The sequence below is a fragment of the Desulfobacula phenolica genome (genome assembly GCF_900105645.1).
Taxonomy (GTDB): domain Bacteria; phylum Desulfobacterota; class Desulfobacteria; order Desulfobacterales; family Desulfobacteraceae; genus Desulfobacula; species Desulfobacula toluolica.
In genome coordinates this window covers 1-115343 of record NZ_FNLL01000011.1, presented here as the reverse complement: position 1 = coordinate 115343, position 115343 = coordinate 1, and the positions used below count along the sequence as shown (strand labels likewise).

General features: G+C 42.0%; 93 protein-coding genes, 3 tRNA genes and 1 other RNA gene (1 of these 97 running past the window's edge). 47 read left to right on the top strand and 50 right to left on the bottom strand.

The features are described 5' to 3' along the window. The 6 genes from BLT94_RS17175 to BLT94_RS17150 all read left to right on the top strand — a co-directional run. Nucleotides 1-1723, top strand: partial view of a response regulator gene (locus BLT94_RS17175; protein WP_092236812.1) — the 3' portion only. 1193 nt of this gene lie to the left of the window's left edge; only the last 1723 of its 2916 coding nucleotides appear in the window; its start codon lies off the left edge, out of view; its stop codon occupies nucleotides 1721-1723. Then, on the top strand, nucleotides 1720-3852 hold the full coding sequence (locus BLT94_RS17170) for an EAL domain-containing protein (protein WP_092236809.1): 2133 nt from the start codon (nucleotides 1720-1722) through the stop codon (nucleotides 3850-3852). Before BLT94_RS17175 ends, BLT94_RS17170 begins: the two co-directional genes overlap by 4 nt. 256 nt (nucleotides 3853-4108) lie before the next feature. After that, a complete protein-coding gene (locus BLT94_RS17165) occupies nucleotides 4109-4645 on the top strand; it encodes a cytochrome c3 family protein (RefSeq protein WP_139169057.1) in 537 nt (178 codons plus the stop codon). Then, nucleotides 4642-5442, top strand: a complete 801-nt coding sequence (locus BLT94_RS17160) for a 4Fe-4S dicluster domain-containing protein (protein WP_092236803.1) — start codon at nucleotides 4642-4644, stop codon at nucleotides 5440-5442. Before BLT94_RS17165 ends, BLT94_RS17160 begins: the two co-directional genes overlap by 4 nt. Next, a complete protein-coding gene (gene nrfD / locus BLT94_RS17155) occupies nucleotides 5442-6632 on the top strand; it encodes an NrfD/PsrC family molybdoenzyme membrane anchor subunit (protein ID WP_245743162.1) in 1191 nt (396 codons plus the stop codon). Before BLT94_RS17160 ends, nrfD begins: the two co-directional genes overlap by 1 nt. 144 nt (nucleotides 6633-6776) lie before the next feature. Then, complete coding sequence (locus BLT94_RS17150; RefSeq protein WP_245743161.1) at nucleotides 6777-8366, top strand: multiheme c-type cytochrome; 1590 nt, start codon at nucleotides 6777-6779, stop codon at nucleotides 8364-8366. 143 nt (nucleotides 8367-8509) lie between these two features. Here BLT94_RS17150 and BLT94_RS17145 read toward each other — a convergent pair whose 3' ends face one another. Then, nucleotides 8510-10381: an SLC13 family permease gene (locus tag BLT94_RS17145; RefSeq protein ID WP_092236798.1), complete on the bottom strand. Its 1872-nt coding sequence runs from the start codon at nucleotides 10379-10381 to the stop codon at nucleotides 8510-8512. Nucleotides 10382-10950: 569 nt separating this feature from the next. Between BLT94_RS17145 and BLT94_RS17140 the strand changes: the two genes are divergently transcribed. The 4 genes from BLT94_RS17140 (at nucleotide 10951) to BLT94_RS17125 (ending at nucleotide 15354) form a co-directional block, all read left to right on the top strand. Beyond that, nucleotides 10951-12819: a thiamine pyrophosphate-dependent enzyme gene (locus BLT94_RS17140; protein WP_092236796.1), complete on the top strand. Its 1869-nt coding sequence runs from the start codon at nucleotides 10951-10953 to the stop codon at nucleotides 12817-12819. Further along, nucleotides 12816-13391, top strand: coding sequence for a 2-oxoacid:acceptor oxidoreductase family protein (locus tag BLT94_RS17135; RefSeq protein WP_092236794.1), 576 nt, complete (start codon nucleotides 12816-12818; stop codon nucleotides 13389-13391). The genes BLT94_RS17140 and BLT94_RS17135 overlap by 4 nt, the downstream gene beginning before the upstream one ends. Before the next feature lie 57 nt (nucleotides 13392-13448). Continuing rightward, nucleotides 13449-14264 (top strand): ZIP family metal transporter, encoded by an 816-nt coding sequence (locus BLT94_RS17130; protein ID WP_014955816.1) that lies wholly within the window; start codon nucleotides 13449-13451, stop codon nucleotides 14262-14264. A 181-nt stretch (nucleotides 14265-14445) separates the two neighbouring features. Then, nucleotides 14446-15354, top strand: coding sequence for a DUF3786 domain-containing protein (locus BLT94_RS17125; protein WP_014955817.1), 909 nt, complete (start codon nucleotides 14446-14448; stop codon nucleotides 15352-15354). A 28-nt stretch (nucleotides 15355-15382) separates the two neighbouring features. On the opposite strand, the gene pyrE is transcribed toward BLT94_RS17125, so the two are convergent. The 3 genes from pyrE to BLT94_RS17110 all read right to left on the bottom strand — a co-directional run bounded on the left by pyrE (nucleotide 15383) and on the right by BLT94_RS17110 (nucleotide 17885). Next, the gene (gene pyrE, locus BLT94_RS17120; RefSeq protein WP_092236791.1) at nucleotides 15383-16051 is read right to left on the bottom strand and encodes an orotate phosphoribosyltransferase; all 669 of its coding nucleotides are present in this window, start codon (nucleotides 16049-16051) and stop codon (nucleotides 15383-15385) included. A 113-nt stretch (nucleotides 16052-16164) separates the two neighbouring features. Continuing rightward, entirely contained in the window at nucleotides 16165-16983 is an 819-nt protein-coding gene (locus BLT94_RS17115) for a dihydroorotate dehydrogenase electron transfer subunit (RefSeq protein WP_245743160.1), read from the bottom strand. Further along, nucleotides 16980-17885, bottom strand: coding sequence for a dihydroorotate dehydrogenase (locus BLT94_RS17110; RefSeq protein WP_092236784.1), 906 nt, complete (start codon nucleotides 17883-17885; stop codon nucleotides 16980-16982). Before BLT94_RS17110 ends, BLT94_RS17115 begins: the two co-directional genes overlap by 4 nt. Nucleotides 17886-18198: 313 nt before the next feature. Between BLT94_RS17110 and BLT94_RS17105 the strand changes: the two genes are divergently transcribed. Then, the gene (locus BLT94_RS17105; RefSeq protein WP_092236781.1) at nucleotides 18199-19053 is read left to right on the top strand and encodes a biotin--[acetyl-CoA-carboxylase] ligase; all 855 of its coding nucleotides are present in this window, start codon (nucleotides 18199-18201) and stop codon (nucleotides 19051-19053) included. A gap of 20 nt (nucleotides 19054-19073) precedes the next feature. Further along, entirely contained in the window at nucleotides 19074-22757 is a 3684-nt protein-coding gene (locus tag BLT94_RS17100) for a pyruvate carboxylase (RefSeq protein ID WP_092236777.1), read from the top strand. A 103-nt stretch (nucleotides 22758-22860) separates the two neighbouring features. Here BLT94_RS17100 and BLT94_RS17095 read toward each other — a convergent pair whose 3' ends face one another. Next, nucleotides 22861-24330, bottom strand: a complete 1470-nt coding sequence (locus tag BLT94_RS17095; protein WP_092236774.1) for a hypothetical protein — start codon at nucleotides 24328-24330, stop codon at nucleotides 22861-22863. A 379-nt stretch (nucleotides 24331-24709) separates the two neighbouring features. Here BLT94_RS17095 and BLT94_RS17090 point away from each other — a divergent pair, with 379 nt between their 5' ends. Continuing rightward, nucleotides 24710-24931, top strand: a complete 222-nt coding sequence (locus BLT94_RS17090) for a hypothetical protein (protein ID WP_092236771.1) — start codon at nucleotides 24710-24712, stop codon at nucleotides 24929-24931. A 386-nt stretch (nucleotides 24932-25317) separates the two neighbouring features. Here BLT94_RS17090 and BLT94_RS17080 read toward each other — a convergent pair. From BLT94_RS17080 to BLT94_RS17050, 7 genes are all read right to left on the bottom strand, one after another. Next, a tRNA-Glu gene (locus BLT94_RS17080) sits at nucleotides 25318-25395 on the bottom strand. A 20-nt stretch (nucleotides 25396-25415) separates the two neighbouring features. After that, nucleotides 25416-25493, bottom strand: a tRNA-Asp gene (locus tag BLT94_RS17075). 19 nt (nucleotides 25494-25512) lie between these two features. Further along, nucleotides 25513-25588 (bottom strand) — tRNA-Phe (locus BLT94_RS17070). Between the two features lie 230 nt (nucleotides 25589-25818). Then, on the bottom strand, nucleotides 25819-26571 hold the full coding sequence (locus BLT94_RS17065; RefSeq protein WP_092236768.1) for an esterase/lipase family protein: 753 nt from the start codon (nucleotides 26569-26571) through the stop codon (nucleotides 25819-25821). Nucleotides 26572-26714: 143 nt separating this feature from the next. Then, a complete protein-coding gene (locus BLT94_RS17060) occupies nucleotides 26715-28844 on the bottom strand; it encodes an ATP-binding protein (protein ID WP_092236764.1) in 2130 nt (709 codons plus the stop codon). A 47-nt stretch (nucleotides 28845-28891) separates the two neighbouring features. After that, entirely contained in the window at nucleotides 28892-29983 is a 1092-nt protein-coding gene (locus tag BLT94_RS17055) for a response regulator (protein ID WP_092236763.1), read from the bottom strand. Between the two features lie 15 nt (nucleotides 29984-29998). After that, nucleotides 29999-32905 (bottom strand): ATP-binding protein, encoded by a 2907-nt coding sequence (locus tag BLT94_RS17050; protein WP_092236762.1) that lies wholly within the window; start codon nucleotides 32903-32905, stop codon nucleotides 29999-30001. A 278-nt stretch (nucleotides 32906-33183) separates the two neighbouring features. On the opposite strand from BLT94_RS17050, the gene BLT94_RS17045 reads away from it, so the two are divergent. Further along, the gene (locus BLT94_RS17045; RefSeq protein ID WP_139169056.1) at nucleotides 33184-34866 is read left to right on the top strand and encodes a DUF6399 domain-containing protein; all 1683 of its coding nucleotides are present in this window, start codon (nucleotides 33184-33186) and stop codon (nucleotides 34864-34866) included. Here BLT94_RS17045 and BLT94_RS17040 read toward each other — a convergent pair. Beyond that, entirely contained in the window at nucleotides 34863-36917 is a 2055-nt protein-coding gene (locus tag BLT94_RS17040) for a DctP family TRAP transporter solute-binding subunit (protein WP_092236759.1), read from the bottom strand. The genes BLT94_RS17045 and BLT94_RS17040 overlap by 4 nt on opposite strands. 307 nt (nucleotides 36918-37224) lie before the next feature. Here BLT94_RS17040 and BLT94_RS17035 point away from each other — a divergent pair, with 307 nt between their 5' ends. The 3 genes from BLT94_RS17035 (at nucleotide 37225) to BLT94_RS17025 (ending at nucleotide 41779) form a co-directional block, all read left to right on the top strand. Next, the gene (locus BLT94_RS17035) at nucleotides 37225-38469 is read left to right on the top strand and encodes an LL-diaminopimelate aminotransferase (RefSeq protein WP_092236751.1); all 1245 of its coding nucleotides are present in this window, start codon (nucleotides 37225-37227) and stop codon (nucleotides 38467-38469) included. After that, complete coding sequence (locus BLT94_RS17030; protein ID WP_092236749.1) at nucleotides 38466-39692, top strand: molybdopterin molybdotransferase MoeA; 1227 nt, start codon at nucleotides 38466-38468, stop codon at nucleotides 39690-39692. The genes BLT94_RS17035 and BLT94_RS17030 overlap by 4 nt, the downstream gene beginning before the upstream one ends. 149 nt (nucleotides 39693-39841) lie before the next feature. Continuing rightward, entirely contained in the window at nucleotides 39842-41779 is a 1938-nt protein-coding gene (locus tag BLT94_RS17025) for a molybdopterin biosynthesis protein (RefSeq protein WP_092236747.1), read from the top strand. A gap of 222 nt (nucleotides 41780-42001) precedes the next feature. On the opposite strand, the gene BLT94_RS17020 is transcribed toward BLT94_RS17025, so the two are convergent. Both BLT94_RS17020 and BLT94_RS17015 read right to left on the bottom strand, forming a co-directional pair. Further along, entirely contained in the window at nucleotides 42002-43186 is a 1185-nt protein-coding gene (locus BLT94_RS17020; protein WP_092236746.1) for an OmpA family protein, read from the bottom strand. 158 nt (nucleotides 43187-43344) lie between these two features. Then, nucleotides 43345-45090, bottom strand: a complete 1746-nt coding sequence (locus BLT94_RS17015; RefSeq protein ID WP_175530395.1) for a hybrid sensor histidine kinase/response regulator — start codon at nucleotides 45088-45090, stop codon at nucleotides 43345-43347. A 241-nt stretch (nucleotides 45091-45331) separates the two neighbouring features. Between BLT94_RS17015 and BLT94_RS17010 the strand changes: the two genes are divergently transcribed. The 4 genes from BLT94_RS17010 to BLT94_RS16995 all read left to right on the top strand — a co-directional run bounded on the left by BLT94_RS17010 (nucleotide 45332) and on the right by BLT94_RS16995 (nucleotide 50687). Next, nucleotides 45332-46159, top strand: a complete 828-nt coding sequence (locus tag BLT94_RS17010; RefSeq protein ID WP_092236742.1) for an undecaprenyl-diphosphate phosphatase — start codon at nucleotides 45332-45334, stop codon at nucleotides 46157-46159. 10 nt (nucleotides 46160-46169) lie between these two features. Beyond that, nucleotides 46170-47525 carry a phosphomannomutase/phosphoglucomutase gene (locus BLT94_RS17005; protein ID WP_092236739.1) on the top strand — a complete coding sequence of 452 codons (1356 nt, stop codon included), beginning with the start codon at nucleotides 46170-46172 and terminating at the stop codon, nucleotides 47523-47525. A 106-nt stretch (nucleotides 47526-47631) separates the two neighbouring features. After that, nucleotides 47632-49494, top strand: coding sequence for an ATP-dependent helicase (locus BLT94_RS17000; protein ID WP_092236736.1), 1863 nt, complete (start codon nucleotides 47632-47634; stop codon nucleotides 49492-49494). Beyond that, complete coding sequence (locus BLT94_RS16995) at nucleotides 49482-50687, top strand: MFS transporter (RefSeq protein WP_092236733.1); 1206 nt, start codon at nucleotides 49482-49484, stop codon at nucleotides 50685-50687. The genes BLT94_RS17000 and BLT94_RS16995 overlap by 13 nt, the downstream gene beginning before the upstream one ends. Nucleotides 50688-50696: 9 nt before the next feature. On the opposite strand, the gene BLT94_RS16990 is transcribed toward BLT94_RS16995, so the two are convergent. The 14 genes from BLT94_RS16990 to BLT94_RS22065 form a co-directional block, all read right to left on the bottom strand. After that, nucleotides 50697-51722 (bottom strand): ion channel, encoded by a 1026-nt coding sequence (locus tag BLT94_RS16990; RefSeq protein ID WP_175530394.1) that lies wholly within the window; start codon nucleotides 51720-51722, stop codon nucleotides 50697-50699. Nucleotides 51723-52019: 297 nt separating this feature from the next. After that, a complete protein-coding gene (locus tag BLT94_RS16985) occupies nucleotides 52020-53531 on the bottom strand; it encodes an ABC transporter substrate-binding protein (protein ID WP_175530393.1) in 1512 nt (503 codons plus the stop codon). A gap of 244 nt (nucleotides 53532-53775) precedes the next feature. After that, the gene (locus BLT94_RS16980; protein ID WP_092236724.1) at nucleotides 53776-55458 is read right to left on the bottom strand and encodes a polyamine aminopropyltransferase; all 1683 of its coding nucleotides are present in this window, start codon (nucleotides 55456-55458) and stop codon (nucleotides 53776-53778) included. A 114-nt stretch (nucleotides 55459-55572) separates the two neighbouring features. Then, complete coding sequence (locus BLT94_RS16975; RefSeq protein ID WP_092236723.1) at nucleotides 55573-56463, bottom strand: DUF350 domain-containing protein; 891 nt, start codon at nucleotides 56461-56463, stop codon at nucleotides 55573-55575. Nucleotides 56464-56485: 22 nt separating this feature from the next. Continuing rightward, nucleotides 56486-58126, bottom strand: coding sequence for a hypothetical protein (locus BLT94_RS16970; protein ID WP_092236722.1), 1641 nt, complete (start codon nucleotides 58124-58126; stop codon nucleotides 56486-56488). Nucleotides 58127-58128: 2 nt separating this feature from the next. Then, on the bottom strand, nucleotides 58129-58761 hold the full coding sequence (locus tag BLT94_RS16965) for a DUF4178 domain-containing protein (RefSeq protein ID WP_092236715.1): 633 nt from the start codon (nucleotides 58759-58761) through the stop codon (nucleotides 58129-58131). A gap of 32 nt (nucleotides 58762-58793) precedes the next feature. Further along, entirely contained in the window at nucleotides 58794-60023 is a 1230-nt protein-coding gene (locus BLT94_RS16960) for a toxic anion resistance protein (RefSeq protein WP_014955843.1), read from the bottom strand. Nucleotides 60024-60219: 196 nt separating this feature from the next. Further along, nucleotides 60220-60741: a hypothetical protein gene (locus tag BLT94_RS16955; protein WP_092236711.1), complete on the bottom strand. Its 522-nt coding sequence runs from the start codon at nucleotides 60739-60741 to the stop codon at nucleotides 60220-60222. A gap of 215 nt (nucleotides 60742-60956) precedes the next feature. Next, nucleotides 60957-62384 carry a radical SAM protein gene (locus BLT94_RS16950; RefSeq protein ID WP_092236710.1) on the bottom strand — a complete coding sequence of 476 codons (1428 nt, stop codon included), beginning with the start codon at nucleotides 62382-62384 and terminating at the stop codon, nucleotides 60957-60959. Nucleotides 62385-62814: 430 nt separating this feature from the next. Further along, complete coding sequence (locus BLT94_RS16945; RefSeq protein WP_092236708.1) at nucleotides 62815-64107, bottom strand: diaminopimelate decarboxylase family protein; 1293 nt, start codon at nucleotides 64105-64107, stop codon at nucleotides 62815-62817. Beyond that, nucleotides 64100-65383 carry an ATP-grasp domain-containing protein gene (locus BLT94_RS16940; RefSeq protein WP_245743159.1) on the bottom strand — a complete coding sequence of 428 codons (1284 nt, stop codon included), beginning with the start codon at nucleotides 65381-65383 and terminating at the stop codon, nucleotides 64100-64102. Before BLT94_RS16940 ends, BLT94_RS16945 begins: the two co-directional genes overlap by 8 nt. Continuing rightward, nucleotides 65358-66320 carry a GNAT family N-acetyltransferase gene (locus tag BLT94_RS16935; protein ID WP_092236704.1) on the bottom strand — a complete coding sequence of 321 codons (963 nt, stop codon included), beginning with the start codon at nucleotides 66318-66320 and terminating at the stop codon, nucleotides 65358-65360. The genes BLT94_RS16940 and BLT94_RS16935 overlap by 26 nt, the downstream gene beginning before the upstream one ends. A 9-nt stretch (nucleotides 66321-66329) precedes the next feature. Then, nucleotides 66330-66719 (bottom strand): S-adenosylmethionine decarboxylase, encoded by a 390-nt coding sequence (speD, locus tag BLT94_RS16930; RefSeq protein WP_014955849.1) that lies wholly within the window; start codon nucleotides 66717-66719, stop codon nucleotides 66330-66332. A 38-nt stretch (nucleotides 66720-66757) separates the two neighbouring features. Beyond that, the gene (locus BLT94_RS22065; RefSeq protein WP_175530392.1) at nucleotides 66758-66916 is read right to left on the bottom strand and encodes a hypothetical protein; all 159 of its coding nucleotides are present in this window, start codon (nucleotides 66914-66916) and stop codon (nucleotides 66758-66760) included. A gap of 358 nt (nucleotides 66917-67274) precedes the next feature. On the opposite strand from BLT94_RS22065, the gene BLT94_RS16925 reads away from it, so the two are divergent. From BLT94_RS16925 to BLT94_RS16880, 8 genes are all read left to right on the top strand, one after another. Next, complete coding sequence (locus BLT94_RS16925) at nucleotides 67275-68699, top strand: sigma-54 interaction domain-containing protein (protein WP_014955850.1); 1425 nt, start codon at nucleotides 67275-67277, stop codon at nucleotides 68697-68699. Between the two features lie 291 nt (nucleotides 68700-68990). Then, entirely contained in the window at nucleotides 68991-69461 is a 471-nt protein-coding gene (locus tag BLT94_RS16915; protein WP_092236700.1) for an outer membrane lipoprotein, read from the top strand. 72 nt (nucleotides 69462-69533) lie between these two features. After that, the gene (gene typA / locus BLT94_RS16910; RefSeq protein WP_092236698.1) at nucleotides 69534-71381 is read left to right on the top strand and encodes a translational GTPase TypA; all 1848 of its coding nucleotides are present in this window, start codon (nucleotides 69534-69536) and stop codon (nucleotides 71379-71381) included. Nucleotides 71382-71411: 30 nt separating this feature from the next. Next, the gene (locus tag BLT94_RS16905) at nucleotides 71412-72323 is read left to right on the top strand and encodes a proline dehydrogenase family protein (protein ID WP_092236696.1); all 912 of its coding nucleotides are present in this window, start codon (nucleotides 71412-71414) and stop codon (nucleotides 72321-72323) included. 129 nt (nucleotides 72324-72452) lie between these two features. After that, nucleotides 72453-73019 carry a GAF domain-containing protein gene (locus tag BLT94_RS16900; protein WP_014955854.1) on the top strand — a complete coding sequence of 189 codons (567 nt, stop codon included), beginning with the start codon at nucleotides 72453-72455 and terminating at the stop codon, nucleotides 73017-73019. 3 nt (nucleotides 73020-73022) lie between these two features. Further along, on the top strand, nucleotides 73023-73928 hold the full coding sequence (locus tag BLT94_RS16895; RefSeq protein WP_092236689.1) for a BUD32 family EKC/KEOPS complex subunit: 906 nt from the start codon (nucleotides 73023-73025) through the stop codon (nucleotides 73926-73928). Nucleotides 73929-73940: 12 nt separating this feature from the next. After that, entirely contained in the window at nucleotides 73941-74387 is a 447-nt protein-coding gene (locus BLT94_RS16890) for an adenine nucleotide alpha hydrolase family protein (protein WP_092236687.1), read from the top strand. Nucleotides 74388-74674: 287 nt separating this feature from the next. After that, nucleotides 74675-75094 (top strand): hypothetical protein, encoded by a 420-nt coding sequence (locus BLT94_RS16880; protein ID WP_092236683.1) that lies wholly within the window; start codon nucleotides 74675-74677, stop codon nucleotides 75092-75094. Between the two features lie 208 nt (nucleotides 75095-75302). Here BLT94_RS16880 and BLT94_RS16875 read toward each other — a convergent pair whose 3' ends face one another. The 3 genes from BLT94_RS16875 to BLT94_RS16865 all read right to left on the bottom strand — a co-directional run bounded on the left by BLT94_RS16875 (nucleotide 75303) and on the right by BLT94_RS16865 (nucleotide 80442). Beyond that, nucleotides 75303-77270 carry a PAS domain-containing hybrid sensor histidine kinase/response regulator gene (locus BLT94_RS16875; RefSeq protein WP_092236681.1) on the bottom strand — a complete coding sequence of 656 codons (1968 nt, stop codon included), beginning with the start codon at nucleotides 77268-77270 and terminating at the stop codon, nucleotides 75303-75305. A 258-nt stretch (nucleotides 77271-77528) separates the two neighbouring features. Continuing rightward, nucleotides 77529-78620 (bottom strand): response regulator, encoded by a 1092-nt coding sequence (locus tag BLT94_RS16870; RefSeq protein WP_092236678.1) that lies wholly within the window; start codon nucleotides 78618-78620, stop codon nucleotides 77529-77531. A gap of 160 nt (nucleotides 78621-78780) precedes the next feature. Continuing rightward, complete coding sequence (locus BLT94_RS16865) at nucleotides 78781-80442, bottom strand: response regulator (RefSeq protein WP_092236675.1); 1662 nt, start codon at nucleotides 80440-80442, stop codon at nucleotides 78781-78783. A 360-nt stretch (nucleotides 80443-80802) separates the two neighbouring features. On the opposite strand from BLT94_RS16865, the gene BLT94_RS16860 reads away from it, so the two are divergent. After that, the gene (locus BLT94_RS16860) at nucleotides 80803-81858 is read left to right on the top strand and encodes an endonuclease/exonuclease/phosphatase family protein (protein WP_092236670.1); all 1056 of its coding nucleotides are present in this window, start codon (nucleotides 80803-80805) and stop codon (nucleotides 81856-81858) included. Here BLT94_RS16860 and BLT94_RS16855 read toward each other — a convergent pair. Continuing rightward, on the bottom strand, nucleotides 81855-83564 hold the full coding sequence (locus BLT94_RS16855; RefSeq protein WP_092236668.1) for a YgiQ family radical SAM protein: 1710 nt from the start codon (nucleotides 83562-83564) through the stop codon (nucleotides 81855-81857). The genes BLT94_RS16860 and BLT94_RS16855 overlap by 4 nt on opposite strands. 314 nt (nucleotides 83565-83878) lie before the next feature. On the opposite strand from BLT94_RS16855, the gene BLT94_RS16850 reads away from it, so the two are divergent. The 9 genes from BLT94_RS16850 (at nucleotide 83879) to BLT94_RS16810 (ending at nucleotide 91500) form a co-directional block, all read left to right on the top strand. After that, the gene (locus tag BLT94_RS16850) at nucleotides 83879-85252 is read left to right on the top strand and encodes a TrpB-like pyridoxal phosphate-dependent enzyme (protein WP_014955863.1); all 1374 of its coding nucleotides are present in this window, start codon (nucleotides 83879-83881) and stop codon (nucleotides 85250-85252) included. 316 nt (nucleotides 85253-85568) lie between these two features. Then, nucleotides 85569-86663 (top strand): YedE family putative selenium transporter, encoded by a 1095-nt coding sequence (yedE, locus tag BLT94_RS16845; RefSeq protein WP_092236666.1) that lies wholly within the window; start codon nucleotides 85569-85571, stop codon nucleotides 86661-86663. Nucleotides 86664-86665: 2 nt separating this feature from the next. Then, nucleotides 86666-86884 (top strand): sulfurtransferase TusA family protein, encoded by a 219-nt coding sequence (locus BLT94_RS16840; RefSeq protein WP_092236665.1) that lies wholly within the window; start codon nucleotides 86666-86668, stop codon nucleotides 86882-86884. A gap of 35 nt (nucleotides 86885-86919) precedes the next feature. Further along, entirely contained in the window at nucleotides 86920-87471 is a 552-nt protein-coding gene (locus BLT94_RS16835) for a DUF3343 domain-containing protein (protein ID WP_092236663.1), read from the top strand. Next, on the top strand, nucleotides 87456-88313 hold the full coding sequence (locus tag BLT94_RS16830; protein ID WP_175530391.1) for an NAD(P)H-hydrate dehydratase: 858 nt from the start codon (nucleotides 87456-87458) through the stop codon (nucleotides 88311-88313). Before BLT94_RS16835 ends, BLT94_RS16830 begins: the two co-directional genes overlap by 16 nt. A gap of 1 nt (nucleotide 88314) precedes the next feature. Beyond that, nucleotides 88315-88554 (top strand): hypothetical protein, encoded by a 240-nt coding sequence (locus BLT94_RS16825; RefSeq protein ID WP_092236660.1) that lies wholly within the window; start codon nucleotides 88315-88317, stop codon nucleotides 88552-88554. 176 nt (nucleotides 88555-88730) lie between these two features. Beyond that, nucleotides 88731-90089, top strand: a complete 1359-nt coding sequence (gene radA, locus BLT94_RS16820) for a DNA repair protein RadA (RefSeq protein ID WP_014955869.1) — start codon at nucleotides 88731-88733, stop codon at nucleotides 90087-90089. Further along, on the top strand, nucleotides 90089-90742 hold the full coding sequence (locus BLT94_RS16815; RefSeq protein WP_092236658.1) for an RlmE family RNA methyltransferase: 654 nt from the start codon (nucleotides 90089-90091) through the stop codon (nucleotides 90740-90742). The genes radA and BLT94_RS16815 overlap by 1 nt, the downstream gene beginning before the upstream one ends. A 14-nt stretch (nucleotides 90743-90756) precedes the next feature. Next, a complete protein-coding gene (locus tag BLT94_RS16810; RefSeq protein WP_092236657.1) occupies nucleotides 90757-91500 on the top strand; it encodes a YebC/PmpR family DNA-binding transcriptional regulator in 744 nt (247 codons plus the stop codon). Nucleotides 91501-91598: 98 nt separating this feature from the next. Here the strand turns inward: BLT94_RS16810 and nadA are convergent, their stop codons facing one another. From nadA to ffs, 6 genes are all read right to left on the bottom strand, one after another. Then, a complete protein-coding gene (nadA, locus tag BLT94_RS16805) occupies nucleotides 91599-92489 on the bottom strand; it encodes a quinolinate synthase NadA (RefSeq protein ID WP_092236656.1) in 891 nt (296 codons plus the stop codon). Between the two features lie 21 nt (nucleotides 92490-92510). Beyond that, nucleotides 92511-93197, bottom strand: a complete 687-nt coding sequence (gene lolA / locus BLT94_RS16800) for an outer membrane lipoprotein chaperone LolA (protein ID WP_175530390.1) — start codon at nucleotides 93195-93197, stop codon at nucleotides 92511-92513. A gap of 19 nt (nucleotides 93198-93216) precedes the next feature. Next, nucleotides 93217-94806: a class I adenylate-forming enzyme family protein gene (locus BLT94_RS16795; RefSeq protein ID WP_092236929.1), complete on the bottom strand. Its 1590-nt coding sequence runs from the start codon at nucleotides 94804-94806 to the stop codon at nucleotides 93217-93219. 97 nt (nucleotides 94807-94903) lie between these two features. Continuing rightward, entirely contained in the window at nucleotides 94904-96814 is a 1911-nt protein-coding gene (gene dnaK / locus BLT94_RS16790) for a molecular chaperone DnaK (protein WP_092236651.1), read from the bottom strand. Between the two features lie 21 nt (nucleotides 96815-96835). Then, nucleotides 96836-97441, bottom strand: coding sequence for a nucleotide exchange factor GrpE (gene grpE / locus BLT94_RS16785; protein WP_092236649.1), 606 nt, complete (start codon nucleotides 97439-97441; stop codon nucleotides 96836-96838). Nucleotides 97442-97609: 168 nt separating this feature from the next. Further along, nucleotides 97610-97706, bottom strand: an RNA gene (ffs, locus tag BLT94_RS16780) — signal recognition particle sRNA small type. Between the two features lie 343 nt (nucleotides 97707-98049). Between ffs and BLT94_RS16775 the strand changes: the two genes are divergently transcribed. Then, nucleotides 98050-98415, top strand: a complete 366-nt coding sequence (locus BLT94_RS16775; RefSeq protein WP_092236641.1) for a hypothetical protein — start codon at nucleotides 98050-98052, stop codon at nucleotides 98413-98415. Between the two features lie 21 nt (nucleotides 98416-98436). Beyond that, nucleotides 98437-99324 carry a cation diffusion facilitator family transporter gene (locus tag BLT94_RS16770; RefSeq protein WP_092236927.1) on the top strand — a complete coding sequence of 296 codons (888 nt, stop codon included), beginning with the start codon at nucleotides 98437-98439 and terminating at the stop codon, nucleotides 99322-99324. A gap of 159 nt (nucleotides 99325-99483) precedes the next feature. Here the strand turns inward: BLT94_RS16770 and BLT94_RS16765 are convergent, their stop codons facing one another. Further along, nucleotides 99484-100134 carry a class I SAM-dependent methyltransferase gene (locus BLT94_RS16765; RefSeq protein ID WP_092236638.1) on the bottom strand — a complete coding sequence of 217 codons (651 nt, stop codon included), beginning with the start codon at nucleotides 100132-100134 and terminating at the stop codon, nucleotides 99484-99486. Between the two features lie 516 nt (nucleotides 100135-100650). Here BLT94_RS16765 and BLT94_RS16755 point away from each other — a divergent pair. After that, nucleotides 100651-100854, top strand: coding sequence for a cold-shock protein (locus tag BLT94_RS16755; RefSeq protein WP_014955883.1), 204 nt, complete (start codon nucleotides 100651-100653; stop codon nucleotides 100852-100854). Nucleotides 100855-100994: 140 nt separating this feature from the next. On the opposite strand, the gene ilvY is transcribed toward BLT94_RS16755, so the two are convergent. After that, nucleotides 100995-101870: an HTH-type transcriptional activator IlvY gene (ilvY, locus tag BLT94_RS16750; protein ID WP_092236631.1), complete on the bottom strand. Its 876-nt coding sequence runs from the start codon at nucleotides 101868-101870 to the stop codon at nucleotides 100995-100997. Nucleotides 101871-102076: 206 nt separating this feature from the next. Between ilvY and ilvC the strand changes: the two genes are divergently transcribed. Then, entirely contained in the window at nucleotides 102077-103549 is a 1473-nt protein-coding gene (gene ilvC / locus BLT94_RS16745) for a ketol-acid reductoisomerase (RefSeq protein WP_092236629.1), read from the top strand. Nucleotides 103550-103757: 208 nt separating this feature from the next. On the opposite strand, the gene BLT94_RS16740 is transcribed toward ilvC, so the two are convergent. Together BLT94_RS16740 and BLT94_RS16735 are read right to left on the bottom strand one after the other, a co-directional pair. Beyond that, nucleotides 103758-104390 (bottom strand): DUF3786 domain-containing protein, encoded by a 633-nt coding sequence (locus tag BLT94_RS16740; RefSeq protein WP_092236627.1) that lies wholly within the window; start codon nucleotides 104388-104390, stop codon nucleotides 103758-103760. A 280-nt stretch (nucleotides 104391-104670) separates the two neighbouring features. Beyond that, on the bottom strand, nucleotides 104671-105447 hold the full coding sequence (locus tag BLT94_RS16735; RefSeq protein ID WP_014955887.1) for a tRNA pseudouridine synthase A: 777 nt from the start codon (nucleotides 105445-105447) through the stop codon (nucleotides 104671-104673). Between the two features lie 348 nt (nucleotides 105448-105795). On the opposite strand from BLT94_RS16735, the gene BLT94_RS16730 reads away from it, so the two are divergent. Continuing rightward, nucleotides 105796-106152 carry a hypothetical protein gene (locus BLT94_RS16730; protein ID WP_092236625.1) on the top strand — a complete coding sequence of 119 codons (357 nt, stop codon included), beginning with the start codon at nucleotides 105796-105798 and terminating at the stop codon, nucleotides 106150-106152. Nucleotides 106153-106235: 83 nt separating this feature from the next. Here BLT94_RS16730 and BLT94_RS16725 read toward each other — a convergent pair whose 3' ends face one another. Further along, complete coding sequence (locus BLT94_RS16725; protein WP_014955889.1) at nucleotides 106236-106892, bottom strand: nitrite/sulfite reductase domain-containing protein; 657 nt, start codon at nucleotides 106890-106892, stop codon at nucleotides 106236-106238. A gap of 674 nt (nucleotides 106893-107566) precedes the next feature. On the opposite strand from BLT94_RS16725, the gene BLT94_RS16720 reads away from it, so the two are divergent. The 3 genes from BLT94_RS16720 to BLT94_RS16710 are packed head-to-tail and all read left to right on the top strand — an operon-like array spanning nucleotide 107567 to nucleotide 109117. Next, nucleotides 107567-108445, top strand: coding sequence for an amidohydrolase family protein (locus BLT94_RS16720; RefSeq protein ID WP_092236623.1), 879 nt, complete (start codon nucleotides 107567-107569; stop codon nucleotides 108443-108445). Between the two features lies 1 nt (nucleotide 108446). Further along, nucleotides 108447-108785, top strand: coding sequence for a hypothetical protein (locus BLT94_RS16715; protein ID WP_092236621.1), 339 nt, complete (start codon nucleotides 108447-108449; stop codon nucleotides 108783-108785). Further along, complete coding sequence (locus tag BLT94_RS16710; RefSeq protein ID WP_092236619.1) at nucleotides 108782-109117, top strand: hypothetical protein; 336 nt, start codon at nucleotides 108782-108784, stop codon at nucleotides 109115-109117. The genes BLT94_RS16715 and BLT94_RS16710 overlap by 4 nt, the downstream gene beginning before the upstream one ends. A gap of 11 nt (nucleotides 109118-109128) precedes the next feature. Here the strand turns inward: BLT94_RS16710 and BLT94_RS16705 are convergent, their stop codons facing one another. The 6 genes from BLT94_RS16705 to BLT94_RS16680 all read right to left on the bottom strand — a co-directional run. Next, a complete protein-coding gene (locus tag BLT94_RS16705; RefSeq protein ID WP_014955893.1) occupies nucleotides 109129-109473 on the bottom strand; it encodes a cupin domain-containing protein in 345 nt (114 codons plus the stop codon). A 130-nt stretch (nucleotides 109474-109603) separates the two neighbouring features. Beyond that, entirely contained in the window at nucleotides 109604-111784 is a 2181-nt protein-coding gene (locus tag BLT94_RS16700; protein WP_092236617.1) for a (Fe-S)-binding protein, read from the bottom strand. Between the two features lie 102 nt (nucleotides 111785-111886). Then, the gene (locus tag BLT94_RS16695; RefSeq protein ID WP_092236613.1) at nucleotides 111887-112846 is read right to left on the bottom strand and encodes an electron transfer flavoprotein subunit alpha/FixB family protein; all 960 of its coding nucleotides are present in this window, start codon (nucleotides 112844-112846) and stop codon (nucleotides 111887-111889) included. Nucleotides 112847-112915: 69 nt separating this feature from the next. Continuing rightward, nucleotides 112916-113698 (bottom strand): electron transfer flavoprotein subunit beta/FixA family protein, encoded by a 783-nt coding sequence (locus BLT94_RS16690; protein WP_092236610.1) that lies wholly within the window; start codon nucleotides 113696-113698, stop codon nucleotides 112916-112918. Between the two features lie 66 nt (nucleotides 113699-113764). After that, nucleotides 113765-114580 (bottom strand): formate dehydrogenase accessory sulfurtransferase FdhD, encoded by an 816-nt coding sequence (fdhD, locus tag BLT94_RS16685; RefSeq protein ID WP_014955897.1) that lies wholly within the window; start codon nucleotides 114578-114580, stop codon nucleotides 113765-113767. Between the two features lie 152 nt (nucleotides 114581-114732). After that, on the bottom strand, nucleotides 114733-115343 hold a 611-nt coding region (locus tag BLT94_RS16680), incomplete at its 5' end, for a 2Fe-2S iron-sulfur cluster-binding protein (RefSeq protein ID WP_245743158.1).

Below are 115343 nucleotides of genomic sequence, written 5' to 3'. Positions count from 1 at the left end.
ATTGGAACTGATTGTGGCTATTAAACGGGGAACCCGCATATGTCTGAAGGGAGATCCCACAAGGCTCAGGCAGGTTCTGACAAATCTGATCGGGAATGCAATTAAGTTTACGGAAAAAGGGGAAATTGTTATCAAGGTCTCCACAACCAGGAAGGATAACAACAGGGTTAATCTGAATATCTCCATCAAGGATACAGGCGTGGGGATCAATCCCCAGGATCGCGTAAGGCTTTTTAAAGCGTTTTCCCAGCTTGACGGTTCCACAACACGGAAATACGGCGGAACAGGGCTTGGACTGACAATTTCCAGGGAGCTTGTATCTTTAATGGGCGGGGTGTTAAAGTGTGACAGCAGTCCGGGCAGAGGAAGTGAATTCTTTTTTACATTGCCCATGAGAAAAAACCGTGAAAACCCTCAAAAAACAGGCTTGATAAATAACGATACATTAAAAGGACTGAAAGTCCTTATTATAGATGACAACCCCACCAATCTGGAAATACTTGAAGGACAGATTGCCTGTTTTTGTATGAAATCCGATTCCAGCCTCAGGGGAGCCGAAGGCTTGAAAAAGCTGCAAATTGCACAACAGGAAAATGTTCCATTTGATTTAGTCCTTCTGGACATGAATATGCCGGATATGGACGGTTTTGAGGTGATCAGGAGAATAAAGGCGGCCCCGGATTTGAAAAAGCCCTCAATCATTATGCTCACGTCTGTATGGATAAGCGGCGAGGACCAAAAGGCAATGCATTCAGGCGTTGATGCGTATTTGACAAAACCGGTCAGACAATCGGATTTACAAAATTCGCTGTTAAAAGTCTTGAGTCAAACATTAAAGGGCGAACGGTTTCAGGCGGTCACCCGGCAACCTTCTGAAAAGGAAATAAAACCGTTCGATCTCCATATCCTTGTGGCAGAAGACAATTTGACAAACCAGGAAGTTACCATGGGAATGTTAAGAAAATTCGGCTGCCGGGTTAGTCTTGCCGTCAACGGCAGTCAAGCGGTTGAAATATTTTTGAAAGAATTGCCGGATCTTGTTTTAATGGATTGTCAAATGCCTGAAATGGATGGTTATCAGGCTGCCGGAGAAATACGGAAGCATGAAAAAGCATTAAACATAAGAACACCCATCGTGGCATTGACAGCTCATGCACTGGAAGGGGACAGAGAAAAATGCCTGGCTGCCGGCATGGACGATTATTTAAGCAAACCCTTTAAGTCGGAAATGTTGCAGTTTATTATTAACCGCTGGTCTGTTTCAGGAAAAGACCGGGAATTACAACAGGAAATCAACCCAAAAAAACATGGCTCAAATATTCTCCATGAATGCCCGGAAAATAATAATTCTACTGATAATCCTCAATCTTCAACCGTGATTGATCCCAATGCAATTCAAATAATCAAGGATCTTCAGATGGAAGGAGAACCAAGCATTTTACCCCGCGTGATTAACACATATATAGAAAGTACGGAATCCAAAATATCTGACCTGAAATGCAAAATATCAAAAGTCACTGTCAAGGATCTACAAATTTTAGCACACAATCTTAAATCATCAAGTGCTAATATGGGAGCAATGCGGTTGTCTGAAATAAGTAAAGAACTTGAAATGAGTTGCCGGAACAATGCCATAGAGAATGCCCAGCCTTGTATTGATGAGATTGAGTCTGAATTTATTAAAGTCAAATCCGCTTTAGAGATGGAGATCAGGCGATTATGATTAATACAGACGAAAAAAGAAAAAAACCGTTGGCATTGGTCGTGGATGATGAGCCTTCTTTAAGGCTCCTTATCATGGCAGCATTGAAAAAATTCGGATTTGATGCCATTGAAGCCAAAAACGGCAGGCAGGGAGTCGAACTGTTTAAATCTGAAAAACCGGATATTATTCTGATGGATGTGATGATGCCGGATATGGATGGGTTTGATGCGTGTAAAATGATCCGGCAATCCCCTGACGGAAACTATGCCCAAATCCTTATGGTAACCGGCCTTGAAGATACTGAATCAACGAAAAAGGCTTTTGATGTCGGTGCCAACGGCTTTGTAACCAAACCGTTAAATCTGGTCATGCTGGGCCAGCGGGTCAAATACATGCTGCGTGCAGGTCATGCATTCAGGGAAATAGATATCAGCAGAAGCCGTCTTGCAAAAACCCAGGAACTTGCCAAAATCGGAACCTGGCAGTTTGATCTGGTGACCAATGAATTTCATTGTTCTCTGGAAGCTTGTCAATTGCTGGGATTGAATAATAACAACAAAAAAGTTACATTTAATGATTTTTTAAGTCCGATTATTAATGAGGACAAAGACCTTGTAGAAGAAACACTTGAGAAAGCATTCAAGACAAAAAATCCATCCAATCAGAATTATCGAATTCATTCCGTGAACGGGTCATACAAGCATATATTGAATAAATCAGAGGTGATTTTTGATGAACAGACCCAATCTATTTTGATGCTTGGCATTGTTCAGGATGTAACCCAGTTGAAAAAAGCAGAAGAGGAAATACGGCTTCTCGCTTTTTATGACAGCTTGACCGGCCTTGCAAATCGTATGCTTTTCATGGACCGCCTGGACCATACCATAATGTATTCCATTCGGGAAAAAAAACATTTTGCATTGCTGTTTCTTGATCTGGATAATTTTAAACGTGTTAATGATACCTTAGGCCATCATATCGGTGACATGCTGCTTAAAAAAGTGGCTGAAACCATAAAAAATTCGATAAGGAACAGTGATTCTGCAACAAGAATCGACAAACAGGCCAGACAAAATGATTTGTTGATCGCCCGGCTTGGAGGCGATGAATTTACCATTTTGATAGCTGATCTTAAAGATCCGGAATATGCAGCACTGATTGCCAACAGGCTGCTCAAGGCAATTCCGGCTGTTCACATTTTTGAAGGCAATGAAGTATCCATAACCACAAGCATCGGGATCAGTGTCTTTCCCGAGGATGGCAACAGGGCTGATATTCTTTTAAAAAATGCCGACACCGCAATGTATCACGCAAAGAATCAAGGACGAAACACCTATCAATATTTTATGAATTCCATGAACAAGGCTGCGATTGAGCGGTTTGCCATAGACAGGGACATCAAAAAAGCGCTTAAAAACAAAGAGTTCTTTTTGTACTATCAACCTCAACTGGATCTATCGAACCGAAAAATAGTTGGTGCGGAAGCGTTGATTAGATGGAAACACCCTCTTAAAGGAATAATTTCGCCGGATAAATTCATACCCATTGCAGAAGAATCCGAAGTTATTATTCAAATCAACAAATGGGTTCTTTTTACGGCATGCTATCAGGTTGAAAAATGGATCAAACAGGGGTTTAGACCCATCAGGATTGCAGTAAACCTGTCAGGTTACAAGCTGGCCAAGCAAAAAATAATTGAGACCATTAACAATGTCCTTCAAAACATATCTTTTGGTGCCCAAAATATTGAGATAGAAATCACTGAAAATATTCTCATGCAGGATAATGAAGAAACAATATCCACGCTGAAAAAAATCAAGGACATGAATCTGAAAATCGCATTGGATGACTTTGGTACAGGGTATTCATCATTAAATTATTTGATGTCTTTTCCTGTGGATACCATAAAAATTGACCGGTCGTTTGTCATGAACTGCACCTCAAAAAACAAGAATCTTGTGATTATCAAGGCAATCATTGCAATGGGACACAGTCTGGGTAAAAAAATTGTTGCAGAAGGAATTGAAACCGAAGAACAATATCATTTGATGAAAAAAATAGGCTGCGACGAAGCACAAGGATACTATTTCAAGAGGCCTGTTTCCAAAGATGAATTCACAAAACTTCTTGCCATAGGTTCTCTTTAAACCTCTTTTTTAAATAAGTATTCGTTAAAATATCGAACTGGTCAAAGGGGCGGTATGATAAAGGCGTCGTAAAAATAAAACTTGCCTGTAATCATTTTGTAATGGTATCGTTCTAATTACTGAATAAAAAGTTCTTAACTGCGGTGTTCAATCTCAAGGTATTCAATTAAAACCGTTGTACCACTGAAGTTTCAAAGCATATGGCGTTTACAAAAAATCAAAGCGCTGTGGGAATAACTAATGACAGGAGGCCGTTGTGAAGTTAAGCTATCGAATGCGTCTTTTGCTTATAGTGATCAGCATTGGTGTGCTGGCCGGGGGCGGATTTTTTTTCAAAAAAATATTGATTCCGGATTCTTTTGGTATTTACGGCCATTACAGGGCAAATGCCATTGCAGAAGCCGCCCTTGTTCCGGTTAGGCACGGGACCAATGCATCCTGTTTCAAGTGTCACCCTTATGAAGCAAAAATTCATAAAAAAGGTCAGCATCAAACCATTTCATGTGAATTTTGTCACGGCACTTATGCGGATCATATCAAAAACGGCAAAAAGATCGGAAATCTTCCCGTTAAAAAAGAAAAGCAAATCACCACCCTGTGCCTCAGATGCCACAACACCGAAATCAAGGCAAGGCCTGAACACGTTATTAAAACCGTTGCCATGCCCAATCATTTAAAGGACCAACAAGTTAAACTCACTCACAATTGCAATCAATGTCATCATGTTCATGCACCTTTGAAATATATTATCCGGGCAAAACAGATAACCGGATTGCTGGAGGCAGGAGGATGAAAATATTAGATCCATCACCGGAAATGAACCGGCGGTCGTTTGTCAAAAAAGTTTTGAATGCAACCATTGCAGGTTCTTTATATCTGGTCTGGCCCATGGGAGGCGGCAGCCTTGAAATTCCCGAACAGATCCCGGGAATCAAGGGCAAAGACTATGACATTCGCAACCAGGAGTTTGCCTTTATCGTGGATATTACTCGCTGTATCGGCTGCGGGGCCTGCTGCATGGCTGATAAACGCGAATATAATGTGCCGGACGGGAACTACCGCACCTGGGTTGAGCGTTATGTAAAAGGATTCAGTGACCAAATTTATGTGGATTCTCCCAATGGCGGCCTGGATGGATACCAGACCCCCCGGACAGATATTGATGAAAAAACAAGGGACACCTTTTTTGTGCCCAAGCTGTGCAATATGTGCAGGCAAGCGCCATGTGTTCAGGTGTGCCCGGTGGGCGCAACATTTGTATCTCCGGACGGTTTTGTTCTGATGGATGAAAAGCAGTGTGTGGGATGTGGCTATTGCATCCAGGCCTGTCCCTATTCGGTTCGATTTTTAAACCCTGTTACAAAGGTCGCGGAAAAATGCACCTGGTGCTACCATCGGGTCAGAAAAGGACTGTTACCGGCCTGTGTCGAGGTCTGTCCAACAGGAGCCCGAAAATTCGGTTCCATGAAAGACGAAACATCCGAAGTCTATAAAATTTTAAAGGGTCCGGGTGTTCTGACGGTATTGAGAAAAGATATGGGAACCTGGCCCGCCCTTTATTACAAGGGCGCACGAAGGGAGGTGGTCTGATGGATGCCGCCTACGGCCCGGCAGCAATGCTGGTTTCCAATTATGTGTTCCCCAATGATCTTCATGTCCACTGGAGCATGATGATCGTCCTTTATCCGTATATGACAGGACTTGTGGACGGGGCGTTTATCATTGCGGCTCTTTACTATCTTTTTGATGTCAAAAGCCTCAAACCCGTGGCAAGATTCTCTCTTTTGTTTGCCCTGGCATTCCTGTGTTGTGCCACTTTGCCGCTTTTGCTTCATCTTGGGCGGCCCGAGCGAAATCTCAACATGCTGTTAACACCCAGCCCCAGCTCTGCCATGGCCGGATTCGGGTATATCTATGCCGTGTCCATGGGAGTTCTGGTCTTTATTGTTCTTTTTGTGTATCGAAAAGACCTGGTCACATCACGAAAAAATTCCAAAGGATTGCGAAAACTTTTGTATCGGGTTTTGACCTTTGACAGCATTGACCTGTCAACAGAAGCGCTTGTGCTGGATCAAAAAATCATCAGGTTCCTGGTCGGCATCGGTATCCCCGTTGCGATCGTCCTTCACGGTTATGTTGGATTTATCTTTGGCGGTGTCAAAGCCAATCCCACCTGGTCAACTCCGCTTATGCCGGTTATGTTTCTTTTTTCCGCCTGTGTGTCGGGAATATCTGCTGTTATCCCGGCATATATGGTCATCCGCAAAGCAAAAGGACGATCCATTGATCATGACTGCGTCAAAACCTGCATTAAAATCCTTACCCTGTTTTTTATCCTGGCATTTGCCTTTGAGATGCTGGAGGTTTTTTCCCATTCATACTTGAAATCCGGGTATCACCATATGGTTGAAGGGCTGCTGAACGGCCCGCTGGCAACCTCCTTCTGGTTATGGCAGGTCAAGATCTGTTCAGTGATCCCGTTGCTTCTCCTGGGAGTAATGGCCATATTCACGATAAAGCCCAAAACTTATAATTTTATGGCAGCTGTTGTTTCAATCATCCTCTTGCTTCAGGTGCTGATCATGCGATGGAATGTGGTGATCGGGGGCCAGCTCATGAGCAAGAGTGCCAGAGGTTATACACAATTTCATCCCGAGTGGTTTGACAAGGAGGGGATACTGGCGGTGATGATCGTCATGGCCATCCCGTTTGTTATTTTGTTTGTGTTAAGCCGGATCTTCCCATTCTGGACGCAGGACAATAAAACAATCGTAAAATAACCCTTAACATAAAACTTTAACTTAAACCTTTAACTTAAAATATGACATTTTTAAAAAAGGAGGTGATGCATGAAAGTTGTAAGGCAGTGCAGCAAAGCATCAATGATTTTGTATTTCAACTTAATATTATGGGAGAAAATTTTTATGATGGTTTTAAGATCATACCTGATTTTTGTTATGATATCTGTTTTTACAGCAGGGACTGCCCAGGCGTTGACCGAGGCATCCTTTGACGTAAAAAATCCAAAAAATCAGGAAATGAACAAAAAATGCATTACCTGTCATTTAAAAGAGAACAAGTCCCTGGTCCTTCAATGGGAAAATTCAGCTCATGCCGCAGCCAAAGAAGGCCAGGTGGGGTGTTTTACCTGTCATGCTGCAGACAAGGGATATGAACTGGGCTACGAACATGAAGGCGCTTTTATTAAAGCTGTTCTGTCACCCAGAGACTGTGCAAAGTGCCATGAACCCGAAGCCAGGGAAATGGCCCAGTCACACCATGCAACAGCCGGTGAAATCATGGCATCCCTTGATAATATGCTGGCCGAAGTGGTGGGCGGCATGCCCTCAAACAAGGGCAACATGGCCAGCGGCTGCTGGCAATGCCATGGTTCCGTGGTTTCCCTCAAGCGCGATAAGGATGGAAAGCCCATGCGTTCCAAGACCGACGCTCCTCAAATGGATTACAACACCTGGCCCAACTCCGGTATAGGGCGAATCAATCCAGACGGCACTAAAGGAGCCTGCAATGCCTGTCATTCCAAGCACTCTTTTTCCGCTTCCAGGGCAAGACAGCCGGAAAACTGCGGCAAATGCCATTTAGGGCCGGATCATCCCCAAAAAGAGATCTATGAAGAATCCAAACACGGGATTGCCTATTTCACGGCTGAAAAAACAAATTCTCCGGACGGCATGAATATCATGAAAGACGGCTCCTGGGTATTGGGCGATGATTACCATACCGCTCCTACCTGTTCCACCTGCCACATGGGTTCTTTTATCAAACTCAATGGTGCGGTTGCCAAAAACAGTCATAATGTGGGCGACAGGATTTCCTGGAATCTGAGGGCTGTTGTTTCTTCAAAACTCAACAGGGTGACCTTTACCGATAAAACCGTAACCGATATTACAGGTGACCTGCCTCCCCGTGCCGGCCAGACCGCCACCTCAAAAAGTTATGTCAGGGAAGGAGACAAGCTCAAAAAAATTATTTCCGAAAAAACCATCCAGAGTGTTGTGTCCTGGAAGCAGAGACGAACCAACATGCAGGAAGTGTGCAAATCATGTCACGGTGTCAACCAGGCCCAAAATTTTTACCGGCAGCTGGATGACGTGGTAATGCTATACAATGAAAAATTTGCCAAACCCGGCGTAGAACTGGTCAATATGCTGAAAAAAGACGAAATCTGGAAAAATACGGGATTCCAGAACAAACTAGGGTTTACATGGTTTGAAATATGGCACCATGAAGGCAGGAGAGCCAGGATGGCGGCCGCTATGTTTGCACCGGATTATACCCACTGGCACGGCATGTATGAAATTGCCAGAAATTTTTACCATGATTTTCTGCCGGAAGTTCAGGAAATGGCAGATCATGCCGGCAAGGGAGAAACGTATCGTACCCATATCAAGGAACTTCTGGCCAAACCGGAACATTTATGGATCAAAACCGGTGGCAGCGCAGAAACCATGAAGTTGATCGAAGAAGAAAACAAATTAAGGTATAACCAGTAACGATAATGGGCAGACCCGGCCGTTTCATACTACAATCCGGTCATACGGGTTTGCCCACAACAAAATATGAAAGTCGCTGTTTAAATTTTTCAAGACTTTCATATAAAATGGCCATGACAGATTGAACTGTCACAACTAAAAAATCATCCTGTGATCCCATAAAAAAAATACAAAATAAACATGACAACCCCAAGGAATAAAACAGTCATGCCGGCACCAGCCCTGACATAATCAATTACCTTGTAGCCGCCGGGCCTCATTATCAAAGCGTTGACCTGATGGGTTGGCAAAACAAAAGTATTGGATGCGGCTACGGCAACCATCAAGGCTGCCATTCTCGGATCAGCATTGCATTGGACTGCCATGTTCATGGCCAAAGGAATCATGAGTACAGTGGCCCCAACATTGGAAATGACCAAGGTAAAAAAGGAGGTTAAACAGCCGATAAGCAGGAATAAGACCAGAGGGGTGAGCGCTCCCTGCATCAAGTTGGCAATGGATGCGGATAAATAATGGGCAGCACCGGTTCGTTCAAAGGCAAGGCCCAGGGGAATCAGGCCTGCCAGCAGAAAAACCGTCATCCAGTCAACACCTTGATAGGCCTCATCAAGAGTCAACACCCGGGTGAGAATCATACCGACTGCCCCGGTAAGAAGGGCAATGGACAATTGAACGTTAAGACCCAGTGCCAGAACAAGGGCCAGAACAAGGCATCCAACCGCAAGCCCTGCTTTTTCAGGATGCATCAGTTCTCCCTGAATATGTTCTGTAAAGGCCAGATCTTTTTTGTGTTGCAGCAGATGAAATTTTTCCAGTTCACCAAACAGGAGAAAAGCATCTCCTGGCTGGATTTTTGTTTCCGAGATATCTTCAAGAAAAACCTGGTTTCTTCTGTAAAGAGCCAGAGGATTAACCTGGTATCTTTTTCGAAAATAGATCTGGTGCAGTGTCTTACCCACCAGTTCCGACCGTGGTGTGACAATGGCTTCGGTAATTTCCGTGTTGTCGGGAGATAATATTTCGCTCATGTGATCAAGTTCATCGCACAATTCCCACTCCAGAGTCTCGGCAAGACGATGGATATGTTCCCGGTTGCTGATGACACCGACAATATCACCGGGTTCAATAATATCCGATCTTGAAGGAACATTTACTTTATACCAGCCTTCTCCCCGGCCCTGTTTACAGATACAGATAACGGTTGAATGAAATTTAGGCCGGATTTCCAATTCATCCAGCCGCCTTGTCACAAAACCGGCAGGCACATTCAATTCATAGGCATTGTGAATTTCCAGGCCATAAGTACATTCAAGATCTTGATCAAGCAGGCAATGATCTTCCGCTTGAAGGGTGACAGCGGGTAAAACAATTTTACGAAAAAGAACAAAATAGACCATCGCACTTGTGACAAGCGCAATTCCGATGGGGGTGACACTGAAAAGTCCGAATGCCTCAAAAGGTTTATTCCCTATAATATTAAGATTGTTTGACCACCAGGATGCCATCAGATCATTTAAAAGAATCAAAGGGCTTGATCCCACCAGGGTAATGCATCCGCCGATCACCGCACAAAACCCCATGGGAATGAGAATCCTTGAAACCGGTACATTCAACTGCCTGCAGATCCTGTTGGTTGCCGGAAGAAACAGGGCTGCTGCACCGATATTCTGCATGAAGCTTGAAATAAATGCCACAGTGCCGGAGATCAAGGTCATAATACGAACTTCGCTTTTTCCGGCCAGACGGATGATATGCCGGGCAAAAATATTCATGACCCCGGTTTTATCAAGGCCATCCCCGATAATGATGACGGCAATGATCGAAACAACAGCATTGGAACTCAACCCGCTGATGGCCATGGATGGCTCGATCACACCGGACAAGGGAAGCAGGATCATCATTAAAAGCCCCACCATATCAACCCGAACCACTTCAAACACAAACAGCAGTGTCACAAAAATCAAAAATCCGAATACAATCATCATATCAGATGTTATTTCAGGAATAAGAACCATTTTTTTCTCTCAATAATTATTTCACTCAACTTTCTGACTTAAGCTTTAATGAACGGTGACCCCATCTGATGACCCCATCTAAATTTTGCCAAACTCAGAAAGTTGAATATTTCACCTCTTTATTCATACTCATAAGTTTAAAAATCTTTTCTACATTTATTTTTAAGCTGTCATCTTATAATCGGCAGCTGATTTTTTAGCTATGGATTTTGTTTTCCTTATTTCAACATACCTCATTATTTGCTATTGACAGCTTCATAAAAAAAAGCCTTTGACTTCACCATTCTTTTAGAACCCTTCCAACATAACGTCAAGTTGTTTGACCTGTTTTTCTCTTGTTCTGAATAACTGCCACGGGCAGACCTGGTCTTTCGCTCAGATTTGCCCACAACAAAACATGAAAGTCGCTGTTTGTATTTTTGAAGACTTTCATATAAACGGCCATGGCAAATTGACCTGCCAAAACAATAAATGCTAAGTTTTTAAGATATCATCTTATTATTTCGTGTTTAAAAAAAAATATGATATTGTAACAAATCAACACCAATCTTTTACCCAAGGAAGTGCATATGAAAAAAACAGGTGAAATCCTTATGGGCAAAGATCCCTTTGAGGAAATTTTAATGGGAAACGAGGCAGTTGTCAGGGCAATGATAGAAACTGGAACAACAGTGGTTTCATCTTATCCCGGTTCACCCACCCCTGAAATCGCAACTGCCATTTCAAGCATACCCGAAGCTGTAAGGCCTTTTTACTTTGAATTTTCAGTCAATGAAAAAGTGGCAACAGAAGTGGCATTTGGGGCGGCTTTGAATGGAAATCTTTCCTGTGTGTTTTTTAAAAGTGTCGGACTGAACGTGGCCCTTGATACCTTTGTCCAGCTTTCATTGATGAATATCATTGGCGGGATGGTGGTTGTACTAGGAGATGATCCTGGTGCGAATTCATCCCAGAACGAACAGGACAACCGAAATATTTATAAAATGTCCAGGATAACGGTTTTTGAACCGGCCTCCCCCAAGGAAGCCTATGCCTATTATAAACATGCCGCAGCACTTGCAAAAAAAGAGCAAACCGCAGTCGTGCTTAGACTGACCACGCATGTCTGCCATGCCAGGCAGAAGATAGCATTTGACAAATATGACGGGCAAACCCCTTACAAAACCGATTTCAACAAACAAAACGGCCCCTATATCCCTCTGACCACTCTGGCCCTGGATATGAAACGCCAATCCATTAAAAAAATGCGTCAAGCAAAGCATTATATTAAAGATGCAGGTTTAAACAAAGAATTAACCTCAAAAAACAACCGGGGCAAGGGGATCATCACCTCGGGCCTGACCTTTCTTTCGGTTCTTGATGTATTTGAAGACGCCCAATACAGACCGGACATCCTGAAGCTGGGCGCTGTCAATCCACTTGAAGAGGACATCATCCTATCCTTTTTAAAAGCCCATGATGAGGTTCTGATCATAGAAGAACTGGACGACTTTCTTGAAATTCAGATCAAATCACTGGCCTATGATTCAGGCTTGAAAACAAATCTGACAGGAAAAAAAGAGGATGAGGACTATGTGGGAGAGTACACCCCGGACAAGGTTATGGAAAAACTGGCGGCTGTATGGCCTGACATGATGTTAAATGCACCAAAATCCGTTGTTTGCGAAATAAAAACTCCAGCAATACAAGTTCCGCAACGACCCGCCCAGATGTGTCCGGGCTGTGGCCACAGAAGCGCCTTTTTTGCCATCAAAAAAGCTCTGGAGACCGAGGATGTAACCGTGGCGGATATAGGCTGTCATACGCTTGGATTTATGCCGCCGTATAATGTGGGAGAAGTTTTGATGTGCATGGGCGCGTCCTGCGGCATGGCATCAGGGTTGTCCTTGTTCAATGATAAAAAAAGAGTGGTGGCGTTTTTAGGGGATTCAACCTTTTTCCATGCAGGCCTGCCAGGATTGATCAACACTGTATTCAACCATCACAATATTACATTGATCATCATGGAAAACGGCACCACGGCCATGACCGGACATCAGGATCATGCCGGCAGTGAAATCCCCATTAAAAATTTACTTGAGGGACTTGGCATTGAAAGCATCCTTTCCTGTGATACTTACAACCAGTCCAAATTAACGGACCTTGTAAAACAATCCCTGAAAATAAAAGGCATCAGCGTTGTGATTGCCGAGCATCCCTGCATGCTCAAGTTTACAAGGCTTCAGCAAAAAAAGCCCGGATATGTCAAAAAACATATTACTATTGACCAGGAAACGTGCAACAAGACCCATGATTGCCTGGAGAAATTCGGCTGCCCGACATTTATCCGAAACCCTGATCAAAGTGTGGATATTAATCTTGACCTTTGTATTGGAGACGGATCTTGCAGACCGTCATGCCCGGTACAGGCAATTGATTTTGATAAAGGAGAAAAATGAAATCATATAATATTTATATCACCGGTGTTGGGGGGCAGGGCATTGGATTGTTAAGCCAGGCCCTTTTGAGGGGAATAGATAATGCAGGTATTAATGCCATTGCCGTGGATACCCATGGACTTGCCCAGAGAGGAGGAGTTGTTGTTTCCAGTATCCGATGCGGTGAAAAAATCCATTCGCCGCTGATCATGAATCATTGTGCAGATCTTGTTTTGGGTATGGAACTCCATGAAGCCCTGCGGGGACTTGGAATAGCCTTAAAAAAGGGAGGAACCCTTGTGTACATGGATGTGTCCTGGCAGCCGCTTCCCGTACGCTTAGGCCAGGCCCCTGCAATCACGGCAAAAGATATTCAAACAGCCTGTAAGGATTCAGGTGTAACAGCGATCAAAGTGGACACCCGATCCATAACCGATTCCAGGATGCAGAACATGGCTCTTCTGGGAACGGTTGCAAAACACGGGCTCATTCCAGGTGTATCAAAAAAAGATTATAACATGGCATTAAAAGATCTGCTTACAGAAGAAATGCTAAAAAACAACCGAAAAATTTTTGACGGGTATTGCGCATAAACATATTATTTATAGACCCCCTGTATCAGGACAGCTAATATTGTCAGGAGAATAAAGATGATTGATTTCTTTCACCAGTTCAACCCTGTTACCCAGGCATTAATCGCAACACTTTTTACCTGGGCTTTAACTGCCGCAGGTGCAGCACTTGTTTTTTTCACGAAAAATATAAATCAAAAACTCTTTGATTCAACTCTTGGCTTTGCTGCAGGTGTAATGATTGCAGCAAGCTTCTGGTCTCTTCTCTCACCCGGTATAGAGATGGCGGAACAATTGGGGCATACACCATGGCTGACCGCGGTCATTGGATTTATGAGCGGTGGAATTTTTATGAGACTGACAGATAAATTTTTACCCCACCTTCATCCCGGTTTAAGTATTGATAAAAGTGAGGGAATAAAGACGTCATGGCAGAGAAGCACCCTTTTGGTTCTTGCAATAACGCTTCATAACATACCCGAGGGACTGGCAGTTGGCGTCGCCTTTGGTGCTGTTGCTGCCAATCTTCCTTCCGCAACGATGGGGGGGGCAATTGCTTTGGCAATCGGCATTGGTATTCAGAATTTTCCTGAAGGAACAGCCGTATCAATGCCGTTGCGAAGAGAAGGAATGAGCAAGAAAAAAAGTTTTTTCATGGGGCAGGCTTCCGGTATGGTAGAACCCATCGCCGGTGTTCTGGGAGCCTTGTTTGTCATAAACATGCAGCAGATTCTGCCCTATGCCCTTTGTTTTGCTGCAGGCGCAATGATTTTTGTGGTGGTGGAAGAACTGATTCCTGAATCTCAAAGAAATTATAAAAACATTGATACGGTAACAATGGCGACAATGATTGGTTTTTCAGTGATGATGATTCTTGATGTGTCTTTGGGATAAATTACCATCTATAAAATGTTTTGAGTTGCTTCATCAACATAAAATAGTAAAATAGGCTAATCATAAAATATGTTAAAATCTTAGCCCAAATTGTTTTAAGTGATGTAAAATTGATATTTATTCTCAAACATGTCACAATAAAGAACATCAAGATAAAAATCAAACAATCGGGAGACAAATTATGCCTACAGGTGCCTGCGGAATAAATTGCGACGTATGCCGACTGAATCTGCTTGGGCTTTGTACCAGCTGCGGGTCCGGGAAAAGCGATGAAGCCCGGCTGAAACTGGAAACCCAAAAAAGATTATTCAACGATACCTGTCCTATTTTAAGCTGCGTTGTAATGAACAATAAGGATTACTGCTTACGGGACTGCAACCAGTTTCCCTGCGAAAATTATCTGCAAAATCCCTATCCCTTTTCCGGGGCATACCTGCAGATGCAAAAAAGAAGACGAGAACACCCTCTGCTATCAACAGACCCTTTGGGAAATCAGGTGCAAATACCTGAAGAATATTGGGATGAGGTTCTAAAAAGGGATCTTAACCTTGTCTGCTCCTATTCTCTGGCACAAACCGATTGCCAAGGGAATCTTGTTTTTCAGTTTTTGAATGAAAAAATAGTTCTGGACCTAAAAAACAAAGAGATTAAAAAAAGGACGGAACAAGAAGATATACCCATTGACTGTGAATTGCTCGGGCTGATTTCGCTCACATACTTTAAAACAGTTGACAGACTTTATCCTCTTGGAAAAACCATGATTTCATCCAAGGATATGAAACAGGGCCTCTATTTTACGGGGAAAAACAGGTTAAAAAAAGAGCCTGTCCTGAGAAAATTCAAAGATGATCATGAAGAGTTTATCCAAAGCGCTGCAAAATTAGGCGGCAAACCCATGGATATGGCTGATGCCGCCTGTGTGCTTTACCCCTTTCCCAGGGTTCCTGTATATTATCTGTTATGGAATTCCAGTGATCAGTATGAATCCTGCATTTCAATACTGTTTGACAGATCCATTGAAGCTGTTTTTCCCCCGCCGATCATCTGGGGGCTTGTCAACCTTGTGAATTCATATCTATTAACGTGTTAAAGCTTTTGCGACTTAAGCTTCATCCTGTTTAAGCCGCACCGTATTTTTCAAGATAAGCATCAATTTTTGCAAGCATGCCGTCATCAAGAACAACTCGGCCATTTATTTTTTTATTGTGCAGGTATGCTTTTATATCTGCAATGGTGACAATGGAATATATGGGAATACCGAGGATTTCTTCAACTTCCTTTAATGCGTTTTTATCGGTTTTACCTTTTTCCTGGCGGTTGACACTGATAACAATACCGCTGACTTTTGGCGCATTACAGGATTTAAGGATTTCAAGAGATTCCCTGATGGCCTTACCCGATGTGATCACATCATCCACTAAAATCAGCCGGGTGTCTGCCGTCAGGGGCATGCCCACCACAAGGCTTTTGTCCGCATAGGTTTTGGCTTCTTTTCGATTAAACACATACCCTTTGTCCATGCCCATGTCACAAAGTGCCTGGGCTGCTGAAATGCACAAAGGAATCCCTTTGTAAGCCGGCCCGTAAACGCCGTCAAAACTGTCTGAGAAATGTTCAATTACGGCTTTGGCATAAAAAGCACCCAGTTTTTTAATTTTCATTCCTGTGTCAAACATGCCGGTATTGATAAAATAGGGGGCCAGCCTGCCGCTCTTTAATTCAAATTCGCCGAATTTCAAGGCATCGCAGTCGACTAAAAATTCAATAAATTCTTCTTTGTATGTCATTCAAATATCCTTTTAACATCATCTTTTATAAAAAAGTCCTGGCAAATCCAATCGTGACTTTAATTATTTGTTGTGGGCAAACCCGGATGAAAGAGCAAGCCTGCCCATGGCAGTTATTTGCATCGCCAGGAAAAATATTGGGAAAGCTCAACATCCTTACCGGATTTTAACAGGGCTTTGGTGTTAAAGTCATTCATTTCACGCAATTCGCCGGAACCAAATACCGGTCCGTCTTTGCACACCAGCTGTTTTCCGCAGACACAGGCACCGCATACCCCGAATCCGCATCTCATGTACCTTTCCAAAGAGACCTGGCAGGGGATGTGGTGAGTTTCGCATAGATTAAAAACATGGTACATCATGATTTCAGGCCCGCAGGTATAGACCATGTCAAATTGCCTGCCGGATGCTATTGCTTTTTCAAGAAGATCCGTAACAAGGCCTTTTTGACCAAAACTGCCGTCATCCGTGCAAAATTGCCGCCGGGTATCAAACCTGTCCGGGTAAAGGATATACTCTTTTGATTTTGCGCCATGGATAACGGTTGTATTTTTATCCAGTATTTCCACCAGCGGAGCCAACGGTGCCATACCGCAGCCACCTGCCACAACGGCCACGGTGTGATCGGTTTGAATATCAAACCCGTTTCCAAAAGGCCCCCTGATGCCGACCAGGTCTCCTTTGTTCAAAGAAACGGCTTTTTGGGAAAAAATCCCCTTGGCCTCAATGGTAATGGCAAACCTGTCTTTTGAATGAAAACAAATGGTATAGGGTTTTTCATCAACACCCGGAATCCAGACCATGACAAACTGGCCGGGTTTAAATGGCATGGCATAATTAAAAAAAAGTGTGGCAAAGGCCGTGCCTTCAATGCGTTTTTCATCTACCCTTAGCATGATATGTTTCTGATCGGTAATCGTGTTCATCATCATTTTTCCTTATGGGCCGCCCCTTTTATGTCCTCTATGCTTAAGTTCCGGTTTGAAAGCCAGGCGTTCATTTCATCCGTGACCTTTTGAAACACGTCAATTCCCCTGTACCGGACAGCGCTTCCGATTCCCACAAGGCTTGCTCCTGCCATAATGATCTCAATTGCATCTTCTCCTGTGGTGATGCCTCCAAGCCCGATGATGGGAATATTCACAGCCTTGTAGATATCAAATACACACCTGACGGCAATTGGTTTTATCATGGGGCCGGACAGCCCGCCCTTCTTAAAGGCCAGCACCGGCATTGCCGACTCAATATCAATCACCATCCCGGGACCCACGGTGTTGATGGCGCAGATCGCATCAGCCCCTGCATCCTCACAGGCTTTGGCAATGTCCCCGATATCCGGGGCCTGGGGGGTCAATTTTACAATGAGAGGAACATTAATCACCTCTTTGACGGCAGACACCACGTCCTGAGAAGACTGCCGGTTGATGCCGAATATCATGCCGTGCTTTTCAGAGTTGGGACAAGAGATATTAATTTCGATAAAATCCGGTTTTTTGGCGGATACAAATTCCGCCACCACCTGGTATTCTTTGACAGACCCGCCATAAACGCTTGCAATCAATGGAAAATCGCGTTCATCAAGATCCTGCCATTCATTTTCCATATTCAAATATCCAGGAGACGGCAGTCCCACAGCATTTATCATACCCTGGCCCAGATCAATCACCGTTGGATTTTTATGCCCGTCCCTGGGCGCAGGACCGATGGATTTCATGGTCACAAGACCGCAGCCGTTTTCATGGACTCTTTCAAGGATCTCCTTGCTGTTCCCAAGAACCCCTGAAGCCAGAACCATATGATTTTTTAATGTTTTTCCAAGAAACTGGATTGTCATTTATACACATCCGTTTTTTAAAATTAATTTTTGTTGAGCCTTATTAGCATACTATGACAATTTGAAACAATGAAGATTTAAAAAATTTCATGCCAATGAATGGGTATAAGAATATAATTTAAATTCATAAGATATGATTTCCTTCTTGACAAACAAGGTATCGTGCTTTTATGAATAAAGCGTATAGAAAATACTTTAGCCGCTAATATACCGGCATGACAAAGAATAATAAAACAACCATATAAATCAATACTTTTTTTAAACGGCCTGTTGATTTACCAAAGGAATTGAAGAAATAAGATGAAAGAACTCAATGCACGGTATGAATGACGGCATAAGCAACAAAGAGATGACGCGCTGGCAGGAATACCTTGGCGGTAAGTGGGATCTTTTTTCAAATGAAGGCAACCTGGGAACTTCAGAATCTTTATGGGTATCCAGGAAAGAAAATATGATCCGATACCTTGCTTGTGACTGCACTTCCACCATGGACGTGTCCGCAAGCCTGTTAAAACAAAATCGCTTTCCCCAATGGTCCTGGATTCTTTCAGAGGCACAGAACCAGGGGCGGGGTCAGCTTGGGCGATCCTGGATTTCCATGCCCGGAAATCTTTTTGCCACCATCAGGCTTCCCCAAAATGCCGGAACCCTGGGAAATCTTCTGCCACTGGCCCTGGGAGTTGTACTGGTGGAGGTGATGGCAGAACTGGGATTGCCGGCAGAGATCAAGTGGCCCAACGACATCCTGGTGGGCCGGACCAAAGTGGGGGGAATTCTCGTGGAAGAACGTTACGGGAAAAGCCTTGCCGGTATTGGTATCAATGTCCATAAAGGGCCTGAAGCTGATTTTTTTTCACAATCATTTAAAATTATCCCTGGATCTTTTCAAACTTTTGGTGTAAAAATATCGGTTCCCCATTTATGGATGCGCATAGAGTTGTTTCTGAAACATCGCCTTGCTGCATTCATCTCTCACCCCGGTCATGTGGTGGAGCGCCTGGGAAAATGTTTGGCATTCAAAAATGAACCAATCATTGTGACACATGCGGGACCATGGAACGGACCTGCAACACTGGTGGATATTTCAGCCACGGGAGGACTCATTATCAGAACGGCCAGGGGGGATCAGATGATTGACAGGGGACAGATATCCCCCCGGGTGTTTTAGGACAAAAAGGAAACAGTATCATGAAAACATTTGAAGAAATTGTACAAGAAATAAATGGAAAAAAAATACTGGTTGCCAACCGCGGTATTACCGCCAGGCGAATTATGCGTTCAATACGGGAAGTCCTTGGGGCTGTTCCGGTTCTGACGGTAACCGATGTGGACAAAACCGCTCCTTTTACCTCAGGTGCCCAGGAACTCATCTTACTGGGAAAAAATCCGTCTGCTTACCTGGACATCGACCGTATCCTGGAAATAGCCAAGTCTCGCGGCATTGCCGCTGTTCATCCGGGATGGGGGTTTGCTTCGGAAGATTCCAGCTTTCCTAAAAAGTGCAAGGAAGCCGGTATCCTTTTTATCGGTCCTCCCACAGAACCCATGGAGCTTCTGGGAAACAAAGTCCGGGTAAGAGAATTGGCCACAAAAATCGGGGTGCCTGTAGTGCCCGGCTCCACCGGGGCTGTGGAGCTGGATGAAGCAAAAAAAATCGCCAGAGAAATAGGGCTGCCGGTAATGCTCAAAGCCGAAGGCGGCGGTGGCGGCAGGGGAATTTATGAAGTATATGACATGGAACAGCTGGAATCCGCCTTTTCCAAAGCATCCGTGCTGGCCCAGGCCTCTTTTGGCAACCCCAGGATCTATGTGGAAAAATTATTGACCTCGGTTCGGCACATTGAGATCCAGGTTATTGCCGATCAGCACGGCAACGTATTCGCCTTTGATGAGCGCGATTGCACAGTCCAGAGAAATCACCAGAAACTGGTGGAAATAACCCCATCACCCTGGCCCCTGATGACCGACGAACTGAGAAAAACCCTGAAAGGTTATGCTCGGGATCTGGTACGGGAAGTTGGCTACTACTCCCTGGCAACGGTTGAGTTTCTGGTGGATGCCGACGGCACCCCCTTCCTCATCGAGGTCAATACCCGTCTCCAGGTGGAACACGGCATTACCGAGTGCCGTTACGGCATAGATCTGGTGGAAGAGCAGATTGCAGTGGCATTCGGTTCCCGCCTCCGGTTCAGCGAAGATATGACCCGGCCGGTTTCCAATGCCATCCAGGTGCGCATCAACTGCGAAGATCCCCAAAACGGATTCGCCCCCAATGCCGGTCACATTGCCCGTTACATCTCTCCTGGAGGCCCGGGAGTCCGTATGGATTCGTGTGTTTCCGGCGGGTATGCATTCCCTTCCAACTATGATTCTGCTGCAGCTCTTCTCATTGCTCATGGTGAAAACTGGGAAAAGACCCTGGCAGTAATGGAACGGGCCCTGAAAGAATATATCATCGGCGGGCTCAAGACCACCATACCCTTTCACCAGAAAATCATCGCCCATCCGGTATTCCAGTCCGGGATCTACGATACAAGGTTCGTGGAAAAAACGCCTGAACTTATGCTCTACCGGGATTCAGAACCAGAAAGCCTCAGACTCAGCCGACTGGTAGCACAAATTTCAGCCCGGGGTTACAACCCTCATGTGCAGCTGGGAGAATACCGGGGCCGTGAAGACAAGCGCATGGACGTGTTTGATCCGGTCATGCCGGAACTGCCCACTGCTGCTGCCCCGTCAATCTATCCCAGGTGGGACCGCACAGCTCTCATGGACGCGGTAAGGGACACCCCCCATGTACATATTGCAGACACAACGCCCCGTGACATCACCCAGTCCAACAGCGGCAACAGGTTCCGCCTGGCCGAGGATATTCTGACCGGACCCTACCTGGACCGCTGCGGCTTTTTTTCCATTGAAAACGGAGGCGGAGCCCATTTCCATGTGGCCATGATGGCCAATATGACCTATCCGTTCAATGAGGCACGGCTCTGGAATACGTTTGCACCAACCACCCCCAAACAGATCCTGGTGCGGTCAACCAACCTTTTGGGCTACAAGCCCCAGCCCAAAAAGCTGATGCATCTCACAGGAGAGATGATCTGCCAACACTATGATATTGTCCGGTGTTTCGACTTTTTAAACCATGTGGAAAACATGCGACCCTTTGCCGAAGTTGTGCTGGCATCCCAGGCCAACACATTCCAGCCGGCTATATCGCTCTCCTGGGCCAAGGGGTTTGATGTAAATCATTACCTTGGTGTGGCAGAACAGATGATCCATCTGGTTGCCGATGTGGCAGGGGTGTCACAAAAAGCCGCCACCCGGATGTTTATCCTGGGACTCAAGGACATGGCCGGGGTATGCCCGCCAAGGTTTATCAAACAGCTGGTGGCCGAACTGAGAAGTCGTTATCCCGAGCTGATTCTGCACTACCACCGCCACTGCACTGACGGATTGTTTGTCCCGGCTGTGGGAGCTGCAGCCAAAGCCGGGGCTCATATTGTGGACACCGGCATCGGGGCTGCTGTCAGATGGTACGGCCAGGGGGAAGTTCTTTCCACCGCCGCCTACATGGAAGAGGAACTGGGGCTGAGTACCCGCATTGATAAAGATAGTATCCGAACCTGTAATTTTGTTTTCAAACAGATCATGCCCTATTATGACCGTTATACAGCTCCCTATTTCCAGGGCATAGACCACGACGTTGTACAACACGGCATGCCGGGCGGAGCCACTTCCTCATCTCAGGAAGGAGCCATGAAACAGGGCTATATTCACCTTTTACCCCAGATGCTGCAGTTTTTAACCGGCACCCGTCAGATTGTCCGGTATCATGACGTAACTCCCGGTTCCCAGATCACATGGAATACCGCATTTCTGGCCGTCACCTCTGCCTGGAAACGTGGAGGGGAAGAAGAGGTGAAACACCTGCTGTGGATACTGGATACAGTGGTCAACACCCAGGAAGACCAATTGCCGGAAAATTTAAAAACCGACCGGCTCGTTCTCTACAAAGACAGCAACGATGCTTTCAGGGATCTGCTTTTGGGCAAATTCGGCAAACTGCCTCTGGGTTTTCCGCCGGACTGGGTCTATGCTTCCGCCTTTGGCGAATCCTATAAAGAGGCCATTGAAAACCGCACCCAGGCCTCACCCTTGGAGTCTCTTGAACCTGTGGACATTGCTGCGGAACAAAAAAGTCTGGAAGATAATATCAACCGGATTCCCACGGACGAAGAGGTTGTAATGTATCTCAACCACCCTGGAGACGCCCTCAAGACAATCACCTTTCGCCAGGAATTCGGCAACCCCAACTGGCTTCCCCTGGATGTCTGGTTTGAAGGACTGGTGCCGGACCGGGAACTTTTTTTCAAGGATACTGACGGAAAACCCCACTCCATGAAAATACTGGGCATCGGAGAAACCGACAGCCAGGGAATAAGTGAGGTGCGTTATACTCTGAACGGAGAACTTTTGAGCTATACGGTCAAGGTGGCCGAAGCTACTGGAACCGGAGCCGGTGTTATGGAGATGGCAGACAAAAAAGATCCCTGTCAGGTAGCCTCGCCCAGCTCAGGTGATCTCTGGATCATGTATGTAAAACCAGGTGATATTGTCAAAAAAGGCGAAGAGCTGTTCAACATCACCATCATGAAACAGGAAAAATCAGTGCTTTCTCCCATGGACGGCATGGTGGAGCGGGTTCTCAAAATTGCTGATTACAAGTATGATAAAAAGATGGTTCCGGTCATAGAAGGTGAACTGCTGGTGGTACTGGGTGCCATCCCCAGGCGATGCAGCGCCTGTGAGGCTCCACTTAAGGATGAAAACTTCAAGTTCTGTCCTGCATGCGGCAAGGCCTGCGCCTGAGATTGATCTATGGTAACATATTCCGGGCAGAATTTTTATTTGTCTGCCCGGAATAACCATGGAGCTTCACCTTGTTGTTCCGGCACCGGCCAGAGCAAACAGCTCAAATTCCAATAATGCGTTTCATGGGAATTCCATGCCCGGCATCTCCCCTGACAAGCGCAAAGGATTTTACACCGGGAGCTTTATTGATATATCCTGGTGACAGACATGTGTTTTTCATCTGAAGTTCCATGAATATTTCCTCTAAGCCGCCATATCCCATGCTGGTGCTGATCTCATCCGCAAGCGAGAACACATCTTCAAGCTGATCAATTTTTTCCAGATGATCCACATGAAAGAAAATTTCAGGATATGTCCCGTAAATATCCCTGATCCATGGTGTGTTTGAAAATTTTTCAGCATAAATATTCTCAATATTCATATCATCAGCCAGTTTTTCAATAAACTCAATTGTTTTAAAAAATATTTCATCTTTATGTTTGATCAGATGACTCTTGGCCGACGATGCCTGATGATCACGAAAAGCAAAGGTTGTTTCAACGGCATCAATGGCCAGGAATGTATAGTCTGATTTTAATGAAGACCCGGTTTGATAAATTCCATAGCTATTGGGTCCTGTGACATAAAGAGGCAGAAGATGAACTTTCATTACAAATTCACCTTCAAAAAAAACTTTTACGATCTGATAATTTTTGTCTAATATCCATGAAAATACTGTCCAGAAAATATTTTCAATGTTTCTGTCAGACTGGAAATTACGTTTGTCAGCCGTACAGTCACCGGTTATCTTGCCAAGTTCAAGATACGAATAATCCCGCGTTGCATACTCAAATTCAATCCCTTTGCCCGTAATTCCCGCAACACAATGAATTGCTGAAAGCGGATGGCTGGCATTAAATTTCAAAAGATAATGGCTGATTTCATCTGCAAAACAGTTGATTGCCTCACCTTTTGGCAACGACAGAGTATCATCACTGAATTGTTTGATTTGAGTACTCATTGAATAGCAATTAAGCGTATCAAGAACTTTTTTTGCTGCCTGAAGCTGCTTTCCGCTTCCGTTCCTGATTTTTTTTGTCAATATTTCAGATGTTTTTTCAAGCAGGAGATGAGGACGAATTGAGTTGAGTACATCTTTTCTGATAAGCCCGCTGCCGGATAAAACCCTCTTGATATCAAGGCCGGAAAAATAATTGAGACACTCTTGGTCTTCGTTTAAGATTGTTTTTACAATCGCAGGATCATTAATGTTAAAAAAAGGGATAATATCAACTTTAAATTCAGATTTCAGGTCTCTGTGCCACTCCTGAAAAAATTGATACACTTTTTTTTTCAAATTTTTCTTTTTATCGGAAAGCAGATCCCGTATGAGACGTCCTGTTTTAAGGTTCAGGGATTTGTTGTCGCTTCTGTTTTTATTGCCGTCTTTTTTGGCGGAAACAAACCCATACTTACTGGGTAATTGTCCAAATTTTTTTTTTGCATCTGTAAGAGATATATTAAGCGGGCCTTCATTGCCGCTGAAGCCTGTTATGACGGGGTTGTATTCGGGTTTTTGATTCTCGGACATTTGTTTTCCTATCGGCATATCAATTTCAAGGCCAGGTCATTGGCTATTGAACCATTAAACTCATACATCTATTTGTAAACCTTGTAATATAAATTTACTTGATTTGATCAAAATTATAACATCATTAAGTATCTTTGTAGTGTTTTTTTTGAATTCAAAATACTTTTCATGTTCAATTAATTTACATTTTGGAAAAATACCCGACACATTTTTGAAGATATTTTTTTCTTGATTTAAACTCGCATAATAAAATGATTTTATACTTCAATGACTTATGTTTTTTGTTGTATTTAAAATAAAAATGGCATCATAATTGCTTTTAGCCGATCTCAGGATATTTGGATAACTGTACAAAAATATTATTCAGAAGGACTATGAAATGAATTTTGAGAAATGGCATAAACAAAACAACCCTGGTTATTCCAAACGCGGCCCTCTTTGGCCTGTCGGTGAAGAAGCTTTTTCAGCTGGGTTTAAAGCAGGGCTTGAGGCAAGGCAAGCGGCCTCCGAATTAATAAATTTAAATTCTTGTCATACAAATGACCAAAATTTTAATAAATCTATTGGCCATAAAAATTGTGAAAGATGTGAAAAAAATTAAACCGAGTATCAAACCACACACCAAACAGGAGGATTTAATCGAATTTTTCTGTCAACGCCTGTTTAACATAGCATCAATAGGGTGCAATGCAAAAAAAAGGTATCTCAAATCCGCAAAAAAACAAGTCTTATTACTGAGTGGCTGCAACACTGGGGTGAGGGTCAGGTTTTGATTTTCAATTCTGTGTAAATAGGGCCACTTAGTCCCACCAAAGCAAAATTTGCAATTTTGGTACTGAAAATAGCATTCTGGATGACGATGTGACTGCTGCATGACCTGTAGAAATTCATGGAACAGATCCCTGGAAGCCAACTTAAACTTTGCTGGACTATACTCAAAAAAAACAAAAACGGTTTCAGCAACATGAGAACTCTTTATTGTCCAAATGGCGTCCCCAAGGGGATTCGAACCCCTGTCGCCGGCGTGAAAGGCCGGTGTCCTGGACCGGGCTAGACGATGGGGACAACTACTTGTTTCCAGATAATGGCGGGAGTGACGAGACTCGAACTCGCGACCTCTTGCGTGACAGGCAAGCGTTCTAACCAAACTGAACTACACCCCCGCATCCTGAAACCTTTGAATGGTGCCCAGGGACAGAATTGAACTGCCGACACGGGGATTTTCAGTCCCCTGCTCTACCGACTGAGCTACCTGGGCTCACAAAAAGTGAAGCATGATTTAAAATATTTTTCTATTTCTGTCAATACTTATCCTGAAAAATACTCATAATTTATATGAAAGAACTTTTAACCTGCTGAAATTAAATATTTTTCATTATTTGTTGTGGCAGAGTGATTTGCCATGGCCGTTATTTTGAACAATTGGGCCATTAGGGGAAAAGCATGCTTTTGCTTGTCAGGCTCACACCAGCCAATAACCTGGTTTAATTACATGCCCTTTTTTTGGAATACACCATAATTTAAAAAAAAGATCGTCTGCTCTATGGCTGTATTATTTTTCATAATGAACGGATGTGATGAAGGTAAAACCATAAAGTCCTTCATGCCTTTAAGTTTGGCGTTTTCAATGGAGACCTTACCATCATCCTTTCCTTTGATCATTAAAGAAAAAATCAGATTAATAGATCTGCTGCCGGTGATGATACCCACTTCAAAGTTTGCCGGTTTCAACTTTAAGGGAAGGCTTTCACTGTTTGTACCCAATTGCCGACCTGCCGGGCCATTGACAAGTTTGAAAAGCCATGTTTTGCCGAGCCTGTCAACAACTTGACTGCCTTTATTTGGCGGGCTAAGCATTACCACTCTGTCAATATGAGGAATCAAAGCATGCTCTGCCAGATATCGAACAACAATGCCACCCATTGAATGGGTTACAAAACAAATCGGCATGCCAAGACTTCCAAGACAATCTATGATTTTCGGTAAAATATGTTCCTGTGCCAGGATTTCAACAGAGTGCTTTGTTGAAGGATAATCGATATTGCATGTAATGAATCCTTTATTTTGAAGCGCATTTTCCAGCTTGTTCATGGATGTACTTGATCTTGCCAGGCCATGTAGAAGCACAACTTTTCTGTTTTCTGCCATGGCAGGTTGAATAAAACCCGACCCGGCACACACCATACATCCTATGATCAGGTATTTTGTCTTTATCTTCCAACTCAATGAGATTAAAGTCATATTTGCTTTACAGCTCCTGTTTTGCCTTTTTTTATTTAAATATTTTTTATTGTTTTCATGCCCCCAATACTTGATATGAACTTTCCTTGTTGGAATAAGTATTTTTTCTGGAATTCCATCAAGAATGAAGCAGATCTGAGTGATTATTCATTGTTTGGTTGTTTGTCTGAAAAAATTAACATTTGTCTGATATCTGCTAATTTTTCCCTTGCCTGGCGGTATTTAAACAGATTTATATCTTTCTCAAGCCCTTCTGTTTCATGGCTCAGGCCTGCCGCCTTGAACATGGGTTTTAATTCGGTAAATTCAGACAATGCCTGGAAATCATTGTTTTGCAATAATTTGTCCAGTTTTGCAAGATTAGCTGCTATATCACCATCCATGAGCGATATCCTGATATTTTTTAAAATTGCATTTTCTTCGTCATCGTTAGCCTGGATAATCTGCCCGCTTCTTATTCGGGTCGGCTCATTTGACGGTACAGCCATAATGTTATATCCTGAAAAATTGATTGAAGATATTGCTTTTGTCTTATCTCCCACCGGCATGTCAAGGGTAAAGAAAAAAGAAGATCCTTTGCCGGGAATACTTTCCACCATGAGACACCCCCCCATGAGTCGGACCAGTTGCTGGCAAAGACTGAGTCCTAAGCCGATACCACTGTATTTCCTGGTCATAGTGATATCAGTCTGGGTAAAGGAGTTAAAAATTTTGTCCAGAATATTTTTTTCAATGCCGATACCACTGTCAGTGACCGTAAATTTAACCCTGGCACTGCACAAATTCTGGTCAAGCCGTTCAAGGCTTAAACGAATACCTCCCTTTTCAGTAAATTTAACAGCATTTGAAACCAGATTTGTCAGAATTTGATTTAATCTGTTGGGGTCACACTGAAGAGCTTCCGGCAACCGGCTGTCAAGATCAAAGTCCAGATATATGCCCTTATCGCTGACTTTGCTGCTGAATATGTCTGAAATATTCGATATAAGGTCGGCAAGACAAAAATCAACCGTCTCTATATGCAGTTTTCCAGCCTCAATTTTGGAAAAATCAAGTATTTCATTAATTATACCAAGCAGTAACGAGGTGGAACTTTTAATTCTAGTCAGGTAATCCGTCTGTACGGGACTCAACTCTGTCTGCAAGGCCAGTTCTGTTAAACCGGTAATAGTATTCATGGGCGTGCGGATTTCGTGGCTCATGTTAGCAATAAAAACAGATTTCATTGCGCTTGCATACTCAGCCTCCATTTTAGCTTTGATCAGTAATTTTTCCGTTCTCTTTAATTCTGTAATATCTTGAAAAAGTTTCAGCATAGCGCTTTTACCCATATAGGAAATTTTCACATGGGTTATAATAAAAGTTTTACCATTGAAACAATCAGATGAGTGAACAGTAGAAATTCCATTTTCAGTAAGACCGTTAAAAATAGGGCATCCAGGGCAGGGTTGCCTGTTATCCCTGTAAATCAAAAAGCATTTTTGACCATAGGTATTTTTACCCATAAAATCTATGAGAAATTTACTTTGATAGAGAATGATGCCTTGCATGGTTGCAATATCCATATATACAGGAATATTATCCAGGATATTTCTTAATAATCTTTCATTTTCCACCACATTGTTTATCATAGGCCGGAATCCGAAAATCACGATAAGCGTTAACAAAATAACAGTGGAAATGAAAATATACACTGCGATTTTTTTCAGAATGGCTGTATAATAATCGCTTTCTAATTCATACTGGAAAACAACCTGATTCAAGGAATCAAGAAGCTCTTCTATAACCTTTTCCGAAAACATCCTGAAATTTTGTTCTGAATTTTTTAAAACAGGGTACTGTAACAACTCTTTGAGGGTATTGATATGTTTTTTTACCCGTTCATCTACTTTCAGCGGCTCCTGAAAATACATCCGTGACAGCGTATCACTAAGCTCAATGACCTTGCCGTTTTTAAGTCTTCCTGAGATCAGAATCTCATGGGAATCCTCCATCAAGTTGATTGCAGATAGTAACTGTTCTTTTTTTTTTTCAATTATTTCTTTTTCATGGCTTGTCAATATTTCATGTGCAATAAGAGTGGTCTGTTGTGACAACATCCGTTGGCGACCGCTGATATTGATAAGAGAGGCAAAATCCTCCTGCTGATCAAGAACAAAACACACCATAATCAGTGACAACAAAGATAGAAAGGCAATAAGGCCTATTGCCGTCATATATCTCAGGCTCAGCTTTTTTTTACGCTTTTTTTTAATAAAATCACTTTTATTCATGAATTTGCCTTCTCTTATCTTTCTTTTTGCATTCCATAATCTGCATTTTAAAAATATCCGTCTTCCTCGGAAAATTTATCAGCAATGCTTTTAAATTGTGCTTGTATTTCAAAAAAAACATCAACTATTACCGGGTCAAAATGATGACCTTTTTCTTCTAAAATTATTTTTACAGCTTTTTCATGGGAAAAAGCAGATTTATATACCCTCTTACTGATCAAGGCATCATAAACATCTGCAATAGCCATGAGTCTTCCACTCAGGGGAATATTGTTGCCGCTGATTCCTTCGGGATAACCCTTGCCGTTCCATTTTTCATGGTGAGTATAAGCAATTTCTTTGGCCAGATTTAAAAACGAGGTCGTATATTTGCCGGCAAATGCCGATTCTGCTTTAATGATGGTATCACGTCCATAGACGGTATGGTTCTTCATTTCATCAAATTCCACATCCGTCAATTTCCCGGGTTTGAGCAGGATATTATCGGCAATGCCTACTTTACCAATGTCATGTAAAGGTGCTGATTTAAAAAGCAGGTCTACTCTTGCCGGATTAAGATGATCACGATATTCTTCCCGCGCCATGAGTTTTTCAGCCAAAGCTTTAATATAAAATTGAGTCCGCATGATATGTGCGCCTGTCTCATTATCCCGGATTTCAGCCAGGACAGCCATACTGTGAATTATAACATCTTGAGTATGAAGGACTTCCTGGGTGCGCTCTTCCACCTTTCGGGCAAGTTCCCTGTTTTGATCATAAAGTGCCAGGTGTGTCCGTACTCTTGCTCTGACTATCTCAGGATGGATGGGTTTGGTGATGTAATCCACACTTCCTAATTTAAACCCAAGGGCTTCATCCTCCACTTCTCCTAGCGCAGAAACAAAGATGATTGGTATTTCATTGGTAATAACGCTTTTTTTCAATTGCCGGCACACTTCATATCCGTCCATAACCGGCATCATGATGTCAAGCAGTATAAGATCAGGGTATGGCTGATTTCTGGCAATTTTGATGGCATCCGGGCCATTTGTGGCCACGCAAATTTCATAGTTTTCACTCAGGGCTTTGCCAAGAACAGTAATATTTGCAGGAGTATCATCTACAATCATGATTTTTTGTTTTTTCAAGTGATTATTCATTATTTGATTTCTTATTTAAAAAGTTGATATTGGTTTTATATTGGCTAATTTTTCTCTGGCATGGATGTATTGAAATGAATCTATATCTTTTTCAAGGTCTGCCAGTTCAAGAGTCAAGTCTGCCTTTTGTAGCAGGGGTTTTAACTCGGCAAATTCGGACACTGCCTGAAAATCATTGTTTTTGAGCAATTGGTCCAGGTCTGCAAGCCGGTCTATGATGTCTTTGATGTCTACCGGCCCATTTGCTTTGTTGATCTTTTCCGGTGGCAACTTTTTTATTGAGTTCATAACTTTTTTAAGTTGAATGCTAAACTCGTCAAGCAGGCCGTCAATATGAGCAGTATCATCAAAAGCTATAGCTTTATCCAAACGGATGGCTGCCTTTTGCAGATCAATTCCCCCAAGGGTTCCGGCCAATCCTTTGATTGTATGGCTTACAAGCCGGGCATCCTCATTGTTTTTTTCGGCAAGGGCATTCCGGATTTTTTGATCTGCATCTTCATGATCCCGTAGAAATTTTTTTATCAGTTGTTTGTATAGAGGAATATTGCCATCCATGTTTTTCAGACCCTGTGCCAGGTTCAGTCCTGGAATGGAAGTCAAAAATTCACCGGACTGACCTTTTTTAACCTGGGAAGAAACTATGGGCATGACCGTCGGACCGGGAGGAATCAGGCGAAGCAATGTATGATAAAGCTGTCCCGTATCAATGGGTTTGTTTATATGATCATCCATTCCCACTTGAAAGCTTTTTTCCCTGTCCCTGGTCATGGCATTGGCAGTCATGGCAATGATTGGGGTATGCGTTATCCCAAGTGCGCGAATGGCAGCGGTTGCCTTATATCCGTCCATGACCGGCATTTGAATGTCCATTAAAACTGCGTCATATTCAATATCTTGAACCGCTTTAACAGCATCACGGCCGTTTGTGGCCAGATCGACTATTAAACCGATTTTTTTCAGTTTTTCCATGGCAACCTGCTGGTTGATCAGGTTGTCTTCCACCAAAAGTATCCGCCTTCCCCGTATTCCGGCCAGATCATTTGACGCAACAGCCATCTTGTGATATCCAGCAGAACCAATGGAAGATATAACCTTTGTCCCATCTCCCACCGGCATATCAAGGGTGAAGAAAAAAGAAGATCCTTTGCCGGGAGTACTTTCCACCATGAGACGCCCCCCCATGAGCCGGACCAGTTGCCGGCAGATACTGAGTCCGAGGCCTGTTCCGCCGTATTGCCTTGTCATGGTTGCATCTGCCTGGGTAAAGGCGTTAAAAATTTTATCCAGAACATCTTTCTCCATGCCGATACCGCTGTCCGAAACGGTAAATTTGACCCTGGCCATAAACTGATCATGATCAAGCCGCTCTATCTTTATCTGAATTCCTCCCATTGCAGTAAATTTAACGGCATTGGACACCAGATTGGTCAAAATCTGGTTGAGCCTTGTGGGGTCACCTTTAAGGGCTCCCGGCAACCGGGTGTCCAGATCAAAATCCAGATTTATGCCTTTGTCTTGAACCATGCTGCTGAATACAGCCGAGATATTGGCAATAAGATCATCGGGATAAAAATCCACTGTTTCAATATGCATTTTTCCAGCCTCCATCTTGGAAAAATCAAGGATATCGTTAATTATGCCAAGCAGCAGCAAGGTGGAACTCTGAATTTTTGTCAGATAATCTGTTTGCTGAGGGTTTAATTCGGTTTGCAGGGCCAACTCGGTTAAACCTGTAATGGCATTCATGGGTGTCCTGATTTCATGGCTCATATTGGCTAAAAATTCACTTTTGGCAAGAGTTGCTGCCTCTGCTTCCTGAACAGCCTGCTTTCGCTCCAGAATTTCTGCTTTTAATTTTGCATTGCTTTCCTTTAAATCAGCAGTTCTTTGTCTGACTCTTTTTTCAAGTTTCTGTTGATGTTGCAAAAGTTCATCTGTTTTTTCATCAAAAGCTACGGCAAGTATTTCCAGTTCATCTCCCGTACCTACGGGGCTGCATCTTCCGCCAAGATCATTACTGGAAGATTTTACCTTGCTGCAAAGTGCAAGAATCGGGTTTGAGATGGAAGAGCCGATTCTAAAAGCAATTATCAAAGCTATCAGTATTACAATCAAAACCACAACAACCAGTTTGGCTGTGATTCTAAATATTTTTTTCATATAGATATGTTTTGGAAAACCCATTTCAAGAACAACATTAAGATCATTCAGTACATTTGTTTTTATTGTCAGTTCAGATTTGATGCTTAGATATATGTCTTTTTTATGAAAATTAAGAGTAAAAACGGGTTTGGAATCAATGGAAAGATTGATCATCCGTTGTTTTAAGTGGGAAAAAATTTTCTTTGCTGTCATTGCAAAGTCATACTCCACAAGCATTCCTCCCTGAACAGTGTTATAATAACTGATGGGAGCCATGATAATCAGCTTATCTTCGTAAAAATAAACCATTACCGTGTTGTTTGCAAGAACTCTGCGCAAGTGTTTATCATACATGAATTTAACATAGTTGTAGTTGGAAAGACTAGAGTTCTTTTCTTTTGTGGTCATGATAATTTTACCGGAAAAATCAACAATACTGGCACTGATAACATCTTTTCTGTCAGCAAAGTCACCAAGCAATTGATTCAGGTGCCGTGATTTGCCTTCCGGGTCAATCAGGCCGTTGATGACAAAGCGGTTATGGCAAAATAACATTGTTCTGTCTTTTAATAAGGCAAGATGATCGTTAAAATCGCGCAGTGATTCATTGGCATTTTCACGAAGGGCATCAAAAATCAAATGTTTGCTTTCCACATGATTCATATAAATGCCAATACCTGCACTTGTCAGCATGGCTATGGCCACGACAGTACTGAACTGAATACCGATCCTGGTCTTAAGACTCTTTTTAAAAGGAAAAAAAGTGGAAAACTTCATTGTGGTTGAATCCTTATTTCAATACTATTTTTATCCTGCCGTTTTTATCATATTCAGCCAGCTGGTAATCATTAATGTTCAGTGCTTCATGGTTCCCCGGAGAAAAGGGCGGATGATATGTTTTTAGGGCTTGATCATAACATCGGCCACGAGGTATCCACTTAGAAAATTTAAAAATGACATATTTAGAAAAAAAATGTAGATAAAATCAGCCCGGTCTGTGAATAAATCTTGTGACCAAACAAAAATTATTCACAGAAAGGATCAAAAGACCGGGCATGACATCTACATACGCTGAATCTTTTCAAAATGCAAATACCAAAATTCAATGGCCCAGAGATGACATCTCTATAAAAATCATAGATTTTAAAAACCGTAAGAAAACACTCAGCCAGCGTGAGTTTGCCAAACAAGCCGGTGTTCCTCGTACGACTTTCCAAAACTGGTACAATCGGATGGATAAAATCGATGCAGATCCGGCTCTGGTTTCTTTTTTCGAGAGCCCGGCAGGTGTGAATTTTTTACACATTTTGATTCAGGCCCTCCATTTTGAGTTCACCAAGGTGGGATGTTCAAGCATCCGCAATATCTGCAATTTCCTGAAGTTAACCCGGCTATCATGTTTTGTGGCGGCATCCTACGGCACCCATCAAAAAATTTCAGATCAGATGGACACCATGATAGGCCGGTTCGGTGATATGGAAGAGGCGCGTCTTTCACTGTTGATGCCCGAGAAACGGATTACCCTGTGTGAAGACGAGACATTTCATCCTCAGGTCTGCCTTGTGGCAATCAATCCGGACTCCAACTATATTATCCTTGAAAAATATGCCAACGACCGCTCCGGCGCAACCTGGAACCAGACCGTGATCGGTGCTCTTGCCAATCTTCCCGTCAAGGTCATCCAAAGCACCAGTGATGAAGCCAAGGGATTGATCCATCATGTAACCAAAGGCTTGAACGGGCATCATTCACCGGATCTGTTTCATGTGATGTATGAAATCAGCAGGGGAACGGGAGCGCCGCTCTTCGCCAAAATACGAAAAGCTGAAAAAGACCATGCAAACTGTGAAAAGGCCGTCCATAATGCACTGAAAAGCAAAAAAGAGTATGAGAACCTTGAAAAACGACCTGTTGGCAGGCCTCTCGACTTCGATAAAAGGGTCCTTTGCTGCCGGGAAAAAGAACAGGAAGCAAAGGCCGCTCTGGACCAGGCAAGGGAAAACCGGGAAGTCGTTACAAAAGCAAGAAAGCAAATCAGCAAGGCCTATCATCCTTATGATCCTTTCACAGGAAAAAAGCAGGACTCATCTGTTGTCGGTATTCAGTTGAAAGATAGCTTTGATCAAATCCGGAAAGCAACAGATCTTCTGTCGGATCGATGCAAAGAACGAATCGACAAGGCCTGGCGTGTAACCGAAAAAATGACAGCCACCCTCATATTTTATTTTTGCATGATTGAGTCGTTGGTTAGCGATATGGATTTGCCTGATGATAAGCGTGAACTGATGCATAGCCAGTTGATCCCGGGTTTTTATCTTCAAAAGGTCTCCCGAAAGGAAAAAGACCCGGAACAAAAAGAGCTGATCCGGCAAAAATCTCAAACGTTGCTTTCGGTGTTGCAGGACAGAACCGGTCCGTTTTCTGAATCCGATGAAGGTGAAATCAACCGTATGGTGAGAACAGCCAAGGAATGCGCTGGATTTTTTCAAAGATCAAGTTCATGTGTAGAAGGCCGTAACGCTCAACTATCCATTCATCATCATGGCATGCACAGGCTGAGTGACCGGAAACTGAAGGGATTGACCGTAATTCATAACTTTTATTTAAAAAGGCCCGATGGAACGACGGCGGCAGAACGATTTTTTGAAAACAAGCCCATCAACATGTTTGAATGGCTCGTTGAAAAAATGCCTTTGCCTGCAAGACCAAGAAGAAATAGAATAAAAATGGCAAGTTAGGAATAATGGCCGATCTTATGATCAAGCCCTGTTTTTAAAAGCCCTTGGTGAGAATCAATGTTTTCCAGTGCCGAGCGGATATCATTGCGGTTTGTATTGCCTGCTTTTTCAACGGCTTTTACCAAAATATGAAACAGATCATATGCATGGACGGAACCTGCCGGGGATGGTATTTCATTCTTAAACCCATAGGATTGTTTATATGCCTGCATAAAATCTTTATGTCTCGGGAGTTCCTGGTTTAAAACACAATTGGTATATAAAAAACGTAATGTCATAGCCTTGAGTTCCTGGTGTGTCTCTTCCCGGAAATATCCGCAGGTGATACCCCAATTGGATACGATTGGTATTTTTTGGGTTCGCTGGTATATACTTCTCACAACACTGACACCGTCCGGTGCGTTGGCCACCAGAAGAATAACTCCGGCGTTGGCATTTTCCATATTTAAAAGCTGGGGAGACATGTCTTTGTCTTCCTGGAAAAACCAGTCAACACAAACCGGACTCATGCCTCTTCGTCTCAGAGCATTGGTTATGGCTTTTTCACTGCTGTGGCCCCAGGAGGTATCCTCCAGGAGCAGGCCTATTTTGTTTGATATGCCAACGGCCTTATTTACTATGAATTCTCCGGCAGTTTTGTCAGTAATGGAAAGCCTGAAAACATAGTCTTCCGGGAGAGAGTTGTCAACAATTTGCGATGCCGACGCCCAGGGGATCAAAAAAGGAAGCTTGTGTTCCCTGGCAAGTTTTGTTTCCGCCAAAACCACGGGGCTGTCTCCCCCGCCCATGACTGCCACCAGGTTGGGTATTTTTGCAAACCTGACAAGGTTTTCCCGCCCTCGGGCCGGGGTTCCTTTATGATCCAAAGACAGAACCGACACTTTTTTCCCAAGTACGCCGCCAGCTTTATTGATTTTTGTAGCCGCCAGCTCCATGCCCCGCTTGATGGCCATACCCGCACCTTTAAATCCTGAGCTTATATCTGCATCAAGCCCTATAATGATGTCTTCCTTCCGGTAATCCCCGTATTTTTGCTGCAAGTATGATTCTGTGGCGTTTACAATATCATCGCCGATAATATCTTTGAATTTGTAAATGATATTTTTAGTGGCATCTCGGAAAAGCTTTTGTTCTGATTTGGATAACACGGAAATGTTTGTGCCAAAGTTCCGTATGGTTTCTAAAAAGACAGCTTCCCTTTTCCGGGTCTCTATGCGTTCCCAGGATGTCATTTCTCTGGCGGTTTCCACCAGGATTTTTTGAATTCGGAAGGGCAGATTTCTATATGATTTGCCGCTAAAAGACAAAACATAGCCAAGATAGCCATGATTACTTAGTATAAGGTGTGATTGAACTTCATAAAATTTCAGACCGGCAATAGCCACCAAAGGATTTTCCTGTCCATCCACCACCCCATCTTTTAACGCCTGAAAGGTCTTGTAAAAATCAATGGGAACAGGTGTGGCACCAAGCGCTTTAAACTGCTCCATAATGATGTGGCTTTTCATGGTTCTGATTTTCAGCCTGCGAAAATCATCCGGGGTGTGAATGGGCTTGTTTGCCGTAAAATGTTTAAATCCGTTTTCCCAGATCGTGATTCCGAAAAGGCCGTAGGGTAACAGATGGTCAAGCAGCATCCTGCCCACTTCTCCATCAAGCAGGGCATAGGCATCTTCTCTTTCCGGGAAAAGAAACGGGATGTCTGCATATTGCATTTCAGGCACCAGAAGACTGAGTTTGGCTGTTGGAGTGAGAATAATATCCACTTCCCCTGATCTGGCCATTTCAATCATCTGATGATCTGTTCCAAGCCTCTGGGCCGGAATAACCTCTATCTCAACTTGTCCATGGGTTTTTTTATTTACTTTGGCGGCAAATCGCAAAGCTGCCTGATGCAGGGCTGAATCTTCATTGATATTGTGGCTGAAGCGCATCCTTTGTATAGGGGGGAGGGGGGCATCCGGGAAAACAGGGTTGGGGTTCCTTGGGATACAAAAAAAAACAAGTATAAAAGCCGCTGCTGCAATAAAAAGAGAAATCGTAATTTTCATGTTTTTTGTCTTTTCGTTTATCCTAATCGTTTTTTTATCTTATTTCTTGCAAATTTTTTTCTCATTTTTCTTGTTTTTTCTTCAACATCTGTATGGGTTGCATAAGTCAAATTCTTTGTCTTTATCTGCATATGTCAGACTCCTTATCATGTGTTACAAAATACAAAAGCTTTCTTTACCACATCAGGGCATAGTAATCCAATATGAGCTTGAAAAAACACAACCGCACGCCCCTGTAATTGACATTTTTCTTTTGATTGTTTAATAACATTGAATGAACATTATATATGGATAGAAAGGACGGTTTATGATCAGAGCAAATGATAACTATAATAAATTAAAAGCATCATATCTTTTTTCAGACATTGCAAAGAAAGTGGATGAATACCAGCAAAAAAACCCCGGGGCACAAATCATCCGGCTGGGGATTGGTGATGTTACCAGGGCTCTTGTCCCGGCCGTGATAAAAGGCTTTCATCAGGGGGTTGATGAAATGGCCAATGATGCCACTTTCCGGGGTTATGGCCCGGAACAGGGATATGACTTTTTAAGACAGACGATTGCGAAAAATGATTTTCAGGACCGTGGAGCCGATATATCAGCGGACGAAATTTTTGTCAGTGACGGGGCAAAATGTGATACCGGAAATTTCCAGGAGCTGTTTGCAACCGATATCAAATTAGCCATTCCTGACCCGGTATACCCGGTATATCTGGATACCAATGTCATGGCCGGCCGAACGGGTGAATTTGAGGATGGCCGGTATAACGGGATTGTTTACATGGATTGTTTAAAGGAAAACAATTTTCTTCCCAGGCTTCCCGATGAAAGTGTGGATCTGATTTATCTTTGTTTCCCCAACAACCCCACAGGCTCCACAGCGACCAAAGCAGAACTTAAGGTATGGGTTGACTATGCAAAGGAAAATAAGGCCTTGATTTTATTTGATGCTGCATATGAAGCCTTTATCCGTGAAGAGACTCTTCCCAGAAGCATTTATGAAATTGAAGGTGCAAAAGAGGTGGCTGTTGAATTCAGAAGTTTTTCAAAGACAGCAGGATTTACAGGAACCAGATGCGGTTTTACCGTAGTGCCTAAAGAGTGCATGGTTTTCAATTCAAAAGGTGAAAAAATATCCCTGCATGCCATGTGGAACCGGCGGCATACTACAAAATTCAACGGGGTGTCCTATCCGGTTCAAAAAGCTGCTCAAGCGGTTTATTCCGAAGAGGGAAAAGTCCAGGTAAAGCAGCAGATCGATGATTATATGAACAATGCCGATATCATCAGAAAAACCGTCGCATCCCTCGGGTTTGATTATGTCGGAGGGAAAAATTCCCCTTATATCTGGGTTGATGCAAAAGACAGGGATTCCTGGGATTTTTTTGATCTGCTATTAACCAAAGCCGGAGTTGTGTGTACGCCGGGCGCAGGTTTCGGTAAATGCGGCAGGCAATATATTCGCATCAGTGCTTTTAACAGTCTTGAAAATGTAATACTGGCCATGGATAAACTCAAAGAGGCATTAACCGGGAGGTCAAGCGCAAAATGAATCATTTTTTCAAGGTAAAAAGTCTTGAAGAGGTCAAGTCATTAATCAAAGAATTTTCTCCGGTGGGGTCTGAAACCATACCGGTTTGTGATGCCTTTTCAAGAATTCTTGCCAGCGATCTGATTGCCCCCAAAGACATGCCGGGATTTCGACGGGCCACCATGGACGGGTATGCCGTTGTTTCAAGTTCCACATTCGGAGCTTCTGAATCCAGTCCTGCCTGGTTTGATATTGTGGGAACCATTTTGATGGGCGAGATTCCTGATTTTGATTTAGCTCCTGGGCAGGCTGCAAAAATTTCAACCGGTGGGATGCTCCCCAAAGGAGCTGACAGTGTTGTCATGGTGGAGCATACGGAACTTGTTGATGACGTTTCCGTTGAAATTTATAAAAGTGTGGCCCCGCTACAACATGTGATTGATGCTTCCGAAGATTTTGCCAAACAAGATACTGTATTGTCAAAAGGAACCCTTATTCGTCCCCAGGAAGAAGGCCTTGCTGCCGGGCTTGGGTTTGCCAGGATTGAAGCATATAAAATACCCAGGGTGGGTATTATCTCAACCGGAGACGAAATCATTCCCATAGAAGAGGAACCCGCACCAGGTAAAATCCGGGACATCAACTCTTACACACTGGCCGGTTTTATCAAGGAAGCCCGGGCAATACCGGTGCGTTACGGCATTGTAAAAGATGATCTTGTTGCCTTAAAAGCCGCCATAAAAAAAGCCCTTGACGAAACAGACATGGTACTCCTTTCCGGGGGAAGTTCTGTTGGAACAAGGGATTTTACAATTGATGCATTATCGTCTTTGCCTGATACGAAAATATTGGTTCATGGCATGTCCGTAAGTCCGGGCAAACCAACAATCCTGGCCAAAGCCGGAAAAAAGCCCGTATGGGGACTTCCCGGCCAGGTGGTATCTGCCATGGTGGTACTTAAAATTGTGGTCATTCCGTTTTTAAATATGCTCAAGGGACTTGCACAAAAGGACCGGACTATTCGGATTCCCGCAAAATTAACCCGTAATGTATCGTCCGCACAGGGCAGAAGGGATTTTGTCAGGGTTTTGCTGGAAAAAAAGGATAACCAACTGCTGGCAAAACCGGTACTGGGAAAATCAGGACTGATCAGAACCATGATTCATGCAGACGGACTCCTTGAAATCGGCGATCATGTTGAAGGCTTGGAAAAAGGCACCCTGGTAGATATTATTCTTTTGTAACTGCTGCGGGCAGGCCTGGTATTTAAAACGGGTTTGCCCATAACCAAGATTGAAAGTCTCTGTATGAATTTTTTTAAGACTTTCATATAAAAAAACAGACCGGATTATAGAAAAGATTCTAAAAAAAATCATAGAAAGAGATCATACAAATGAATTCTAAAAGAAATGTATACCTTGATTTAAAAAGCATTGAAGAGGCAAAAAAAATTCTCTTTGATCAATTTGAAAATCATGTGACCAAAATTGAAACCCTTGATGTGGTCAATGCCAAAGAAAGGGTCCTTGCAAAACCGGCCATCGCGGCCATTTCATCTCCCAATTTTCATGCTGCCGCCATGGACGGCATTGCCGTTAATGCAAGCTTTACCTTTGGTGCCTGCGAAGATGCGCCCATCACTCTTATCCCCGATGACAATGCTTTCTGGGTCAATACCGGCCATGCCATGCCCGAGGGCACTAATGCGGTCATCATGATTGAGCATCTGAATATTATTGATAAAAAAAATGTTGAGATCGAAGCACCGGTCTTTCCCTGGCAGCATGTCAGAAAAATGGGGGAAGATATTGTGGCCACTCAATTATTATTTCCAAGGGGTCACAAAATTAACACATATTCACTTGGCGCGCTTTTGGCCGGGGGGATATTTAAGGTGGATGTCTACAAACGCCCGAAAGTACTCATCGTTCCAACCGGATCGGAACTCAAGCAATGGCACGAGATCAGTATAGATCAACTCAAACCGGGGGATGTGTTGGAATCAAATTCCACCGTATTAGGAGGGCTTTGTGAAGATCATGGGGCGCAATTTGATTGTCATCCCATGCTCAAGGATAATCTTGAAACAATCAAATCCGCTATAAAAACTGCTGCAACTCAACAATATGATATGATTTGTATCATTGGCGGATCTTCGGCAGGGTCAGAGGATTTTGCAAAACCCGTTATTTCATCCCTGGGCGAACTCTATGTCCACGGTGTGACAATGATGCCGGGAAAACCCATGATGTTTGGCAGGGTGTCTGATACCCCGGTATTCGGCATCCCTGGATATCCTGTATCAGCCATTGTGGCATTTGAACAATTTGCCGGACCATTGTTGTTAAACATGCAGAGACTTCCCTCAAAACAACCGACAGAGGCGCTGGTTTCCCCTGCGCGGAAAATTGCTTCAAAACTTGGTCAGGAGGAGTTTTTAAGGGTAAAAATAGGTTCTGTGGATGGCAAGTTGATCTCTTCCCAATTGCCCAGAGGCTCCGGTAACATTACGACGTTGACCGAAGCGGACGGTATTATCAGAATTCCTGCGAACAGTGAGGGGATATCACAAAAAGAGCAGGTCCATGCCCAGTTGCTTCGGCCCTTATCATCCATTGAAAACACCATTGTTATAACCGGTTCTCATGATAACACCCTGGATCTGATTGCGGATCAGATAAAAGCTGTGAGGGGCGATATCAATATCTCATCAAGCCATGTGGGCAGTATGGGAGGCATCATGGCCATTAAAAAAGGTGCCTGCCATATGGCTGGTGCCCATCTTTTAGATCCTGAGGACGGCACATATAATATTTCATATATTAAAAAATATCTGGCGGATCAGAAAGTTTGGCTGATAAATCTTGTCATGAGGGATCAGGGACTGATTGTACCGAAAGGCAATCCAAAACAGATCCAATCCATTGAAGACTTAAAAGATAAAAGCCTTCGGTTTATCAATCGCCAGCCAGGTTCGGGAACCCGGATTTTACTGGATTATAAATTAAAGACCCTTGGAATTTCGCCGGACGATATTCTTGGATATGAAAATGATGAATATACTCACATGTCTGTTGCTGTTTCCGTTCTTTCCGGCCGTGTGGACGCAGGGCTTGGCATACATGCGGCAGCCCGGGCGCTTGATCTTGATTTTGTCCCGATTGTGACCGAAGAGTATGATCTTGTTATTCCTGACAGGTTTTACCATACCCGAAAGGTTCAAGTGTTGCTTGAAAGCATTCAGACAAAAGAATTTCAGGATCGAGTCATATCTCTTGGCGGATACGACACTCAAAAAACGGGAAAGGTAATATATCAATCCGACAGTTAAATTTAACCTGGACAAGACATAACCAAACATGCTTTTTGATTTTCTTGCCAAAATAACACGAAAATTAGAGATCAGAAATTAATGATGGTTAAAAAAAACTTATTTTAGAAACGCATAATGTAAAGGCCGCAAAGAGAAAATATTTTTTCTTTGCGGCCTTTACGTCTAATTGCAGGTAAACGCATCCATTGCCGGAAGCAAGCCCCTGAATTGTTTTATTATTTAATAGGGGTAAATTTCAACCCTTCTGTTTAACGAACGGCCTTCCGATGTATTGTTCGGTTCAACCGGTTTGGTAAAGCCGAATCCTTTGGTACTCATTCGGTTTTCTAAAATTCCCTTGCCGGTCAAATATTGTTTAACGGCATTAGCCCGTCTCATTGATAGCCCCATGTTGTATTCAGCTGTACCGATATTGTCGCAATGACCGTGCAGGTCAATTCCCATTCCTGGATTTTTTTCAAGGATATCGGCGACATTGTCCAGCAGCGGATAGGCTTGGGCTCTGATCACAGCTTTATCAAAGTCAAAAAGAACATTGTCAAGAACCCAGCATCCAAGCGCATTGACCGCAGCACCCATTGGCGTTCCTGGGCATTTGTCTTCATCATCGTACACTCCGTCGTGATCGCTGTCTTTTCTCATTGGTGTAACCGGTTTAACCGGAGCTGGAGGCGCAACTTTTACTGGTGGAGCAACCGGAACGGCCTTTTTATCAAGAAATACCTTTTCTACAAAATTTGCCATGCCTGCACTGGTTAACAATTCGCCGGCAAGCGAATAAAATCCGCATTCGCCAATGGTCGCGATTTCCTGAAGCATTACTTCTCCTTCTGCAGAATCACCCACAAGAACGGGATAAAAACAGATGGATGAACCATATCTTTCTTTTAATGCTTTTGCAGATTTCAGGGCATCTTTTTTCATATCAAGCCCATCAGTAATAATGATAACGGCGTTCATATCACCTGAAAGTCCATTAAAATCATTGCCGGCCTCATTAATTGCTTTGTAAATAGGGCTGCTGCCGCCTGGTTCTGTGATTTTTCCAAAATTATTTTCCAGGTTATCAGAAACATATTGTTCCATTCCATAAAACAATTCAGTTGATTTTTTTGATACTTTTGGAGAATGGCCAAAAGATCTTAAACCTGCTGTTTGACCCATTTCAGGAAGGGTTTCATTCATTCGTGTGACAAGTGCCTGTGCAGCATCAAATTTACCCGATTCAGACATTGAGCTTGATGCATCAAAAAGAATCAGGAAATTATCTATTTTTGATGTATACATCGTCTTGTCAAATTGTTTTGCTTCAAATTCCGGCAGTGTAATCATCTGTTTTGCTGCGCATCCAAACAAAAAAAGGACGGCAAAAAGTGTTAATAATTTCCTAACTAAAGTTTTCATTTTTTTCTCCTTTTGATTAATTGATATTAAGGTGATGTCTTCAAGAGTATTGATATTAAGTGTGTTTTTTATTTTTACAGGATAATGATCATGAAATCAACCTTTCTTTTCCTTGTTTTTACCCTTGTCTTTAAAAAAAAATCATGCCGATACTTGTATCAGCTATTTAATTCGTTTTTAAGTGTGCAGGCTAATTTTTCAATGGTATAGGGCTTTTTAATATAGTGACCAGCCCCCAGCATCAGGGTTTTTTTAATCTTTTCATTTTTTGAAAGACCAGTGGCAATGATTGCTTTTTGAATGGGATTTATTTTTAAAATTCGTTTATATGTCTCAAGGCCATCAATTCCGGGTGCCATTTCCATATCCAGTAAAATCAAATCAAAGGGGTGTTTTTCTAAAACAGCTACAGCTGCTTTGCCACTTGAAACTGCCGAAGGTGTGTATCCAAGCATTTCAAGTAAATCCAGGGTGATTTTTCTTTGTTCATAACTATCGTCAACGACCAGAACAGTCTGTCCTGATCCTTTGAAATTATCAATGAAAAAGTCATTCGGATCACTGTCTGCTTTTTTTCGGGTAGCTGGAAAATAAAGTTCAAAAACAGTAAATTCATTTTTTTTGCTGTTAACCTCAATATATCCCATATGGTCTTTGACACAGTTCCATACAACAAAAAGCCCCAGGCCTGATCCGCTTCGCCCCATCTGTTTTTTTGTGTAAAACGGTTCAAATATACGGTTTAAATCTTTTTTCGGTATGCCGTCACCATCATCCATGATTCTCAACACCACATAATCGCCTTCAAGAAGGGTGTCGTATTTGTTGGAATTCATATCAATATACCTATTAAACGTTTCAATGGTCACAGTTCCTTTTCCCTTTATTGCCTCGGCAGCATTTATCACAAGATTCATAATCACTTTTAATATATGTGAGGGGGAACCGCTTATATTTAAAAGGTCTTCAGCTGAATTTATTTTAAACTCTATTTGAGGATGATTTTTTTCAAGCCGCTTATGGGCAGAGCCTTTAACATATTCACAAATAACCTTATTAAGATTGATAATAATTTGATTGGGGATGCCTCTTCTTGTAAGAGTAAGAAGATCATGCACTATATCTGCAGCTTTGAGACCTGCATCATGGATCAAGGATATGTATTCTTTGAAAGGACTGTCAGGAGGCAGCTTTATTAATAACAGTTCAGGATAACTGACTAATCCGGACAGGATGTTGTTCAAATCGTGGGCTACACCGCCTGCTACAGTGCTGATAAGTTTTATTTTTTCAGAACGCTTAAGTTTTTTTTCCAGAAAAAGGAGATATTTTTCTTTTTCTTCACAGGCTTTTTGTTGCAGATCCAGACGTTCATTTTCAATATATAGGCGTTCTTCTTCAAGTTTAAGTGAGGCTGCAAGGGTTTGAATACAATGAACCTCCTGCGTTGTAAAAAATCTTGTTTTTATGTCCAAAATACAAAGCAATCCAATGATCTTGTTTTTAAGCGTTACGGGAAATCCAAGGCAAGACTTTAAATTGTATTTTGATATGATTGGATCTGTCGCGAAAAATGGGGTGTTTTTCAGGTCAGAAAAAATAACAGGAGTGTTTTTGTCTTTAATCGTTGTTTTCCGGAAGAAAGAATCCTGCACATCAAAAATTTCATCAAATCCCTTGGGAATTTTGTAACCGGCCCATAATTTTAAGGATTTTTGGTTATCATCCATGCGGCAATACAAAGAACAAGCGCCATCAAGGATATGGCAGGTCTGTTCCAAAATAATATCAATATTTTTTTTGCAATCCACGCCCAGAAGATGAAAGAGATTTGCCACCCGGGCTATTTTTTCGCTGAAAGTGCTATAATTTTTCTGCTTGAAATTCAACCCTGAATTTTTCATATAATCGTGTCTCCATTTAGGATTCATAAATCGTTTTTATATGAAAGTCTTAAAAAATTCAAACAGTGACCTTCATTTTTTATTGTTGGCAAACATGGGTGAAAGAGCAAGTCTACCTGTGAAAGTTATTGAGAAAAAATTAAAAGTCCAAGCTTTTTTAATATCTTGCAATTTAAGCTTAAGAATTATATACGAATGCTGTTTTGTTGACCATAATAAATAAAAAGAAACTTTGAAAAACATGGAATATCATCAGGGAATCATTCTCGGTATTTTACAAGGACTTACGGAATTTTTACCTGTAAGCAGTTCAGGACATCTTGTATTGGGGCAAATTTTTTTTGGGATTAAACACTCCCAGCTCACATTTGACATCAGTGTTCATGTGGGAACATTGATGGCGGTATTTGTGGTCTACAGGTCTGATATTATGGCAATGATTTTGTCTTTGTTTGATTTTTTTTCAAAAGCGGTTTTTTTTAAACCTGTTTCACACCTGATCAAAGAAGATAAAAATCTTCAACTGGCAGGATTAATTGTGACAGGTTCTGTTCCGACAGCGCTTATCGGACTTTTTTTGAAAAACTTTGAACATATTTTATTTACATCGGAGATTCTGGTGGGTTTTATGTTGATATTGACGGGAACTGTCTTATGGCTGTCCAAAAATTATTATGTCATTGGCCGTCCAGAAAAAAAAAATGCCGTAAAAAATTCACTTTTCATTGGCTTTTGCCAGGGGCTTGCAGTTATTCCAGGTATTTCCAGGTCAGGGACCACCATTGCAGCAGGTATGTTTATGGGGCTTAACCGTCAGATGGCAGCTAAATTTTCTTTTCTTTTGTCCATCCCAGCCATATTTGGTGCTGAAATTTTGAGCATAAAGGATATCATAAAAAATGATCTGATCATTGATCCTGTGATCCTGTATGCTACAATTGCTTCATTTATAACAGGATTGATTGCTTTAAAATTACTTTTAAGATTGGTTCATTCGGGCAAATTTCATCTGTTTGCCCCTTATTGTTGGCTCGCAGGGTCATTGGTCCTTTTATCAAAAATTATTTAAAGGAAAAATCATGAATCCGGGAATCTTCAGAGAATATGACATAAGAGGTGTCTCAGGCAAAGATATTTTAGAAGACGATGTGATCAGTATCGGCAAGGCCTATGGCACGCTTTTAAAAAACCAGAATAAAAAAATAGTTTCCGTTGGAAGAGATTGCAGGCAGACCTCTGAACAATTCAGCAACCTTTTTATCCGTGGAATCCTTTCCACGGGCTGCGATGTTATTGACATCGGAACCTGTCCTACACCTGTGCTGTATTTTTCCATACAGCATTTAAATCTTGACGGCGGGGCCATGGTGACTGCAAGCCATAATCCCCCAGAATACAACGGGTTTAAACTGATGAACGGTCTTGATTCCATTCACAGTCAGGGACTGCAGGACATTCGTATTGCCATTGAAAAAAACGCCTTTGTCCAAGGCGATGGCAAGGTAACCTCAAAAGATGTCATCACGCCTTATAAAGATTATATTTTAAATAATATTCATATCAAACACCCCATCAGAATAGGCATTGATGCCGGCAATGGAACAGGTGGCGTCACGGCTCTTCCGGTCCTGGAAAAACTGGGTTGTGAGGTACACCACATATATTGCGATATGGACGGAACATTTCCCAACCATGAAGCAGATCCCACCCAGAAAAAAAATCTGACTGATTTGATACGGCTGGTAAAAGAAAAAAATCTTGACCTGGGGGTTGGATATGACGGAGATGCTGACAGAATAGGCGTTGTGGACAAAAATGGTGAGGTGATTTATGGGGACCAGCTCATGGTGATTTATGCCAGGGAAATCCTTCAACGCCACCCCGGTGCGACCTTTATTTCTGAAGTCAAATGCTCCATGGTCATGTATGATGATATTCGCAAACATGGCGGCAAGGCCATCATGTGGCGAACCGGCCATTCGTTGATCAAGAAAAAAATGAAAGAGGAAAATGCCGCGCTGGCCGGTGAAATGAGCGGCCACATGTTTTTCAAGGACCGGTATCTGGGATTTGACGATGCCCTTTATGCCACCTGCCGCCTGCTGGAAATCATGGCAGATACAGGCAAAGGGGTTGACGAACTGATCCAGGATCTTCCCAAAACCTTCACAACACCAGAACTTCGCGTGGAGTGCCCGGATGAGATCAAATTTGCCGTTGTGGATAAAATCGTTGCCTATTTCAAGGCCCGGCAAAAAGTGATTGACATTGACGGTCTAAGGGCCGTGTATGATGACGGATGGGGGCTTGTCAGAGCATCAAACACCCAGCCTGCCCTGGTTCTTCGATTTGAAGCATTGAGCGAAAAAAGACGCGATGAAATAAGACATGAGATAGAATCCGTATTAAAAACCATTATAGAGGAGATAAAATAGGGTTTTAAATTTGAAACTCAATTTTTGTAAGCTGGCAATATCCGGATAGGGTCTGCCAAATTGAAAAGTTGAGTCTGCAAGGTTAAAATCTTATCATGCAATTTTTATGCAGTTATCCGAACAGCAGCAGAATGCAGTAAATCACACCGGTTCCCCGGCACTTGTGGTTGCGGGAGCCGGTTCCGGCAAGACCAGAACCTTGACAGCTAAATTTTCCCACCTGGTGAATATTGGTCATGATCCCAAAAGAATTTTAGCCATCACCTTTACCAACAAAGCCGCAGAAGAGATGAAATCCCGGCTTATTGAGATGACAGGCCTGAAGAATCACGCGTTTGAATGGGTAAGAACCTATCATTCCGCCTGTTTGATGATTTTAAAACAGCATTGTGAAAAAGCAGGTTATAAATCTCCCATACAGGTGTTTTCAGTCTACAGCCAGGGAAAACTGGTCAAAGAATTGTGTGTGAAAAACAATGTTGAAAAAAAAAATGCCAATAAAATTTTATCTGCTATTTCCAGGGCAAAAAATTTTGGCAACCCGGAAAAATATTTTGATTTAAAACCCGGCCTTTTCAGCATCAATATTAAAGATCTGTATGACCAGTATGAAGAGCGTTTAAAAGAGATGAACAGCGTGGATTTTGATAATATCCTTTTAAAGGCAAGGGATCTGTTAAGGGATCATACGCAAATCCGGGACTATTATAGAAAATATTTTTCTTATATTCTTGTGGATGAATACCAGGACACCAACAACCTTCAGGAAGATTTAACCAACCTGCTTTTAGGCGAACACAGGAATCTTTTTTGTGTGGGGGATGACTGGCAGGCTGTTTATGGTTTCAGGGGTTCCAATGTGAATCATTTTATCGGATTTCCTGAAAAATACAAGGACGCAAAAATTTTCAGACTGGAAGAAAATTACCGGTCAGCAAATGAAATTGTCCAGGCAGCAAATGATTTGATCGACCATAACCCGGATAAAATGGAAAAAAAATGCTTTTCCCAAAAAAAAGGCGGGGTGATTGAAATTTATGATTTTATATCTGATTCGCGTGAAGCCGAATGGGTTGCCAAAAGGATAAAAGGTCTAAACCGTCAGGGCCAGGGAATCGGTTTTGATAATATTGCCGTTGTCTACAGAACAAAATTTTGTTCCCTGCTCTTTGAAAAAATTTTCAGGTCATACCGTATACCCTATAGTTTAAAAGGAGCCCAGGGATTTTTTGAAAGAATGGAAGTTCTGGATATCAACTCCTATTTGAGTGCTGCATTCTTTCCCGGCGATGATGTCTCGTTTGAGCGGATAGTCAATACCCCCAAAAGGGGAATCGGACCTGCAATGATAAAAAAAATTGCAGCCATGCGAACCGAAACAACAAGCCTTCAGGATGCCGCCAGAATTATGGTCAAGGATCGGGTGTTAACCAAGAAAATACATGAAAACCTTTCCATGGTTCTTGAGATTTTAGATGAAATAGTTGATCTTGCACCTGCCCGGGCAATGGAAGTTGTTCTGGAAAAAACCGATTATTTTGAGTATCTTAAGAAGAAAGTCAAAACAACTGCCGAGTTTGTTTCAAAAAAAGAAAATATCGAACAATTGATTTATACGGCAAGGTCCAAAAATGATCTTCTGGAATATCTTGAGGATGCAGCCTTGATCAGAGAGGATAAAGAAGACGATGACGACCAGGATTCCTCAGGAGTATCCCTTCTTACCATTCATTCAGCCAAGGGACTGGAATATGATACCGTATTTATTGTAGGGTGCGAAGAACGCCTGTTTCCCCACTGGAGGTCCATTGATGCGGGGGATAATGCTGTTTTCGAGGAAAGACGCCTGATGTATGTTGCAATGACAAGGGCTGAACGGTTTTTATACCTGACCCATACAAGTTACAGAAAAGGGGAGTTTGCAAGAAGAAGCCGTTTTATTGATCAGATTCAGGAGTGCTTATCCTAATCCCGTCTGATCATAAAGGTATTTTTGTCACCTTGTTTTTTGCGATTTTTTCAACGGTTACCGGGGTGGGCATTGTGGTGCCTCTTCTTCCCGTGTATGCCAATGACCTTGGGGCCACAGGCATATATGTGGGGCTGATATTCGGATCATTTTCCTTGTCCAGGACCTTTCTTATGCCTTTGTTCGGAAGATTGTCCGATCAAAAAGGACGAAAGCCCTTTATTGTGGCAGGGCTGTTTATCTATACACTTATTTCCATTGCCTTTATGTTTTCAAACAATGTGGAAACACTGATTATATTGAGGTTTATTCAAGGGGCTGGATCAGCCATGATTATGCCGGTGGTTCAGGCCTATGTCGGGGAGATCACACCGGCAGGCTCCGAAGGGTATGCCATGGGATTGTTTAACCTGTCCTCATTTTTGAGTTTGAGCCTGGGGCCTTTGATGGGGGGCGGAATAAAAGATCTGTGGTCCCTGGATGCTGCGTTTATGTGTATGGGAGTGCTGTCCGGCATTGGCCTGTTATTGTGTGTTTTTTTATTGCCTCCCACAACTGAAGAAAAAACAAAAAACTTAAAAACAGGTGTGATTCCATGGTCAAATCTTTTAACCGATAAAAGTATTCTTTCCATTTTTATATTCAGGTATGCCTATACCTCATGCATCGGGATCATCTGGTGTTTTCTTCCAGTGTTTGCCGATACGGAATTTAACCTTTCAGGTTCCTTGACAGGCGTGCTTGTCATGCTGGGTGTGTTTGTATCCGGTATTCTTAATATTCCAATGGGCCATGTGGCAGACCGGGCAAACAAAAGGATGATGATTCTTGCGGGGGGAATCTTGTCAACTATTGGGATGCTGCTGCTGTTCCGGGCGTCCTGCTTTTATGACCTGGTTGTTGCCATTTCAATATTCGGGGTAGGCGGCGGCATTTCCATGCCGGCAATTATGGGTTATGCCGTTATAAAAGGGGATGAAAAAAAAGCCATGGGATCGGTCATATCAATCATAACCGTTGCCCACAGCCTGGGAATGCTCACGGGTTCAATGGCTGCCGGGCTGGTCATGGATTTTTTCAGTTTGCGATTGTCTTTCCCCTGTGGCATGATTTTTATGGCCTTTGGAACCCTTGTTTTTTTTATCATGGCGGATAAAAATTCTTTTATAAAAAAAGCTGATTTTCAAAAATAAGCTTCGGCCTTAAGACGGCCATGTGATATGAAGCGGTCTTTTCTGAGCCATCAGCCATATCCCGTCTCCCTTTGAAATGGTTTCTTCTTTGGACGGGTTGACCATTACCCTGTTGTCAGTGGTTTGCATGGCAAAGGTCAGGTAATTGTATTTGTCTTTGAGATAATCATGCAGAACCCACCATGTGAGATTTGGGATGGTTTTAGAAACAAGCACATAATATATCTCTTCTTGTGCATCGTTTTTCAACAGGATCTGTAACGGGATATGCACCTTGTCCTGCATGGCCTGCACCATCATTTCAGCCGTCATCTGCACGATGATTTGAAAATCACCCTGAACACTTGAAAAGGTGTCCAGAGACTGGGTTGAAATACAGCGAACCGTAATTTCGCACGCCTGATGTTTCAGTTCAAGGGCATTGATCAGGGCAAACAGGTTTTTTTCGTCGTTGCCTGTGTGAATAATTATTCTTGCGGCTTGTTTTACATTTGCCTTGTTGAGTTTGTTAAGGGTATCAGGACTGCCTTTGACAAAGCAAACCCTGTCCATATCCGGAAACGGATGCCTGGGTATGTCGTCCAAAAGGACAATATCCTGGTCTGCATATGTCTCGTCTTTTCTGATCTCTTCAACCAGTTGTTCTGTTTCAGTTGTACACCCCACGATCAAAATATGATCTGTTCCTTTGTATCTTTTTTCTCCATGCATCTTTTTATCTCTCCTTTCAATCAACGAGGACGCAAAATGGGTAATAAATGCCGCACCAAGGCCGATACCCATGAACATGGGCAAGATAACCGCGACAATCCTGCCTGGATTGGAGACGGGGAACATATCCCCATAGCCTACAGTTGTACTGGTCACAACACTCCACCACAGTGCCTGGTCAAAATGGGTCAAAGCTGAATCAGCAGGTTCAACAAGCGTAATCAGCAAGCTTGATATCAATAGAAGAAGCATGTAGGCAAAAACAAGGTAAATTCCCTTGCCTTTAAGTTTTACCCTTATCAGGTACTTTATAAAATAAATCAAAACCAATCTCTCAATTCAATTAACTGGCACGGGCAGACCTGGCCATTTTTTACAACAATTTTGTCTCCTTGGTTTGCCCATAACAAAACATGAAAGTCTTTGTTTGGATTTTTAAAGACTTTCTTATACAATGCATTCCCCCAAAGCATTGTAAACCATAGCTTTGGTAAATTATATCATTTGACATCCATTTGCAATATCGTGGTTTATTCACAGTCCTGTTAGGTACATATTAATGAAAAGCAACTATCACACCATAAAGCAGGGAAAAAGGCACGGCCAACAGTTTAACATCCATTATTGCATGATTGTCCGGGAAAATACCAAATAATCAATATGTCCATTTAGTCCGATTCCGGGCATTGTAATATTGCTTTTCATGGCAAATACCCGGACCGGTTGGAAAGTGAACAGCATCATGGCCTGGTCATGGATATATTTATCAAGCAGTTTTAGTTGTTTGGTATGACCCAGGAAAGCGGATTGAAACAGGGCAAACAAAAATTTTTTATCAAAGGTATCATCTCTTATAATAGACCATGGACTGTCACTGGCTAAAAAAAGGCCTGCGTGAAACGACAAATCCATAATCGGGTTGTCCACCAGATTTACAGCCATATGACCCGGATAAGGACTGCCGCTTCTTTTCCCTTCCATAATTCTTTTAGCCCAATCAGGCCTTGAGACAATTTCTATATTTAACTTGACCCCGATTTTTTTTAAGTCGGCCCGGATCGCTTCAGATAAAGGTATGGCCTGCTCTATGGATATCATATCCAGATCAAACCCGTTTTTATATCCGGCCTCGGCTAAAAGAGACCCGGCTTTTTTTATATCGTAGGCATAGGGTTTTAAAGTGCTGTTTTTTCCAATCTCACCAAATTTTCCCAGCGAGGCCAGCGGCACGCCGAATCCTCCGCCTTGCACCTTGATCAGTTTGTTTTTATCCACAGCATAATTGATAGCTTGCCTGACTCTAACATCTTTTAACGGGCCATGATTTTTTATAAGCACCCAATACCCTTGCAATACAAGCCTTTTCATGATTTTAAAACCGGCTTCTTGTACCCGTTCAATGTCTTTTGGATCAAGATTGGTGTTTACATCCACATCACCGTTTAATAATGCCTCAGTCCCTTGGTCTTTCGGTATAATCTTAAATACCAGTTTGTCGATGAACGGCATTTTGTTATCCCAATAGTCCGGGTTTTTAGCAAGTACAATTTTTTTTCCCTTTTCCCATTGTTCAAATTTAAAGGGTCCGGTTCCCACGGGATGTTTAAAAAACGCTTGGATTCCTTTTTCTTTAATATATTTTGGAGGACAAATAGCACCAAACATGGTCAACCTGTATAAAAACATTCCATCCGGGTGTTTAAGATGAATTTTCAGCTTATGGGGCGTAATAATTTCAATTTGTTTTATGGGGGACAAGATCCAGGCATTGCCGGCTTTGTTGATCGGATCAATGATATAATCGTATGTGAATTTAACAGCTTGTGCATCAAAAGGCTCTCCATTATGGAATCTAACCCCTTTTCGCAAGAAAAACTGATAAGTGGTTTTGTTCAACATCCTCCAGGATACAGCTAATCCTGGAACCCTTTTTCCATTCAAATCCAGATGGACAAGGCTGTCAAAAATCTGAGTCACCACGGAATACGAATCCGGATCAAAATTGTCCAAAGAGGTGATTGCGGGAATATCGGCTGAAAAATTAACAACCCTCAATGTTTTGGCAAAAAGAGGAGAAAATGAAAATATTACCATCACGATAATAAGTGAAAATATTTTTTGAGTTAACTTCATTTTGCCCCCCAGCATTGGATGGAAAAATACAAGGTCTGCTCGTGGCAGTTTTCCTATGAAAGAAGCTCTAACTTGTTGGAATAAGACCTTTTTCATTTCTTGTTGTGGCAAGTCAATCCGCCATGGCGTTATTCAGAGTAACAAAAAACCACCTGGATTCAAAGAGATATTGAATTTGTAAACAAAAATATTCTTATTATTCTTAACTGCCTTGAATGTATATATTGCTTTTGCAATTATCCCGTTATTCCAGCAGCCAGGAGTCGTGATTATAAATGCTTAAAAGTGCAGGATGAAGCAGGGTGTTTATTTGACGGCTATTTGTGAAAAGCGCATTTTTGCCAAACACCAGTTCACTTTTAAAAACCTGTGGGGTGATAAACCTTGTGGGCACATCAATCGCCAAATGCTCTATTCTGCCCATAATTTTTTCTTTTTTAATATCTGGATGCCAGGCCAGATACCATCCCCAATCCCCGAAACTTGGAACATTTTCATGAAAGGCAAGGATGGAAAAAGCCGCGCTTTCAAGGGTTCTTCCAATACAAAGAAAGCTTTCCTTTGCAAGATAGGGCGATGTTGCCTGAACCACCATCATCCCGTGCTGCGATAAATGCTGTTTTACTTTTTTGTAAAATTCTTTGGAATAAAGCTTGGTCAGTTCAGGTGTGGACGGATCGGGCATGTCAATAATGATAACATCCCAAAAGCCGGGTATGTCACTTAAAAATTTATCCGCATCCACATTCATGACATTTACATCCGCAAGTTTTTGGGTTTGGGCCTGTTTTGTGTAAATGTTTTTTTTGGGGGTTTCAATATAAAGCCGCTTATTGATCCCCGGACTGATACCCTTGCCCACCATGGTTACAAGACGGGCGTCTTTAAAAGAATCATTGTTAATTCGTTTTAAAACGGGATGGGTTTTGGCAAGGCGGGTCATTTCAGGGTCCAGGTCCACCAACAGGATCTGTTTTACGCTTTTATATTTTAAAACTTCTCTTAAGGCACAACCGTCGCCACCGCCGAGAATAAGGACTTTTGTTGTGACGGAAACAAGATTCATGACAGGATGCACCATTGGCTCATGGTATCGCTGTTCATCCGTGCTGCAAAACTGAAGGTTCCCGTTTAAAAACAGCCTGACTTCATCAAAAGGCTTGTAATGGGTGATGGCGATATGCTGGTATTGGGTGGGATGGCTTAAAATAATGGGATCATCATACAAAGGCTGCTCAATTTTTATGTTCCATTCCCGGTTGTTGAGATATCCGTACAAAACAGCACAAAAAGTCGCCACCATGATGAGCGGAATAAAAATCCCTTTTTTTAACAGGCCTTTTTTTGAAAAATAGACAAAGGTGATAAATGCCAGAAAAAAGTTAACACCTGCTGTTAAAAAAGCAGCTTCCGTAATGGGCGTGAATCTTAAGAGGATAAACACATAGACAAGGGACCCGATCAGGCTGCCGATATAATCAGCACTCAAAATATTACCCAGGTTGGTGGACAATTCTTTGCTAAAATCATTGTTGATCCGTATAATAACGGGAATTTCAAGCCCGATCATGATGCCGATGAAACTGACGAAAAAATAGAGAACCAGGCTGTAATGGGCTGTATATCCATATGCGATGTAAGTCAGGGTGGGGGAAAATCCTCCGGCAAGGGCCAGGCCGGTTTCAACACCGATAAAGGTATAAATAAGATTTTTTTTGGAAACCTGTGCCTGGATCAGGCTGCCAAATCCCATCCAGAACAGCATAAGTCCGATGACCATGGCCCATTGTTCAAAAGAATTGCCTAAAATCATGGAGGCAAGGCTTGCCTGGATATATTCAAGAATAATTCCGCAGGCACCGCTTGCAAACATGCAGGCACAAAGCAGTACGGATGCAAAATTGGTCTTAACGCTTCTTTTTGTCATATTTTTTTTATATGCAGGTTTTTAAAAATCCAGACAGAAACTTGCAATATTAATTATGGGCAAATCAGGGTCACCTGATTTTTGTAAAAAAACGGCCTGGTTTGCCCGTGTCAGTTACATGGAAAACGCGATGATTATAGCAACCGCATTAATGGCGCTTACCACAACAATCAAAGCCGCAACATTCCTGTCTTCTTTGACTTCCGTGGCAATATCGGTTGTGGGAAGCAACAGCTTGTCTATCACAATTCTAAAAATCAACAGCATCAAAATTCCATAAACCGCATAAACACCAAAACTTGTCAGATCATTGGCCCATCCCGTGAACGGCCCTGAAATACTGGACATAAGAATAATGCCCAGGGCGATAAGGATGCCGCCAAGGCCGATGCCTGCCGCCAGATTATTGTTTTTGATCTCATTTTTAACATTAAAGGGGGTGGTAAGCTCGTAAAGAAACCCGAAAATCAACAGGGCCAGCTGGCCCAGTATAAAAAAGAGAATTGCGCTGACAATGCTCTGGATAAAAGTTCCTCCGCTTCCGGAGATGGAGCCGTTAAGGATAAATCCCGTGGCAACATACATACCGGCTTCAACCATGCCTACCGCAGTATTTCCGACAACTTTGCGTCCATCAGGCTGCACAAATGATTTGACACACTCCTGGTCATTGTTGATATAGCCCAGCATGATATAATCATTTATAAAACGGGATGAAAACATAAATAGCGTAATTATAAAACCGTCAATCAGCAAGTGGCTCAGGTCGAGAAAAAAACCTTTTGAAGATCCGCCCAAGGCACCCGACAATGCAATGGCAACACCCAAATAGAGACCTGATCTTCTCAACCCTACAGCAATATTTCCGTCATCAATATGCACATCATCATCAAAGTCCCTGGTTCGCCAGTCATCTATTTTTTTAACCAGCCATATAAACAGGATACCAATGACAACATAGATAAATCCTTGACCTAACCCTTCGAGCGTTACAGCTATATCCATTCTTTCCTCCTTAAGACTCGTTTTATTTGCCTTTACTTTTAGGGCCACCGCCACGAAGGCCTGCACCTGCACCCCGGACAGAAGTGGCCTGGGATTTGAAACCACCGCTTTTTGCAAAATTCGTGCTTTGAAATTTTGGCGATTGTCTTACATAGGTGCCATAAGTCCCATATTTTCTTGACCCGTTTTTAGTTTGCCCGAAATAGGGTTTTTTATATCGGTAATCATTGTTCCAGCTATTCCATGAATTGTAATGAAAATAGGATGGCGGAAAAAAGAAAAGAGAAGAAAAAAGAGCATATTTTCCGTACCAGGACCAGAACTGATTGCCGGTATCGTCTTTTTTCCATTCTCCGTATTTTGAATTGCCCACATAAGCCATTCCAGGAGGTGCTGCCTGGGTCAGGCGGTCTTGTTCAAATACGCCATAGGGTTTGGCCAGAACGGCCATGCCAAGATATTCAAGATTGGCATCATAAAAGTTTGCATCCACTTTTTCCCAATCTGTTTCTTTGGTGTCACCGTTTTCTTCTAATATATATTTATGAAAATAAGCTTCCCTGGAACTTTCCACCCAGAAGGAAGCGGCATTGTGTCCGCTTTCCGGCCATTGATCTGTGGGGTTAATGGACAATTGCTTCCACAAATCACCGATCTGACTTGAAAATCTTGAACTGTAAACACCTGTACCCAGACCTGCGCTAATTGCTGCAATAGTATCAAGGTTATCTGCGGTCAAGGTTTCATATGCTTCAGGAGAAACTTTTCGATAAAAGTTAACAAACCTTGGAGCGTAATAATCAGAGTTCTCATTCCAGGATTCCCTTTTGATGTTCACAAAATACTCTTCTTTCATGTCTTTAAGAATTTTTGTGTAACTGGAATAGAGCTGCCCCATCTCTTTGATAAATTTTGTTTCAAGGATCTTGGTCTGTTCAAGGCCTGAATCAAGCGATTCAACACTGTCTGTGAAGGCGGCATAGTCGGCTGTTGATCCTGCCGCATGTCTTTTATATTGCTCTGTCACAACACTCAAATGCTTGCGGGATTGTCTTTCAAGTTTTGACAAGGGGGCAAACCGGGTATTGATTTTGTCTGTTAAATCCGGAAAGTCGGCAATTGCTTTTGCCATTGAACCGGTTTTTAATGCATTTGCAATCCTGATGATATCGTCTGTGTTTTTTTGAGCCCCGGACTGCAAATCAGCAGCATTTTCAATGGTATTCCTGATTTTTGCAAATCGTAAAATCGGATACCGGGATAAATTTTCAGCGTTTTTAAGGACTTTTTTTATCCTTACAGTCTGCTGTATAACCTGAGAGGCAAGTTCAGGCTTGTTTTTGCCGACCAGGGGTGACAGATCTTTATCATAAAGTGTTTTGGCCCTTGTAATCTCTTCATAGGCCAGTTGAAACTTTTGAGCCCAGTTTTCCTTTAAGGCAAATGGTTCAACTTCTTTAAACTCAGATGAGGCTGCCAGGGTTTCATATTGATCCTTGTGTTTGTCGATTTGGGATTTGCCTGTCTTGATGGCATCAGGTATGGCACGGGCCCTGTTTTTTAAATTTTTTGGAAGCCCTTCGCCGCATCCTGCCAGAATTACAACCAGGCCGGCAATGATCAATCCTGCAATGACGTCCACAAGGAGATGTTTTCTGATCATCCTTAAAGGTCTCCTTTGCTGATGATGCTGATACTGTTTGGATTTACAGGGCTTGAGGTGTAAATCCGGTACTCGTCTTTTCCAGAACCCTGCCATTCTTCAATGGTGAGGAATCTGGTATGAGCTTGATTTTCAAACTCATACATATAGACTTTTTCTTCTTTGTTTTCCTTGTAATAAACCGATGCCCAGTCGTCTTCATACCAGAATTTTTCGCCATTAATTATAATGACATCCTTGTCATCGGCAATCTGATCCAGATCGTCTTCATCAATGACACCACCTTCATCATCTTTTAAATTCCGAAATGAAAGGCGTTCAAGGGTCATGGAAACTTCAAGCTCGTCATCAAATTCCCATTCAAAATTAATGGTGTCACCGGTTTCAAGGCAAAGACAGGTCAGCTCATGAATAAAATATCCTTTTTTGCTTTTAAAATCATCAGAGGTTTCTTCATATTTGTTTAAACTTTTTACAAAATAAGTGTTTCCAGAATATTCAAAAAACGACTGGCTGCCGACATCTTTTATGTTCAGTGATGTCTGTTCCTGCCGGGAAACAAGCTGGTCTGTGTCAAGGGTTCTTATGGCATCAAATCTTTCCTGGAAAGATCGTTGTGTTGCAATATCAAGCATAAAATGCCTCCAATTTTAACCGTTCCTGTCTATTAGTCCTTGCGTCTTGCAGTTAATGCATCAGTTCTTGCCCTGAACCGATCATTCATTTTTCCCAGTGCATTGGAACTTTGAGATGCGATATTAATGGTTTCCTGTGAAATCAGGGCGTATGTTTCAAATGCCTGTTCATAGGTTTGACAAGCTTCTTCAAGGGCGTCAATGTTCACGGTCATGCTCTGGCTCATTTTTGCGCCTTTTATGGCGGCATTGCCAATGACTTTGGCCGTGTCTTTCATGGTTTCGGCAGCGGCTTTTTGAACCATATCAAGGTGTTGCATTGTTTCCATCTGCTGTTCAGCAGCCACCCGTACAGCCAGGGCGTTTTTAACGGCCGTGGAAAGGATCATATCCGTTCTCTGAACCAGCCGTCTGACCAGGTGGGCGTTTCTCACCATCATCTCCCCGCCGAACCGTGTCTGGAGATTTGAGTTGTCAATGGTCTGCAGGTCAACTACGGCCATGGCAAGGTCGCTTGTCAATGTGGTTAAGGCTTCTTTGTTTCTTGGATCTTCGATGGTTCTCATATGATCCATTAATTTTTGCCATATGATTTGTCCCAGATAGATTCGTTCCTGGAGTCTTGGCTGGATCTCTTTTAAGGTGTCACAAATGGTGGACAACTCTGATGCATCAAAAGCCACCTGGTCTGCTTCGTTTCTTAAATGATCCCGGATGCCGTCAATGGTGGAGTTTACCGTTTCCCTTCGTTCGGCAATAATTTTGAGGACTTCATCCCCTTTGGGCAGACGGTTCACGGTTTTTGTGAACAGACCCAGTATTTTTTTTTGAAAGGGCATCTCGGCTCTTGCCACCATGGTGGGATTGACTTTATCCAGTTCCATTTTAATGGCCAGAATATTTTTTCCAACAGGAGAAGAGTCATCTGCGGCAACATTTTTAAGCACATTGCCCATTTTGCGGTCATACAGGGTCACCTGGGCCTGGGTCTCGTCCATGATCTCCTGGCCCAGGCTGAAGACAAAATTACCAAGCTGCCAGTCAGAAGGATCGGCTTTTATCTTTTCAATGAATTCATCGGCCTTGGCTTCAATAGCCTGTATATCTTCAACCGTCAGATGTTTGGGTTGTACAGGTTCAAGATTGGACGGTGCCTGTACCGGGGTTAAGGCACCTTGCCCCGACACTTGGGTAACTTCGGACAATACAGGTGCTTTTGCCTGTTGGGCAACGCTTTGAAGATCTTGGGTCATGTCATTCATGTTATTGTGTTCCTTTCTTCTTGCTGATTTTTAATATGGTTTGCTTAACAAGATGAAAAATTCCTGTTTCACGCAGACTGTCCGAATTTAAGGTCTCAGCTTACAGTCTCTCTACAGGATTCAATTCCGGTGGAACCCACCGTATGTTTTGTTTACATAATCCAACCAACTCTATTTTAAAAAAATATTATATCCCTTAAGAAAATTTACCGGCAAGGAAATTGGCCATGGTCTTAAATTCTGCAGTCTCATTTTTTTCCACAATATCCCTGGACCGATTGGAAACATCATGCAGACTTTCAATAGTTTTTGTGAACATACCAATTTGATTTTCCCGGCTGTCCAGGGACAGGTCAAGATATTCCTTGACTGTTTTGTAAAGATGGTTTTTGCCGATTTTCTTGATTTCATAGGTCAGGGTTTCTCCGGGATACCGTTCCATCATTGCCGGAGTTACCACCATTAGATCATCAATAATGCTTTCTATTTTACGGGTCATCTCAATGGAAAAATCTTTGTCTTTTCTCGTGAGAATATTCAACTTTAACAAAGAATCCAGAATGGCTTTGTACTCCTGGTCAGGCGATGCCTTTGCCTGTGGAGCAGTTGAAGACGGTTTGCTGTCTTTTTGTGCTGTCTTTTCGGTTTTCTTTTTTTTTACCATAACGGCAACGCTGATAACTGCAATAAGAAAAATTGCTGAAATGATCATTGTCATTGTATTACTGCTCCTTAGGTTTAAGGTGTTCATTTTAACAATATTTTAAAAAAAATAATGCAAAACTTAATATTTACAAGGTATGTAAATATTAAGTTTTATAATATGCTTCTGCATTATACTTAAAATAAGCTTTATTCTATTTAAAATCAGACCTTTATTGATTCGTGTCAACAAAAGTGTTTTTTTTGTGGGATTGGGCTTTTTTCACCGGGTTAGTAATATTGAGCAAGGCCCGGTGTGATGATTTCAAACGGCATAATTTCCCGGTACAGATCTGGTGCCGGGGTATCAAAAACCTTATGGATCTGTTCATTATCCCGGGCGATTATCAGGCAGCCAAAGGCTTGAATTTGTTCTCCCTCCATCCATATCCCGGGCTGTACAACCTGTCTTTCGATCACAACGGTTTTATTGGGGTTCAAGGGTACCTGTTTGAAGGGATGGTAGTAGGTAACACCTGGCCTGATGGCAGAGGTGCTGTAAACGATCTTGAGCCGGACACAAGAAAAATCAATCAAATGCCATAAGCCGGCGGCAAACGAGAGCCTGTCCTTTTCACCGGACAGGCTGTACAAAGAAGAATCGACCTGTGCAGACAAAAGGGTTTGGCAGATACCGGTAATGATTTCCCTGGTTCCGGTTATTTTCATATGCCGAATATGACCCGTAGACGTAATATCTTCGTAAGCAGCCTTGATTTCCAGGGAATACCGTTTCCTGGCCCCGGCCCCCTGGAATTGGTTACGATAAGTAAATGAACAATAATTGATAGGCAGGGCAATGGATTGATCCAGAGAATATTGAATCAATTCCAGGGCAGCCAGTTCAGTTTCAAGTACCGTAACCCTGGGACCGTGGACAAAGGTATAGCCCCTGTTGATAAGACGGCTGCTGTTAAAGGGCGTACACCGGATCTGGTGAAGGTTCAGGTGATCCACTCCGGATTTGTACAGAATATTGATCAGTTTTTTGGTACTGGGCAGGTCTTCAGGGATAGCCGGAATTTCAACTGTTACCCGGGGAATAATGCCGACTGCTTTTTCCAGGGCTTTAAGCCGGTAAAAGTTGGCGCTGATGTCAAACCGGATCTCGTCAAGGCCACTGTCCCTTAAGGCTGCAAGCTTTTCCCCGGTTACCAGAAGCCCGTTGGTATACATCCAGGTATATACTGGATGGTCTGTCCTGGACTTGAGGACTTCCAGGTACTTAAGTACCCGGTCAAAGGTTAAAAAAGGTTCCCCTCCGCTGAAGCTGACTCCCTTAATATTAAATCGACACACATAATCGGCATAATCTTTTGGATTATCAAAAATCAGGGTATTGGCCATGGGCTGCCCAAGGTCGTCCTGGGAAGAGGGGCAGTAAAAGCAGCGGGCATTGCAGATGCCGTTGATAAACAGGCATGACCATTCTCCCTGTCCGCAGAGTACACAGCCCGGTGAGATGGCATGGGTATGCAGTTTTGTTTGTGAACACTTCCATCCCGCATCAGGGCTGCTGAAAACAGAATTTATCAAGGTCTTCCTGAGCCTGGAAGCGGCCTGGGCCTGGTCCTGGCTAAGCCATTTCATTGTTTCATAATTGTCCTGATATTCTTTTTGGTTCCGGCAGATCATCTCCTGGATATTTTCCGCATACATGGCTCTTTTCCCTTTGTTGATGGATAAAGTTCATGATAAGATGCAGGATATATGCCGACTAAGATGGTACTGACAAACATAACCGGACCATCCGCTTGAATTATAAGCAAATAATTTATTTTTCAGGGCTGAAAGCCTGAACCGCAGAGCATCGAATATGCCCCTGAAACAAGACTTATGAATTCTGAAAACCCAAAAAACAAGACCCCGTGCTTCCTGTTACATATTGTTTTTTTTGCTTTAACAACCGGTTTCATCTTCAGGATTGACGTCATCGTATAAATCGCTTAGAAAGTCATCATCTATGAAGATATCCTGACAGTGTCCAAAGCTGTTATCAAATTCACAAAACGGGCATTCGTAAACATGGGGAGATAATAAGGCCCCGCAAGCTAAACAAAAATTGTAAGACATTGGTTTCTCCTTTTCTTTAATTTTCAGATGTTAATAAATCACAGTAAGATTCAAAGGATTTAAGTGACAATGGATTTTCAATTTTATCCAGAATCAATACCTTTGGCAGGGGCTTGATAAATTCTTGTCTCAAGCTGTAGGTATAAGCCCCCTGGGTAGGGATCATCAAAATGTCACCTTCCAGGATATTTTTCCCGAAATAGGCGTATCCCCATACATCATGGGGAGTGCATAAGGACCCGAGAATATGGCAGGGCCTTTCTGTCATATGGCTTTGTGTCAGATTCAGTACAGGAAAGTAGTCTGTTTCAAATCGTTCCCAGCCAACCGCATTTGTTCCGGCATCCGTGATAACAAGGTCGTCGGCTTTTTTGTCCGTAACACTGACAAGAATGTGCATGGCATCATTGCATATCCATCGGCCGGGTTCAAAACAGATGGTGCTGTCTGTTAAAGGCAGTATTTTTTCTTTAATCACCTTGGCCAGACTTTCGGCAAAAACATCAATGGGTGAAGACGGATTTATACAGGGCATCTGACCCTGTTCACTCAGCAGCCATTCGCCCTGGGGCGGCCAATACCCGCCGCCTATGTCAATAAATTTACATGATTTGCGAAAGGAATCAGGCATTTTACTGATCAGATCACTCAACACGTTTAAAAATTCAACCTGCCGGTCAGGAGCAAGATTCCAGGAGGAATGAAACTGCAGGCCCTTAAACTCAAGATATGGGTGACATGAAATGTTATCATAAACCAAAGGCAAATTTTCCGGCATGATCCCAAATTTACGCCACAATCCCTCGGGATTGTTGTTCAGTCTCACCCCCACCTTTATTTGCAGTTTTTTTCTGTTTGATATGATTTTGAGTCGTTCACACTCGCCGAAACTGTCTAAAAGGACAGTCACCCTGTCATTGTTGTTCGCTGCCAGTTCAAGCTCTGCATTCGTTTTGCCCGGACCGCTGAAAATAATGTTTTTTGCCTTGAGCCTGAGTGCGGCTTCAAGCTCAAGCCCGCTTGAGACATCCAGCCCGAATCCCTGTTCCAGAAGAGTTTTTGAAACACAAGCCAGGTTGTTGCTTTTCATGGCAAAATAAAACGCTGTCCTGGGCAGTTTTTTTTCAAAAGCTGTTCTGAATTGATTTGCCCGCTTTTTTAATACATCGGTTTCAAGGATATAAAGTGGAGAGCCAAAATTTTTGACTGCATTAATAAAAACCTGTTTTCGTTCAAAAAAGCCTTGAACAAAATCATTCAGCAAGACTTTGGATATTGGGGTAAAATCATATTTTTTATTGTTATTCAATTTCAACTCCAAGACGCTTACCAATCAGGAAACACTGGGTTTCCGGATATTGTTTGTGATCCGGTGCAATGATCATGTGACCCAGAAACCATGAATCATAGTCATCCGGCGGCATGGTAATGATATGGCCGGGTTTCCGGGTAAAATGTATTTTTTTGATTCTTTTTTCGTTTTGCAGCAAATCCGTATTAAATCTTTTTAATACACCGGCTTTATGGGCATGAAGCCGAATCCCGATGTGGGGGGTGAAGTGAGTTGTGCCATTTAGGCCCAATGGCTTTTTTTCAGCAAAATCAAGTGTCAGTTTTAAGATATCCAGATTGCCTGCTTCTTTCAAAAGAAACGGCAGACAATCCCCTCCCGGCCTTGGTGTCATTTCGATCAGAACCGGCTGGTAATCATTTATAATAAAATCCACCATGCACAATCCCCTCCGGATGCCGAGGCATTTTGCACTGTTGAGCAAAATATTTTCAAGATGCGCTTTATCTGTATGCTCTGGCAGATCGGATGGAATCACATACCCTGAAACCGTTCCAAAAGGCCGGTTGTCCGGTTTGATTTTCCGGGTTAATCTGATGATGGTAACGACATTGTTTTCAATAATAAAATCGCAGCTGTATTCCGGCCCGTCCAGGAATTCTTCGGCAAGCATCAAGTCGTCCTGAGAAGAAGTCTTTTTAAACAGGGGATTTTCACATCTTCTCTTTAAACCGGCTTTAATGGTCATAAATGCCTTTTTACAGTCATCCAGGGTTTTGCACCTGAAAACAAGTTCGCTTCCGCTTCCGAAAAAAGGTTTTAAAACCACTTGTTTTTGACGCAGATCAAGAAATCTGGCCACATCATCCACAGAATTGACAGCTGCTGTTAAAGGGCATGGAATATTGTTTTTTTGCCAGAGTTGTTTGGAAACATACTTGTCCCGGCAATTTCTGATCGCACACAGATCAGGATAGATCAGTCCGAACTCAGAGGCTATCAATGCAGCCGTCTCCATGGATTCACAATCGAAACAGGCTACACCGGTAAGTGTTTGGCCCCATGTTTTCAAATGGTGTAAAAGATCTGTTTTAATCCGGTTAAAGTCATTAAGGGGGATGAGAAGCTCTTCAAGGTCTGTGGGAGAATCTTCTTGAGCGTTCTTTCTGATTTCAGGATCGGTTAGAAACAGCGCTCGATTGGGACAGGCCGTTCGTATCCACTCGATATAATCCGATGTGGTGCCAACGACCAGCACTCTTTTTTTGTTATGCACAGGCAGCATTTTTTTCATGGGTATCCGTGCCCCAAAAAGGCATTTTTTTGTCTGTTTTAATTTCATACAAAGGCCTGGGAGTCAGGTGAAACCGTTTTTTCCAGTTAAAATCACCGCACAGAAAATCAACAGAATCAAATCTTTTCCGGCATGACCATTCCAGATGATGCAGGTTGATCAATTTTGCAACACCCGGAAATTCAGGGTTTGTGCCGCCTGCAAGAAGTGTATAGGTGTTTTTAAAAATTGCCCCCATATCAACGGCTGCAATTTCACCTCCGATAAGTACGGTTGTGATTCTTAACATCCCCATGTCCCAAAGAAAAGCTGCCAGGCGTTCAAACGACTGATAAAATCGCGGATCATTAAAATAAGAATTCTCACAAAAAGATTCAATGTTCATCCTGAAAAGGCGGGTTAGATCCTTTTTATGGTTGAACCGGAAAGACACCTCAAAGGCTTGAAGCCGATTGAGTTCATTTTTTAATTTTTTCCTGGATTTGCCTGAAAAGGAAAGCCGGTAGTTTTCAAAGGAATGGTTAAAGATTCCTGGGAAAAAAAGATATCCCACTTCATCTTGCCGGGTATTATCCACACAGTTCAGCAGCGGTGTCCAGGTCAAATACCTCAAATGCAAGGGTTTTGACACCGAATCCAGCAACGTATGGACAACTTCCGGGTTTGCGGCAATCAGCCGGTTCTGTTCAAGCCAGGACTTTCCATTCCAGGTTTCTCCGGGAAATAAAATATAATTATCAGATTCCTCGTTCCAGCAAAGGGGCAAAAAACCCAATATTTTTCCATTCTGCTCAACCGTGTGAAAAAACAATGGCCTTGAAAACGAATCATTAAAACATGACCGGACCTGCCAGAGATCAAAAATCGCATTGACCGGCCATGTTTTTTCCCAGACATCACGGCATTGTACCGGGTCTTCATATATGACGGTTTTCATGATATTGCCTTATTGCCTGTAGGTTACGTTCAATCTGGACAATGAGCCGCCAAAATAATCCTGGGAAAACTTTCTTACGGTTTCAGGATCATAGGGCTTGCAGCTGAACACATCAAGATATGTGGCATTGGTCTTGTTTGCAAAATGCGCGGAAATCAGTGATGTTTCAATGAGTTGTACCATTGAAAAACCCGCCACTTTTTCGTCTTCTCCAAAATGGACAACCTGGGTTTCACCAAAACGTTTCATCTCTATGAGATCACATAATTGCACAACAAATTGTTTGATCAGGTTTGCATCTCGAATTTTTTTCGGGTCACAGCCATATATGTCGATGGCTGATGCAATGCCCCACACTTCAGGAGATGTTTCAATATTGATTGCAGATGATGTGTTCATTTATTGTATCCTTTCTTTTAAGTAATTATGTTCAGACACTACCATTTTTCTCGAATATGATTTCGTTGAGGTTTTTTGCCAAGTTTCTTATGACGGTTTTGCATTTCGAACTTCTCTTCCCAGGAAACGTCATCATCATAAAATTCTTTGAATTTAGGTGATTTGAATTTCTTTTTTTTTGTGTTTTCTCTGGACATTTTTTTATCCTTTGTTTGTCATGCCATAACCAGACTGTTGTAAGGCATTCATTCGGCAATAACAAAGCATAACTTGTGCCATATTGAACAATTGTCTTGAAAAATATTAATTTCTTGTTAAATCAGTTGGTTGGATTGAGTCGTTTGAGCTGCAAACGAATTATTCGGTAAATATTTTCTTGTTTAAGTGATAATCAGTAATAATTTTCTTAAAAATTGAATATCCGGTTCAAAATATTCTTGAATATTTGTTGGTTTTATTTTTAATCTTTTATTATTGCTTTATTATTTGAAATTATATCAGTATAATCAAGCTTGTAAAAACAGTATTATTTTACCGATAAACGGAGATAAAAAGATGCTTATCAGGGTGGTCTGTGCCATAAAAGAAAAAAAAATGCAGGCAGATCTTGAAAAACGCCTGTCGGATCTTGATGTGCAGCTCAAGTTTTGCGACCGTCAAAAATCACCCTGGCAGGAACTGGCAAGGAGCTGCGCCGACGTCTTCATTGTCAGCAGCCTCCTGATACCCAAGCCTGTTGAATCCAGCATCTCCATACTCAACAACCTGCCTGAAAAACCCATCACCATTGTCCTGCATAACCGGGAATCATCCGAGGAACATGCCAACCTTCTGGCATCGGGTGTTGATGTGGTTTTGTATTCGGGAATTTCTTTCGACAGCATGATTGAGGTTATTGAAAGCACCCTGGAATCCAGGCGGCAGTTTTATTATATGGATCGGTTTGACCAGCGGGGAAGATACCAGCCCAGGCTGAATGATTTTGTATCAAACAGCAAAGAGATGCAGATGTTTCTTGATGAGGCCCAGCAAATTGTCACAAGCGATGCCAGCCTGCTGCTTTTAGGAGAAACCGGCGTTGGAAAGGAACATCTTTCCAAGGCTATTCATGCCGAAAGCCACCGGTCTTCAGGGCCTTTTATTGCCATCAACATGGCTGCCATTCCGGAACAGTTAATTGAAAGCGAACTCTTCGGCCATGAACAGGGCGCTTTCACAGGTGCTGTTCGTTCCAGAAGGGGAGCCTTTGAAATGGCACATACAGGAACAATTTTTCTGGATGAAATAGGGGAAATGCCTTTGCAGATGCAGACCAAACTTCTTAGGGTTCTCCAGGATTTTGAGTTTACCCCTGTTGGCGGTGAAAAACCTGTCTGGGTAGATGTCCGGGTTATTGCAGCCACAAATAAAAATCTTGAAAAAGAGATCAAAAAAGGGCAGTTCCGTCAGGATTTGTACTACAGGCTGGGTGTTATAACATTAACCATACCGCCGCTGAGGAGGCGCAAAGAGGATATTCCAGCCCTGGCCAACCATTTTTTGAGCGTGTACAATAAAAAAATCGGATGTGAGATCAACCGGTTTTCAAACGACGCCATGAAAGCTCTTTGCACATATCAATGGCCCGGAAATATCCGGGAATTGATGAATGTGATTGAGCGTGCCGTAATCTTGTGTAAATCCGATACGATTTCAATTGAAAACTTTCCCAGTATTTTCCATAAAAAATCCATGACATCTCCGGCTGGTTTTGACATCAATGATTTAGATCTGAATGCGTGGAAAAACAAGACACTGTCCGAAGCTAAACAAGAGATACTCCACCAGGTTGAAAAAAAATATCTTGAAATGGTTCTTGAAAAAACAGGCGGAAAAATAGGAGAGACCGCCAGGATTGCAGGTATACATCCTCGGGGACTCTATGGCAAGATGAAAATACTCAACATTGACAAGGCAACTTTTAAATCAAAGGATCATTGATCCCACTTTTACCGCCGTCCCTAATAATTGCCAAGGGCAGACCTGGTATCTCTTCTTGTTTTGCCCACAACAAAGATTGAAAGTTTGTGTGTGAATTTTTAACAATTGAATGTTTGAAGCTTGGGCAAAAGTGCTGTAGAATAAATTTGATGCTTCCGATAAAATAAAATAGGCAAAATAAAACCGGCAAGATTACAATAAGCTTTAAAGAGCTTGCTTCGGGCGCATTCACAAAAAAGGGGTTATATTGCATATAAACCCAAAAATATTTTTTTTAGAAAGGATGGTTTTATGAAAACTTTTAAATCTATTGCAGTACTTGTTCTGCTTATTGCCATAACTTTGGTATATATAACAGGGTGTGCCTCCAGCAGATCCGGCCAGGTGTATTCACGGGATAATGCAAGGCAGGTTCAGACCTTTGACACAGGCACGGTTGAATGGGTTAAAGAAGTGATGATTGAAGGCACCAAAACCCCCATTGGAACAGCTGTGGGCGGTGTGGCAGGCGGTGTTCTGGGAAATACTGTGGGAAGCGGATCAGGCAGAACAGTTGCCATGGTTCTCGGTGCCCTTGCCGGGGCGGCAGCAGGAACAGTTGCTGAAGAAGGCATAACCAGGAGGCAGGGGCTTGAAATAGGTGTAAGAATAGACAATGGCCGGACCATTGTTGTCGTACAGGAAGCTGATATCATGATTGCTGCCGGGGACAGGGTAAGGATCATTAATGCGGCAGATGGTACAACAAGGGTATCAAAGTAATAGTTGACCTTTTAACTTTCATGGTTATTTTCCTGAGCTTACAGAGATTCACGGGAGATTAACAGGAGAAGTATGAAAAAGAATATACAACATAACGATAAGTTAAGAAACATTGCCATTATTGCTCATGTTGATCATGGCAAAACAACCCTTGTTGATGCAATGTTCAGGCAGAGCGGACTTTTCAGGGAAGGCCAGCAGGTTGATGACCGCCTCATGGACAGTATGGACATTGAAAGGGAACGAGGTATCACCATTTCAGCTAAAAATTGCTCTGTGAACTGGAAGGGGGTTAAAATTAATATTATTGATACCCCAGGCCATGCCGATTTCGGCGGTGAAGTGGAAAGAGCGCTTTCCATGGCAGACAGTGCAATACTCCTTGTGGATGCATCTGAAGGCCCTTTGCCACAGACCCGGTTTGTTCTTAAAAAGACCTTTGAAGCCAATCTTCCCGTTATGGTAATTATCAATAAAATTGACCGTAAAGATGCCAGGCCGGATGAAGTTCTGGATATGGTGTATGATCTTTTCATTGATCTTGATGCCACGGAAAAACAGCTAGATTTTCACTATTTATATGCCATTGGCCGTGACGGGATTGTTAAAAAAGAATTGGATGAAGACGTTGATAATTTAACGGTTTTATTCGATCTTATCCTGGAAGAGATGCCGGCACCTTCCTATGACCCGCAAGCCCCCTTTCAGATGCTGGTGTCTGATCTGGGATATTCCGATTATCTGGGTCGGCTTGCCATTGGAAAAATTTTTAACGGCAGTGCCAAGTCCAATGAGAACCTTGTTTGTATCAACGAAAACAATAAATTGTTACCCTTAAAGGTATCTAAAATTCAATCTTATGACGGGATGGCACTCTTGCCTGTGGAACAAGCCCAGGTGGGTGATATTATAGTATTATCAGGTATTGAAGATGTTAAAATCGGGGACACCATCTGTACGAAACTCGAACCCGTGCCTTTAAAAAGAATCACAGTTGATGAACCCACTGTGTCCATGCAGTTTTCCATTTGCACATCTCCTTTTGCAGGCCGTGAAGGAAAATATGTTCAGTCCAGGAAAATCAGGGAAAGACTATTAAAAGAAACCCTCATGAATGTCGCCATTGAAGTGGAAGAAAGTAAAACGGATGAAAGTTTCACCGTCAAGGGCAGAGGTGAACTCCAGCTTGCCATCCTGATCGAAACCATGCGAAGAGAAGGATTTGAACTTTGTGTCGGGCGGCCAAAGGTTATTTATAAATATAAGGATAAAAAAATCCTGGAACCCATTGAACACTTGTTTGTGGATTGCGGTGAAGATTTTCTGGGTGTTGTAACGGAAAAACTGTCCATTCGAAAAGGTAAAATGCTCAATCTTGTGAATAACGGCAAAGGCAGAGTTAGAATTGAATTTTCAATTCCCTCAAGATCGTTGATAGGATACAGGGATGAATTTATGACAGATACCCGTGGCACGGGAATTATGAATTCATATCTTTCCGGATACGAAGAACACAGGGGAGAGTTTCCAGTCCGGTATACCGGGTCCATTGTGTCGGATCGACAGGGCAAAGCCGTTCCATATGCATTGTTTAACCTTGAACCAAGAGGACAATTGCTGATTGAGCCCGGCACCCCGGTGTATGAGGGGATGATTGTCGGAGAGCATAACCGGCATCAGGATATTGATGTTAATGCCTGCAAGGAGAAAAAATTGACCAATATGCGGGCATCCGGGAAAGACGAAAGTGTTATCTGTTCACCGATCAAGGCCATGACCCTTGAAAAGGCCCTCCATTTTATCCGGGATGATGAGATGGTTGAAGTCACGCCTCTTTCCATACGTATTCGAAAAAGTGTGCTGAACGCTTCTCAGCGCCAGGTTCTGAAAGCCAAGCAAAAGAAGATGGAACAAGAATAAACAAAAACAAACAAAAAAAGAGGGGGGACCATGATCCGGTTAAATACCTTAATTGCACAACTGCTTTTCCTGGTTCCCAAATCCCTGGTTGAAATTTTTGCAAAACAGTATATCGCCGGTGAAACCCTTTCGCAAGCTCTTGAAAAAACCAGGGAACTCAATGATCTGAAGATCGGTGTCACCCTGGATTTTTTAGGGGAAGATCCCCAAAAAAAAAGAGAGTGCCTGGCAGCAGTTGATCTCTATAAAAAAGCCATCAAAGAAATCCATAACCGAAATCTGAAAAGTGGCATATCCTTAAAACCGTCCCAAATGGGGCTTAAAATCAATAAGCAGTTCTGTTTTGATAACCTTCATGACCTGATCGACCATGCCCGGAAACATATGGTATTTGTCAGAATTGACATGGAAGATACAAGCTTGAAAGAGGATACCATTGATCTTTATTTAAAGCTTAAAAAAGAGTTTGAGAATGTTGGTATTGTGATGCAGGCATATCTGAGAAGTGCTATTGCAGATATTAACGGCATGATCCAAGCCCATGCCAATATCAGGCTTTGCAAAGGTGCTTATTATTGGGAAGATCGAAAAGTAGCATACAAGGATATGAATATCATCAATTCAAGTTATGCTTATCTGATGGAAAAACTGCTGTCAAATAATTGTTTTACAGGCATTGCCACCCATGATGAAAAGCTTTTGTTTGAGGCCATGAAGCTTATTGACAAACTGGGAGTTTCAAAAGAAAAATATGAATTTCAAATGCTATACGGAGTACAAGAAGATCTGCGAAAAATTATTCACGATCACGGGCACTCCATTCGGGTTTATGTACCATTTGGAAAAGACTGGTTTGCATACTCTGTCCGGCGATTAAAAGAAAATCCCAAAATGGTCAGCTATATTTTCACCAATGGAATTAAAAATATTTTCAGCCATTAGAAACGATTATCATTATAAAAGGTTCGTTGTCATGACAGGTCGGGTTATGGTATAGTAATCCCATCTTAATTCTTATTTCAGATGTTTTTTTTCATCGAACCGGTATCAAGTCAAGCCAAAGGATATGTCATGAATGGTAAACCATCAAACCGATTCACCCTGAAAAAATTTCAAACCATTGCAAGAGCAATATCTGCTTATACCCAACTGGACCTTCTGGTGGTTCATCTGGTTGAAGATATCTGCCGGGAATTTGATATGAGGGCCTGCTCAATACTCCTGTTTGATGACAGGGAAAACCAGCTTTTCAGGATGGGCAGCTTTGGATTAAGTGACGATTATTTGACCAAGGGCCCGGTGTTTGTAGATGACAAATGCAATTCTTTTGTCAAAGGAGAGCCGGTATTGATTTTTGATCTGCAAACAGATACCCGGGTACAATATCCTGATGCCGCAAAAAAGGAAAATCTGGTTTCCATGCTGGCTATTCCGGTCAAATACAGAAAATACACCATTGGAGAGATGCGCATCTACAACAATCAATTGATTGAATTCAATGAAGATGACATTGAGTTGTTTCTCATCCTGGGTCAATTTCTGGGTCTGGCAATCGATAATCAGGGGCTTAGAAATTTTATCGCCTCTGTCAGGTCATCCATGCAGGACCTGCCCCTTAGAATTTTAAATGAGCCTTGATTTATGGCAAAAAAAATTGTCACAGACACATCGGATTTTTATTCCATTGATTCCGGGGATGAAATTCATGTTGATCAAAAAAGATTCAAGGTCATCGGCCATGCACGGGAGATGCGATTTGGCATCGAAGATCCCAAATTCTGGGTAAAACGGGCCATTGACCTGGATACGGACGAAATCAAATACATCAAGCTGTCTTTTTTTGAAACATTTAAAATTACCCTGGGAGGTATTAATATCCAGTGCTTTCGAAATCCTGAAAAGGAAGGTGAAATCCTGGACCTGATCAAAGGCCATCCTTACTTCATGCAGGGCATGGTTTACAGGGACAATCAGCACAATAATGTTAGAGTCCTGGATGCAGTCCGAGGGAAAAATTTTTTAAATTATATCGGGACCTTTGAAATGCCTTATGATAGGTATTTTAAAACACACCTTCCAGGAATTTTAAAAGAACTGGTCCGGTTGTTTGAAGCTGTCCGGATTCTTCATGAAAACGGGTATACCCATGGCGATATCAGAAACGATCATGTTATCCGGGAGGCCTGCTCCAACAATCTTGTGTGGATCGACTTTGACTATGATTACAAAACCGATGAAAATCCGTTCAGTCTGGACCTGTTCGGACTTGGTAACATATTGTGCTATGCCATTGGCAAGGGGTTCCATGTGTATTACAATATAAAGAATCGTTCCGGCGACTATAAGGATCTGGTGGACAGAATCAGCCCTGACGATTTTTCATTGCTGGATAACAGACGGCTGTTTAATTTACGAAAACTATATCCTCAGATTCCTCAGACGCTGAACAATATTCTCAGGCATTTTTCCCATGGGGCCCAAATCATGTACGAAACCATAGACGAAATCATTGAGGATTTAAACAGATGTTTACAGGCTTTTTCTTGATAAGGGGGGGATTTGAAAACAAATGTTTTGATAGGAGTGAGTGATTCCGTTATTTTCAGGGAGGTCTTGAACCGGTTTATTATGCTGCCCTTTGACAAGGCAAAATTGACTATTACTCTGGTGCATGTCTTTAGAAAGGCCACGAACAGCGAACAATTATTGGGAAACAACTATATTTTCCGGCAGATTGAAAGGTTTGCAAATCTTTTGGATCTGACAAAGAATATTCTGATCCAAAATGGTTATCAAGAGGAACAGGTCGCAGTCAAACTAATTGAGACCCCATATCCAACCGTTTCAGAAGGATTGATCGACCAGTTTAAAAAAGGAGATTATCATATGGCAGTGCTGGGCAGAAAAAGGATGTCCAAGGCTGAAGAATTTGTTTTAGGGGACCCTTGCACCAAGCTGATCAGGTATCTTGAAAATACCTGTGTTTTGATCATCAAGGGGAAATAAAAAAACTGCTCCTCCAATGGCTGATGTTGTGATCAAGCCCAAATAATACAATCATCTATGCATGAAAATTGATATCTTCTTTAAAAAAATAATTAATATATTGAATAAGTTGGATTCCTTCTTATATTTTAAAAACAGGATTCGGCAATCCTTTCTTTTTTTTTATAAGAAAGTCTTAAACAAATCACACAGGGACTTTCATTATTTGTTGTGGGCAAATCAGGATTACCAGATTGTTGTAAAAAACAGCCAGGTCTGCCCGTGACTTTTTATAAGGAGATTTAGACATGAAAGATACCGAAAACGTACATTTAAAAGTACAGGAACTATGCGACTGCTTTGCAACAACTGATCCTCTCAAAGAGATGTCAGAGTTGAAAAACGATGAAGACACCCAGGAGTCGGCCTTGAAATGGCTGGCACTGGCAGCACTTCACGGTGTAAACAGCAATGCCAAAAAAATATCCATCAAACAGGCCAATGATGGTACTGTCTCAGTGGTGGCAGAATATCGTGACACAAATATTCCTTCACCTGGGGCTGATGTTGCCGAAAGTATTTTTAAAGCTATAAGACAGATTACACACATTGAAGATAAAAAGGGCAAAAGCTCGCTGGCTTTAGGCATAAGAGATTCAAGCCTTGAGCTTAAAATCAGTCTTAAAGACAAGGAAGATCATAAAAAGCTCTCTATTAAATTTCCCTGACCCTTGATTTAATCCGGCAAAGGGATTAGAAGATCAAACCTCTTTTGATTCCTTTGTAAAAAAAATCATACAATATGAACTGCCACGGGCAGACCTGTTCTTTAGATCAGATTTGCCCACAACAAAACATGAAAGTTACGGTTTGGATTTTTAAAGACTTTCATATAAAAATCATAAGGGGATAAATTATTTTTGGATGCTAATCCACTTAATGTTGATGTGTGGGAATAAGATTGTTGCTTCTTGAAAAACATTCTGAAATATTTTTACTGGCTGGTTCATTGTTGTATGAGAATATGTGTTGTATTTCAGAGATCAGTTCATTGCTGGCTACCGGTTTTTGAAAGAATTTTTTGATACCGATATCCTGCAGCTCTTTTTCAGAAATGTTTTCATTAAAGCCGGAACACAGTATGATGGGAGTATCAGGCCTTACATCCAACACCTTTCTTGAAAAAATATCCCCGGTCATGCCGGGCATTGTCACATCTGAAATAATCAGATCAAATTTTAACGGATTATTCTTAAATACTTGAAATGCATCCATCACATTTGAAAAGGATTTTACTCTGTAACCATGATATTCTAGGATCTTTTTAGTCGTGTCCAGAATGTTTTTATTATCATCCACCAATAATATTTTTTCCGACCCCTGAGATAAAATATTTTTTTCGGGTTTTGCAGTCGCTAAAACTGTTTTTTCCTGTATTATCGGGAAAAAAACTTTAAAAGAAGTCCCTTGTCCTTTCCGGCTGTCAACCTCTATATAGCCATTGTGTTCTTCGACAATACCATGCACAACGGAAAGCCCAATGCCGGTGCCATTGTTGGCCGCCTTGGTTGTAAAATACGGCTCAAATATTTTGTTCATTGTTTTCCGGGTCATTCCCTGACCCGTATCTTTAACCTCAAGCCGGATATAATTGCCAGGCATTAAATTCAACCGGGGAGTGTGTCTTTGATTTTGTATTTTAATTTCCTTCAACCCAACCGACAATATACCGCCGGTATCTATCATAGCCTGGTATGCATTGGTGCAAAGGTTCATAACAACCTGGTGTATTTTACCAGGATCAGCAATCACCTTGGCCCTGGAATGGATATTTTCCTTGATGGTTATGGTTACGGGTATTGATGCCCGGAGCAATTTAATGGCTTCTTTTACAACAATATATATTCTGAGCGGCTTCTTTTTCTGTGTTGATTTTCTGGTAAAGGTGAGAATTTGTTGAACCAATTCAACTGCTTTATTGGCTCCGTTGATGATCTCATTAATATAGATTGTTGCCTTTTCAGGATCATTGACATGATTTTTCGCAAGTTGGGCATATCCGAAAATGCCGGAAAGAATATTGTTAAAATCATGAGCTATTCCACCTGCAAGAGTCCCCATGGCTTCCATTTTCTGAGCCTGGAGCAGTTGATTCTTTAACTTTTCTTTTTCCTTATAATTTTCCACTTGTTCAGTAATATCTTTGATAACGCCTACTAAGATTTTTTTGTTCTCTTCATTTGTGAAAACAGCTTTTTTCGTAGAAATAATCCGTTTGTGTCCTTTTGCATCTGTAATTATACCTTTATTTGTATGTTCAATACCTGAATTGAAAACAGTATCGTCTTTGTCCCGAATTATTTTTGCCTTTTTATGCGAAAATATATCATGAATTGATTTGTTCATCATATCTTCTTTGGATAGCCCGACAAGATTTAATAAGGCATCGTTCAAAGCAATATATTTTTGCGTTTCATCTTTTACATAAATAGGATCGCTAATTGCATTGATGATACTGTTTAAAATTTGTTCAGACCATTTTTTATCGGAAATATCCCGCCAGACAGCATAAAATGTTTTTTTGCTTCCGTTGGGGATAACTGTCAGCAGGACTTCTACAGGGAAAATTGTTCCGTCGGCTTTTTTATGATCCCATTCAAACCGAATACTGCCTTTTTTATAGGCAATATCGAATAAGTCATTGGCCTTTTCATGGGAAAACCTTCCGTCAGGCTGTTTTTCGGGGGAAAAATCAGATGGATGCTTGTTCAACAGCTCCTGTTTGTTGCTGTATCCGAGCAGTTTCAGGGTCGCTGCATTGCAGTCAAAAAACTTATCGTCAATGATAACTAAAATTGCGTTCGACGACCGGTTAAAAAGCTCTTTATACTGATTTTGTTCCATTTTAAATGGTATCCGCCATGAATAGATCTGTATTCCAGATAGAAAATTAAGATGTTCTATAATATAAAAGAATAACCTTCAAAGTATCTTATTAATATTTACCCATGTCAAGAAAATAATAAAAAAAAACAGGATTTGATCATTGGAATTTGTCAGACTTGCATCATTGGATTTTTGTTGAAATTATTTTTTATGCTCAAGACGTTGATAAAAGCATAATAACATAAGCTTGAACCCATTGGTTCCTGCGGATTGGGGTCATTTTTTTTTACTGTTTATTTTATCCCGTTCACTGAGTTTGAAACCTTGACCGGATTCGCCTTCAAATGCCAGAACTTTTCCCCGGATGTCCAGAAATTGTTCAAAATTGTTCAAAAAAACATCAAGAATATCCGGATCAAAATGTTCTCCCCTTTCTTTTTTCATTATATTATAGGTGACTTCGGGAGGATAAGGGTCTTTATAAGGCCGTTTTGAGGTGAGCGCATCAAATGTGTCTGCTATGGCTGTAATTCGTCCGGAGATAGGAATATCAATTCCTTTTGCTTGATTAGGATACCCTTTCCCATTGAATTTTTCATGATGGTTCAGGGCGATTTCATGGGCCATCTGTAAAATTTTTGATTTGGATCTGGATAAAAGCCTTGCCCCGATCTGCGGATGGGTTTTTATGGTTTCAAACTCAATATTGGTAAGCTTGCCCGGTTTCAGAAGAATTTTGTCTGGAATGCCGATTTTTCCAATGTCATGCATGGGTGCGGCATAGTAGATGGTTTCGACAAACTCTTCGGAAAGAGACAGTTTTTCAGCCATGAGTGAGCAATATTTCCCGATTCTGATAATATGATCCCCAGTGTCTTCGTCTTTATACTCTGCTGCCATGACAAGGCGATGCACAGAATCAATATAGGAATTTTTAAGTTCATTGTGGGCTTTTTCTGCTTCCTGCTTCAGATGTCTTTCTCGTAAGACACGATTAACCCTGAGAATCATCTCTTTGGGTGAAAAAGGCTTTTCAACAAAATCACTGGCACCGATACTGATGATTTCATCATAATGGTAACTGCTTATCTGGCCTGTCATAACAATCACGTCTGTAGTAAATTGCGATTTAATGATTTTGGCAAGCTCAATACCATCCATAACAGGCATGTCAATATCAGTCACGACCACATCAAACGTATTTTCGGAAAACAGTTTTAATGCCTCTTCACCATTTTCTGCAAAATAACAAGGATAGCTTGTTCTTGCCATTGCGTTTTTAAGCAAATCTCTTATAAGTGGTTCATCATCAACAATTAAGATATTGGCATTTTTTTGAGTGTCTGCGACAACAAAATCATTTATCATGGGTGGCCTTGATTTTTAAATTTAAAAATTATTATACAAAATTCCTCTCAATTTAAAATAGCAAATACGCATTAAAGTCAAGTTGAATTTGAAAAACAACTCAACAACTCATTTTTTTGAGTTAACTGCACAGGCGACCATAAATAAAATAAAAATTATATTATTTTTTTGCAAGTATGTTGTTAATCAGTTTGATCAATGTCTTCATGGGAATTGGTTTTTGAATAACTTCAACAATTCCTGCGGCTTTGGCATGTTCAATCAATTCCTCGCTTTTGGTGCCGGTACATAACATCACAGGGATATTTCCGCGCACTTTCAGTATTTTTTTTGCCAGTTCCATGCCTTGCAGTTTAGGCATGATATGGTCGGTAATAACAAGGTCAAATTTTTGCGGCGTTTTTTTGAACTCCTCCAATGCCTCAATGCTGCTGGTATATCCCTCAACTTTGTATCCCACTCTTTCAAGGACAATTTTGCCGAAATCAACCAGGGCATCTTCATCGTCCACAAACAACACATTCCCGCTTCCCCTTGGAAGAGTTTGATCTCCTTTGATGTCGGGCTTATAACTTTCAGTCTGTCTGCAGGGAAGAAGCACTTCAAACGAAGAACCTTTTCCAGGCTGGCTGGCTACAACTATTGTTCCCCCATGGCTGACGGCAATCCCCTGGGCAACTGCCAGACCAAGTCCTGTTCCTTCTCCTGGTTCTTTTGTCGTAAAATACGGATCAAAAATTCGTTCGACAATTTCCTGGTCCATACCCGGACCCGTATCCTCAACAACAATACTGACATAATGACCTGAAATCAGATTGGGATATTCAGACACGCTTTCCGGATCTAAAAAAATCTGTTTTAAACCAATGCTCAGCATTCCGCCATCCTCTGTCATGACCTGGCCTGCATTCTGGCAAAGGTTTAATATCAATTGATGAATCTGGGCCGGATCAGCCAGAACCGTACCTGTTTCTTCCCGGATCTCTTGTTTGATTTCAATGCTGCTGGAAAAATTGGCTTTAAGATAATTTAGAACATAATTTAAAATCGGGGTGATTTTAATGTGTTTTTTCTCCTGTTCTGTCTGCCGGCAAAAGGTTAAAAGATGCTGAACAAGTTCCTTGGCCCTGAAAGCCGCTGAACTGATTTTTTCCAGGCAGTCTCCGATTTTTGAATCATCCGGCTGTTTCTCCATGGCGGCCATTTCGCAATATCCGATGATAATGGAAAGAATATTATTAAAATCATGAGCTATTCCACTGGACAATGTGCTGATGGCTTCCATTTTCTGGGCCTGCTTGAGGATTTTTTCCATTCGTTTATGTTCAGCCAGCTGTTTTTTTAATTGCTCATTTGACTTGGTAAGTTCCATTGTTCGCAGGGAAACCTCGTCATCCAGCGTCTGCCGTGTCTTATCCAGTTGCAGGTGGAGTTGGCGCATCACAAAATGGGCTTTCAGGCGGGCTAAAACCTCTTCTTTTTGAAAGGGTTTGGTGATATAGTCTGCTGCTCCCAGTTCAAGGCCTGTGACTTTGTTGACCGTCTCTGTAAGAGAGGTCATTAATATAACCGGAATATTTTTAGTTGTTTTGTTTGATTTGAGTCTGCGACATACTTCAAACCCATCCATTTCAGGCATTAATACATCCAGAAGAATGATATCCGGAAGTGTGTCTTCCAAAAGCTCAAACACCTTATAGCCATTCATTGCCAGTTGCAGGTTAAACCCGAACTGATCCAGTATCTGTTTCAGGCTCTCAATATGTTCCAGTTCATCATCAACAATCATAATGGTGCTTTCAGGTGCTGTGAAATCGACCATTTTCGCCTCCTGTCATCTGTTGAACATTATAAAGTCCTTTGTTCCGGTTAAGGCCGCTTATCCAGGAATATATGAGAAGATGTGAACAAACGATTTTTACCGGTTATAACATGAAGTTGAACAGATCAGAATATTTTCTCTTGTTGAGTAATATTATAAGGTTCCAGGCAAACCTGTCAACCCGAAAGGATCACATGACCTTTAATATATGTTAAACCATCCGTATTCTTTTTTATTGATTCTCAAACCGAAATTTTTACAACATATTCTCCAGGTTCAAGTTCTGAAACACACTTTTAGCATAATCAGTCAAACATTTTGAATATTGACTCTGAAAAGCAAATATTTTATGGTTTCAGCATGAAAAAATTTATCAGGATTATTTTTGGACTTGTTTGTGTTTTGGTGTTGGGGTTTGCCGGTCTTATCGGGTATGCCACCTGGTCGGACTACAGGCCTGATCAGACAACCCGGATATTTGAAAATCAACATGCCCCTGTCGTTTCTGAACAGAAAAGCTATCGGCTTATGATCTGGAATATCGGATATGGGGGCTTGGACCGGGATATGGATTTTTTTTATGACGGAGGAAAACAGGTTCGGCCTGCCAGAAATATCGTGGCAAAGAATATATCGGCCATTGAACAATTTGTCGCCCGCCAAAAGGACATTGATTTTTTCTTATTGCAGGAAGTGGATCAACACTCCAAGCGAAGCTATTCCATGGATGAGGTTTCAATTCTGTCAACGATATTTCCCAACTACCATTCAAGTTTCGGGAAAAATTATGATGTGTTTTTTGTGCCGGTTCCTGTGTTTGATCCACTTGGTAGTGTTCTGGCCGGTTTACAGACATTATCCCGGTTTGAACCCGTATCTGTTGTCCGGCATTCTTTTCCGGGAAACTATGCATGGCCCCAGGGATTGTTCATGCTGGACAGGTGTTTTATGGTTTCACGATACAGGCTTGAGAATAAAAAAGAGCTGGTGGTGGTCAACACCCACAACTCCGCCTATGACGACGGCACCTTAAGGCAGCGTCAGATGGCCTGTCTTAAGGATTTTTTGATCCGTGAATATAAAAAAGGCAATCATGTGATCGTCGGAGGAGATTGGAACCAGTGTCCCCCTGGCTTTAAACCTGACTTTGAACGAAACCTCATGGACAATGAAAATCGTATGGACATTGAAAAAGAGTATCTGCCCGGATGGAAATGGGCCTATGATGAAAAAATGCCAACCAACAGGCGTCTTGTTGCCCCATATGATGAAAAAACAACCCTGACAACAGTGATTGATTTTTTCCTGGTATCACCCAATATTGACATCGAACAGGTCCACGGCGTTTATCTTGATTTTAAACATTCAGATCACCATCCGGTAAAACTGGAAATAAAATTAAAGGATGGCGTTTAATTCCCTTTCTTTCCGTACGGTTTATACGATTTAACAGTAACAATTTTTTTCTGCTTTTCCTTTTCCTTTGGATTTTTTTCAACAAACAAAGGCGTCATGGAAAAAGGATCCAGGCCGGTGTAATACATCAGGGTCGAATAGGTTGACGGGGCCGGCGTAAAAACCTGGACCTGTTCCGGTGTGATTTTAAGCTTTTGTGTGGTAAATTTTTTCAACTCTTTCATGTCGTTCATCCGGCATCCTGGATGGGCAGCGATCAAATAATAGGTTAAAAATTGTTTTTTTCCTGATTGTTTAGACAATGCATCAAATTGCCACTTGAATTTCAAGAGCAGATCAACCGGCTGCTTGCCCATTAAGTTCAATACATGGGGCATGGTATGTTCCGGCGCTATTTTCAATTGCCCTGAAACATTATCGTTTACGATTTTTTCAAGGTATGCACCCCCGTTTTTCTTATCGTTTAATATAATATCATAACGGATGCCCGAGCTGATAAAAACCTTTTTAATACCAGGCAGTTTTTCAACTTTTTGGATCAGGCGTATATAATTGGAGTGATCAGGAGCAAGGCTTTTGCAGGGGGATGGAAACAGACACCGCTTGTCAAGGCAGGCACCTTTTTTAAGTTTCTTTTTACATTCAAACCCGTACATGTTTGCCGTTGGGCCCCCAAGGTCTGTAATATAACCCTTAAAATCCTCAAGATGTGAGATGTCTGCGGCTTCTTTTATAATCGACTCTTCGCTTCTATACCGAACAGTCCGGCCCTGATGAACTGAAATAGCGCAAAAATTACACTCTCCATAGCACCCATAATGGGTAGGAATGGAAAATCGTATGGTATCCAGCGCTCTAACTGTTCCAGCCTTTTTATGAAAAGGATGAAGGTCCCTTTCAAATTCCAGTGAATGGATATGATCAAGTTCTTTGGTGGTACTGAAGGACTCGGGCGGGTTGAGGATCAGATAGCGGTCATTGTGCTGTTGACAAAGTCTTTGTGCTGTTATGGGGTCATTGTTTTGATAAAACATATGAAAACTTTTTATATAATCTTTCTTGTCTTTTTGTACCGCTTCAAAGGAGGGCAGTTCTTTTCCTTTTTTTTCTTTTGAAATAAAGGCAACACCATTCAAGACCTCTGGAGGTTTGTCTTCTTTTAAAGCTGTTGCAAATTTGACGATTGTGCTGTGGGCCATTCCAAACAAAAGATAGTCTGCTTTTGCATCAAACAGGATAGACCGCCGCATTTTGTTTGACCAGAAATCATAATGTGCAATGCGTCTTAAACTTGCTTCAATTCCGCCCAGAACAATTGGTCTGGTTTTTTTAAAATATTTTCTGACAAGGTTGGAATAGGCGATTACAGCCCTGTCAGGACGCCGGGTATTCATGCCTCCCGGGGTATAATCATCTTTTTTCCTTCTTTTTTTCAAAGCCGTGTAATTGGCCACCATGGAATCCACACACCCCCCGGTAATGCCCCAGAAAAGAGCGGGTTCCCCGAGTCTTGAAATATCTGTCTTGCTGTTCATGTCCGGCTGGGCAATGATTCCCACTCGAAATCCTTTGTCAACCAAGACCTTGCCGATGATGGCAACACCGATAAACGGTGAATCTATATAGGCGTCTCCTGTGACAAGAATCACATCAAGTTTGGGCCAGTTAAGCTGGTCAAGTTCTTTGGGGGTTGTGGGAAGAAACATGGTTGATGCCTGTTTTGTAGAAGTTTGTTTGTATCACATTTTTAACTGGGTGCATCATACAGGAGAAGCTCTTGGATTACAATCCCGGTAATGATCCCTGTATCCTGAAGGCATGCCTGTGAAAAACATATCGGACTTGGCTTGTTTAGCAAAAATAGTTGTTTTTTGTTGCTTTTTCAAACCTTGCTTGACAAAAAATGTTTCTGCATATAGAAACAATGTGGAATAATTTTTTATAAAACAGGTGTGTACGGATCGTACTGAACTCCCTTCATCACATGATGGAAAACTACACATTATATGGAGTCTCAAAAATGCAAAAAAAAATATTTTTAAATGAAGATGAAATTCCCCGTCAATGGTATAACATAGCCGCAGACCTTCCCGGAACAATTAATCCGCCTCTGGGTCCGGACGGCAAGCCCATCAGCCCGGAGATGCTGGCCCCGGTTTTTCCTATGAACCTTATTGAGCAGGAAGTCAGCACGGAACGATGGATTGATATCCCGGACGGTATTCTGGATATGCTGTGCAGATGGAGGCCATCTCCGCTTCACCGGGCGATTTATCTTGAAAAAGCCCTGAAAACCCCTGCAAAGATATTTTACAAAGATGAAAGTGTTTCCCCTGCCGGCAGTCACAAACCAAATACCGCAGTGGCCCAGGCCTGGTATAATAAAGAGTTCGGAATCAAACGCCTGACAACTGAAACCGGTGCAGGCCAGTGGGGTTCGGCGCTTTCCTATGCCTGTGCGCTCCTGGGACTTGAATGCAAGGTTTTTATGGTAAAGGTCAGCTTTGAGCAAAAACCGTTTAGAAAAGTTTTAATGCAGACCTGGGGCGGCAATTGTGTCGCCAGTCCGTCAAATGAAACAATTGTCGGACGTGAAATTTTAAAACAGACTCCGGATACCCCGGGAAGCCTCGGTATTGCCATCAGTGAAGCCATAGAACAGGCTGTGGGCGACGAATCAGGGCAGACCCGTTACGCCTTGGGCAGTGTCCTTAATCATGTTATGCTGCATCAGACAATTATCGGTCTTGAAGCGAAAAAACAGCTTGCAAAAGCCGGAATTAAAAAAGTGGATACGGTTATCGGATGTGCAGGTGGCGGCAGTAACTTTGCAGGTCTGGCATTTCCGTTTACCCACGATAAGATCAATGGGGCTGATATTGAAATCATTCCTGTGGAACCGGCTTCCTGCCCCACATTAACTGCAACCCCCTTTTCCTACGATCACGGGGATGTAGCCCAGATGACACCCATGCTGCCCATGCATTCACTGGGACACAAATATATTCCGGCTCCCATTCATGCCGGAGGGTTACGCTATCATGGCATGGCACCACTGGTATCCCATGCGGTTGAAGCCGGACTGATGACCCCCATGGCAATTCAGCAGCTTGAGTGTTACGAAGCTGCCATGACCTTTGCCAGAACAGAAGGGCTTCTGGTGGCACCTGAAACCAGCCATGCCATTGCAGCCACTATTAGAAAGGCCCTTGAAGCCAAAGAAACAGGTGAGGAAAAGACCATTATTTTCAATTTAAGCGGTCACGGACTCATGGATCTTAACGGATATGCCAAATATATGGCAGGCGATCTTCATAATATTTCAATGTCTGAGAAAGAAATTGAAGAATCAAGAAAAATAAGTATGGGTGGAAATCCTGTTCCTAAAATTTAGATAGTCTGTATAGCTTAAACCATCCCCTTATATCAGATCAGGATACCAGGTCAGTATTTCAGGGGATGGTTTGTCCTCCTTAAAATAAAATAGGCTGAATTCTTTGTGCCTTAATTCTTTCATCAAATTTGTCAATATTGGCTTCGTCTATATCTTTTGATATTTATATTTTAATTATCAATTGGATTCTTAAAAAGATCTGTGCAATGAAACCTACCTGTATTATTGACAGCTGTTTTTCATGTTTGTTGTGCAGATCAATCTGTCATGGGCGCTATTTAAAATGACTTATTTTTTTTTGAAAGGATGAGATAAAATGATTAAAAATTTTTTTGCCGGCCGATGGGGTATTATCAGTGTCGGCGCCTTTATCGGCATTTTTGCCGGAATTTTACAAAAAATGGGAAACCCCGGAAATATGGGAATTTGTGTGGCCTGCTTTGAAAGAGATATTGCAGGTGCCATCGGCTTTCATAGGGCAGGTGTGGTTCAATATATGCGTCCGGAAATTATCGGTTTTGTATTGGGAGCTTTGATTGCTGCCGTGAGTGTGAAAGAATTCAAGCCTCGTTGCGGATCAGCACCTCTTGTCAGGTTTGTCCTGGGTGTGTTTGCCATGATCGGGGCCCTGGTATTCCTAGGCTGTCCATGGCGGGCACTTCTTCGTCTTGCAGGCGGAGACGGCAATGCCGTTATCGGCCTGCTGGGACTTGCCGGAGGGATCTGGATCGGAACGCTTTTTTTAAAGAATGGATATAACCTCGGCAGAAGCCAGCCAACCCATAAAAGTGTGGGATTGCTCTTTCCTCTCATTATGCTGGGCCTTTTATGCCTTATGTTTCTTTATCCTCAGGTGGCAGGAGAAAATAAAAGCGGGGTATTGTTCTACAGCCTTAAAGGGCCGGGTGCCATGCATGCTCCATTGCTGGTATCCCTTGTGATAGGGCTTTTGATAGGTTATGTTGCACAAAGAAGCCGGTTTTGCACCATGGGTGCCTTTCGGGATCTGATTTTGTTCCGGCATCTTCATCTTTTAACCGGCTTGATCTCCCTTGTTATTTTTGCTTTTGCCGCAAACCTTTTTCTGGGTCAGTTCAACCCTGGATTTGAAGGACAGCCGGTTGCCCATACAATGCATGTCTGGAATTTTGCAGGAATGGTACTTGCCGGTCTTGCTTTTTCCCTGGCAGGCGGATGCCCGGGTCGTCAGCTTTTTCTTTCCGGCGAAGGTGACGGTGATGCCGCCATATTTGTGCTTGGAATGATAACGGGAGCGGCAATTGCTCATAATTTCGGTCTGGCAAGTTCGCCAAAAGGTGTTGGTTCCCATGGTATTGCTGCAGTGGCAGTTGGTATGATCGTCTGCCTGTTTATAGGATTTACAATGAGAAATAAGATAAAAGGAGTATAGCCGTGAGTATAACGATTGATGCAAAAGGATTTTCCTGTCCCCAACCGGTACTGATGTTTATGGAAGCTGCTGCTCTTGGAACTGAAAAAGAGATCATGGTTCTTGTGGATACGGATGCTTCAAAGGAGAATGTCTCAAGGGCTGCACAAAGCAAAGGGTATACAGTTAAAGATATCCAACAGCAGGGAGATGAATATCAAATAAACCTTGTAAAGGATTAGACAAAAAATAAAGAAAAACATAAAAGGCATATAGTTTGTTTAAATTTAAGCTGTTTAAAGAAAAAAAGCAGGATACCCCATCATCCCGGGCAGGCCTGGGTATTCTTGTGTTTGAGAATACAAGCGAAGTGATTCAGGCGGAAAATATTTTAAGGGGCAACAACTGGGAAATCAGAGTAATGGGTCCTCCGCCGGAGATTCAAAGCGGGTGTGATCTGGTAATTGAGTTTCCATTGATTGAGGAACTTGCCATTATGCGCTTTCTTGAAAAAGCAGGTCTTTTGCCCCTTGAGATGGTGCCTGTTACAAATCCCCTGCTTCAGCCGGTCAACCTTTTTCACACAAAGGATTTTGGCCGGTTTCTCATGATCCGGGCCGCCAATATGAAAATCACCGTGGAAAAACAGACCCGACTGATCGTCAATATTTCAGGAGGGGGATGCCCTGATGTTCCTTATCTTGCTTACAGACTGGTGGGTAAAACATTGGACCAGGCTCCTGATCCCATGAATATAGGGCATACTCTTTGCGGGTATGCCCTTGGACTTGCTTTTAAGGAGATGCAAAAAAAATGCTCGCAGTGGTAGGAACCGTTCCGGACCCGGATTTTCCCCTTACCGTGGGACGGGTGGATATGGTTGAAGACAAGCTTGTGCTTAATGGCCTTCATGTGCCGGTGAACAGGGGAACACCTGCGCTTTTAGGAGCAATGATAAACACCTTAAAAGTTGTGGGTCAAAAAGATATCACCGGTTTTATTGCCGGTGATATCGGTCTTGGGGAAGGCAGTCGCAATATTTATCAATATATAGTTGAAAATTGTTCCGGCATGGATTTGAATACCATTGTATTTCATTACCTTCAACCGGATGTGGACTGGCATAATAAAATTTTATTTGTCCTGAAAGATTTGGCGGTCAAACCAATAATGATCGCCGATGCAGGCTTTATGTATGCAGCCAAGATGAGCGGCCAGGCAGAAGAGTATGATCTTTTCACCCCGGATGTGGGAGAACTTGCCTTTCTTGCGGATGAAACCGCTCCCCATCCTTTTTATACCCGGGGATTTATTTTACATGAAGATAATAAAATTCCGGATCTTATCAGCCGTGCATACCTGCATAAAAATGCTGCAAAAAATCTACTGGTAAAAGGAAGCACAGACTTTGTTGCAGATAAAAACGGGATTGTTTCTTCCCTGAACAGTCCTGAGGCACAAGCAATGGAAGCAATGGGTGGAACGGGCGATACGCTTACCGGTATTGTTACAGCATTGATTGGAACAGGAATGAAAATCCCAAAAGCCGCAGCAATAGCTTCAACAGTCAATCGACTGGCCGGGGTTTATGCCGCCCCCACACCTGCCACCCAGGTTCTTGAAATTATACAGCACATCCCGGCAGCCCTGGAAAAAGTATTAAAGGAGTAATATGTCAGGTAAAAAAAAGCAGGTACAGAATCGAATAACTCAGCAAATGACAGTCCTGGATGTTGTGTCAACCTGCGAAAAAACCCTGCCTGTTTTTAAAGAATATGATGCGATTGCAGGAGAGTGCATCTGCTGCAAATCGCTTTTTGAATCCATTCACAGCGTTGCAAAAAAGTATGACTTTGATCTGCAAAAACTTTTAAACCGCCTTAACGCTGCCGCATCATCCAATCTGTTGTAACCCTCTTTTTTAGAAGAAAGTTTCACCCACTACCCGCTGTTCCGGTTCATTCATTGAATTTGCAAAATATGTTATTTTAACTTAATTATTTTAGATATTTACCTGAATCTTGATATAGAGACCGCAAAATGGTATAAGTCAAGACTTTATAAATTATAAACAAGTATGGAAACAATTTGCAAAAAAAGGAAAAGTTTACATTCAAATGCCAGTCCTGTGGCGGGCAGACCCCGAAATGGATGGGTAAATGTCCGGATTGCGGTGCCTGGGATACTTTGGTGGAAGAACGAATCGGTGCTGGTGTCTTAAAAAAGAGAAAATCCTCTTTTTTATCAGAACCTGTCTTGATTGATTCTGTGGAAGTCAAAGAAACCGAAAGGCTCGAAACCGGTGTGGCGGAATTTGACCGGGTACTGGGAGGCGGCATTGTAGACGGCTCATTGATCTTGATTGGCGGAGACCCTGGAATCGGAAAATCCACCTTAATGCTTCAGATATTGTCAATATTATCCAATGCCGGTAAAAAATGCCTTTATGTGTCAGGAGAAGAATCTGTTCAACAGATTTCCATGAGGGGTAGAAGGCTTGATTCCCATGGTTCTTCTTTGTTTGTGGTGTCTGAAACCGATTTGGAATCCATTTTGGCCATGGTGGAATTGTCAAAATACGATGCCATGGTAATTGATTCCATTCAGACGGTCTTTCATCCGGATGTCTCATCAACGCCGGGCAGTGTGACACAGATCCGGGAAGCTGCCATGCAGTTTATGAAGCTTGCAAAATCAACCGGCCTTCCCATTTTTCTGGTGGGCCATGTGACCAAAGTGGGTGCCATTGCAGGGCCAAGGATCATGGAGCATATGGTGGACACTGTCCTTTATTTTGAAGGGGACAAAAGTCATGTGTTCAGAATTTTAAGAGCTGTTAAAAACAGGTTTGGTCCCACAAATGAGATCGGTGTGTTTGAAATGAATGAAAAAGGCCTTGCCCAGGTTCCAAATCCATCCGCAGTCTTTTTGGCTGAACGTTCCGCAGTTGCACCGGGGTCTGTGGTAACCTCCTGCATGGAAGGAACGCGGCCCATTCTGGTTGAAATTCAGGGTCTTGTGGCCAGTTCGAGCCTGGGAACCCCAAGGCGAACGATTTTGGGCCTGGATACTCACAGGGTGGCCTTGATTGTTGCCGTGATGGAAAAAAGGCTTGGAATGAATCTTTCCGGCCTTGATATTTTTATGAATGTCACAGGCGGGGTAAAAATAGTTGAACCATCGGCAGATCTTGCCATTGCAGCAGCCCTGGCATCAAGTTTTCTGGATAAACCAGTGGACAAGAAGACAACGCTAATAGGGGAAATCGGATTAACAGGGGAAATCCGGGCTGTGGGGCATGTTCAGGCAAGAGTAAAGGAAGCTGCAAAAATGGGATTTACAAGGTGCCTTATCCCTGCCAATACGATCAAGCAGGTATCAGGAATAGACACAATGACATTTGAAAGTGTCAGCTTTCTAAAAAGTGCCATGGAGGTATTGTTTTAATGGCAGCCAAAAAAAAGAAACAAGCCAGCAACAAATCAGTCAAAAACCAATCAGGCAAAAACAAGTCAAGCAAAAACCAATGGGCAGATCATCTGACCCATCGGGCAAAAGCTGAAAATTATCCGGCACGATCCATATACAAACTTGAAGAAATTCAGAATAAATTCAAGGTCATAAAAAAAAATGACCAAGTGCTTGATCTTGGGTGTGCGCCCGGATCATGGTTGTTGTATGCCGCAAAACAGGTGGGAAACAAAGGTCTGGTGAAAGGTATTGATTTAAAACCAATCGAGATTAAACTGCCCGATAATGTAGTGGCGATTAAAGATAATATCTTAAATCAGGATAATGCCGCTTTTTTAGATAAAAACAGAGGATTCGATGTAATACTCAGTGATATGGCACCGGCAACAACCGGAAGAAAGGATGTGGATGCATTAAGATCTTTTGAACTTTGTGATATGGCTCTGACCATAGCAAAGAATTTTTTGGTTCAAAACGGCAATTTTGTCTGCAAGATATTTCAGGGAAATGACTTTAATGCCTTTCAAAAAAGTGTTAAATCAAAATTTAAAGAATGCAAAATATTTAAACCGGATAGCTGCAGAAAACAGAGTAAAGAAATATATATTATAGCAAAAGGTAAGAAGTAAGGAGGATATAAAAGATGTCAGGACATAGCAAATGGTCGACCATAAAGCATAAAAAAGGCGCTACAGATGCCAAAAGGGGTAAACTTTTTACCAAATTGATAAAAGAAATTACAGTTGCTGCAAGGATGGGCGGGGGTGATCCTGAAGCAAATCCCAGATTAAGGCATGCGTTGAGTGTAGCCAGATCCCAGAATATGCCCAAGGATACGTCTGAAAGAGCGGTTAAAAAAGGAACCGGCGAGCTTGAGGGTGTTAACTATGAAGAAATCGTATATGAAGGATATGGCCCCGGCGGGGTTGCTGTTCTGGTCGAATGTTTAACAGATAATAAAAACAGAACCATTGCAGAGGTCCGCCATGCATTTGGTAAAGCCGGCGGGAATGTGGGAACAGATGGTTGTGTTGCCTGGATGTTTGATAAAAAAGGAGTGTTGACTGTCAGCAAAGAGGATTCCGATGAAGAGACGCTGATGGAAGTGGCTCTTGAAGCCGGAGCTGAAGACATCAGAGAAGAGACTAATTCCTTTGATATCATTACGGAACCTGCAGACTTTGATGCAGTCAAAGAAGCTGTTGATGCAGCAGGAATCAAGTATGAAATGGCTGAAATCACCATGCTTCCTCAGAATATGACAAAGGTGGATGGCAAAGAGGCCGAACAGATGATCAAATTCATGGATGTTTTAGATGACTGCGATGATGTTCAAAAATTTTATACTAATGCAGATATACCGGATGAAGTATTTGATTCAATGTGATCGTTGATCAACATTTTAACCATAAAAAAAAGCAGGAGCCTTGATTTATTTTAAGGCTACTGCTTTTATTGGATTTAAGTGTTTTATAACCTTATGGTTTACAGATTGATCATTTTTTGAACCGACCCTAAAGCCGCTTTTCTGATATCTTCCGGAACCGTTATTTTTCCGGTTAAATTTTCCAGACTGTCAGCCAAATTATTAAGCGTAATTTTTTTCATATCCTTACAATACATTTTTTCAGATGCAGGATAGAATTTTTTATTAGGATAGGCTTTTGAGATTGGGTAGAGCAACCCTGTTTCCGTTCCGAGAATAAAAGAATTCCGGTCAGACTCTCCGGCAAATTTTATCATTCCAGAGGTGGACTGGATGCTGTCGGCAAGAGCAAGAACTTCAGGCGGACATTCCGGGTGGGCAATAAAAAGCGCTTCAGGATGCTCTTTTCTTGCCTGATGGACATCCTGTGCAGACAAGGTGTTGTGAAAGGGGCAATATCCATCCCACAGATGAATTTTCTTGGTCGTGTTTGCAGCTGCATATTTAGCAAGGTTCCGATCCGGTGTCATCAGGATTTGATCGGCACCAATGCTGTTGACAACCTTTATAACATTTGCAGATGTACAGCAGATGTCGGAAACTGCTTTGACGGCAGCAGAAGAATTTACATAAGTGACAACGGGAATATTTCCCAGTTCCTTTTTTCTGGCGGTTAACGCAATAGGCTCAACCATATCTGCCATGGGACAGCCTGCGTCAGTATTGGGCAGCAATACGGTTTTTTCGGGAGACAGAATAAAGGCTGTTTCCGCCATAAAATGGACACCGCAGAAAACAATTACGTCGGCTTTGGTTTTCGAGGCTTTGATACTCAATTCAAGAGAATCCCCACACAGATCCGCAATATCCTGAATCTCAGGGGGTTGATAATTGTGGGCAAGGATGATGGCATTTTTTTCTTTGGCAAGTTGTCTGATTCTATCTTTCATTGTGTAACCTTAAAATAATTATTAGTCCATTTTTATTATATCCGACCTTTCAGGCGGGTTAAATTCAAATATGGCCGGGTCAATCTCTTTAAATTGAATATCACTGAATTCAAACAAGGTGGTGGTATCATCGTAAGTATTATAGCTAAAAACCCTTTCAATTTCACTGTTTTTTTGTGATATTCGAATCACAATTGAAGAAAAATTATGAGTTTCTTGTTTTGAAATCAGCTTGATTTCCACATACTCTGCTGTGACTGCTTTTATACTGATAATATAATTTTTTCTGACAAGGGAAATATCTGATAAAAAATCTCCTCCTGAGCCTGGTTTGAAAAACGAAGCTGTATCTGATTGCATAACCTGATTCAGTTCCGGCCGGTAAATCCAAAGAGAGCTGCCGTTAGTAATAATTTCATGGCGCTCAGGTTCCAGATATTCCCATCTCATTTTTCCTGGATGGCTAAAAGATGCTTTTCCTGATGCTTTTTGAGTATTGTCAATGGCTACAAGCGTTACACTCTGTGTAAACGATGCTTCAAAGCTTTTGCCGGTATATTTTTTTTCAATGGCGTCTAAAATATTTTCTTTAACCTTATCCGTGCTGGTGTTTGCAGCGGATGCACATACGGTTGAAAAAACAACAGACCAGATCAGGATAAAAGGAAGAATAATCCTGCATATCATTCCGCAGAATAAAACGTTCACTTTATCTCCTTTATAAGGACTATCGAAGAAGTTTTCGAATATCTTTTCGTTTATCTTCAGCATATATTCTTCTCAGTTTTGGTTTTTCGATTTTTCCGGTGGGATTTCGCGGAACATCTCCAAAAAAAATCTTTCTCAAGTGTTTATATCGGGGCAATTCTTGTTGAAATTCGATAATATCACTTTCACAAAGTATGCACCCGGGCTTAACACTGATGATCCCGGCTGGAATTTCTCCCAAACGCTCGTCCGGGATACCGATGACGGCAATATCTTTTATTTTTTTATTTTTAAGGAAAAAATTTTCAATTTCAACAGGGAAAATATTTTCTCCGCCGTAGATAATCATGTCTTTTTTCCGGTCCACAAGCCATATAAACCCGTTTATATCATATCGTGCAATATCGCCGGTGTGAAGCCAGCCGTCTTTGATGGTCTCTGCTGTGGCCTGGGGGTTCTTATAGTATTCTTTCATCACACCCGGGCCTTTGACAATAAGTTCGCCTGATTCATTGCCGAAAAGCAGGTTTCCCTGTTTATCTACAATTTTTGCTTCCCAGTCAAATCCAGGTGATCCAATAGGCCCTATTTTATCGGCATTGTCAATTCCTAAATGAACACACCCCGGACCTGTTGATTCGGTAAGTCCGTAGTTGGTATCATAATCTTGTCCTGGAAAATATTTTTTCCAGTTTTCAATCAGGCTTGGCGGAACCGGCTGGGCACCGGCATGCATCAAACGCCATTGGGAAAGTCTGTGTTTTGAAAGATCAATTTCTTTATTTTCAATGGCAATCAGAATATCATGGGCCCAAGGAACCAAAAGCCAGACAATGGTACACTGCTCTTGGGAGATGGTCTCAATAATCCATTGGGGACTTACTCCTTTAAGAATAATACCTTTACCTCCCACAAGAAAACTGCCCATCCAGTGCATTTTGGCACCTGTATGATACAGGGGCGGAATACAAAGGAAAATGTCTTCATGGGTCTGATTATGATGGGCATGTTCAACATGGCAGGCATGCTCAAGATTTCTATGGGTTAAAAGAACGGCTTTGGGGTTACCTGTTGTGCCACTTGTAAAATATAAGGCAGCAGCATCCTCGACATCAAGGTCAACATCAGGGGGGGCGTCTGATGATTGTGTCTCTATAAACGTATCATATTGAACTGCCCAGTCAGGGCATAAGTTAGCAGGCCCAGTAAAAATCCAGAGCTGAACATATTTTTCCAGTTCATCTCGGATTGCTTCAATTCTTTCAATGAATTCTTCACCGAATATGAAAACTTTTGCTTCAGCCGTATTGGTGCAAAGAAGAATTTTGTCGGATTCAAACCTGAAGTTTAACGGGACTGCCCAAGCACCCGTATAAAGTATGCCAAAATAAATGGGAAGCCATTCAAGGCAATTGGTCATCAATTGTACAATTTTGTCCCCTTTTTGGATACCCCGGTTTTCAAAGGCGTTTGCAAGCCGGTTTGATTTCCTGTAAAATTCTTCCCAGGTAATGGTTTTCCGGGAATTCAAAGAAGGTATACATTCTACGAGTGCGGTCTCGCATTTATACATCAATGCGTTTCTTGTTAAAATTTCAGTTATAATCATTTCAAAACAACAGCCCCTCATTCTATATAAAAAAAATCCTGCCGTGAAACTATAAAACACGGCAGGACTATATTCAACAGGTTTTATATTTTTTACTTTACTTGTCTTTTTTAACCTCTTCGAAATCCGCATCAACAACATCGTCATCTTCCTGAGGAGAGGCTCCGGCATCCGTACCTTGACCGCCTTGTCCATCCTTGGCTGCCTGCTGGTACATGACTTCTGCAAGCTTATGAGATGCCTGTGACAAGGCTTCAATTTTCTGTTTGATGTCATCAAGATTGCTTGAATCTTTGGTCTGTTTCAATGCTTCAACAGCAGATTCAATATTTTTACGGGTCTCTTCATCAACCTTGTCTCCATGCTCTTTCAAAGTCTTCTCAGTCTGGTCAACAAGTGCTTCTGCATTATTTTTGGTATCAACCAGTTCTCTTTTTTGCTTGTCGTCTTCGGCATGCAGTTCCGCATCCTTGACCATTTTGTTGATTTCGTCTTCTGAAAGGCCACTGGCCGCCGTGATACGAATGGACTGTTCTTTGCCGGTTGCCTTGTCTTTTGCCGCTACATGAACAATCCCATTGGCGTCAATATCAAATGAAACCTCAATCTGGGGAACTCCTCTTGGTGCAGGTGGAATATCAGACAGTTCAAATTGTCCAAGCGTCTTATTGTCTGCAGACATTTGTCTTTCACCCTGGAGAACATGAATGGAAACAGCCGGCTGATTGTCAGCAGCGGTTGAAAATACCTGGCTCTTTTTGGTCGGAATGGTTGTGTTTTTATCGATAAGTTTAGTCATAACACCGCCCAAGGTTTCAATACCCAGTGATAACGGTGTAACATCAAGCAGAAGAACGTCGTTTACATCCCCTTGGAGAACACCCGCCTGCACTGCCGCACCCATGGCAACGACTTCGTCAGGATTTACACCCTTGTGGGGTTTTTGTCCAAAAATTTTCTCAACCCGTTCCTGCACTGCCGGCATACGAGTCATACCACCGACCAGAACCACTTCGTCAACGCCACCTGATCCCAGGTTGGCTTCTTTTAAAGCAACCCGGCAAGGTTTTTCAAGTTTATCCAAAAGATCGGCTACCAGGGATTCAAGTTTTGCCCTGCTCAGTTTTACGTCAAGATGTTTCGGCCCTGAAGCGTCTGCCGTGATAAACGGCAGGTTGATGCTGGTCTCAGTGGATGTTGACAATTCCATCTTTGCTTTTTCAGCTGCTTCTTTAAGGCGCTGAAGCGCCATTTTATCCGTCCTGAGATTGATTCCCTGCTCTTTTTTAAATTCATCGGCAATATAATCAATGATTCTCAGGTCAAAATCTTCCCCGCCTAAATGGGTATCCCCGGATGTTGATTTTACTTCAAACACTCCGTCACCGATCTCTAAGACTGAAACATCAAATGTACCGCCGCCCAAATCAAATACGGCAATTTTTTCTTCGCCTTTTTTGTCCAGACCATAAGCTAATGAGGCGGCTGTTGGTTCATTAATAATTCTCTTTACTTCAAGCCCGGCGATTTTTCCTGCGTCTTTTGTAGCCTGCCTCTGGCTGTCATTAAAATAAGCGGGTACGGTGATAACCGCTTCTGTGACCGCTTCTCCCAAATAGTCTTCAGCCGTCTTTTTAATATTGGCCAATATAAAGGATGAGATTTCAGCAGGACTGTGTTGTTTTCCTCTTAAATTGATTCGGGTGTCGCCATTGGAGGCGGCTTCAATTTTATAAGGAAGATTCGGGATGTCCATTTGAATTTCGTTTGAATTGAATTTTCTTCCAATCAATCTTTTTACACCAAATACCGTGTTTTCAGGGTTGGTGACCGCCTGTCTCTTTGCTGCCTGACCAACAATTCGTTCACCGCTTTCAGACACCGCAACAATAGACGGTGTTGTTCTTCCACCTTCTGCATTTGTGATGATTTTTGCTTCACCGCCCGCTTCCATAACGGCTACGCAGGAATTGGTTGTTCCTAAATCTATTCCGATTATTTTACCCATAACATACCCTCCGAGATATCTTTAATTTTCTTTTGTTTTTTCTTTTGTTTTTTCAATTTTTTTTGAGACAACAACCATAGCAGGCCTGATTAACCTGTCGTGAAGAAGATACCCTTTTTGAAGTACCGTTATAACAGTGTTTTCAGGAACTTCATCTGTACCTTCCTGATTGACGGCCTGGTGAAAATTGGGATCAAACGGTTTGTTTTCAGCCTCTACCGGTTTAACATTAAAGGTTTCAAACAATTTGATAATATCCTTGTATGTCAGTTTGACTCCTTCGAGCAAGCCGTCATCTTCTGAAACTTCTTCTGCTGAAAGAATTGCTCTTTCAAGGTTATCCACAACAGTTAAAAATTGTCTAAAGACCGTTTCGTTGGCAAATTTTTTAAATTCATCTGATTCCCGCTGTTTTCTTTTTTTATAATTCTCAAATTCAGCAGAAAGCCTCAACACACGCTCCTTTTCAAATAAAAGCTGTTCTTTGAGTTCATTGATACCTTCCTTTTCAGATGTATCTTTTTTTGCTGGTTTATCGGAATCGTCTTTGGTCTTAGCTTTTTCAGCCTCGTTTTTGGGAGAATCCTCATTTTTGGTTTCTTTTATTTTTTTTTTTTCGTTTGCCAATTTTTTCTCCTGCTCCAAATATTCCTTATCATAAAGATTGCTTTACTAAAAAATTATCTATTAAATTATGGCAGAAAAATAAGTCTGTTTAAAAACATGTCAAGATATAAAAAAAATGGGGTTTAAAAGAAAGGATCCGGCTGGCAGAAGGGTTAAAGGAAAATTGCGTGACCGGGATCGATCCACGACACAGAAGAGATCACTTATCGCTGCTTCCTTCCGGACCTGACGAGGTTCATGGCCTTCTGTTACGAGGCGACCGATCAGAATTATCCAAACCCGGCCTGCACAGCCGGACGCTTATATATAGTTGCTTTTGATTTTTTTTTCAAGCCTAATTCTTCGTGCCATATTCTTTGAGCCAGATTGTAAGAATTAAAAATATCAATTGAACAACTGTTTTTTTTGGTATATTACTTGCTGCTCAATTATTGATATTGATTAAAGGACATTTGGGAAATTTAATTCTTTACCAAAGGAGAATAATATGATCAAAATAGAAAAATGAGGATAATCAATTCCGATTTTTTTTTTATGATCATTATAAAATGATAATATTGAATAGCTGTTTCACAGCCAAAGGAACAGATTTGTCCAGAGGAAATAAGATGAAATCAAGATTTTTTTTGTATGCATTGTTAATTTTGTGTTTTGAAATTTCAGCTTGCCGGAATGAAAAAGAAGAAAACAATTATTCAAATGTTTCAGATCTAATTTCAGAAAGAAACAAAGCGCGTTATGAAATGAGTAAAACTCCATCTGAAATGAGCCGCAGCCCCAAAAAAGCAACATCATCGAATACCAATACTTTAAAAAACAAATCAGACTCAAAAAAAGAAGAGTTTTTGTCAATTATTCTTTATGAAGAGGGCGTAGAAATCGTTAGTTCTGAATCGCAGCGGACCTTGGCAAAAGGTATAGCATATATTAATAAAAAAGGACAAATTGTAAAAATTAAGCTTTTAAAAGAATAAAAAAAATTGCAATCAAATAAAATGAACAAAAAAAACCAAATTCAAAATATTACCTTGATAGGCCTTGTGGCAAATATAATACTCTCCGTCATCAAGTTTTTAATTGGTTTTCTGGGTAACAGCCAGGCAGTTGTTGCAGATGCCCTGCACAGCTTTTCAGACACATCATCTGACCTGGTCATTTTGTTCGGTGTAAAATACTGGACTGCACCGCCGGATGATGACCATCCCTATGGGCATCAGAAAATAGAATCTTTTATTACCATTATTATTGGATTTATCCTTATTTTGGTTGCCTGTACAATTGGATATAATGGTATAGTATCTTTATTGGAAAGGAAGCAGGCTCAATTGAACTGGATCGTCACTATTGGTCCGTTGATTTCCATTTTTGTGAAAGAAATACTTTTCAAGGTGACATATAAAGTTGGCATTAAAATCAATTCATCTTCTCTTAAAGCCAATGCCTGGCATCATAGAAGCGATGCGTTTTCCTCCATCCCCGTCCTTATAGCGATTTTGGCTTCTTTAATAGATCCAAGATTGGGTTTTCTAGACCAGATCGGTGCAATAATTGTATCAGCTTTTATTGTTAAAGTAGGCCTTGAGATTTTTTTCACCAATATTAATGATCTTTTGGACACAGGTATTTCAAAGCAAAAAGTTATTGAACTGGAAAAAACCATAAAAACCATACGCAATGTTAAAGGCGTCCATAAATTGAGAACCCGCAAGCTTGCCAATTATATTTATATTGATCTTCACCTGGAAGTTGACGGACACTTGTCTGTTATCCAGGGCCATGATATATCTGAAGAGGTAAAACAGGCCCTTATTCAAAAAAATCCCAAAATTATTGATGTAATGGTTCACCTGGAACCTGAAAGAAATTTATCTGAACCGGAATAAATTCATATATCCTGGAATAAAAAAAATCTTTATTCCCTATGGGGGGTCGATTCCCTTGTCCTTGAGTTCCGGGGCAAGAAGTCGTACCTGTTCACTGAATCTGTTCATTGGGCTTATCCAAATGGTTGAGGTAATATGAATTTGCAAAAGAGTCCTTCGCTAACGTGAATAGCTTAGAATTTGTCCTTTGAATGGTCGGACCAGATAGTTCGTATCGACCGGTTTGCTTTGCGTATGAGAATACCCAAGGTTCACCATTTTTTTGCTGAAACGCGCATGTTTGCCGCGTCCAGGGTCAACAATTATCACTTCACAATGCTGATTTGCATGATGATCAATAAAACCGGACAACAGCTCGGCATGATCTGGTTCATACAACAAATCACTTCCAATGATAAGATCAAATGTACCTAAATTAATATTGCTGTCACACCATCCCATACGAATGAACGGTATTTTTTTACCCTTGTTGAGCTTAACGTTTTCCATCAGAAACGGTTCAGCTTCCGGATGATAGTCTGTAGAGGTAATATCTGCGAGGCGATGGTTGAGTACCAAGCTGGCCAACCCAATACCACAGCCGACTTCTAAAATTTGTTTCCCATCAACTTCATAATCAATCATGTGATGTGCAAGCACCTTTCCAGAAGGCCAGATAACCCCAAATAACGGCCATGTGGCCGATGATATGCCCAATTTTTCAGCAACACCATTAACATCAAGATATTGGAGTGTGTCTCGTAACGTACGAACATGAATATCGACATCTTTAAACTCAATAGTTTGATAACGGATACGAAGTGAAGACATATCTCTCCTGATTAAAGCATTTTTTTAGATGAAAGTTTTTAAAAATCCAAACAGCGACTTTCAAACTTTGTTGTGGCAGCTTGATTTGCCAGGGCCGCTATTTAAAAAAAAATTAAAACCTTACAGCATCAACGAAACCTGGTTATCGAATTGCCTTGAAAAACGTCTTCTGATTCCCTTAACATTCAATGCTTGGACAAAAACAAGGGTAGCGAAGATAAATTAAAAAAAAATGATTCCAACAAGGAATGCCTCTTTGCTTGAATACAATCACGCATCATACACTATTGATAATGATTTGCAATCAAATAAAAAGACACTATTGATCTGTGGCCAATAAAAAACAATAATAGAACTTGACTTTTTTTAATATTCCTATATGATGATAAATATTGCGTCAATGTATAAAGCGCATATGTTTCCTCCTTAAGGTGTATATCCCCAATATTCAAGTGTGGTTTGCCCCCCAAAGTTAGAAGCTAGTATTTTTATTTTTTATTACAGGAGATTGCCAACATGGCTAATGGTATCGTAAAATGGTTTAACGACTCAAAAGGTTTTGGATTTATCGAACAAGAAGACGGCGGAAAAGATGTATTCGTGCATCATTCAGGCATTAATACAACCGGTTTTAAATCCCTCAATGAAGGGGATCGTGTTTCATTCGACATCGAAGAAGGACAAAAAGGTCCTGCCGCAACAAATGTAACCGTGCTTTAGTTAGCCGTTTTACTTAAATTTTGAAAAAAAGTCACTTCTGTGACTTGAAAAAATAAAGTCCCTGAGCAATATCCTTGTTCAGGGATTTTTTTTGTTTTTGCAAGTATCTTAGAACATAAAGGCGGTTAAGGCACACTGAATCATTTTTCACTGGCCATACTCCATAACGCCTTGACCCGAGGATTGACAAGGTTTTTTTTTCGGGTACACAGCCCGATGACAAAGGGCGGCAGTACAGGGGCACCTGACAGGATTTTTACCTGGTTTAAAAAAGGGCTTTTTTCAAGCACCATCCTGGGAACAAGACCAATGCCACAGCCAAGGCTGATCATGACAATGATAGCCTCATTGCCAGCAACCTGGGAATAAATATTGGGAACAAAATTTTCCTTTGCAAACCACTGGTCTATGCGGTCCCGACTCAACCCGTGATCCGGAATGATTAACGGGGTCTGTTCCCAGTCTATCCCATCGATCGTATGAATCACTATATCAGGGTATTGCAATGGTGCGATAAAAACCAGCGGTGTCCTGGACAAGGTTTGAAAAACAAGGTCTTTGGGTAATGTGTCAGGCAGGGCAGCAATGGCCACATCCGCATCCTGGTTTGACAGTTTTTGCAGGGCTTTTGCCGCATCCCCGGTTTCAAGGTGTATCCGGACTCTGGGATGGGTCTTTCGATACCTTGCCATTACGCTGGGAAGGATGCCATAGGCTGCGGTTACAGAGCAATACAACGACAGCTCGCCTTGTAAAATATCATCGGACGACAGCTCGTCATGGAGCCGATTCCACCTCCGCAAAACATCATCGGCATATTTTTTAAACGCCATTCCGGCCGACGTCAATTCCACGGAGCGGTTGTCCCGGATAAAAAGCGTTTCACCTACCTCTGCTTCCATCCGCTGGATCACCCTTGTCAATGCCGACGGCGTGATATAACATGCCTGGCTGGTTCTTGCAAAATGCAAGGTGTCTGCAAGGTGCCTGAAAAGCTTTAAATTTCGAATATCCATGTTTCAATGCTTAACACTATGTTTTAAATTTTGCAATAATACATCAGTTGTATATTAATAGTTGCAATATTAAAGCAGGGTATAATATTGCAATATTCAAAACATAACATTGCAAATGATTCATTTGACGCAATTATAAATATGGTCCATTAATACAAGAAGTTAATTTCGTAAAACACTTGAATTGTATTTATAAGGAGAATACCATGGGCCAAAATTATTTTAATACCTTGCCATTGAGACGACAATTGGAAGAACTTTCCCAGTGCCGATTTATGGATTCATCTGAATTCAATGGCGTTGAAGCCTTGAAGGGCAAAAAAATAGTCATAGTGGGGTGCGGTTCCCAGGGACTTCACCAGGGACTAAACTTGAGAGACAGCGGTCTGGATGTATCCTATACCCTTAGGGACGCAGCCATTGAAGAAAAACGTCAGTCCTGGAAAAACGCAACTGAAAACAAGTTTTCTGTGGGAGCCTATGAAGAGATGATTCCCCAGGCTGATCTGTTGATCAACCTGACCCCGGACAAACAGCACACCAATGTGATTGAATCAGTCATGCCTTTGATGAAACAGGATGCGTGTCTGTCATACTCTCACGGCTTTAATATTGTGGAAGAGGGCATGCAGATCAGAAAAGATCTCACCGTTATCATGGTTGCACCAAAGTCTCCCGGAACAGAGGTACGGGAAGAATACAAACGGGGATTTGGCGTACCCACATTGATTGCCGTTCACAAGGAAAACGACCCCAGAGGCGAAGGGATGGAACTTGCCAAAGCCTATGCCTGCGGTACAGGGGGCGACAGGGCAGGGGTACTTCATTCTTCTTTTGTGGCGGAAGTAAAATCAGATCTCATGGGAGAACAGACCATCCTTTGCGGTGTTCTCCAGACCGGGTCTTTGCTGTGCTATGATAAAATGATTGAAACAGGCGTTCCTCCTGAATATGCTTCCAAACTGGTTCAATATGGATGGGAAACCATTACAGAAGCCTTGAAACACGGTGGTGTCACCAATATGATGGACAGGTTGAGCAATCCTGAAAAAATTGTTTCCCAGGAACTTTGTGAAGAATTGAAAACTATTCTTACTCCTTTGTTCAACCAGCACATGGACAACATCATGTCCGGCGAATTTTCTAAAACCATGATGGAAGACTGGGCAAACGATGATGCCAACCTGCTCAAATGGAGAGAAGAAACCTCCCAGACTGCTTTTGAACAATCCACCCCAACAGATCAGGAGATCCCGGAACAGGCATATTTTGACAATGGCGTTCTTATGGTTGCCTTTGTCAAGGCAGGTGTGGAACTGGCATTTGAAACAATGGTCTCAACTGGTATCGGTGAAGAATCCGCCTACTATGAATCCCTTCATGAACTGCCCTTGATTGCAAACCTGGTGGCACGCAAAAAACTTTATGAAATGAATGTGGTCATTTCCGATACAGCCGAATACGGATGTTATCTGTTTAACCATAAGGCCGTTCCATTGCTTTGTGACTTCATGAAAAAACTTGATATTGATGTCATAGGTAAAGGTTTGACGGTTGAAACCAATGGCGTGGATAACATAAAACTTATCAAAACCAATGAGGCCATCCGTTCCACAGGTGTTGAACGGATCGGAAAAAAACTGCGCGGATACATGGGGGCCATGAAACCCATTTCTTAAGCCTGGTTTTTTATATGATGCCCATCTCAATATATTTTATATGATAAGGGGTTTGTTTTTTGTTGTGGCAAGTCAATCTGCCATGGCCGTTAGTTGATAATTTAAAAAGCGCATTGTTTCAAAAATAATTTTTTAAAACAATGCGCTTTTGTTTTTAATTTTAAATGCAAACGCAAAACCCAATGCCGGATTTGATTTGGTCTGTTTTTTAAAGATTTTGCATTGTTTTTATCAGATTGTTTGCAAGAACTGCACTGGTTATGCCCAAAGATTCCGGGTCAAGATAAAATTCCGAATGTTTTTGAAACAGCACAGTACATTGAGCAGGAAATTCTTCATCCCTGTCGTTAAACAACAGCAAAAGCGATATCCGGGGAAGGGCGTCAAACTTTATTGCCAGATCATAGGGCATGTCCGCTTCGTAACGGACCCCGCCCAGTTTTTTACCGGCTTTAAAAAGTTCATCAAGCCTGCCTGAAAAATGTTTGAGAATAACCTGTTCTGTATCGCTTTTAAAAAAGTTTACATTGGTAAAATGGGACGTTTTTTTAAAATCCTTAAATGACACCCATTTTGTATCATTGTGCAATTGCTCGGGGCATAACAAAATATATTTGGCAAGGATGACACAAATCCTGTAATCCGGCCTGTTGCCTGATGTATCCGTTATTTCATTTTGCGAAATCAGGTAATGGTAATCTTTGTTAAAAAAACGAATCAGTATTTGATCCTCATCTGTTTCAATTCCAAGTATATTCTGTATGGACGCAAGATTTGTTTTAGCGATTTGGTCGCAATAATCACGGTAGTATTTTTCAAATATTTCAGAACTCTGGTTCATTGATGATCCTCCCGGTTAAAAGGCTTTTCTATAAAGGTCATGGCAGATCACTATGCCACAACAAACAATGAAAGATATTTAATTTCATCAGGTTAAAAGTTCTTTCATATAAACTGCCACGGGCAGACTTGGTCTCTCACCCATGTTTGCCCACAACAAAGATGAAAAGTCTTTGTATGAATTTTTTAAGACTTTCATATAAAAAGATCTATATATTATTGAATTTGATAAATCAGATAAAGAAAAAAAACATCCCCCATATGGGGGGGATCTGATTTTTTTATGAATCAAAGTTGATTTTATGCAAGACCAGACCAGAGGATGGTGCAATGTGCCGCAGAGGTCTGTTATCTTTTCCTTCAAGTGATTCCTTAATGTCGCCCAACCTTATTTCCCCCCTTCCAAGACTCAAAAGCTGTCCCATGATCAGCCTCACTTGATACCTTAAAAATCCTGCTGAATGTATGTGATAGGCATAGGTTTTATCCGGGAAGAAATTGGCTTTAAAAATTGTGTTTTTTTTGATCTTGCTGACCAGGATTTCTCGTTTAAACTTTGTTCCTGGCTTTGGTTTTGTGCAATATTTTATAAAATTATGTTTGCCTTTAAATAATAGTGCACCTTTTTTCATCAAATCAAGATCAAGGTCATACTGAAATGAACTTATAAGTGGGGCACTGAAAGGGTGGCTCTTTTCTCCAAAAGAAAATAAATACAGATACTCTTTGATTCTCGGGGCATTAATGATATTGAAGTTCTTGTCCTTTTCTTCTATTTTTATCACCTTGATATCGTTGGGTAAGTTTTGGTTAAAATCCATGAACAATTGATTGGTGTCTAACGGATCATTGACAAAAAGTTCAAACGCGGAATGATTGGCAGATACTTTTGCATCTGTTCGGCTGGTTCCTAAGATTTTAAAGTCTGTATGGCCTAAAATAAATTTTGTTGTTTTTTCGATCATAAATTCAATGGTTTTTAATCCGGGTTGTTTAAGCCAGCCATGGTATCGGTAACCCATGTATTGAATATGAATCAGGTAGTAAAATTTTTTCATAAAAATTTTTCCATTCAATGGGGAAGGTTGTTTTTCAAAAACAGATCATATTGTCCCGGCATCCTAATAATGCACAACAAAGAATGTGTCAACCTGAACTTTGATTGCCATATGATGGCGCAAAAATAAAAGTTACGGGTTTATCCAGTGTCTTTTGAGCTGGAAAACAACAGTTGAAAAGGTCATAAAAAGCTGCTTGCATTTGTATTGAAAAATGTTATGTTTTTATTAAGAGTTTGAATATCCCTGGAAAAACAAAATCTTAGTGTGAGGCTCAAAAAAAGTTTTTTTCGTTAATTTGGGATCTTTGCTAACAAAATAGGGCTCAAGCCTCGAAAGTACCTTGCCATGAATCAAAGAACAGATTTTTTTGATACTGTCGATCATCAAGATTTTTGCAACGATAAAGAAAATTGCAAAGATAAGAGTCGGTTCAAAGACAAGGATCATCACAACACTAAGGATCGTCGCAAAAATAAGGACCGTCGAGTCAACAAGGATCGCCGATCAAAAGGGGAAAGACGTTATGATTTTCGTGAAAAACCAAATCGTCAACGCAAATCCATTCGCGCTTGGTTACGTTCCATCATAAATGCACGGCTTGGTATTGACAGACGAAAATATGACAGAAGAAGAGTCGCAGACAGAAGAAAACCACACAAAAACAGTATTCTTACCCGGGAAGAAATTGAATATTTTTTATAAATGCCACTGGCCGATCTGGTATTTTATTTAAGTAGGATGCAGATATCCCCCTTGCCGGTCATGTTGGAAAGGGGGATGAATGTTTATGCCACAGCAGCCTTAAAACCGTCAAGACCAAGCCGGTCGATCATTTTGCCGAGCCGTTCACCAGGTTTTGCATTTTCCTGATAATGGGCAACCACTTTATCAATAGCATCCATAGCGCCTTGATCATCTAAGCCTTCCAAAAGTACGTCACCAATACGGGGGTGGGCACCGACATTTCCGCCTATGGTTAATGTCCAGCCGTCTTTTTTTCCGATCAATCCGATATCCCTGACCCAGGATTCGGCACAACTGAGATGGCAACCGGAAACAGCCATTTTAAATTTTCCCGGAAGCTTGAATCCGTGATATTTTTTATCCAGCTTCATGCCAAGACCAAGAGAATCCTGCTTGCCTATTGTGCAGAACGTATTGCCGGGACAGCTGCGGATGCTTCTGACACACAAGCCTACGGCAGCACCCTTATCCAGTCCCAGTTCTTCCCAGGCACTGTCAATATCTTCTTCTTTGAGTCCCACAATGGCAATGCGGGTTGCGCCGGTAATCTTAACGGCCTGGGCATTATATTTTTCAGACACGTCGGCTATTTTTCTCAAAAGATCCGGGGTTACCACTCCGCAGGGAATATGGGGGGCAATGGCATAGGTTTTTTTGTCTTTCTGGGGGATGGCTCCTTTTTCTCCAAGTTTCAGCATTCTTTTTGTCTCCTTTGTTGTGTTTTTTTATTTTGCCTCTCATTTAAAACAGCACAAGCAATTAAAACAGCACAAGAAATAGTCGATTAAGACAATTAAATCATATTTTGATATTCTTGTGATCTGCGGTTAATAAATTTTTTTCTTAATATTGGGGTAGCAGATTTTTGTGAAGATAACAACATTACTTTTATATTTGGTACATGCTTATTCAGACATGCCAAACCGGTATTTGATTTGCTTTTATGTTTGATGGGTATCATTATTTGAATCATTTCATCATTGATTTTATTAATTCATCACACATTTGATTGGCACGAAAAAACCTTTGCCCATCCTACCTTGTTGTATTGTTTGATGTTTTTATGTAACAAAGCATATCGGGACAAAAACAAACGAAAGGCAGCCCGCAACCGTTCGATATGATCAATTAATAAAGGGTTCTTTTTTTAATAACTGCCACGGGCAGACCTGCTCTTTTACCTTGGTTTGCCCACAACAAAGATTGAAAGTCAATGTTTGAATTTTTGAAGACTTTCATATAAAAGATCAATCCGTAAAAAAATTTTGCCGTTGGAATAGGTCTTGATTTTTCATATGAATTTGAATAATTGTATAGGGTTGTGAAAACAGCCTTTATATTATGGAGAAATCAATAAAAATGGTGGTTGAAAATGATAATTGATGGTCATGCCCATTTGTTTCACCCGAAAGTTATCTCCAATGTTAAAAAAAAAGAGGAGATGGTTGACTTCCTGGGGTTGCAGGCAGACGGGGCAGAAGATAGAGTTGGCGTGTCGTTCCTTGAAGATGAACTGAGGAGCAATGCGGTTAAGGGATGTTTTATTCTTCCCACTGCAGGGGCAAAAGAAGTTGGCAAGGTCAATGAATCATCTTACAGGACGGTTGAAACCTCGGATCTTTTGTATACGGCTGGCACACTTCATCCTGAATACAGCGACAACAGACAAGAGCTTGTAAAATTTAAGCAAAGAAATATTAAAGGGATAAAATTGTGTTCCTTTTCCCAGAAATTTGCTTTGGATGATCCCAAGACCTTTGATATGTTTGATTTGATCCGACAGTTCAATATCACTGAACAGTCTGGGTTCTTTGTGATTATAGATACCCTGTATGGGGCAGACACCTTTTTTGGAGGTGATTCTGAACATAATACAACACCGGAACGGTTAGGCAGTTTGGTTAAAAATTTTCCCGAGATTAATTTTATTGCAGCGCATATGGGTGGATTGGCAGCGCCGTTTAATGATATTCGCACTCATCTTTGCCCCATGGACAATCTGTTTTTTGACACCTCAAATGCAGCCCATGTGCTGGAGGAAAATCAGTTTGTTGCTCTTTTAAAAGCCCATGGGCCGGAGCATATTATTTTTGGAACCGACTGGCCCTGGTTTACCCATGCACCGGAGATTGATTTGCAACACCGTATGCTCGCCAGGGCAGGCTATTCCAAAGACGATATGGAGCTGGTGTTTTCAAAAAATATGATCCGGCTGCTGGGAATTGCCGTTTCTATGGATTCAGGAGTTTAAAATGCAAGCAACAGATGATTGGGGCCATGACCCCAATGTCAGAAAAACACGGGACTATTTTTTCCGGATGGAGACCATGGACTTTGAGCTGATAAAGCGTTCGGGCATATCTTTGTTTGATCCGCAGCTTCGGCCTGCCAGGGAATTGAGATTCAGCTTGTTTGAGAATACCTGTTCCAGGGCTGCGGAAAAAGGGATGCTTTTGGATGAAGATACGGTTTTTGAACTGTTCAAGCTTTGTCAGGACATGGCATTCAAGAATTGCGGATTGCCTGTGTCTTCTTTGAATTTACCCCAAAATCCGGAACTGGTATCTTTGGTTGAGGAGGGGTTGAAATGATTCGATTAAGACTGTTTGGACGATGCCGCATTTATCATGATCCGGTCAGCCCTGTTTTAAAGGAACCTGCACAGATTGGATGGGATTCCTGGTTCAGGGATATTGATCTTGTCACACCCCGGAAATTAAAGGGAAAAGAACTGCTTTTGCGTACTCGGGGCTGGTGGTCGGTCGAACCAAGTCTGGTGGCCGATGTCGTGGAAAAATACGGGAGGCTTATGGTCGGTGAAAAAGGGGAACTCATGGTTGAATTCCACAATGAGGCGGACATTGCCGCACTCTCCTTAGACCTGACTGAAAATTTTAAAGATCAGATTCTGCTGGCCCCCTGACCCCTGTTTCTTTATTTATCCCATGGGGAGGCAACCACCAGGATAACGCAGGGTTCCGTCCCGTTATTGAAAAGGCTGTGGGCAGACCCCACAGGAATCCAGGTGGCATCTCCGGGATTAACCTGCTGTTCTTCATAATCAACCCGCATGATACCTGTACCGCTTGCAACAAAATAGATCTCTTCCATTGGGTCGACATGGGACTCAATTTCTTTGCCGGGTTCAAGTCTGGCAATGGCCAGAAAACCAAGCTCTTTTAAAGTTCTGCGGTCCAGAATCATCTGGGCAATGGCACCGCCATGGGCTCTGTAGGTGGTGTCAAGCACCTCTTTATCATTTATATTTCTTACGATCATGGTGTTTTGTCCTTTGCTTGAAAAAAAAACAGAAGACCAAAAACAGACAACCCCCGGATCAAATAAATTTAATCCGGGGGCTGTCTTTTATGGTAGATGCTTTTTTCAGTTAATATAATCTAATCTAAACTTATATCATATTATTTGCCACAAGTTCACAGATGTCTTGTGTCTTGACCTCTTCTTCTTTACCCAGCTCTTTCATGCCGTCTTCGAGCATGGTTAAGCAGAACGGGCATGCCACAGCTACATTCGGTGCATTTTGACCGACAATTTCTTCGGCTCGTTCTATATTGATTCTTTTGCCGATTGTCTCTTCCATCCACATTCTTCCACCGCCGGCACCACAGCAAAAACTTTCTTTGCCATTCCGGTCAAGTTCTGTGAGACCATCTTTTGATATGGACTGCAGAAGTGATCTGGGTTGGTCGTAAACCTCATTATATCGACCCAGATAGCAGGGATCATGGTAAGTCAAAGATCCTTCCAAAGATTTGTTCAAGGTGATTCTGCCGGATTTTACAAGCTTTTCAATAAACTCAGTATGGTGAATCACTTCGTAATTTCCGCCCAGTTGCGGGTAATCATGCTTCAGCGCATTGAGACAATGGGGGCAGGCTGCAATGATTTTTTTAACCTTATATCGGTTCAAGGTTTCAATGTTTTCCTGGGCCATCATCTGGTAAAGCATTTCATTTCCCACACGTCTGGCAAAGTCACCTGTGCATTTTTCTTCTACACCCAGGATGGCAAAACTGATACATGCGTTTTGCAGGATTTTGACCAAACTTGCGGATACTTTTTTGGTTCGATCATCAAAAGAACCGGCACAGCCGACCCAGAGCAGATAGTCCACATTCGGGTCCTCAGCCATTGTTTTGACACCAAGCCCCTCGGCCCAATCAGCGCGTTTGTCATACCCGATACCCCAGGGATTGCCATTTCGCTCAAGACCCTTAAGAGCTACATTCAACTCTTTTGGATAGGCTTCCGCCATTAAGGTTTGTCCCTGTCTCATGGCAATGATGCGGGGAACATGTTCAATTGTCACAGGGCAGACTTGTTCACATGCCCTGCAGGTAGTGCATGCCCACAGAGTGTCTTCGGAGATCACATCACCGACAAGTGTTTTTTTGCTGTTAAGTTCAGCCATCTGGGCTTTGATTTCATCTGTTGGTTCTGCGTTTTCATTCTTTTGAAGTGTGACAGGCAGCTTTGTCGCTTTGATAATGGTATTCAAAAAAGAGGTAACCATCACACCAAAAGCCGTACCTGTGACGGCTAATTTCCCTCTTTGAATAATGTTGCTTGCATTATCATATAGTTCATGTTTCAGGCTGTCGTTAAAGTCATACAGATTTAAGGGCTTGTCTGTAATATAAGCTGGGCAGACATCTTTACATCGACCGCACTCGGTACAGGTGTAAAGATCCAGTCCCTGTTTCCAGTTGAGCTGGTGTATATGATTGACTCCCAGGGATTCATCTTCCCAGACCGATTCATCTTCCAGATCCAGAAGCTTGATTTTTTCATGGGGATAACCCAGGTTCTTTAAAAATACATTGGGAAGAGATGTTATGACATGAAAGTGTTTTCCCAGGGGCAGAAAATTAAGAAAGGTTAATTGTGTGATAATGTGCAGCCAGAACATACTGGTCAGTATAACTTGGTTAGTACCTGCACTTGTCCAGGAGATAAGGCTTGCAGCTCCCACGGCAACAGGTGTCCAGAGAAATTCGGAACCGTATTGGGGATTATTTAAAAAATGCAGATGCTCCGGATTATTATGCAAATTGATCAAATTATATCGGGCACCGTCAATCAAGAGATCGGAAATCATTAAAACCACGATCATGCCTAAAACAAAATATGCTTCCCATGTATTGTGCAGTCGTTCAGGTTTAACAATCGCCCTGCGATAGATGGCATAACCCGCCATCAATAGAACAATTGCTTCCATGATATCTTTTAAAGCAATATACAGATATCCCAGTATTGATCCGTCTCCAAAGAAAGGCAGCTGAAATCCTTTTACAAACCCCTCTCCGTAAAGATTCAGGCTTCGGATCAACAAAACGCAGAATCCCCAGAAGATGAAAGCATGCATAATACCGGCAGCCAACTCTTTTTTTCTTCCCACCAGGCGCTTTTGACCCAGTGCGATAATCACCATATTTTTAATTCGTTTTTTGATCTGATTGGCTCGATCGGCAGGTTCAAGTGCCATCATCAATCGAATTTTATAATACATTGTGCGACTGAAAATCGCCAGCCCGACTATGAGCAGTAAAGACATAAAAAGGGGATTCATAGATACCTCATCTATACAATGAATTTGCTGTGAATGTGAAAGGCAATTTCAAAAAAAGTTTTCATGATTTTGAAATTGCCTTTTTAAATTAAAAACCTTGAACTAACTTTTGATTTTTTTAATCTCTTCTCGAAGAACCGGAACCACCTCAAAAAGATCTCCTACTATACCATAGTCAGCCACGTTGAATATGGGTGCTTCAGGGTCTTTATTAACAGCCAGAATTACTTTTGAGCCGTTCATCCCTGCAAGATGCTGAATAGCACCTGAAATTCCAAATGCCATATAAAGGGAAGGAGCAACTATTTTACCGGTTTGTCCGACTTGTTTGTTGTGTGCCATAAAACCACCATCCACCATGGCGCGGGAAGCACCAAAACCTGCTGTAAGATCGTTGGCCAGTTCTTTTACAAGATCTACACCGGCTTGATCTTTGGCACCTCGTCCAACTGAAATAACGATGTCTGCATCGGCCAGATCAATTTCACCGCTTGCATCAGATATAAGTTCTTTGATAACAGCTTTTAAATCAGCTTCCGGAGCAGCAAGTTTGACAACGTTTTCAGTTCCTGTGATGCCTTCGGTTGCCTCAAATGCCCCTGCTCTGACAACGGCAACCAATTGTTCGGTATTTACTTTAATGCGTTGGATAACTTTACCTGCGATGGCAGGTCTAACTACTTCGATTTGGTCTCCATCCAGAGTTACGTCTGTAATTTCACTTGCACAGGCGGCATTCAGTTGGGCTGCAACCCTTGGGGCAACGGCTTTACCGCTTTCGGAAAAACCAAACCAGATCTGATTGGCAGCAAATTGTTTGGCAGCATCAACAACACACGCTGCAAAAGGACCTGCAGAAAATAGTTCAAGACTGGGATCATCTGCAATGTATTGAGTATCAGATCCTGCATTTGCCAACTCAGAGCTTAGAGATTCTATATTGCTTCCAACGGCCACAACCGCTGTTTGTGCACCAATGGCTTTGGCTTTTGATAAAAGTTCGGCTGTGCTGCCTTTTAAAACACCTTGTTTGATGTCTGCGATTACGAGTACTTTAGCCATAATATTGTTTTCCTTCTATGAATCCGGTTAATGTCCAATGATAATAGTAAATTTTTATGATTAAATTTCTTATAACACCTTTGCTTCATTGGCAAGAAGACCAACGACTTTGGCCGCAATTTCAGCCGCATCGCCTTCAAATTTTTGACCGGCCTGGCGTGTTTCCGATGTCATAAATTCAACAACTTCCGATTTAGGCGCACCACCTCCGACTTCATCAAAGGAAGTTCCCAGTGCAGCCAGATCCATGACTTGGATTTTCTTTTTCTTTGCCATCATGATGCCGCGCATTGCCGGCAGCCGAGGTTCATTAATACTATCACTGACCGTTACAACGGCAGGTAACTCAAATTCAATAATTTCAGTTCCGGCATCACCTAAGCGGGATGCTTTAATGTGCTGATCATCTATAACTTCCAAGGCGACTACATTACTGACACAGGGAATTCCCAGATATTCAGCCAATATGATTCCTGTCTGTCCGCTATCTGTATCCTGGGCTTGCTTGCCCGTGATGACCAGATCATAATTTTCTTTTTCATAAACCTTTTGTAATACCCTGGCCGAGATTGATGAATCAATTTTTTCCAATGCAGGATCATCAATATGGATTGCGTTTTCAATTCCCATGGCATAGCATTTGCGGATAACATCGGTGTTGTCTCCGCCACCAACGCTTACTAAGGTTGTTTCTGCATTGTTATTTTCTTTGAGCTGGACTGCGGCTTCCACTGCGTTTTCATCCCAGGCGTTTATTACATATTGCAGCCCGTCTTCAACAATGGCACCGTCCTTCACATGGATGTTCAATTCAACATCGACTACTTTTTTTACTGTTGTGAGAATTTTCAAATTGTCCTCCTAATTAATTGGGTTCGGTCGCTTTAAAATAAATCGAGTGATTTTCTTTTTGCACCTTCATTTTTTTATGATGCGGTCCTCACCGCATAGTACTAATAGTTTAGACCCTTCAAACGCACAGGCGAGCGTCATGTTAAGACTTTGGCCCATTTGGACGGCAAGGGCGGTAGGCCTTGATTTGCTGATTATCATCGGCAGATGAGCCCGGGCAGCTTTTTGAACCAGTTCATAACTGATCCTGGAAGATAAAACCAAGAGACTTGCCTTTGACAGTGTCCTGTCCATAAAAGCTTTTCCAATGGCTTTGTCCAGAGCATTGTGCCGACCCACATCCTCGGCAAACGTGAGTATTTCAAGCTGATCATCAAACAATAATGCGGCATGAGATCCCCGTGTTCTAGGATAATAGTTCTGTTTTTTTGAAAGCATTTTAACGCAGTTAAAAATACCTTCAATATCTACTTTAAATCCGTCTTCAGCCGGGATTAATACCTGGTGAAGATCCTTGATCAGTTGTTTGCCGCAAATACCGCAACTGGTCTGGCTGATATAGCTTTTTCTTTTAAGAAGGTCAGGGATTTTTTTTTTTCTTTCAGGGGTAAGCCAGATATCAACAATATTTGGATCAAGATTTATATCATGTCCAATAGTCTTAAAATCATCCGGGGAATCTACAATGCCTTCCCCAAGGCATATCCCTGCTGCATGAAACACCTCTTCTCCCGGCGTTCTCATTACTACTGAATACGGTTTGTCTTCAACGCGAATCATAAGGGGTTCTTCTCCAATCAATTCAATAGAATCAATTTGACAAACCCCTTTTTTATTACAGTGAAGCGCTTGGTAAAACGTTGTGTTCTTGCCTGCACTCAATTATTCGTACTCCTTGAGATGTAGGGTGTGCTTTTATTGGGTGTTGTTTACCACTGTCGAATCTTAAAAAATGAGGACTCATGTTAAACAACACCCGTATCTTGCTTCCCTGTAAAAAATTTTTTTGCCGGTCAATTCCGTTTCTTTGTATCCTATTTTTTTGGTTCAGTTTCAGGAAAAGAAAGAGATTGTGCCAGCACAAAAGCAGCCTGGAGATAGGAAGTCGGGCATAAAGGAAAGCATTCTTTGCAATCGTTACACTCTACAGCCGCTATTTCAGGTATAAAGCTGATCTCTTTGTTTATTCCCCTGTCAACAAATCCAAGGGCATGTTTTTGTGCCACTTCCGCGCAGTATCTGACACAAAGACCGCAGTGAACACAAAAAGAAGGATCTTTTTCATACCGGTCTGCAACAGCACCATACTCTTTTGCCATTTTCATCAGTTCCGGAGAATCCGGAGCATGAGCCATCAGCAGTTCTATGATGGTTTTTCTGATTCTGTCGACCTTTTCAGACCTGGTCCTGACAATTATATTTTCTTCCACCGGATAAACGCAGGAAACAACGAGCTTTGTCCAGCCGCGAACTTCTACTTCCACGATGCAGACGCGGCATCCCCCGAATGGTTCCAATTTTTCATGGTGACAGAGAGTGGGGATATATATCCCTTCATTTTGAGCTGCCTCCAGAACGGTCATCCCTTCCGTTGCCTTTACTTGTTTTCCATCAATTTCAAATTGGATTTCACTCATTTTACTTT

Coding starts and splice junctions, on each gene's coding strand:
- BLT94_RS17170 (WP_092236809.1), top strand. CDS start 1,720: ATGATTAATACAGACGAAAAAAGAAAAAAACCGTTGGCATTGGTCGTG.
- BLT94_RS17160 (WP_092236803.1), top strand. CDS start 4,642: ATGAAAATATTAGATCCATCACCGGAAATGAACCGGCGGTCGTTTGTC.
- nrfD (WP_245743162.1), top strand. CDS start 5,442: ATGGATGCCGCCTACGGCCCGGCAGCAATGCTGGTTTCCAATTATGTG.
- BLT94_RS17150 (WP_245743161.1), top strand. CDS start 6,777: ATGATGGTTTTAAGATCATACCTGATTTTTGTTATGATATCTGTTTTT.
- BLT94_RS17145 (WP_092236798.1), bottom strand. CDS start 10,381: ATGGTTCTTATTCCTGAAATAACATCTGATATGATGATTGTATTCGGA.
- BLT94_RS17140 (WP_092236796.1), top strand. CDS start 10,951: ATGAAAAAAACAGGTGAAATCCTTATGGGCAAAGATCCCTTTGAGGAA.
- BLT94_RS17135 (WP_092236794.1), top strand. CDS start 12,816: ATGAAATCATATAATATTTATATCACCGGTGTTGGGGGGCAGGGCATT.
- BLT94_RS17130 (WP_014955816.1), top strand. CDS start 13,449: ATGATTGATTTCTTTCACCAGTTCAACCCTGTTACCCAGGCATTAATC.
- BLT94_RS17125 (WP_014955817.1), top strand. CDS start 14,446: ATGCCTACAGGTGCCTGCGGAATAAATTGCGACGTATGCCGACTGAAT.
- pyrE (WP_092236791.1), bottom strand. CDS start 16,051: ATGACATACAAAGAAGAATTTATTGAATTTTTAGTCGACTGCGATGCC.
- BLT94_RS17115 (WP_245743160.1), bottom strand. CDS start 16,983: ATGATGATGAACACGATTACCGATCAGAAACATATCATGCTAAGGGTA.
- BLT94_RS17110 (WP_092236784.1), bottom strand. CDS start 17,885: ATGACAATCCAGTTTCTTGGAAAAACATTAAAAAATCATATGGTTCTG.
- BLT94_RS17105 (WP_092236781.1), top strand. CDS start 18,199: ATGCACGGTATGAATGACGGCATAAGCAACAAAGAGATGACGCGCTGG.
- BLT94_RS17100 (WP_092236777.1), top strand. CDS start 19,074: ATGAAAACATTTGAAGAAATTGTACAAGAAATAAATGGAAAAAAAATA.
- BLT94_RS17095 (WP_092236774.1), bottom strand. CDS start 24,330: ATGTCCGAGAATCAAAAACCCGAATACAACCCCGTCATAACAGGCTTC.
- BLT94_RS17090 (WP_092236771.1), top strand. CDS start 24,710: ATGAATTTTGAGAAATGGCATAAACAAAACAACCCTGGTTATTCCAAA.
- BLT94_RS17065 (WP_092236768.1), bottom strand. CDS start 26,571: ATGACTTTAATCTCATTGAGTTGGAAGATAAAGACAAAATACCTGATC.
- BLT94_RS17060 (WP_092236764.1), bottom strand. CDS start 28,844: ATGAATAAAAGTGATTTTATTAAAAAAAAGCGTAAAAAAAAGCTGAGC.
- BLT94_RS17055 (WP_092236763.1), bottom strand. CDS start 29,983: ATGAATAATCACTTGAAAAAACAAAAAATCATGATTGTAGATGATACT.
- BLT94_RS17050 (WP_092236762.1), bottom strand. CDS start 32,905: ATGAAGTTTTCCACTTTTTTTCCTTTTAAAAAGAGTCTTAAGACCAGG.
- BLT94_RS17045 (WP_139169056.1), top strand. CDS start 33,184: ATGACATCTACATACGCTGAATCTTTTCAAAATGCAAATACCAAAATT.
- BLT94_RS17040 (WP_092236759.1), bottom strand. CDS start 36,917: ATGAAAATTACGATTTCTCTTTTTATTGCAGCAGCGGCTTTTATACTT.
- BLT94_RS17035 (WP_092236751.1), top strand. CDS start 37,225: ATGATCAGAGCAAATGATAACTATAATAAATTAAAAGCATCATATCTT.
- BLT94_RS17030 (WP_092236749.1), top strand. CDS start 38,466: ATGAATCATTTTTTCAAGGTAAAAAGTCTTGAAGAGGTCAAGTCATTA.
- BLT94_RS17025 (WP_092236747.1), top strand. CDS start 39,842: ATGAATTCTAAAAGAAATGTATACCTTGATTTAAAAAGCATTGAAGAG.
- BLT94_RS17020 (WP_092236746.1), bottom strand. CDS start 43,186: ATGAAAACTTTAGTTAGGAAATTATTAACACTTTTTGCCGTCCTTTTT.
- BLT94_RS17015 (WP_175530395.1), bottom strand. CDS start 45,090: ATGAAAAATTCAGGGTTGAATTTCAAGCAGAAAAATTATAGCACTTTC.
- BLT94_RS17010 (WP_092236742.1), top strand. CDS start 45,332: ATGGAATATCATCAGGGAATCATTCTCGGTATTTTACAAGGACTTACG.
- BLT94_RS17005 (WP_092236739.1), top strand. CDS start 46,170: ATGAATCCGGGAATCTTCAGAGAATATGACATAAGAGGTGTCTCAGGC.
- BLT94_RS17000 (WP_092236736.1), top strand. CDS start 47,632: ATGCAGTTATCCGAACAGCAGCAGAATGCAGTAAATCACACCGGTTCC.
- BLT94_RS16985 (WP_175530393.1), bottom strand. CDS start 53,531: ATGAAGTTAACTCAAAAAATATTTTCACTTATTATCGTGATGGTAATA.
- BLT94_RS16980 (WP_092236724.1), bottom strand. CDS start 55,458: ATGACAAAAAGAAGCGTTAAGACCAATTTTGCATCCGTACTGCTTTGT.
- BLT94_RS16975 (WP_092236723.1), bottom strand. CDS start 56,463: ATGGATATAGCTGTAACGCTCGAAGGGTTAGGTCAAGGATTTATCTAT.
- BLT94_RS16970 (WP_092236722.1), bottom strand. CDS start 58,126: ATGATCAGAAAACATCTCCTTGTGGACGTCATTGCAGGATTGATCATT.
- BLT94_RS16965 (WP_092236715.1), bottom strand. CDS start 58,761: ATGCTTGATATTGCAACACAACGATCTTTCCAGGAAAGATTTGATGCC.
- BLT94_RS16960 (WP_014955843.1), bottom strand. CDS start 60,023: ATGAATGACATGACCCAAGATCTTCAAAGCGTTGCCCAACAGGCAAAA.
- BLT94_RS16955 (WP_092236711.1), bottom strand. CDS start 60,741: ATGACAATGATCATTTCAGCAATTTTTCTTATTGCAGTTATCAGCGTT.
- BLT94_RS16950 (WP_092236710.1), bottom strand. CDS start 62,384: ATGTATGCGGAAAATATCCAGGAGATGATCTGCCGGAACCAAAAAGAA.
- BLT94_RS16940 (WP_245743159.1), bottom strand. CDS start 65,383: ATGAAAAAAATGCTGCCTGTGCATAACAAAAAAAGAGTGCTGGTCGTT.
- BLT94_RS16935 (WP_092236704.1), bottom strand. CDS start 66,320: ATGAAAACCGTCATATATGAAGACCCGGTACAATGCCGTGATGTCTGG.
- speD (WP_014955849.1), bottom strand. CDS start 66,719: ATGAACACATCATCTGCAATCAATATTGAAACATCTCCTGAAGTGTGG.
- BLT94_RS22065 (WP_175530392.1), bottom strand. CDS start 66,916: ATGTCCAGAGAAAACACAAAAAAAAAGAAATTCAAATCACCTAAATTC.
- BLT94_RS16925 (WP_014955850.1), top strand. CDS start 67,275: ATGCTTATCAGGGTGGTCTGTGCCATAAAAGAAAAAAAAATGCAGGCA.
- BLT94_RS16915 (WP_092236700.1), top strand. CDS start 68,991: ATGAAAACTTTTAAATCTATTGCAGTACTTGTTCTGCTTATTGCCATA.
- typA (WP_092236698.1), top strand. CDS start 69,534: ATGAAAAAGAATATACAACATAACGATAAGTTAAGAAACATTGCCATT.
- BLT94_RS16905 (WP_092236696.1), top strand. CDS start 71,412: ATGATCCGGTTAAATACCTTAATTGCACAACTGCTTTTCCTGGTTCCC.
- BLT94_RS16900 (WP_014955854.1), top strand. CDS start 72,453: ATGAATGGTAAACCATCAAACCGATTCACCCTGAAAAAATTTCAAACC.
- BLT94_RS16895 (WP_092236689.1), top strand. CDS start 73,023: ATGGCAAAAAAAATTGTCACAGACACATCGGATTTTTATTCCATTGAT.
- BLT94_RS16880 (WP_092236683.1), top strand. CDS start 74,675: ATGAAAGATACCGAAAACGTACATTTAAAAGTACAGGAACTATGCGAC.
- BLT94_RS16875 (WP_092236681.1), bottom strand. CDS start 77,270: ATGGAACAAAATCAGTATAAAGAGCTTTTTAACCGGTCGTCGAACGCA.
- BLT94_RS16870 (WP_092236678.1), bottom strand. CDS start 78,620: ATGATAAATGATTTTGTTGTCGCAGACACTCAAAAAAATGCCAATATC.
- BLT94_RS16865 (WP_092236675.1), bottom strand. CDS start 80,442: ATGGTCGATTTCACAGCACCTGAAAGCACCATTATGATTGTTGATGAT.
- BLT94_RS16860 (WP_092236670.1), top strand. CDS start 80,803: ATGAAAAAATTTATCAGGATTATTTTTGGACTTGTTTGTGTTTTGGTG.
- BLT94_RS16855 (WP_092236668.1), bottom strand. CDS start 83,564: ATGTTTCTTCCCACAACCCCCAAAGAACTTGACCAGCTTAACTGGCCC.
- BLT94_RS16850 (WP_014955863.1), top strand. CDS start 83,879: ATGCAAAAAAAAATATTTTTAAATGAAGATGAAATTCCCCGTCAATGG.
- yedE (WP_092236666.1), top strand. CDS start 85,569: ATGATTAAAAATTTTTTTGCCGGCCGATGGGGTATTATCAGTGTCGGC.
- BLT94_RS16830 (WP_175530391.1), top strand. CDS start 87,456: ATGCTCGCAGTGGTAGGAACCGTTCCGGACCCGGATTTTCCCCTTACC.
- BLT94_RS16825 (WP_092236660.1), top strand. CDS start 88,315: ATGTCAGGTAAAAAAAAGCAGGTACAGAATCGAATAACTCAGCAAATG.
- BLT94_RS16815 (WP_092236658.1), top strand. CDS start 90,089: ATGGCAGCCAAAAAAAAGAAACAAGCCAGCAACAAATCAGTCAAAAAC.
- BLT94_RS16810 (WP_092236657.1), top strand. CDS start 90,757: ATGTCAGGACATAGCAAATGGTCGACCATAAAGCATAAAAAAGGCGCT.
- nadA (WP_092236656.1), bottom strand. CDS start 92,489: ATGAAAGATAGAATCAGACAACTTGCCAAAGAAAAAAATGCCATCATC.
- BLT94_RS16795 (WP_092236929.1), bottom strand. CDS start 94,806: ATGATTATAACTGAAATTTTAACAAGAAACGCATTGATGTATAAATGC.
- dnaK (WP_092236651.1), bottom strand. CDS start 96,814: ATGGGTAAAATAATCGGAATAGATTTAGGAACAACCAATTCCTGCGTA.
- BLT94_RS16775 (WP_092236641.1), top strand. CDS start 98,050: ATGAAATCAAGATTTTTTTTGTATGCATTGTTAATTTTGTGTTTTGAA.
- BLT94_RS16770 (WP_092236927.1), top strand. CDS start 98,437: ATGAACAAAAAAAACCAAATTCAAAATATTACCTTGATAGGCCTTGTG.
- BLT94_RS16765 (WP_092236638.1), bottom strand. CDS start 100,134: ATGTCTTCACTTCGTATCCGTTATCAAACTATTGAGTTTAAAGATGTC.
- BLT94_RS16755 (WP_014955883.1), top strand. CDS start 100,651: ATGGCTAATGGTATCGTAAAATGGTTTAACGACTCAAAAGGTTTTGGA.
- ilvY (WP_092236631.1), bottom strand. CDS start 101,870: ATGGATATTCGAAATTTAAAGCTTTTCAGGCACCTTGCAGACACCTTG.
- ilvC (WP_092236629.1), top strand. CDS start 102,077: ATGGGCCAAAATTATTTTAATACCTTGCCATTGAGACGACAATTGGAA.
- BLT94_RS16740 (WP_092236627.1), bottom strand. CDS start 104,390: ATGAACCAGAGTTCTGAAATATTTGAAAAATACTACCGTGATTATTGC.
- BLT94_RS16735 (WP_014955887.1), bottom strand. CDS start 105,447: ATGAAAAAATTTTACTACCTGATTCATATTCAATACATGGGTTACCGA.
- BLT94_RS16730 (WP_092236625.1), top strand. CDS start 105,796: ATGAATCAAAGAACAGATTTTTTTGATACTGTCGATCATCAAGATTTT.
- BLT94_RS16725 (WP_014955889.1), bottom strand. CDS start 106,892: ATGCTGAAACTTGGAGAAAAAGGAGCCATCCCCCAGAAAGACAAAAAA.
- BLT94_RS16720 (WP_092236623.1), top strand. CDS start 107,567: ATGATAATTGATGGTCATGCCCATTTGTTTCACCCGAAAGTTATCTCC.
- BLT94_RS16715 (WP_092236621.1), top strand. CDS start 108,447: ATGCAAGCAACAGATGATTGGGGCCATGACCCCAATGTCAGAAAAACA.
- BLT94_RS16710 (WP_092236619.1), top strand. CDS start 108,782: ATGATTCGATTAAGACTGTTTGGACGATGCCGCATTTATCATGATCCG.
- BLT94_RS16705 (WP_014955893.1), bottom strand. CDS start 109,473: ATGATCGTAAGAAATATAAATGATAAAGAGGTGCTTGACACCACCTAC.
- BLT94_RS16700 (WP_092236617.1), bottom strand. CDS start 111,784: ATGAATCCCCTTTTTATGTCTTTACTGCTCATAGTCGGGCTGGCGATT.
- BLT94_RS16695 (WP_092236613.1), bottom strand. CDS start 112,846: ATGGCTAAAGTACTCGTAATCGCAGACATCAAACAAGGTGTTTTAAAA.